101 protein-coding genes, 3 tRNA genes, 1 pseudogene and 1 riboswitch (2 of these 106 only partly in view) are annotated in these 113,010 nt (G+C 70.5%); of the genes and pseudogenes, 71 read left to right on the forward strand and 34 right to left on the reverse strand.

Annotated elements, in window-relative coordinates; all coding sequences use genetic code 11:
• Positions 1–84: the beginning of an ATP-dependent DNA ligase gene (locus H9Y04_RS13485; RefSeq protein ID WP_187814053.1), read on the reverse strand. It extends 1,005 nt beyond the left edge of the window; the window shows 84 of its 1,089 coding nt (coding positions 1–84); it begins with the start codon at positions 82–84; its stop codon lies off the left edge, out of view.
• 91 nt (positions 85–175) lie between these two features.
• On the opposite strand from H9Y04_RS13485, the gene ligD reads away from it, so the two are divergent.
• Together ligD and H9Y04_RS13495 are read left to right on the forward strand one after the other, a co-directional pair.
• Positions 176–1,195: a non-homologous end-joining DNA ligase gene (gene ligD, locus H9Y04_RS13490; protein ID WP_187814054.1), complete on the forward strand. Its 1,020-nt coding sequence runs from the start codon at positions 176–178 to the stop codon at positions 1,193–1,195.
• Positions 1,196–1,281: 86 nt separating this feature from the next.
• Positions 1,282–1,899: a pyridoxamine 5'-phosphate oxidase family protein gene (locus H9Y04_RS13495; protein ID WP_187814055.1), complete on the forward strand. Its 618-nt coding sequence runs from the start codon at positions 1,282–1,284 to the stop codon at positions 1,897–1,899.
• Between the two features lie 134 nt (positions 1,900–2,033).
• Here the strand turns inward: H9Y04_RS13495 and H9Y04_RS13500 are convergent, their stop codons facing one another.
• Together H9Y04_RS13500 and H9Y04_RS13505 are read right to left on the reverse strand one after the other, a co-directional pair.
• On the reverse strand, positions 2,034–4,259 hold the full coding sequence (locus H9Y04_RS13500) for an OmpL47-type beta-barrel domain-containing protein (protein ID WP_187814056.1): 2,226 nt from the start codon (positions 4,257–4,259) through the stop codon (positions 2,034–2,036).
• A complete protein-coding gene (locus tag H9Y04_RS13505) occupies positions 4,259–6,784 on the reverse strand; it encodes a ThuA domain-containing protein (protein WP_187814057.1) in 2,526 nt (841 codons plus the stop codon). Before H9Y04_RS13505 ends, H9Y04_RS13500 begins: the two co-directional genes overlap by 1 nt.
• Before the next feature lie 200 nt (positions 6,785–6,984).
• On the opposite strand from H9Y04_RS13505, the gene H9Y04_RS13510 reads away from it, so the two are divergent.
• The 4 genes from H9Y04_RS13510 (at position 6,985) to H9Y04_RS13525 (ending at position 10,521) form a co-directional block, all read left to right on the forward strand.
• Complete coding sequence (locus H9Y04_RS13510; protein ID WP_187814058.1) at positions 6,985–8,100, forward strand: multicopper oxidase domain-containing protein; 1,116 nt, start codon at positions 6,985–6,987, stop codon at positions 8,098–8,100.
• Positions 8,101–8,197: 97 nt separating this feature from the next.
• The gene (locus H9Y04_RS13515; RefSeq protein WP_187814059.1) at positions 8,198–8,986 is read left to right on the forward strand and encodes a VOC family protein; all 789 of its coding nucleotides are present in this window, start codon (positions 8,198–8,200) and stop codon (positions 8,984–8,986) included.
• Between the two features lie 176 nt (positions 8,987–9,162).
• Positions 9,163–9,645 carry a cupin domain-containing protein gene (locus H9Y04_RS13520; protein WP_187814060.1) on the forward strand — a complete coding sequence of 161 codons (483 nt, stop codon included), beginning with the start codon at positions 9,163–9,165 and terminating at the stop codon, positions 9,643–9,645.
• A gap of 54 nt (positions 9,646–9,699) precedes the next feature.
• Positions 9,700–10,521, forward strand: a complete 822-nt coding sequence (locus H9Y04_RS13525) for a GNAT family N-acetyltransferase (protein WP_187814061.1) — start codon at positions 9,700–9,702, stop codon at positions 10,519–10,521.
• A 139-nt stretch (positions 10,522–10,660) separates the two neighbouring features.
• Here H9Y04_RS13525 and H9Y04_RS13530 read toward each other — a convergent pair whose 3' ends face one another.
• On the reverse strand, positions 10,661–11,194 hold the full coding sequence (locus H9Y04_RS13530; protein ID WP_187814062.1) for a GNAT family N-acetyltransferase: 534 nt from the start codon (positions 11,192–11,194) through the stop codon (positions 10,661–10,663).
• A gap of 164 nt (positions 11,195–11,358) precedes the next feature.
• Between H9Y04_RS13530 and H9Y04_RS13535 the strand changes: the two genes are divergently transcribed.
• Entirely contained in the window at positions 11,359–11,688 is a 330-nt protein-coding gene (locus H9Y04_RS13535) for a WhiB family transcriptional regulator (protein ID WP_187814063.1), read from the forward strand.
• Here H9Y04_RS13535 and H9Y04_RS13540 read toward each other — a convergent pair.
• A complete protein-coding gene (locus tag H9Y04_RS13540; RefSeq protein ID WP_187814064.1) occupies positions 11,669–14,131 on the reverse strand; it encodes a glucosidase family protein in 2,463 nt (820 codons plus the stop codon). The genes H9Y04_RS13535 and H9Y04_RS13540 overlap by 20 nt on opposite strands.
• A 137-nt stretch (positions 14,132–14,268) precedes the next feature.
• Between H9Y04_RS13540 and H9Y04_RS13545 the strand changes: the two genes are divergently transcribed.
• The 4 genes from H9Y04_RS13545 (at position 14,269) to H9Y04_RS13560 (ending at position 17,253) form a co-directional block, all read left to right on the forward strand.
• Positions 14,269–14,341 (forward strand) — tRNA-Gly (locus H9Y04_RS13545).
• Between the two features lie 38 nt (positions 14,342–14,379).
• Positions 14,380–14,451 (forward strand) — tRNA-Asp (locus tag H9Y04_RS13550).
• 115 nt (positions 14,452–14,566) lie between these two features.
• Positions 14,567–15,952: an SDR family NAD(P)-dependent oxidoreductase gene (locus H9Y04_RS13555; RefSeq protein ID WP_308800970.1), complete on the forward strand. Its 1,386-nt coding sequence runs from the start codon at positions 14,567–14,569 to the stop codon at positions 15,950–15,952.
• Positions 15,946–17,253: a leucine-rich repeat domain-containing protein gene (locus H9Y04_RS13560; protein ID WP_236070792.1), complete on the forward strand. Its 1,308-nt coding sequence runs from the start codon at positions 15,946–15,948 to the stop codon at positions 17,251–17,253. The genes H9Y04_RS13555 and H9Y04_RS13560 overlap by 7 nt, the downstream gene beginning before the upstream one ends.
• A gap of 30 nt (positions 17,254–17,283) precedes the next feature.
• Here H9Y04_RS13560 and H9Y04_RS13565 read toward each other — a convergent pair whose 3' ends face one another.
• Both H9Y04_RS13565 and H9Y04_RS13570 read right to left on the reverse strand, forming a co-directional pair.
• Complete coding sequence (locus H9Y04_RS13565) at positions 17,284–19,092, reverse strand: ATP-binding protein (protein ID WP_187814066.1); 1,809 nt, start codon at positions 19,090–19,092, stop codon at positions 17,284–17,286.
• The gene (locus H9Y04_RS13570) at positions 19,089–20,513 is read right to left on the reverse strand and encodes a vWA domain-containing protein (RefSeq protein WP_187814067.1); all 1,425 of its coding nucleotides are present in this window, start codon (positions 20,511–20,513) and stop codon (positions 19,089–19,091) included. Before H9Y04_RS13570 ends, H9Y04_RS13565 begins: the two co-directional genes overlap by 4 nt.
• A 53-nt stretch (positions 20,514–20,566) precedes the next feature.
• Here H9Y04_RS13570 and H9Y04_RS13575 point away from each other — a divergent pair.
• Positions 20,567–20,642, forward strand: a tRNA-Trp gene (locus H9Y04_RS13575).
• A gap of 85 nt (positions 20,643–20,727) precedes the next feature.
• Here the strand turns inward: H9Y04_RS13575 and H9Y04_RS13580 are convergent.
• The 3 genes from H9Y04_RS13580 to H9Y04_RS13590 all read right to left on the reverse strand — a co-directional run bounded on the left by H9Y04_RS13580 (position 20,728) and on the right by H9Y04_RS13590 (position 24,572).
• Positions 20,728–21,588 (reverse strand): hypothetical protein, encoded by an 861-nt coding sequence (locus H9Y04_RS13580; protein WP_187814068.1) that lies wholly within the window; start codon positions 21,586–21,588, stop codon positions 20,728–20,730.
• Positions 21,589–21,760: 172 nt separating this feature from the next.
• Entirely contained in the window at positions 21,761–22,735 is a 975-nt protein-coding gene (locus H9Y04_RS13585) for an acyl-ACP desaturase (RefSeq protein ID WP_187814069.1), read from the reverse strand.
• A gap of 196 nt (positions 22,736–22,931) precedes the next feature.
• Entirely contained in the window at positions 22,932–24,572 is a 1,641-nt protein-coding gene (locus H9Y04_RS13590; RefSeq protein WP_187814070.1) for an ABC-F family ATP-binding cassette domain-containing protein, read from the reverse strand.
• Between the two features lie 354 nt (positions 24,573–24,926).
• On the opposite strand from H9Y04_RS13590, the gene H9Y04_RS13595 reads away from it, so the two are divergent.
• Both H9Y04_RS13595 and H9Y04_RS13600 read left to right on the forward strand, forming a co-directional pair.
• Positions 24,927–25,595 carry a GOLPH3/VPS74 family protein gene (locus tag H9Y04_RS13595; protein ID WP_187814071.1) on the forward strand — a complete coding sequence of 223 codons (669 nt, stop codon included), beginning with the start codon at positions 24,927–24,929 and terminating at the stop codon, positions 25,593–25,595.
• A gap of 78 nt (positions 25,596–25,673) precedes the next feature.
• Positions 25,674–26,501: an isocitrate lyase/PEP mutase family protein gene (locus tag H9Y04_RS13600; protein ID WP_187814072.1), complete on the forward strand. Its 828-nt coding sequence runs from the start codon at positions 25,674–25,676 to the stop codon at positions 26,499–26,501.
• Between the two features lie 65 nt (positions 26,502–26,566).
• Here the strand turns inward: H9Y04_RS13600 and ssgD are convergent, their stop codons facing one another.
• Complete coding sequence (gene ssgD / locus H9Y04_RS13605) at positions 26,567–26,983, reverse strand: spore wall synthesis regulator SsgD (RefSeq protein WP_187814073.1); 417 nt, start codon at positions 26,981–26,983, stop codon at positions 26,567–26,569.
• Positions 26,984–27,307: 324 nt separating this feature from the next.
• On the opposite strand from ssgD, the gene H9Y04_RS13610 reads away from it, so the two are divergent.
• The 3 genes from H9Y04_RS13610 (at position 27,308) to H9Y04_RS13620 (ending at position 30,517) form a co-directional block, all read left to right on the forward strand.
• A complete protein-coding gene (locus H9Y04_RS13610; protein WP_187814074.1) occupies positions 27,308–28,432 on the forward strand; it encodes a WD40/YVTN/BNR-like repeat-containing protein in 1,125 nt (374 codons plus the stop codon).
• A 269-nt stretch (positions 28,433–28,701) separates the two neighbouring features.
• Complete coding sequence (gene pucL, locus H9Y04_RS13615) at positions 28,702–29,622, forward strand: factor-independent urate hydroxylase (RefSeq protein WP_187814075.1); 921 nt, start codon at positions 28,702–28,704, stop codon at positions 29,620–29,622.
• Between the two features lie 97 nt (positions 29,623–29,719).
• A complete protein-coding gene (locus H9Y04_RS13620; protein WP_187814076.1) occupies positions 29,720–30,517 on the forward strand; it encodes an inositol monophosphatase family protein in 798 nt (265 codons plus the stop codon).
• Positions 30,518–30,560: 43 nt separating this feature from the next.
• On the opposite strand, the gene H9Y04_RS13625 is transcribed toward H9Y04_RS13620, so the two are convergent.
• Positions 30,561–30,992, reverse strand: coding sequence for a hypothetical protein (locus H9Y04_RS13625; protein ID WP_187814077.1), 432 nt, complete (start codon positions 30,990–30,992; stop codon positions 30,561–30,563).
• Positions 30,974–31,921: a GbsR/MarR family transcriptional regulator gene (locus H9Y04_RS13630; RefSeq protein ID WP_187814078.1), complete on the reverse strand. Its 948-nt coding sequence runs from the start codon at positions 31,919–31,921 to the stop codon at positions 30,974–30,976. The genes H9Y04_RS13625 and H9Y04_RS13630 overlap by 19 nt, the downstream gene beginning before the upstream one ends.
• A gap of 217 nt (positions 31,922–32,138) precedes the next feature.
• Here H9Y04_RS13630 and H9Y04_RS13635 point away from each other — a divergent pair, with 217 nt between their 5' ends.
• Both H9Y04_RS13635 and H9Y04_RS13640 read left to right on the forward strand, forming a co-directional pair.
• A complete protein-coding gene (locus H9Y04_RS13635; protein WP_187814079.1) occupies positions 32,139–32,396 on the forward strand; it encodes a hypothetical protein in 258 nt (85 codons plus the stop codon).
• Positions 32,393–33,769, forward strand: a complete 1,377-nt coding sequence (locus H9Y04_RS13640) for a serine hydrolase domain-containing protein (protein WP_187814080.1) — start codon at positions 32,393–32,395, stop codon at positions 33,767–33,769. The genes H9Y04_RS13635 and H9Y04_RS13640 overlap by 4 nt, the downstream gene beginning before the upstream one ends.
• Positions 33,770–33,793: 24 nt before the next feature.
• Here the strand turns inward: H9Y04_RS13640 and H9Y04_RS13645 are convergent, their stop codons facing one another.
• Entirely contained in the window at positions 33,794–34,618 is an 825-nt protein-coding gene (locus H9Y04_RS13645) for a GntR family transcriptional regulator (RefSeq protein ID WP_187814081.1), read from the reverse strand.
• 242 nt (positions 34,619–34,860) lie between these two features.
• On the opposite strand from H9Y04_RS13645, the gene H9Y04_RS13650 reads away from it, so the two are divergent.
• From H9Y04_RS13650 to H9Y04_RS13680, 7 genes are all read left to right on the forward strand, one after another.
• A complete protein-coding gene (locus tag H9Y04_RS13650; RefSeq protein WP_187814082.1) occupies positions 34,861–36,132 on the forward strand; it encodes an extracellular solute-binding protein in 1,272 nt (423 codons plus the stop codon).
• Between the two features lie 49 nt (positions 36,133–36,181).
• A complete protein-coding gene (locus H9Y04_RS13655; RefSeq protein WP_438818108.1) occupies positions 36,182–37,099 on the forward strand; it encodes a carbohydrate ABC transporter permease in 918 nt (305 codons plus the stop codon).
• Positions 37,096–37,932, forward strand: coding sequence for a carbohydrate ABC transporter permease (locus tag H9Y04_RS13660; protein ID WP_308800971.1), 837 nt, complete (start codon positions 37,096–37,098; stop codon positions 37,930–37,932). Before H9Y04_RS13655 ends, H9Y04_RS13660 begins: the two co-directional genes overlap by 4 nt.
• Positions 37,933–38,018: 86 nt before the next feature.
• The gene (locus tag H9Y04_RS13665; RefSeq protein ID WP_187814083.1) at positions 38,019–39,413 is read left to right on the forward strand and encodes a beta-N-acetylhexosaminidase; all 1,395 of its coding nucleotides are present in this window, start codon (positions 38,019–38,021) and stop codon (positions 39,411–39,413) included.
• A gap of 95 nt (positions 39,414–39,508) precedes the next feature.
• Entirely contained in the window at positions 39,509–40,921 is a 1,413-nt protein-coding gene (locus H9Y04_RS13670; protein ID WP_187814434.1) for a cellulose binding domain-containing protein, read from the forward strand.
• A gap of 47 nt (positions 40,922–40,968) precedes the next feature.
• Positions 40,969–41,670 (forward strand): endonuclease V, encoded by a 702-nt coding sequence (locus tag H9Y04_RS13675; RefSeq protein ID WP_187814084.1) that lies wholly within the window; start codon positions 40,969–40,971, stop codon positions 41,668–41,670.
• A gap of 50 nt (positions 41,671–41,720) precedes the next feature.
• A complete protein-coding gene (locus tag H9Y04_RS13680; RefSeq protein ID WP_187814085.1) occupies positions 41,721–42,497 on the forward strand; it encodes a GNAT family N-acetyltransferase in 777 nt (258 codons plus the stop codon).
• A gap of 129 nt (positions 42,498–42,626) precedes the next feature.
• On the opposite strand, the gene H9Y04_RS13685 is transcribed toward H9Y04_RS13680, so the two are convergent.
• Together H9Y04_RS13685 and H9Y04_RS13690 are read right to left on the reverse strand one after the other, a co-directional pair.
• Positions 42,627–42,977, reverse strand: a complete 351-nt coding sequence (locus H9Y04_RS13685) for an alpha/beta fold hydrolase (protein WP_236070793.1) — start codon at positions 42,975–42,977, stop codon at positions 42,627–42,629.
• Positions 42,978–43,202: 225 nt separating this feature from the next.
• The gene (locus H9Y04_RS13690) at positions 43,203–44,396 is read right to left on the reverse strand and encodes a saccharopine dehydrogenase family protein (protein ID WP_187814086.1); all 1,194 of its coding nucleotides are present in this window, start codon (positions 44,394–44,396) and stop codon (positions 43,203–43,205) included.
• A gap of 102 nt (positions 44,397–44,498) precedes the next feature.
• On the opposite strand from H9Y04_RS13690, the gene H9Y04_RS46685 reads away from it, so the two are divergent.
• The gene (locus H9Y04_RS46685; RefSeq protein ID WP_236070794.1) at positions 44,499–44,912 is read left to right on the forward strand and encodes an MmcQ/YjbR family DNA-binding protein; all 414 of its coding nucleotides are present in this window, start codon (positions 44,499–44,501) and stop codon (positions 44,910–44,912) included.
• 52 nt (positions 44,913–44,964) lie between these two features.
• Here H9Y04_RS46685 and H9Y04_RS13695 read toward each other — a convergent pair.
• Positions 44,965–45,693, reverse strand: a pseudogene (locus tag H9Y04_RS13695) (DMT family transporter); the annotation flags it as partial.
• A gap of 159 nt (positions 45,694–45,852) precedes the next feature.
• On the opposite strand from H9Y04_RS13695, the gene H9Y04_RS13700 reads away from it, so the two are divergent.
• The 7 genes from H9Y04_RS13700 to H9Y04_RS13730 all read left to right on the forward strand — a co-directional run bounded on the left by H9Y04_RS13700 (position 45,853) and on the right by H9Y04_RS13730 (position 54,139).
• Positions 45,853–46,452 carry a TetR/AcrR family transcriptional regulator gene (locus H9Y04_RS13700; protein ID WP_187814435.1) on the forward strand — a complete coding sequence of 200 codons (600 nt, stop codon included), beginning with the start codon at positions 45,853–45,855 and terminating at the stop codon, positions 46,450–46,452.
• Between the two features lie 153 nt (positions 46,453–46,605).
• A complete protein-coding gene (locus tag H9Y04_RS13705; protein WP_187814088.1) occupies positions 46,606–47,739 on the forward strand; it encodes a CaiB/BaiF CoA transferase family protein in 1,134 nt (377 codons plus the stop codon).
• 32 nt (positions 47,740–47,771) lie between these two features.
• A complete protein-coding gene (locus tag H9Y04_RS13710) occupies positions 47,772–48,914 on the forward strand; it encodes an acyl-CoA dehydrogenase family protein (protein ID WP_187814436.1) in 1,143 nt (380 codons plus the stop codon).
• Between the two features lie 48 nt (positions 48,915–48,962).
• A complete protein-coding gene (locus H9Y04_RS13715) occupies positions 48,963–50,177 on the forward strand; it encodes an acetyl-CoA C-acetyltransferase (protein ID WP_187814089.1) in 1,215 nt (404 codons plus the stop codon).
• A 183-nt stretch (positions 50,178–50,360) separates the two neighbouring features.
• Positions 50,361–52,535 carry a 3-hydroxyacyl-CoA dehydrogenase NAD-binding domain-containing protein gene (locus H9Y04_RS13720; RefSeq protein WP_187814090.1) on the forward strand — a complete coding sequence of 725 codons (2,175 nt, stop codon included), beginning with the start codon at positions 50,361–50,363 and terminating at the stop codon, positions 52,533–52,535.
• 126 nt (positions 52,536–52,661) lie between these two features.
• Entirely contained in the window at positions 52,662–53,219 is a 558-nt protein-coding gene (locus tag H9Y04_RS13725) for a cysteine hydrolase family protein (RefSeq protein ID WP_187814091.1), read from the forward strand.
• Positions 53,216–54,139: a GlxA family transcriptional regulator gene (locus H9Y04_RS13730; protein WP_187814092.1), complete on the forward strand. Its 924-nt coding sequence runs from the start codon at positions 53,216–53,218 to the stop codon at positions 54,137–54,139. Before H9Y04_RS13725 ends, H9Y04_RS13730 begins: the two co-directional genes overlap by 4 nt.
• 24 nt (positions 54,140–54,163) lie before the next feature.
• Here the strand turns inward: H9Y04_RS13730 and H9Y04_RS13735 are convergent, their stop codons facing one another.
• Positions 54,164–55,063 (reverse strand): aminoglycoside phosphotransferase family protein, encoded by a 900-nt coding sequence (locus H9Y04_RS13735; RefSeq protein WP_187814093.1) that lies wholly within the window; start codon positions 55,061–55,063, stop codon positions 54,164–54,166.
• A gap of 72 nt (positions 55,064–55,135) precedes the next feature.
• Complete coding sequence (locus H9Y04_RS13740; RefSeq protein ID WP_187814094.1) at positions 55,136–55,972, reverse strand: MerR family transcriptional regulator; 837 nt, start codon at positions 55,970–55,972, stop codon at positions 55,136–55,138.
• A gap of 194 nt (positions 55,973–56,166) precedes the next feature.
• On the opposite strand from H9Y04_RS13740, the gene H9Y04_RS13745 reads away from it, so the two are divergent.
• Both H9Y04_RS13745 and H9Y04_RS13750 read left to right on the forward strand, forming a co-directional pair.
• Positions 56,167–57,954 (forward strand): AMP-dependent synthetase/ligase, encoded by a 1,788-nt coding sequence (locus H9Y04_RS13745; protein WP_187814095.1) that lies wholly within the window; start codon positions 56,167–56,169, stop codon positions 57,952–57,954.
• Positions 57,955–58,093: 139 nt separating this feature from the next.
• Positions 58,094–59,554, forward strand: a complete 1,461-nt coding sequence (locus H9Y04_RS13750) for an amino acid permease (protein ID WP_187814096.1) — start codon at positions 58,094–58,096, stop codon at positions 59,552–59,554.
• A 58-nt stretch (positions 59,555–59,612) separates the two neighbouring features.
• On the opposite strand, the gene sph is transcribed toward H9Y04_RS13750, so the two are convergent.
• Positions 59,613–60,557, reverse strand: a complete 945-nt coding sequence (gene sph / locus H9Y04_RS13755; RefSeq protein ID WP_236070841.1) for a sphingomyelin phosphodiesterase — start codon at positions 60,555–60,557, stop codon at positions 59,613–59,615.
• Between the two features lie 200 nt (positions 60,558–60,757).
• On the opposite strand from sph, the gene H9Y04_RS13760 reads away from it, so the two are divergent.
• The 4 genes from H9Y04_RS13760 to H9Y04_RS13775 all read left to right on the forward strand — a co-directional run bounded on the left by H9Y04_RS13760 (position 60,758) and on the right by H9Y04_RS13775 (position 66,367).
• Complete coding sequence (locus tag H9Y04_RS13760) at positions 60,758–61,225, forward strand: F0F1 ATP synthase subunit B family protein (protein ID WP_236070795.1); 468 nt, start codon at positions 60,758–60,760, stop codon at positions 61,223–61,225.
• A gap of 74 nt (positions 61,226–61,299) precedes the next feature.
• On the forward strand, positions 61,300–63,285 hold the full coding sequence (locus H9Y04_RS13765; protein WP_187814098.1) for a Xaa-Pro dipeptidyl-peptidase: 1,986 nt from the start codon (positions 61,300–61,302) through the stop codon (positions 63,283–63,285).
• Positions 63,282–64,571, forward strand: coding sequence for a M14 family metallopeptidase (locus H9Y04_RS13770; RefSeq protein ID WP_187814473.1), 1,290 nt, complete (start codon positions 63,282–63,284; stop codon positions 64,569–64,571). The genes H9Y04_RS13765 and H9Y04_RS13770 overlap by 4 nt, the downstream gene beginning before the upstream one ends.
• A 77-nt stretch (positions 64,572–64,648) precedes the next feature.
• The gene (locus tag H9Y04_RS13775) at positions 64,649–66,367 is read left to right on the forward strand and encodes a BCCT family transporter (RefSeq protein WP_187814099.1); all 1,719 of its coding nucleotides are present in this window, start codon (positions 64,649–64,651) and stop codon (positions 66,365–66,367) included.
• Positions 66,368–66,431: 64 nt separating this feature from the next.
• Here H9Y04_RS13775 and H9Y04_RS13780 read toward each other — a convergent pair whose 3' ends face one another.
• Positions 66,432–67,355 (reverse strand): FAD-dependent oxidoreductase, encoded by a 924-nt coding sequence (locus H9Y04_RS13780; RefSeq protein ID WP_187814100.1) that lies wholly within the window; start codon positions 67,353–67,355, stop codon positions 66,432–66,434.
• A 114-nt stretch (positions 67,356–67,469) separates the two neighbouring features.
• Here H9Y04_RS13780 and H9Y04_RS13785 point away from each other — a divergent pair, with 114 nt between their 5' ends.
• Positions 67,470–68,501, forward strand: a complete 1,032-nt coding sequence (locus H9Y04_RS13785; RefSeq protein ID WP_187814101.1) for an oxidoreductase — start codon at positions 67,470–67,472, stop codon at positions 68,499–68,501.
• An 89-nt stretch (positions 68,502–68,590) separates the two neighbouring features.
• Here the strand turns inward: H9Y04_RS13785 and H9Y04_RS13790 are convergent, their stop codons facing one another.
• The 3 genes from H9Y04_RS13790 to H9Y04_RS13800 all read right to left on the reverse strand — a co-directional run bounded on the left by H9Y04_RS13790 (position 68,591) and on the right by H9Y04_RS13800 (position 72,218).
• A complete protein-coding gene (locus H9Y04_RS13790) occupies positions 68,591–70,993 on the reverse strand; it encodes a Tex family protein (RefSeq protein WP_187814102.1) in 2,403 nt (800 codons plus the stop codon).
• A 123-nt stretch (positions 70,994–71,116) separates the two neighbouring features.
• On the reverse strand, positions 71,117–71,263 hold the full coding sequence (locus tag H9Y04_RS13795) for an LPFR motif small protein (protein WP_187814103.1): 147 nt from the start codon (positions 71,261–71,263) through the stop codon (positions 71,117–71,119).
• 91 nt (positions 71,264–71,354) lie between these two features.
• On the reverse strand, positions 71,355–72,218 hold the full coding sequence (locus tag H9Y04_RS13800; protein ID WP_187814104.1) for an SCO6745 family protein: 864 nt from the start codon (positions 72,216–72,218) through the stop codon (positions 71,355–71,357).
• A gap of 112 nt (positions 72,219–72,330) precedes the next feature.
• Between H9Y04_RS13800 and H9Y04_RS13805 the strand changes: the two genes are divergently transcribed.
• The 3 genes from H9Y04_RS13805 to H9Y04_RS13815 all read left to right on the forward strand — a co-directional run bounded on the left by H9Y04_RS13805 (position 72,331) and on the right by H9Y04_RS13815 (position 74,682).
• Positions 72,331–73,305: a GlxA family transcriptional regulator gene (locus tag H9Y04_RS13805; RefSeq protein ID WP_187814105.1), complete on the forward strand. Its 975-nt coding sequence runs from the start codon at positions 72,331–72,333 to the stop codon at positions 73,303–73,305.
• Between the two features lie 73 nt (positions 73,306–73,378).
• Positions 73,379–74,014 carry a DJ-1/PfpI family protein gene (locus tag H9Y04_RS13810; protein ID WP_187814106.1) on the forward strand — a complete coding sequence of 212 codons (636 nt, stop codon included), beginning with the start codon at positions 73,379–73,381 and terminating at the stop codon, positions 74,012–74,014.
• 35 nt (positions 74,015–74,049) lie between these two features.
• Positions 74,050–74,682: a DJ-1/PfpI family protein gene (locus tag H9Y04_RS13815; RefSeq protein ID WP_187814107.1), complete on the forward strand. Its 633-nt coding sequence runs from the start codon at positions 74,050–74,052 to the stop codon at positions 74,680–74,682.
• On the opposite strand, the gene H9Y04_RS13820 is transcribed toward H9Y04_RS13815, so the two are convergent.
• Positions 74,645–75,421 carry an enoyl-CoA hydratase/isomerase family protein gene (locus H9Y04_RS13820; RefSeq protein ID WP_187814108.1) on the reverse strand — a complete coding sequence of 259 codons (777 nt, stop codon included), beginning with the start codon at positions 75,419–75,421 and terminating at the stop codon, positions 74,645–74,647. The genes H9Y04_RS13815 and H9Y04_RS13820 overlap by 38 nt on opposite strands.
• 214 nt (positions 75,422–75,635) lie before the next feature.
• Here H9Y04_RS13820 and H9Y04_RS13825 point away from each other — a divergent pair, with 214 nt between their 5' ends.
• Both H9Y04_RS13825 and H9Y04_RS13830 read left to right on the forward strand, forming a co-directional pair.
• Complete coding sequence (locus H9Y04_RS13825; protein WP_187814438.1) at positions 75,636–76,211, forward strand: HdeD family acid-resistance protein; 576 nt, start codon at positions 75,636–75,638, stop codon at positions 76,209–76,211.
• A gap of 131 nt (positions 76,212–76,342) precedes the next feature.
• Positions 76,343–76,879: an ATP-binding protein gene (locus tag H9Y04_RS13830; protein WP_438818103.1), complete on the forward strand. Its 537-nt coding sequence runs from the start codon at positions 76,343–76,345 to the stop codon at positions 76,877–76,879.
• Here H9Y04_RS13830 and idi read toward each other — a convergent pair.
• Both idi and H9Y04_RS46690 read right to left on the reverse strand, forming a co-directional pair.
• On the reverse strand, positions 76,845–77,438 hold the full coding sequence (idi, locus tag H9Y04_RS13835) for an isopentenyl-diphosphate Delta-isomerase (RefSeq protein WP_187814110.1): 594 nt from the start codon (positions 77,436–77,438) through the stop codon (positions 76,845–76,847). The genes H9Y04_RS13830 and idi overlap by 35 nt on opposite strands.
• Before the next feature lie 133 nt (positions 77,439–77,571).
• Positions 77,572–78,093 carry a GNAT family N-acetyltransferase gene (locus tag H9Y04_RS46690; RefSeq protein WP_236070796.1) on the reverse strand — a complete coding sequence of 174 codons (522 nt, stop codon included), beginning with the start codon at positions 78,091–78,093 and terminating at the stop codon, positions 77,572–77,574.
• A gap of 142 nt (positions 78,094–78,235) precedes the next feature.
• Here H9Y04_RS46690 and H9Y04_RS46695 point away from each other — a divergent pair, with 142 nt between their 5' ends.
• Complete coding sequence (locus H9Y04_RS46695) at positions 78,236–78,724, forward strand: iron chaperone (protein ID WP_187814112.1); 489 nt, start codon at positions 78,236–78,238, stop codon at positions 78,722–78,724.
• A gap of 21 nt (positions 78,725–78,745) precedes the next feature.
• Here the strand turns inward: H9Y04_RS46695 and H9Y04_RS13850 are convergent, their stop codons facing one another.
• Positions 78,746–79,681, reverse strand: a complete 936-nt coding sequence (locus tag H9Y04_RS13850) for a cation diffusion facilitator family transporter (RefSeq protein ID WP_187814113.1) — start codon at positions 79,679–79,681, stop codon at positions 78,746–78,748.
• Positions 79,682–80,091: 410 nt separating this feature from the next.
• Here H9Y04_RS13850 and H9Y04_RS13855 point away from each other — a divergent pair, with 410 nt between their 5' ends.
• The 19 genes from H9Y04_RS13855 (at position 80,092) to H9Y04_RS13945 (ending at position 101,341) form a co-directional block, all read left to right on the forward strand.
• A complete protein-coding gene (locus H9Y04_RS13855) occupies positions 80,092–81,909 on the forward strand; it encodes a DUF5941 domain-containing protein (protein ID WP_187814439.1) in 1,818 nt (605 codons plus the stop codon).
• Positions 81,906–82,643 (forward strand): phosphocholine cytidylyltransferase family protein, encoded by a 738-nt coding sequence (locus tag H9Y04_RS13860; RefSeq protein ID WP_187814114.1) that lies wholly within the window; start codon positions 81,906–81,908, stop codon positions 82,641–82,643. The genes H9Y04_RS13855 and H9Y04_RS13860 overlap by 4 nt, the downstream gene beginning before the upstream one ends.
• The gene (locus H9Y04_RS13865) at positions 82,631–83,695 is read left to right on the forward strand and encodes an iron-containing alcohol dehydrogenase family protein (protein WP_187814115.1); all 1,065 of its coding nucleotides are present in this window, start codon (positions 82,631–82,633) and stop codon (positions 83,693–83,695) included. The genes H9Y04_RS13860 and H9Y04_RS13865 overlap by 13 nt, the downstream gene beginning before the upstream one ends.
• Entirely contained in the window at positions 83,673–84,452 is a 780-nt protein-coding gene (locus H9Y04_RS13870; protein ID WP_187814116.1) for a CDP-alcohol phosphatidyltransferase family protein, read from the forward strand. The genes H9Y04_RS13865 and H9Y04_RS13870 overlap by 23 nt, the downstream gene beginning before the upstream one ends.
• Before the next feature lie 17 nt (positions 84,453–84,469).
• A complete protein-coding gene (locus tag H9Y04_RS13875) occupies positions 84,470–85,342 on the forward strand; it encodes a glycosyltransferase family 2 protein (RefSeq protein WP_187814440.1) in 873 nt (290 codons plus the stop codon).
• A gap of 126 nt (positions 85,343–85,468) precedes the next feature.
• Positions 85,469–86,416 carry an ABC transporter permease gene (locus tag H9Y04_RS13880; RefSeq protein ID WP_187814117.1) on the forward strand — a complete coding sequence of 316 codons (948 nt, stop codon included), beginning with the start codon at positions 85,469–85,471 and terminating at the stop codon, positions 86,414–86,416.
• A complete protein-coding gene (locus H9Y04_RS13885) occupies positions 86,409–87,188 on the forward strand; it encodes an ABC transporter ATP-binding protein (protein WP_187814118.1) in 780 nt (259 codons plus the stop codon). The genes H9Y04_RS13880 and H9Y04_RS13885 overlap by 8 nt, the downstream gene beginning before the upstream one ends.
• Positions 87,189–87,457: 269 nt before the next feature.
• Positions 87,458–88,372, forward strand: coding sequence for a squalene synthase HpnC (gene hpnC, locus H9Y04_RS13890; protein ID WP_187814119.1), 915 nt, complete (start codon positions 87,458–87,460; stop codon positions 88,370–88,372).
• An 8-nt stretch (positions 88,373–88,380) separates the two neighbouring features.
• Positions 88,381–89,322, forward strand: coding sequence for a presqualene diphosphate synthase HpnD (gene hpnD / locus H9Y04_RS13895; protein ID WP_187814120.1), 942 nt, complete (start codon positions 88,381–88,383; stop codon positions 89,320–89,322).
• A gap of 181 nt (positions 89,323–89,503) precedes the next feature.
• A complete protein-coding gene (gene hpnE / locus H9Y04_RS13900; RefSeq protein ID WP_187814121.1) occupies positions 89,504–90,904 on the forward strand; it encodes a hydroxysqualene dehydroxylase HpnE in 1,401 nt (466 codons plus the stop codon).
• Positions 90,901–92,022, forward strand: coding sequence for a polyprenyl synthetase family protein (locus tag H9Y04_RS13905; RefSeq protein WP_187814122.1), 1,122 nt, complete (start codon positions 90,901–90,903; stop codon positions 92,020–92,022). Before hpnE ends, H9Y04_RS13905 begins: the two co-directional genes overlap by 4 nt.
• A gap of 145 nt (positions 92,023–92,167) precedes the next feature.
• On the forward strand, positions 92,168–94,135 hold the full coding sequence (gene shc / locus H9Y04_RS13910; RefSeq protein ID WP_187814123.1) for a squalene--hopene cyclase: 1,968 nt from the start codon (positions 92,168–92,170) through the stop codon (positions 94,133–94,135).
• On the forward strand, positions 94,135–94,779 hold the full coding sequence (locus H9Y04_RS13915; protein ID WP_187814124.1) for a phosphorylase family protein: 645 nt from the start codon (positions 94,135–94,137) through the stop codon (positions 94,777–94,779). The genes shc and H9Y04_RS13915 overlap by 1 nt, the downstream gene beginning before the upstream one ends.
• Positions 94,780–94,784: 5 nt before the next feature.
• Entirely contained in the window at positions 94,785–95,807 is a 1,023-nt protein-coding gene (gene hpnH / locus H9Y04_RS13920; RefSeq protein WP_187814125.1) for an adenosyl-hopene transferase HpnH, read from the forward strand.
• Positions 95,808–95,811: 4 nt separating this feature from the next.
• Positions 95,812–96,966: a flavodoxin-dependent (E)-4-hydroxy-3-methylbut-2-enyl-diphosphate synthase gene (gene ispG, locus H9Y04_RS13925; protein ID WP_187814126.1), complete on the forward strand. Its 1,155-nt coding sequence runs from the start codon at positions 95,812–95,814 to the stop codon at positions 96,964–96,966.
• A 44-nt stretch (positions 96,967–97,010) separates the two neighbouring features.
• The gene (gene dxs, locus H9Y04_RS13930; protein WP_187814127.1) at positions 97,011–98,972 is read left to right on the forward strand and encodes a 1-deoxy-D-xylulose-5-phosphate synthase; all 1,962 of its coding nucleotides are present in this window, start codon (positions 97,011–97,013) and stop codon (positions 98,970–98,972) included.
• Positions 98,973–99,074: 102 nt separating this feature from the next.
• Positions 99,075–100,508, forward strand: a complete 1,434-nt coding sequence (locus H9Y04_RS13935; protein WP_187814128.1) for an aspartate aminotransferase family protein — start codon at positions 99,075–99,077, stop codon at positions 100,506–100,508.
• Positions 100,509–100,577: 69 nt separating this feature from the next.
• Complete coding sequence (locus tag H9Y04_RS13940; protein WP_187814129.1) at positions 100,578–101,192, forward strand: helix-turn-helix domain-containing protein; 615 nt, start codon at positions 100,578–100,580, stop codon at positions 101,190–101,192.
• Positions 101,189–101,341 (forward strand): DUF6126 family protein, encoded by a 153-nt coding sequence (locus H9Y04_RS13945; protein ID WP_187814130.1) that lies wholly within the window; start codon positions 101,189–101,191, stop codon positions 101,339–101,341. The genes H9Y04_RS13940 and H9Y04_RS13945 overlap by 4 nt, the downstream gene beginning before the upstream one ends.
• A gap of 125 nt (positions 101,342–101,466) precedes the next feature.
• Here H9Y04_RS13945 and H9Y04_RS13950 read toward each other — a convergent pair whose 3' ends face one another.
• Complete coding sequence (locus H9Y04_RS13950) at positions 101,467–102,264, reverse strand: tyrosine-protein phosphatase (RefSeq protein ID WP_187814131.1); 798 nt, start codon at positions 102,262–102,264, stop codon at positions 101,467–101,469.
• A 250-nt stretch (positions 102,265–102,514) separates the two neighbouring features.
• Here H9Y04_RS13950 and H9Y04_RS13955 point away from each other — a divergent pair, with 250 nt between their 5' ends.
• The 3 genes from H9Y04_RS13955 (at position 102,515) to H9Y04_RS13965 (ending at position 106,980) form a co-directional block, all read left to right on the forward strand.
• The gene (locus tag H9Y04_RS13955; RefSeq protein WP_187814441.1) at positions 102,515–104,605 is read left to right on the forward strand and encodes an alpha-galactosidase; all 2,091 of its coding nucleotides are present in this window, start codon (positions 102,515–102,517) and stop codon (positions 104,603–104,605) included.
• A gap of 274 nt (positions 104,606–104,879) precedes the next feature.
• A riboswitch (cyclic di-AMP (ydaO/yuaA leader) is annotated at positions 104,880–105,044 on the forward strand.
• A gap of 3 nt (positions 105,045–105,047) precedes the next feature.
• Positions 105,048–105,992, forward strand: coding sequence for a M23 family metallopeptidase (locus tag H9Y04_RS13960; RefSeq protein WP_187814132.1), 945 nt, complete (start codon positions 105,048–105,050; stop codon positions 105,990–105,992).
• 217 nt (positions 105,993–106,209) lie between these two features.
• On the forward strand, positions 106,210–106,980 hold the full coding sequence (locus H9Y04_RS13965; RefSeq protein WP_187814442.1) for an SGNH/GDSL hydrolase family protein: 771 nt from the start codon (positions 106,210–106,212) through the stop codon (positions 106,978–106,980).
• Between the two features lie 59 nt (positions 106,981–107,039).
• Here H9Y04_RS13965 and H9Y04_RS13970 read toward each other — a convergent pair whose 3' ends face one another.
• Positions 107,040–107,381: an STAS domain-containing protein gene (locus tag H9Y04_RS13970; protein ID WP_187814133.1), complete on the reverse strand. Its 342-nt coding sequence runs from the start codon at positions 107,379–107,381 to the stop codon at positions 107,040–107,042.
• Between the two features lie 345 nt (positions 107,382–107,726).
• Here H9Y04_RS13970 and H9Y04_RS13975 point away from each other — a divergent pair, with 345 nt between their 5' ends.
• The gene (locus tag H9Y04_RS13975; protein ID WP_187814134.1) at positions 107,727–108,491 is read left to right on the forward strand and encodes an SIMPL domain-containing protein; all 765 of its coding nucleotides are present in this window, start codon (positions 107,727–107,729) and stop codon (positions 108,489–108,491) included.
• Positions 108,492–108,557: 66 nt separating this feature from the next.
• On the opposite strand, the gene H9Y04_RS13980 is transcribed toward H9Y04_RS13975, so the two are convergent.
• The 4 genes from H9Y04_RS13980 to H9Y04_RS13995 form a co-directional block, all read right to left on the reverse strand.
• Complete coding sequence (locus H9Y04_RS13980) at positions 108,558–109,178, reverse strand: TetR/AcrR family transcriptional regulator (protein WP_187814135.1); 621 nt, start codon at positions 109,176–109,178, stop codon at positions 108,558–108,560.
• A gap of 71 nt (positions 109,179–109,249) precedes the next feature.
• The gene (locus H9Y04_RS13985) at positions 109,250–110,431 is read right to left on the reverse strand and encodes a Glu/Leu/Phe/Val dehydrogenase dimerization domain-containing protein (protein ID WP_187814136.1); all 1,182 of its coding nucleotides are present in this window, start codon (positions 110,429–110,431) and stop codon (positions 109,250–109,252) included.
• Between the two features lie 63 nt (positions 110,432–110,494).
• Positions 110,495–111,493, reverse strand: coding sequence for a pentapeptide repeat-containing protein (locus tag H9Y04_RS13990; protein ID WP_187814137.1), 999 nt, complete (start codon positions 111,491–111,493; stop codon positions 110,495–110,497).
• Positions 111,387–111,740, reverse strand: coding sequence for a hypothetical protein (locus H9Y04_RS13995; RefSeq protein ID WP_187814138.1), 354 nt, complete (start codon positions 111,738–111,740; stop codon positions 111,387–111,389). The genes H9Y04_RS13990 and H9Y04_RS13995 overlap by 107 nt, the downstream gene beginning before the upstream one ends.
• Positions 111,741–112,121: 381 nt before the next feature.
• Between H9Y04_RS13995 and H9Y04_RS14000 the strand changes: the two genes are divergently transcribed.
• Positions 112,122–113,010, forward strand: partial view of an MBL fold metallo-hydrolase gene (locus H9Y04_RS14000; RefSeq protein WP_187814139.1) — the 5' portion only. 299 nt of this gene lie beyond the right edge of the window; 889 of the gene's 1,188 nt are visible here — the first part of the coding sequence; the start codon lies at positions 112,122–112,124; its stop codon lies off the right edge, out of view.

A 113,010-nucleotide genomic window follows, 5' to 3' on the forward strand; every position in this document is an offset into this window, starting at 1 on the left:
CGCCTCGTACTGCATATCCGGCGGGATCTTGGCCACGGACTTCGCGAGCATCGGCTTGACGGGCGGCATCACCGGCAGGTCCATGCCTTCGATTGTGCTGGCTGATGCCGTGCCGCGCCCGGCGGATCCGTACTTCCGTATGCAGCACCACCGTGCCCCGCCTACCGTGGCAGGCATGGGTGGAGCTGCGATCGAGCTGGACGCGGGCGGCCGGAAAGTACGGCTTTCGAGCCCGGACAAGGTGTTCTTTCCCGAGCCCGGCTACACGAAGCGGGACCTCGCCGAGTACTACCTCGCGGTCGGCGACGGCATCCTGCGTGCGCTGCGCGACCGGCCGACGACCCTCGAGCGCTATCCGGACGGGGTCGGCGGCGAGTCCTTCTTCCAGAAGCGCGCCGCGAAGAACACCCCGGACTGGATCCCGACGGCCGAGATCACCTTCCCCAGCGGACGCAAGGCGCACGAGATCTGTCCCAGCGAGGTGGCGGCGGTGATCTGGGCCGCCCAGTTCGGCACGCTCACCTTCCACCCCTGGCCGGTGCGCGCCGACGACACAGACCACCCCGACGAACTCCGTATCGACCTGGATCCGCAGCCGGGCACGGACTTCGCGGACGCGGTGCGCGCCGCGCACGAACTGCGGGCGGTGCTCGACGAGTTCGGCGGACTCGCCGGCTGGCCGAAGACCTCCGGCGGCCGCGGTCTGCATGTGTTCGTGCCGATCGAGCCGCGCTGGGACTTCATCGAGGTACGGCACGCGGTGATCGCCGCCGGGCGTGAACTGGAGCGTCGGATGCCGGACTTGGTCACCACGGCCTGGTGGAAGGAGGAGCGCGGCGAGAAGATCTTCGTCGACTACAACCAGGCGGCCCGAGACCGCACCATCGCCTCCGCCTATTCCGTACGGCCGAACCCCAAGGCTCTGGTCTCGGCGCCCCTGACGTGGGACGAGGTCGACGACGTGCATCCCGACGAGTTCGACCTGAAGACCATGCCGGCCCGGTACGCGGAAGTCGGCGACGTCCACGCCGACATGGACCGCACCCGCCACACGCTCGACGCCCTCCTGGAGCTCTCGGAGCGCGACGCGAAGGACCGCGGCCTGGGCGACATGCCGTACCCCCCGGACTACCCGAAGATGCCGGGCGAGCCGAAGCGGGTGGCGCCGAGCCGGGCGAAGAAGGAGACGCCTTAGCCCTCGCAAGGGTCGGGACCAGGTCTCGCCAGGGTGAGCGGGGCTTGATCACTTGACGGCGAGGGGGCGGCGTGGATAGGGCGGGGATGGCGGAGATAGGCAGCGTCGAGGAGCTGCGCGAACTGCTGGGGGAGCCGGACGCACGCGCCGCGGGCAAAGTGCGGAGCTCGCTGCACGAGCACGACAAGGAGTGGCTCGCACATTCGCCGTTCTGCGTGATCTCGACGGCCGGCGGCAACGGCTGGTGCGACGCCTCACCGAAGGGCGACCCGCCGGGTTTCGTGCGGGTCCTGGACGACACGACGATCGCGATCCCGGAGCGCCCGGGCAACCGCCGCGCCGACGGCTACCTCAACATCCTGGCCAACCCGCGCGTCGGCCTGCTCTTCCTGATACCCGGCCGCGCGGACACGCTGCGGATCAACGGCCGGGCCCGCCTCGTCAAGGACGCACCGTTCTTCGACACCATGGTGGTGAAGGGACACCGCCCCCGACTCGCGCTGGTCGTGGAGGCCGAGGAGGTCTTCTTCCACTGCGCCAAATCCCTGCTCCGCTCGGCACTGTGGAAGCCGGAGACCTGGGACCCGCAGGCAGTCGCGTCTCCCGCGCGGATCGCCAAGTCCCTCATCCGCAAGGACCAGACGCTCGAAGAGCTGGAGGCCTACTACGGGGACGGGTACGAAGCGAAGGTCTACCGGGGCTAGCCATTCCGCTTGTACGAGAGCTCGTGCGAGAGTTCGTACGAGACTTCGTAAGAGAAAGGTGCCCCCACTCCGTACGAACGGAGTGGGGGCACCCGGCCGAGCAACTGCCACGGCTCCTGGACGTGGAGCAGCCGTTACAGCTCCTTGATACGGATGTCCCTGTACGAGACGACATCCGTCACACCGTGCACCTGGAGCCCGATGTAGCCGGACGCATAGCGGCGGCCGTCCGTGCCCGGGTCGTCGGAGCGCGGGGGTTCGAAGACCTGGCCGCCGGTGTTGTCGAACTCGTTGATCAGCACACCGTTACGGAAGATCTTGTAGTGCTGGTCGACCACCTGGATCTCGTAGTCGTTCCATGTGCCCTTCGGTGTCACGCCCGCACCGGCCAGACCCACGCGGTCGAACCCGTAGATCGAACCGGTCTTGTACATGTCGCCGTCGGGACGGTCGAACACCTGCACCTCGTGCCCGTACTTGATGGCGACCCACTCGGGACGCGACTCCTCGGGGTGGTCGTGGACATTCGGGAAGCGCACGAACACACCGGAGTTGGCGTTGCCGTTGACCGGAGCGTCGTCGCGCCACTGGAGCTTCAGCGAGAAGTCCCCGTACTTGCGCTCCGGGAACCACAGCATGCCCAGACCGGCCTTCGAGGTGCCCGAGGTCATCGTCCCGTCCGGGTTGAGACCGAACGAACCGCCGCCCACGTGCTGCCACTTGTTGAACGACCGCTCCGAGCCGTCGAACAGCGGTGTGTAGCCGGTGGTGTTGCCGGGCGTGCCGATGCCGGAATCCTTGGCCGCCTGGTAGATCAGCCGGCCCTCACGTCCGCTGATGACGCCCTCGGCGACCACCCGGTCGCGGATGGTGTCCACGTGCTTGAGGAACAGCGCGTGCGAGGACCAGGAACGCTCGTCCTCGATCAGCTCGCCGATGGTGCAGCGCGCCTTGGTCATCCGGTTGGGCACACCCGAGTTCACCGCACCCACGAACACCGTCTCGCGCTCGTCGAACTCCGGGCAGTTCGGGGCCTCGGGGCCCCCGCCCTCGACGACCGTGAACGCCACCTGCTGCGCCTCGGACCCGTTGCCCGCCTTGTCCGTCGCACGGTAGGCGACCGTGTGCCGGCCGAAGCGGTCGAGGATCAGCGGCTGTGTGTACGTGACGTACGGGGCGCCGTCGAGCGAGTACTCGACCTTGTCCACGCCCGAGTCGTCGTCCGTGGCCGTGAGGGTCACCTTGGCCTGTCCGACGTACGCGCCGTCGGAGTTCCTGTTGCCCTCGACCTTCGCCGTGACCTCCGGCGGGGTCGTGTCCTCGACCGGAGCGGCGACCAGCGTGAAGTCGACGCTCTTCTCGGCCGCCGCGTTGCCGGCCCGGTCCGTGGCCCGGTAGCGCACCTTGTAGGTGCCCGGATCGTGGAACATCACCGGCGCGGTGTACGGCTGCCAGGCGCCGTCCGCGCCGATCGCGTACTCGGTGGTGTTGACGCCCGAGCCCGCGTCCGTGGCCGAGACGGTGACGGTCGCCATGCCGACGTACTGACCCTGGTCGTTCTGCTCACCGGTCACCGCCGCCGAGGTCTCCGGCGCCGTGGTGTCACCGGTGTCGGGTGCGACCACCTTGAAGGACTCGCTCTTCTCGGCGGCCACATTGCCCGCCTTGTCGGCGGCCCGGTAGCGGATCTTGTGGTCCCCGACCGTGTTCACCACGACCGGGCCGGTGTAGGGCTGCCACTCGCCGGCGTCACCGACGGCGAACTCGACCTTGTCGACGCCCGAACCGCCCACCTCGTCCTCGGCGTTCACGGTCACCGTGGCCTGGCCGACGTACGCGCCGTCGGCGTTCTTGGTGCCGTCCACCTTCGCCGAGGTGACGGGCGCGGTGGTGTCCTCGCCGCCGCCCTCGGTCACGACGAGGATGCCCTGCATCGTGCCGTGGCCCGGGATGGTGCAGTGGTAGAGGTAGCGGCCCGGTGTGAGGACCACCTCGGCGGTGTGCCGGCCGCCCTGGTCGTCGTTCGGGTTGGCCAGGATGTTCAGCGGCACGTCGTTGTTGTACTCGGGATCCGCGATGTCGAACGTCAGCGTGTGCGGCATCCCGGTGGTGTTCCCGGTGGCCGTGCTGTTCTCGAAGACGATCGTCGTCGCGCCCGCGACCGCCGTGGTCGGCGCCGACAGATAGCGGTCGATCGGATCGCCCGCCGTCCAGGTCAGCGTCTGCGCCGCGGCGGCCTGCTGCTCGGCCTCGGCCTTACCCAGCTCCTCGCCGTACGCGACGGGCGCGGAAAGGCCGAGCGTCAGCAGCAGCGTCGCGAGCAGTACTCGCAGCTGCGGTCTCAGGATCAGCTTCCTCATCACTGGGCCCCTCTCGCCAGCTGGTCCGCCGCCGGAGTCGCCGCACCGCCGTGGTAACTGACCTTCCACAGTGCCGACTTGGCGTCCGAGGTGAAGAAGCCGCGCCCGTAGTCGAGGACGTACAGGGCGCCGTCGGGGCCGAACTTCCAGTCCATCAGGTTGTTGATGGCGTCGTTCCCGCCCGGAATGATCTTCTTCAGGGATTCGGCGTGCACCGGACGCCCGCCCTTGCCGACCGTGTTCGGGTCGGTGAGGATCGCATGCCGCGGCTGGTCGCCGAAGTAGAAGTCACCGACGAACCACTTGCCGTCCCAGTACGAGGGCCACTTGCCCTCACCCGTGGAGGTGGGGTCGTACCGGTAGACCGGACCGTTCATGGTGGCCTGGCCGCCGCCCTTGAGCCACGGAAGCAGGAACTTCTGCTCCTCGGCCTTGTACGACGGAATGCCGTTGGCGTCCCGGGGGAAGTCGGGGCCGCCGCCCGCGGGGGAGTACCAGATGGTGTTGGACGTGACCGGAGGCAGCTTCACCAGACCGTCGTTGTTCGGCGACTCGTTGCGCGGTGCGTCGCAGTTGTACCAGCCGAGCGGCTTGGTCGGATCGGGCAGATTGCGGTCGCGGTAGGGCTGCTTGTTGCCCATGCAGTACGGCCAGCCGTGGTTGCCGGGACCGGTGATCGCGGCGAACGTGTCGTACTTCGCCGGACCCCAGGTCGTCGACGGCTGCCCGGCGTCCGGGCCGACCCAGCCCGCGTACAGGATGTCGGTCTTCTGGTCGACGAAGATGCGCGCCGGGTTGCGCACACCCATCACATAGATCTCGCCGCGGGTCTTGCCGCCGCCCTCGTCCGGCTCGTTGCCCGTGAACAGGTTGCCCGCGGGAAGCGTGTACGTGCCGTCGTCCTCGGGGTGGATCCGCAGGATCTTGCCGTTGAGGTTGTTGGTGTTGCCCGCGGTGCGCCGCGCGTCGGCGAAGGAGACGCCCTTGTAGTTGGGCTCCGGGTTGTTGCCCGAGTAACCGTCGCTGAACCGCGAGGAGTTGTTGTCCCCGGTGGCGATGTACAGGTTGCCCTTCGAGTCGAAGGACATCCCGCCGCCCGCGTGGCAGCAGCTGTGGATCTGCACCGGCCACTGAAGGAGGACCTTCTCGCTGGCCAGGTCCAGCTTGTTGGTCGCGAGGTCGAGCGTGAAGCGGGAGACGTAGCGCTGCGCCATCCGCTTGTCGCGGTCGATCTTCGCGTGCGGTGTGTAGTGCAGGTACACCCAGCCGTTGGTGAGGAAGTCCGGGTCGAGCTCGATGCCGAGCAGCCCCTCCTCGACCTTGATCAGCTCGTCCCCGCCGCCCTTGTTGCCGAACACGCTGAGCGAGGCCGCCTTCGTGACCTGCTTGGTCTTCGGGTCGTAGACGTGGACCTCGCCGTTGCCCTTGCCGATGTTCGGGTCGTTCCAGTCGGTCACGACGGGCTGCGAGGAGTCCGCGCCGCCGCGGCCGATGTACAGGATCCGGCCGTCCTTCGCGGTCACCAGGCCGTGCGGCTCGCCGATCTGGTCGTTCTGGCCCGGCTGGTTGGGCACGGTCAGACGCTCGGCCTTGTAGTTGCTGTCGATCGTGGCCTTGCAGTCCGCCCGCACCAGACGCGCGGTCCAGTTCAGGGCGCCGCGCAGATGCGTACGGAAGTCCGTCTCCGTGTAGGCGTCCGCGGTGCCGCCCATGGCGGTGTAGAAGGACCGGCCGCCGTCGTAGTCACGGCACCAGGAGACCGGGTGGTCCCAGCCGTTGGCGCCCGTGCCCGGCTGATACGTGGACTCGCGGACGCGTGCGACGGTGTGGACCTTGCCCGACGGGTTCTCCTTCCAGTTGAACCACTTGTCGAGGCGCTTCCACTCCAGCGGCAGCCCGGTGTTGGCCGGATGCTGACGGTCGCCGACCTCCACGGTGGCGCGCTGCGCGGTCGCACCGCTGCCGGCCGCGGGACGCGCACCGATCAGACCGGTGAACCAGTCCGAGTACGGTTCCGTGCGCGCGGCGTCGTGCAGGCCGACGAAACCGCCGCCCGCCTCCATGTAGGCCTCGAGGCCCAACTCCTGGTCGGCGTCCAGGACATCGCCGCCACCGGTCAGGAAGACCACGGCGTTGAACCTGCCGAGCCGCGTGTCGTTGGTGAAGATCGATGCGTCGTCGGTGGCCGTGATGGTGAAACGCTGGTTCTCGGGACCGGTCAGGCCGATCCGCTCGATGGCCTCGATCCCCGCATTGACCACGGGTGATTCCTCGGTGGCCGAGGCGTAGAAGACCAGTACGCGCACATTGCTGCTGCCCGGAGGGGTCGGCAGCGACATCGTTGTCTGCTCGGTGGCGGTCTTCGGCGGGTCCGGATACGGACGCGCGGTGGCCGGCGCTGTGGCGAGCAGGCCGACGGTCATCGCCCCGGCCGCTATCCCGGCGCCCCAGGCCCTTCTGGATCTGCGTCTGGCCCTGCTCAACCCTCGGTGTTTCCAGGGCTGTTGATGCGGAGGTAGCCGCATGTGTTCACCCACCCCTCGTCCGTTACGGCAACAGCGCCTAGGAAAGTAGACGGCTTTGGCCGAGCCGCCAATAGCTATGACCGGACTCGCACGAACTTTGTCCTGAGTGTGGATAAACGAAGATCCCGTCGCTACCGTGTCCCCGTCCCTGGGGGCACTCATGCCTCATCAACCTCCGTAGCTGCATGGGGAGTTCGCAGATGACCGAGCAGGCGGCCAGCAGTCCCGAGAACCTCGGCAGACGTGTCTTCAATCGGCGGTTGCTCACCGGCGGAGCGGTGGTGGCCACCGGTCTGACATCGATGTCGGTGGCCGGTTCGGCAAGCTCGGCCTCCGCGGAACTCGAGGTGCCGACCGCTCCGGCGGGCGGGACCGTCAAGCACATGAAGCTGTACGTCGAGGCGCTGCCCGACGGGCAGTTGGGCTACGGCCTGGAGAAGGGCAAGGCGTCCATACCCGGCCCGCTGATCGAGATGATCGAGGGCGACACCCTGCACATCGAGGTGATCAACACTCTCGACATGGACGTGTCCCTGCACCCGCACGGCGTCGACTACGAGATCACCAGCGACGGCACCCGGCACAACAACTCCCATGTGGAACCCGGGGGTTCGCGTACCTACACCTGGCGCACCCATGTGCCGGGCCGCCGCGCGGACGGCACCTGGCGCGCCGGGAGCGCGGGCTACTGGCACTACCACGACCACGTCGTGGGCACCGACCACGGCACGGGAGGGCTGCGCAAGGGGCTCTACGGTCCGCTGATCGTGCGCCGCAAGGGCGACATCCTGCCGGACAAGACCTTCACGATCGTCTTCAACGACATGACGATCAACAATCTCAAGACGGGTCCGGACCTCAAGGCCACGGTGGGCGACCGCGTGGAGATCGTCATGATCACGCACGGCGAGTTCTACCACACGTTCCATATGCACGGTCATCGCTGGGCGGACAACCGCACGGGCCTGCTCTCCGGCCCGGAGGACCCGTCACCGGTGATCGACAACAAGATCACCGGGCCCGCGGACTCCTTCGGCTTCCAGATCATCGCGGGGGAGCGCGTGGGGGCGGGGGCGTGGATGTACCACTGCCACGTCCAGAGCCACTCCGACATGGGGATGGCCGGATTCTTCCTGGTGGCGAAGCCGGACGGGACGATCCCGGGGCATGACGGGGGTCATGTGGCGCACGGTGCGGAGTCGGGAGGGGCGGCCGAATCGAAGACGTCGGGTGACGCCGGGGAATCGGACGGCTCGAAGTCCTCGGGCGACGGGAAATCCGCTGGTGACGACGCCGGAGCGGCGCACCACCACTGAGCGCTCCCGTCCACTTGGGCGGTTGCGGGGCGGTTGTCAGTGGCCGGTGCCAGACTCGGGAGCGGCAGGGCAATGGGACCCCACAAAGGAGTGGATCATGCTCACCACCCGTTTCGTCACCGGCTCCCTCGTCTGGACCGACCTCGGCACCCCGGATATCGCGGCCGCCAATGCGTTCTACGGAGGTCTCTTCGGCTGGGAGGCGCAGGCCGCCGAGGAGTTCGGGGGCTATGTGACGTATCGCAGCAACGGAAAGGCGGTCGCCGGCGGGATGCAGGTCCCGCCGGAGGATGCCGCGCCGGCCTGGGGGATCTACTTCCAGACCCCCGACGCGGACGCGACCGCGAAGGCCGTGGAGCAGGCCTCGGGCGCCGAACTCATGGCGCCGATGGACGTCGGTCCGCTCGGGCGCATGGCGCTCTTCGGCGACCCGGCCGGCGCCTCCTTCGGGGTGTGGCAGCCCGGCGAGATGAAGGGGTTCGAGCTCGTCAATGAGCCGGGCTCCCTCAACTGGGTGGAGCTCTACACCACCGATGTCCCCGCGGCCGCCGCGTTCTACGGCTCGGCGCTCGGGCTCGCGACCAGCGCGGTCGACTTCCCGGGCGGCTCGTACACGACGGTCCACCCGGCGGGCGCGGACGCCGAGGGGATGTACGGAGGGCTCGTCGACCGGACCGACGACCCGGTCGAGGCCGAGCGCAAGCCCCACTGGCTGCCGTACTTCGAGGTCGCCGACGTGGACCAGGCCGTGGCCAAGGCGCGTGAGCTCGGGGCGAGCGTGCAGATGGAGCCCACGTCGATGACAGGTGTGGGCCGGCTCGCCAAGATCACCGATCCCTTCGGTGCGCGTCTCGCGCTGATCAAGGGCGATCCGGACCAGGCGTGACGTACTGCTCGGGACCGCTCGGCGCGAGGTGCGCCGCGTCGCTGCCGTGGCCGTCCCGGGCGGTGTGCAGTGCTGGGCGCGATGTGGGGGCCTCCCGCGACGGTGCGGGAGGCCCCCACATCCGTGCCGGTACCCCTGCGTAATGGGTGAAATGTCCGAGATGCGATAATCGGGGAGTGCCGTCCGGGCCGAAGTCACGCACCGCACCGCAGCGCGGCCGCGCCCCTACGGCGAACCCCTCGCCCGAGCACCGGGAGCCCTCGATGTACCCGATCCGCATAGAGACCAGGCCCGTACGCGACGAGGACCCGGTGACGCGCCTCGATCCGAAGGGCGCACCCTTCGAGGAACTGGCCGCCGCCCGCATCCAGTTGCTCGGCGGCGCGGAACGTCGGGCACATGCGTACGAGGACTCCGAAGTGCTCCTGACCGGAGTCGACGGCGAGGTGGAGGTCGGCGACCCCGGGCGCGGGCAGATCACGCTGCGGCCCGGCGCGTGTGTGATGGTCCCCCGTGGGGAGCTGTTCACGCTGGCCAACCGCACCAGCCGGCCCGCGACCCTGCTCGCCGTACTCACCCGTGGCGCCGCGGCCGACCGCCTGCCGCGGGCGAAGCGCACCACGGCCCGCGACGGACGCCACCTCAAGGCCGTGGCCTGACGGCTTTGTGCGTCTCGGCCCGGACAGCACGGCCTTCCACCACACTGGGCTCCCATGAACCGCCGCACCCCGCCGGACCACCCCGCCCCGGCCGCGCTGGCCGAGGCCGGTGAGCGCAATCTCGCCGAGCACGCCTGCCATCTGCACCGCGGCCTGCCGGGCGCGAGCGTCCTCGAGTCCGCGGATCTGGTGATCGCGGACAGCGGGCTCGCGGACGACACCTTCAACATCGTGGCCGCGGCCCGCTTCGCGCCCGACGTCGCGGACCTCCGTATCGCGGAGACGCTGGGGGAGCTCCGTAGAAGAGGGCGCCCCTTCTCCTGGTGGGTCGGACCGGCCTCGGCGCCGGAGTCGCTCTCCGACCTGCTCGGCGCCGCGGGCCTGCCTGCCGGCGAGCAGGAGAGCGCCATGTGGGCCGAGCTGGACGACTCCCTGCCGAAGCCGGTGCCCGACGGCCTCGACATCCAGGCCGTCCGCACTCCGGCCCAACTCGCCGACTACTCCGAGGTCCTGTCCGCCAACTGGTCGCCGCCTTCCCTCACGGTGCCCACCTTCTACGGGCGTGCCGTCGAGCGGGCTCTGGCCCCGGAGAGCTCCGCGCGCTACCTCGTCGGCTACGAGGAAGGGCGGCCGGTGGCGACCGCGGAGGTCTTCCTGCATGCGGGAGTCGCGGGCCTGTACGACATCTGCGCCCTGGCCGCCCACCGCCGCCGCGGCCACGGCGGAGCCCTCACACTGGCCGCGCTGCACACCGCGTCGGCGCTCGGCTACCGGGTCGCCGTACTCCAGGCGTCGGCGCAGGGTGAGCCGGTGTACGAGCGGCTCGGCTTCCGGGTGTGCGGGCGCTTCACGGAACACGCGATCGCCGGGAGCTGACCGCTCGGAGGCGGCGGAACCCCGGGCTGACCGCTCGGAGGCGGCGGGACCCCGGGCTGACCGCTCGGAGGCGGCGGGACCCCGGGCTGAACGCTTGGATGCAGCGGGACCCCGGGCTGACCGCTCCCGGGGCGTCGGCTCAGCCCTGGAACTCCGTGAGGTCGATGCTGTGAATCTGCAGCGCGACGTCGTACTCGGGGTGGGTCGTCTCGTGCTCGGCGACCATGCCCAGCTTGTCGATCACGTTCGCCGAGGCTTCGTCGCCCACCCGGCTGATGCTGATCACGCGCTCGAGGCCGCGGTCCTGGAGCGCGAACTCCAGCGTGGCGTGGGCCGCCTCGGACGCATAGCCCTGGCCCCAGAACTGCGCACCGAACCGCCAGCTGATCGCCACGTCCGGCATGACCTCCGGCAGGAACTCGGGCAGGGAAAGACCGGTGAATCCGGCCAGCTCGCCCGAGCCGAGGAGCTCGATGGCGAAGAGCCCGAACCCCTCCTCGTCCCACTCCTCCTCCCACTGCTCGATGTCCTCTGCCGTCTGGTCGAGGCCGCGCACCGAGCCGTCGTCGATCCAGCGCATGACCCGGGGGTCCGCGTTGATCTCCGCCATGGGAGCGAGGTCACTGTCCTGCCAGCGGCGGAGGAGGAGTCGGGGGGTGCGGATCTCGGTCATGGGCCCATCTTGCCCAAGGCGGCGCCGGCACCGGTAATCGGCGCCCGCCGTGAGCTCTCCGTGACCTGCGCCCCTGGCCGCCCGGCGTGCGCGTCGGTCGCTCGTGGGTCGCGCGTTGATCGCTCGTTGAGCGAACGTTTCGCGCCACCCGCGATGGTCATCCCATGCCCCGCACCATCGCAGCCACCCCCACACCCACGGCGGCCGCCGAAGCCCAGGCGCAACCCGCCCCGGGCCCACTCCTGCCCGGCGCCCGGCCCGCCTGGTACGAAGACGCGCTCTGTGCGCAGACGAGCCCCGAGTTCTTCTTCCCGGAGCCCGGCAGCTCCGTGAGCGAGGCCAAGCGCATCTGTTCGTCCTGCGCGGGCCGCGCCGCGTGTCTCGACTACGCACTCACCCACGACGAGCGCTTCGGCGTCTGGGGAGGCCTCTCCGAGAAGGAGCGGCACGCGCTCAGACGCCGAAACCTCGGCCTCACGCGTACTCGACCGTGAATCGCCGCATCCCCGCCGGTATCCGCACATCGTCCCCGGCGGGCGCCACCGGCTCCCCGTCCACGGTGACCCCCGTGACCGGTCCGAACCTGCAGGGATACACGAACCGCACGCCCTGCGGCGCCCGCAGGATCTCCACGTCGACCCGGTGCTGCCCGGGCCGATGCGTCAGGCGGTAGCCGAAGTCCCCGCCGAACAGCGTCGGCGCCCGTTCGCACCCGATCGTCTCGCCCTCGCCGAGCCAGTGCGGCCGCACTCCGGGCGCGATGTACAGATGCGGGTCGCGGTCCTCGTCCGCCTCGAAGAACAGGATGTCGCGCAGCAGGAGCAGATACTCCGCCGCGGCCCAGCCGTGCGGGATGTCTCCCATGTACCAGGGCCTGTACGGCACTTCGGCGAAGTCCGATGCCACGGAGTACGCGTGCTGCTCGTTCCACGCGCCGAGTGCCGCCTCCTGCCCGCCCGTCCTCGGGAAGGCTGCGGCCACGGTCCAGCCGAGCAGCCGGTCCGTCTTCTCCGGCTCGCCCGCGAACAGATAGGCGTGCGCCAACTGCAGGGTCAGATAGGGCCCGTACGCGTTCCAGGCGGCGTCGTGCCGGAAGCCGCCGGTCACGAACCGGGCGTACATCGTGTCCAGCGTGTGCCGCGCGGCCCGGTCGACCTCGTCGCCCAGCTTGCTGCCCATGTGCAGCCGCAGCGGATGGAAGTACGCCGCCGCCCCGATCATCGTCGAGTCGCGCCGCCCCACGTCGCCAGGGCCGGTCGGGATGTACGTCTCCCACTCGCCGAGCCGGTCGCGTTGTTCGCCGAGCACCCACCGTATGGAAGCGGCCGTCGCGGCCTTGAGGTCGTCGAACGCGCCCCACAGCTCCGCCACTTCGGGCGCCCCGATCCGCTCCGCGAGCCGCGCTGCCTCGTACAGACCGGCCAGGCCCCACAGGTCGTCCCAGTAGTGCGGCTTGTCGCGTTCGCCGAGGTGTTCGGCGCTCCAGCCGCTGTGCAGCAGCCCGAACCCGTCCCGGTTGTCGCGCAGCCAGCGCGCACCGTCCCGCACGTACGGGAGGTAGAGCTTCGCCCCGAGGCCGCTGCCGCGATACGTGCGGTCGTAGCGCCCGATCGCCCACAGGGCCTGCCCGTTGGAGTCCCATTCCCGGTCGTCCCGCTCGTGCGGCCCGCCGAAGAACCCGTACTCGGCGCAGGGCCCGATCCGGCCGCCGCCCCGGTTGAACTTCAGCGGATAGTGCGTGCCCAGCTGCCGCTCGGCCAGCGTCTCGTCGCCCACGAGCGAGCAGGCGGTGGCCTCGACGGAGGAGTCCCGTATCCAGAACGAGTCGTAGACGGTCGGTCCCGGATGGATCTCGCCGTGGTCGGAGAGCACGAGCAGCTGGGCGCGTGCCTGCCCGAACAAGGCGCCCAAGTGGCCTACCTCGCCGGGCAGTTCGGGCTGTAGCCCGCTGCCCTTGATCTTCTGCTCCCAGAACGCCTCGTGCGCGGTGTGCAGCTCGTCCGCGTCCACGGAACGCAGTTCGTCCAGATCGGCGGGCCCCTGGAAAAAGTCGACCGGGAGTCGCACGGTGATCCCGAACTCCTCGTCGCCGGAGACCCGGAAGGGCCAGGCGAACGCCGCCGAACACAGCCCGGCGATCTGGTCCTCCGCCTGCAGCGCCCCGTTCAGCTTCCCGCCGTGCGCGAGATCGTGGAACGGGCTGCGGACCAGGTAGCTGTCCGGATCGTGCGAGTGGTCCGGGTTGCCGTACACACCGAACTGCTCGGGCGGGGAGTCGAAGGCCGGTCCCCATCCGGTGTTCGTCTCCACCAGGGCCTGGTCCGCGGCGTACCGCAGCTGCGTGATCCGTCGGTCCGTGAGCAGACGCCCCTGGCGGTCGTGCCGCTGGAAACCGCTCGGCCCCGCGGGCACGACGGCGGCGCACAGCCACCCCTCCTTCGGCGCGCCGTCGCCGGAGCGCGCACTCGCCTGGACGACGGTCACGGCCCGCTGCCGGGGGCCGACCGGGGCCGCGAAGATCCGCTCGGTCAGCGTCACGTCGTGCCCGGCCCGGTACGTGCTCACGACGGTCGGCACATGGGGCCGCGGCATCCGCTGCTCGACGGCCGCACCGTCGGCGAGCTGGGGCAGGTGGGTGAGCCCGGAGACCGGGTCGTACAGGAAGAAGGTCAGGACGTACTTGTCGTACACCGGCTCCACCTCGCCGGCCTGCCCGATCAGACTCTCCTGCCGGTGGTCCTTGACGCCCACCATGTGCCAGTACCGGTACAGGGCGTTGGAGGCGAACGCCGCCTCCTTCGACTCGTACGTCCCGCGGTCGAAATCGTCGCTCCACGCCCGGAACGCCTGCCGCGCCCACCACGGCACGGGCAGCGACTGCTGCGTCCACCCGCGCCACATGACCTCGTAGAACATCCACTCATGGGTCTGTGCCATGGGGGGCACGGTGGCACCGGGTGGGGGGTTCGTAAACGGGGTGGTTCGGCCTCATTGCGGGAGTTCCGGGGTGCGTGGCCGGCCGGTTGTCCCGGCATCGGGCCCGCGGTGGGCACGCCGTAGGATGACCGCGCTGTCCGGGCGTAGCGCAGAGGCAGGCGCACCGTCTTGCCCAGACGGGATACGCCGGTTCGAATCCGGTCGTCCGGGCGGCTCGGAGCCGGTGGCTGTTCGCCACGGCCCGGGGGGATCCCGTCGCGCAGAGGCAGGCGCACCGCCTTGTCAGGGCGGGTACGCCGGTTCGAATCCGGCCGGGATCACACAGAGAGGCGGCGGGGGCAGGTGGAGATGGCCGGAAACGGTGCCGGGGCCGGCGCGAGTGATCCGGAGAGCGCGGACCGGGCGGCTTCCGGCGGGGACGGTACGACTGCCGCCGTGCACCTGCCTTCCGCCCGTGCCCGCGATGCGGCGGCCGTGGACCTGACCGCTGCCGAACTCGCCCAGTACGACCTGCTCGTCGGAAAGCTGCGGGCGCTGCCGGTGGACCATCCGGTGCGGCTGCGGGCCGAGCAGGTCGCGGCCTCGTTCGCGCGCGACGGCCGGCTGCGGCGCCGCAAGGCACGCGGCGCCGAGCGTTTTGCCGGTGACGCGCAGTTGATGGCGCGGACCGCGACCGGTGCGGCCGACCGCCGTGAGGACGCACCTCTGCCCGACGACGGCGAACAGGCCGCCGCCGTCGGCCTGTTGGGGAAGCCGCGGACGTGTTACGTCTGCAAGTCGCCTTATCGCGAGGTCGACTCCTTCTACCACCGGCTCTGTCCCGGCTGCGCCGCCGAGAACCGGGCACGGCGCGTCCTGAGCACCGATCTGACGGGGCGGCGGGTTCTCCTGACCGGTGCGCGGGTCAAGATCGGTTTCCAGCTGGCCCTGATGATGCTGCGCGACGGCGCGCAGCTCACGGTCACCAGCCGGTTTCCGCACGACACCCTGCGGCGGTTCCGCGCCGCCGAGGGCAGTGACGTCTGGCTGCACCGGCTCACCGTCGTGGCCGTGGACCTGCGCGATCCCCGCCAGGTGCTCGGCCTGTGCGAGCGGCTCAGGACGCAGGGCGCGCCGCTCGACATCCTCGTCAACAACGCCGCCCAGACCGTACGCCGGCCGCCTCAGTCGTACGCACTCCTCAGCGCGGGCGAGACGGACCGGCTGCCGCCCGGAGCCTGGGCCGCGCCCGGATTCCGTCCGATGCGGGAGCTCGAACCGGGGGTATCGGGAACCTCGGGAGCGTTGGAACTGGTGCTGCGCGAGGTCGACGAGGCCGGGCTGCTGGCCGATCCCTCGCCCACCAACTCCTGGTCCGCCAAGCTGGGTGAGCTGGATCCGGCCGAGGTCCTGGAGACCCAGCTGGTCAACGCCCTCGCGCCGGCGCTGCTCTGCGACCGGCTGCTGCCCCTGCTGCTCGCGTCCGCGCATCCGCGCCGCTACATCGTCAACGTCACGGCGGTGGAGGGCCGGTTCGCCGTACGCAACAAGACGGCCGGCCATCCGCACACCAACATGGCCAAGGCCGCGCTGAACATGCTGACCAGGACCAGCGCGGCCGAACTCGCGGAGCAGGGTGTCCACATGTGCGCCGTGGACACCGGCTGGATCACCGACGAGAACCCGGCGCCGAAGAAGAGCAGGATGGCGGGGGCGGGCTTTCGCACCCCGCTGGACATCGTGGACGGTGCGGCGCGTGTCTACGACCCGATCGTGCGCGGGGAGGCCGGCGATCCGGTGTCCGGAGTGTTCCTGAAGGACTACCGGGAGGCGGCGTGGTGACCGGTCCGGACGGCGAGCCCGGCCGTCCGCAGGACGCTCCCGAGCCGGCCTTCGCAGGGGTGCCGAGCGTGGTGCCCCGGCCTCTCGCCGACCTCACGCCGCTCCTCGACTGGCTGCGCGGTGGCCGGCCGGCCGGCGAGCGACTGGACTTCACCGCCGGTACGGCGCTGCCCGACGGCCGCCTCGACCTGTGCAAGCAGGCACTCGGGCCGGAAGGTGCGGCCCTGGTGGCCGACGCGCTGCGGGAGTCGGCTCGGGACCGGCGGACCGCGCCCGGAACGAGCCGGGACGGCCAGGTTCCGCAGCGGCCGGACCGGACCTCGGACGGCGACCACGGCGCCCCGGTACGGCATGTGCTGCTCGGCACCGACGGGCTCGGGGACGAGGGCGCGGCCGCGGCCACGAGAGCGGCGGAACAGGGTCAGGTCGAGACGCTGTACCTGGGCTGCAACGGCATCACCGCCCCGGGCGCCTGCCGTATCGCCGACCAGTTGCGTGCCTCCCCGACCGTCGTCGCCGGGATCTGGCTCAAGCGCAACCCGCTGGGGCCCGCCGGCGGACGCGCGGCGGCCGAACTGATCGAGGCGATCCGCACGTTGCGCACCCTCGACCTCGTCCAGACCGGACTCGATCCGGCCGGTCTCGCCCTGCTCGTGGACGCGCTCGTCGCGGCCGACGGGCAGGGGCGCACGGTGGAGCGGCTCTTCGTCGGGGGCAATCCGCTGGGAGCCGCCGGTGGCCGGGCGCTCGGTGCTCTGGTGTCCGCGGGCGCCGTCGGCGAACTGTACGTATCCGCCGCGCGGTTGGGCGACGAAGGAGCACGGCATCTTGCGGTGGCCCTCGGCCGTGCTCCGTACGGCCGCCTCACGCGGCTCTCCGTGGCGAGCAACGGAATCGGACCGCGGGCCGCGGCCCTTCTCGTGTCGGCGGCGGCCGCCTCCGGCGTGGAGGTGCTCGACCTCGGCCGGGTCCGCGCGGCCCGCACCCTGGGGGCGCGGGACAACCAGCTGGACCTGGCCGCGGCCAGGGAGGTGGCCCACGCGCTCGCGGGCCAGGAGCACCGCCTCGCCCACCTCGTCCTGAGCCACACCGGGATGCGCAGCCGGGAGGCGCACCAGCTGCTCGACACCGCACCCGCCGCCGTCAGCGCGACCCGCTTCGTGCTCGGCTCCTCGATCGCGGCGAGCGTGAAGCGGCGGCTGAACGAGCTGAGCGCCCATGTGCCGCCGCCGCGGGTGCCCGAGGCGGTCGCCGCCGTACGCAGCGTGCACCGCACCGCGCCGCCGACCGAACTCTCCTGACGGAGGAGCGGCGAGGCCGGCGCGGAGCGGTCAGCGCTTGCGCAGGGAGACGAACACCTCCGTCCAGAACCGCTGCTGCTCGGGCGCCGCGCCGACGAGATACGTGGCCCTGAGCTTGGCGGGCAGCAGCGCCGCGAGCCGCACCACCGCCTTGCGGTGCCTGCGCAGCTGGGACAGCTCCGCATTGGCGAGCACCTGGTGTACGACGTCCGTGTCCGCGGCGCCCTCGCTCGACTGCGCGGCCGCCTTGCGCAACCGCTCCTCCCAGCCCGTGAGATCCCGGGCGAGCTCGCTCAGCCCGGTCACCTGCCGCTGTGCGAACCGGTCCATGAGCGCGGTCAGCGGCACCGGCGCGTACTCGCCGTCACCGAGGTAGACCGTGGCCATGTGCAGCGGAAGTCCCTTGCGGTGCAGCTTGATCAACCGCTCCAGGGTGCGCTTGGTGATCCACGCACGGCCGTCCTCGTCGATGTCGTGCTTCCACCACTCGAGGACCGTCTCGGCATCGGCACCGTAGCGGCGTATGAGCCACTCGTTGGCAGGGATGTCGCCCGGTTCGACCGTCAGCGAGGCGGTGAAACGGGAGGCCTGCGCGATGTTGTTGCGTGCGACCAGCAGCTTGCGGCCCAGATGGTACGGCGGGTTCTGGACCGCGATCTGTGCCCGCAGGTTCGCGATCCGCCGACCGGCGAGCGACCACTCCTGGGTGATCTCCATCAGCTTCGCGAACGCGGCCTTGTCCTTGGGCCGGTTGTACTCGTCCCACACGATCGCCTTGGGTTCGGGACCGTGGAAGCAGGCGGCGAGGAGGTTGTCCAGGGTACCGTCGGCCGAGGGCACCGGAGCGCACAGGTCCTCGACGTTGGTCACGGGCAGCGAGAAGTACAGCGCATCGCGGCCGCTGAGCCCTTCGCGCACCGTCTCGCGTACCAGCTCCGTCTTGCCGCAGCCGGGCGGGCCCTGGAGGAGCACCGTCCAGCGGTTGCGCAGCGCCGCCCGCACCACCTGGCGCACGGGATCGGCGATACGGGAGGGGTTCGGCACGCCGAGGGCCTCGGCGATGCGGTCGAGGATCTCGGAGGTGCGGTTGCCCGCCCCCTTGGCGCCGTCCTCCTGGAGCCGCAGCCGCTCACCGCCGACCAGCGGCAGCCCCCAGCGCAGCGGAAAGCCCTCGCGGGCGTTGGCCAGGATGTGGTCCAGGGTGCGGGGCGAGAGCAGCTCGCGCAGCCCCGGACCGAGCGAGGCCCACACCGCGAACACTCCCGACAGGTCCCACTGCGGGTACTTCGCCGACAGATGCGCCCGCCACGCGGTGTCATTGGCACCGATCCGCAGCGTGACCATCCGGTCGAGCAGCGCGAGATCACTGCGCCGGGCCGAGGTCTCGGCCAGCGACTCGTTGTCGGTGAGGAAGACCCCGATGCAGCCGAGCGCCCGCAGATCGTGCTCACCGAGCGTCCAGTCGCAGGCGATCTGCATCAGCTGCGACTGGATGGTGTCGCCGGCCTGCAGCGAGTCGTCGATGAGCAGCACGAACGGCCGGCCCGGCTTCAGCTGGCTCATCACCAGCTGGCGCAGCACCAGTTCACCGGTACGCGGATCGCGCACCGGTGCGTTCACCAGGAGGTCGTCCGGCGTGAGATTGGCCGCCGGCACGTACACCAGCGTCGCCTCGGGGCGCGCCTGCTCCACGTACGAGAAGAACGTGGCCGTCTTGCCGATGCCGTGCTCGCCGAAGATCTGCCCGGTCTGCCCGAGGTCGATCATCGCCTCGATGAACTCCTCGAGGCGGGACGAAGGCCGCCGTACCCGGGCCGGCTGCTCGGTGGTGCTCGTCATCTCGATCCTGTCGTGACGCGATGGCAGTCCATCGCGGGGGAGTGGGTCTCGGGCCAGTCGTGGCCCCCTTCGGTGATCAGCCAGATCCACGCGTCCGGATCGGCGGGGGTGACCGGGGGCGCATAGCCGTCCGTCAGGACGACCACCGCGTCCGGCCGCTCGTCGAAGGGACGTCCGTCGATCGTGGTGCGGCCCTCGACATAGTCGACGACGGCCTGAAAGCTCGTGCCACCGCCGCCGAGCACCCGCTGACCTGGCTCGAACGGCCAGACCTCGGCGTCGAAGGCGAGCCAGTGCGCCTCGACCCCGTCGATCTCGCCGACGAGCGTGGTCAGCCAGTCGATCACCTCGTCCGGCATCGAGCCCGAGGTGTCGTAGGCGATCACCAGGACCTTGTGGCGCACCGGGCCGCGGCGCGAGAGCGTCGGGTCCTGGCCGAGCGCCGCGAGCAGCGCACCGCGCTTCTTCGGATATACGAGCCGCTCACCGTCGGCCAGTTTCGAGCCGAGCACATCGACCAGCCAGCGCTGCCACCAGTCGATCCGCCCGGTGCGGGCGGTCTCACCGCGCAGCACCCCCGCGCCCAGGTTCCCCCAGACCTTCGCGGCGCCCGCGGCGTCCTCCGTGCGCCCCATCAGATCGAGCAACTCCTGCTCGGCGGCGCGGTGTCCACGGCGCGCGGCCAGCAGGGAGTTGAGCAGTACCGAGGAGGCGACGGCGCCGACGGTCTCCGGGTCGGCGGGCAGCGGACCGTGGGTGAGGTGCACGCAAAGCGCGGCGGAGGCGACCGGCGGCTGCTTCATCCGGCTGAGCTCGCCGTACACCCGCATGTCCGTGTCCACGAAGGCGTCGTACAGGAGCGGCGCGAGCCCTTGGGCCTCCAGATCGGCCACGTACAGCGCGTGCACCTGCCGCGGGTCGATGCCGGTCGGTACGTCGCCGACCAGCGGAAGGCCGGTGCGGCCGAGCCGTATCAGTGCCACATGGTTGATGGCGACTTCGGCCGCCAGCTCGAAGACGGGGTCCTGCCGCAGCTCCGGCTCGGCGAACAGATGCCGGTGCACCAGATGCCGCGCCTCGTGGAACAGCACGAACTTCACGCCGTCCAGGCCGAGTCGGACGAAGAACTCGGGGTTGAACAGGAGCAGACAGGTCCCGTCGCCGGAGGCGACGACGGCCGCCGTGTCCACCGCGGTCGTCGGCAGCTGATGCGGGCACTTCGCGTACAGCCAGGACGCGACCGCCGACTCGGTCAGACCGAAGTCGAGCAGCGCGGCCTCCTTGAGCCGCACCGCCTCCGCGACCGTCTCCGGTGCCGCCGGGCGATGGCGCTCGACGGCACGGCGGTCGGCGAGATCGATCACATGCCGTCGGCGCCCCTGCACGCCCCACCCCCCCCCCGTGGTGTTCCCCTGCGTCATTGGTATCAGCGGCCTGTGACAACGGGCCAAGGGTTTATGCTCCGCGGCAAGGGGCGGGGGCGTAGCGCAGCGGCAGTCGCACCGGTCTCCAGAACCGGATCACGCTGGTTCGAATCCAGCCACCCCGCCCCCCCTTCCGAGATGTCCTGTCCAGCCGCCGCCTCGGCCCCTGCACCCCCTGGTCAGCCCCCGCCGCAGCTCCTGCACGTCCTGTTCAGCCCCCTGCCACGGCCCCCGCGGTGATCACCAACTCCTCCACGCCACCCCGGAATTCCTGCACCAGCTGAGCGAGGACGGCCCACGCCTCGGTGTCGTCGGCCAGATACTCGCGTACGAGTGGACGCAGCGCATCCGAAGCGTCGGCCAGACGTTGCGGGAACAGCCGGTGGCCCAGGGACAGCACGGCGAGCACGTTCAGCGCCGGAACGTGGTCCAGGGCGAACTCGACGGGGGAGTCGAACGCCCCGGCCGCACGCACCCTGTGGTGGAACTTGGCATGCGTACCGAACTGCCGGCGCAGCGCGGGCGGGCAGTCATGGCGCACCGCAAGCGCCCAGCGCGCGAATCCGGGCAGCGCCTCCTCGCGGTCCGCGTCCGTCACCGCCGCCCAGTCGTGCCGGTCGAGGACCATGGACGCCGCGGTGCGGCCCTGGGCCCGGGTGCGCGCCGCCCGCAGCGTGCCGATGAGGCCGAGCTCGTGGAAGCGCCCCGGCAGGGGTGCCTCCTCGACGCCGCGGTTCAGCCGCGGTGAGACGGGCAGGACGGCCCGTTTCGCGTCGGGGGCGCACGGCACACCGCGCAGGATCTGGCGGCGGATCGCATTGTCCGCGGAAGGGTGCAGGCAGACCAGCACATTGAGTTCGGGGTCGTCCTGCTGCATCACCCAGTGCAGTACGGAGACCGGCAGCCGGTGTGCCATGAGCCAGGAGCGGCGCACGGCTTCCTCCTCCCGGCCGCGGTCGCTCGCGTCCTGGGGAGCCACGCCGATGCGACGCTCGATCCGGCCGGCGTCGGCCGGATCGGCGAGCGAGAGCAGATAGGAGACGGCACGGTCGCGCGCGGTGGTGTACGCCATGGGGCGCATGATGCCGCAGGCCAGGGGCCGTTGCGTAGCGAGTTCCGCTCCGCTGGATGGCGGCTTCCGTGCTGCCGGCGACCCGGCCCCCGGGGCCCGCGGGCGCCGGGAGCCGCGGGAACGGCAGGAGGGGCGGACCGCAACGGCCCGCCCCTCACCGGAACTTCAGCACTCAGGCATTCGCCCGAGCCAGGATCCGCGCCTTGCGCGCGGCCAGCTTCTCGTCGAACTTGGCGGCTTCCGCGTCCAGGCCGTTCATGAACAGGCCCAGTTCCTCCTGCGCCTTGAGGCCTTCCGGACCCAGCCCGTCGATCTCCAGGACCTTGAGGAAGCGCAGCACGGGGGAGAGCACGTCGTCGTGGTGGATGCGCATGTTGTAGATCTCGCCGATGGCCATCTGCGCGGCGGCGCGCTCGAAGCCCGGCATGCCGTGGCCCGGCATACGGAAGTTCACGACCACGTCGCGGACCGCCTGCATGGTCAGGTCAGGGGCGAGCTCGAAGGCGCTCTTGAGGAGGTTGCGGTAGAAGACCATGTGCAGGTTCTCGTCCGTGGCGATACGGGCGAGCATGCGGTCGCAGACCGGGTCACCGGACTGGTGTCCGGTGTTGCGGTGCGAGATACGGGTCGCGAGCTCCTGGAAGGCCACGTACGCGATCGAGTGCAGCATCGAGTGGCGGTTGTCGGACTCGAAGCCCTCGGACATGTGGGCCATGCGGAACTGCTCGAGCTTGTCCGGGTCGACCGCACGCGAGGCGAGCAGATAGTCGCGCATCACGATGCCGTGCCGGCCCTCCTCCGCGGTCCAGCGGTGCACCCAGGTGCCCCAGGCGCCTTCGCGGCCGAAGAGAGTGGCGATCTCGTGGTGGTAGCTGGGGAGGTTGTCCTCGGTCAGCAGGTTCACGACGAGAGCGATCTTGCCGATCTCGGTGACCTTGGACTGGCTGGGCTCCCAGGCTTCGCCGTCCTCGAAGAAGCCGGGGAAGTTGCGGCCGTCGGACCAGGGGACGTACTCGTGCGGCATCCAGTCCTTGGTGACCTTGAGATGCCGGTTGAGCTCTGTTTCCACGACCTCTTCCAGCGCGTACAGCAACCGGGCGTCGGTCCAGCCGGTCGGACTGCCGAGGTGGGGCGAGGTGAGGGTCACGGGTGCTCCTGGGGACTGGGGCAGGGACGCGCAGGCAGGCGGCGGAACGCCTTACCTACGGGCTCGTAGGTTACGAGACCGTAGGTTAAGCGCCGCATAAAGGAGATCCCTGATCAGGGGCCCTCGCTGTCCGTTTTGTCCCGCCCGTGGGGTACGTGAATGCTCCTGGGGCAGCCACTCGCGTACCCCTGGCGCGTCAGTTCATGGCCATCAGCTCCCGTACTTCCGCCGGGGAGGTGTCCCTCAACTCGCCGTCGAGCAGCAGCCATCGGGTGATGCCGATCGATTCGAGGAAGGGCAGATCGTGGCTGGCCACGATCAGAGCTCCTTCGTACGAGTCGAGTGCGCCTGTGAGCTGACGCACACTGGCCATGTCCAGGTTGTTCGTCGGCTCGTCCAGCATCAGGAGCTGAGGCGCCGGATCGGCCAGCATCAGGGCCGCGAGCGCCGCACGGAACCGTTCGCCGCCCGAGAGGGTCGACGCGAGCTGGTCGGCTCGTGCGCCCTTGAACAGGAAGCGGGCCAGGCGCGCCCGGATGCGGTTGTTGGTGGCCTCGGGCGCGGCCAGCGCCACGTTCTCGGCCACCGTCCGTGCGTCGTCGAGGACATCGAGCCGCTGCGGCAGGAAGCGCAGCGGCACATGCCGCTCCACCTCGCCCGCGACCGGATCGAGTTCGCCGGTGATCGTCCGAAGGAGCGTGGTCTTGCCCGCTCCGTTGCGCCCGATCAGGGCGATCCGCTCCGGTCCGCGCAGCTCGAACTCGCCCTTCACCCTGGACCCGTAGGCCAGCTCCAGGTGGTGCAGGCTGAGCACTGAACGCCCCGGCGGTACGGCCGTGAACGGCAGATCGACACGGATCTCGTCGTCGTCGCGTACGGCCTCGACCGCCTCGTCGAGCCGCTCCTTCGCCTCCTTCAGCTTCTCCTCGTGCATCATGCGGTGCTTGCCCGCGGAGACCTGGGCCTCGCGCTTGCGCGCGTTCATGATGATCTTCGGTTCGCGCTTCTGCGCATACATCTTGTTGCCGTAGCGCACCCGCTTGGCGAGCTTGACGTGCGCTTCGGTCAGTTCGCGCTTCTGCTTCTTGAGGTCGCCCTCGGCGACCCGCACCATGCGCTCGGCCGCCTCCTGCTCGACCGCGAGCGCCTCCTCGTACGCGGTGAAGTTGCCGCCGTACCAGACGACTTCACCCGCGCGCAGATCGGCGATCTGGTCGACCAGATCGAGGAGTTCACGGTCGTGGCTGACCACGATCATGACCCCGGACCAGGCCTCCACGGCGGCGTACAGGCGGCGCCGCGCGTACAGATCGAGGTTGTTCGTCGGCTCGTCGAGCAGCAGCACGTCGGGCCGGCGAAGCAGCAGCGCCGCCAGTCTGAGCAGCACGGACTCGCCGCCGGAGACCTCGCCGATGGTGCGGTCGAGGCCGATGTGGCCGAGCCCGAGCTGGTCGAGCATGGCGATGGCGCGCTCCTCGACGTCCCAGTCGTCGCCGACCGCAGTGAAGTTCTCCACGCTCGCGTCGCCCGCCTCGATGGCGTGCAGTGCGGCGCGGGTGCGGTCGATGCCGAGTGCCTCGTCGACCTTGAGCGTGGTGTCGAGCGTGACGTTCTGCGGGAGGTAGCCGACCTCGCCGGCGATGCGGATGGCACCGTCGGACGGCGTGAGCTCACCGGCGATCAGCTTCAACAGGGTTGATTTCCCTGATCCGTTGAGTCCGATCAGACCGGTACGGCCGGGCCCCACGGCGAGCTGGAGCCCGTCGAAGACCTCGGTCCCGTCGGGCCAGGTGAAGTCGAGCGCGGTGGCGGAAACGGAGGTGGGGAAAGTAGACATACGGGCTGCCTCTCGAGGTCGCATGGGTGATGGGCGACGTACGAGACACCGCGGGCGACGGATCGGGGAGGCCGGGCGGGGCGGTCCGCGAGGAACCCGGTGAGGGGCTCGGGGACGTCTCAGGGCAACAAAAAAGCCCTGTTCCGCGAGAAGACGGCTCGGATGCCGAGGTCGCACACGACGCGCACAGTGAACGGGCACTGCATCAGGCGCGGTCGGTGTCTCAGGACCTCAGACGAGCAACGTCCTTCTCCAATCGGCGGCAACAGAAGCCCTTACACCGTAGAACGGGTCTCGCCGGGGTGTCAACCGATCTCTATCGTGACCGGTGACGCCCGCCCGAGGGAGGCCGCCATGGCCCACGGCTCGCTCCCACTGCCCGTCCAGCTCTATCTGCTCGCGTACGACACGACGAAGCCGCGCCTGACCGCCACACTCCAACTCCCTTTCCTGGTACGGGCGGCAGCGCTCACCGAGCTGGTGCAGTGCGGGTTGCTGACGGAGCGGGACGGCGCGGTGCGGGTGGTGGACGACGCCTGTACGGGGGATCCGGTGCTCGACGGCGTTCTGGAGCTCATCGCGGCGTCGCGGCCGCGCCCCTGGCGCGCCTGGGTGGCGGTCCGCAGCGGGGCCACGCTGGATGCCGTACGACGGCAGCTCGTCCTGAGCGGATATCTGCGCGGCACCCGGCGGCGGGCGCTCGGGGTGTTCGCGTACACGGAGTACGAACTCGACCGGGCCGGCTTCGTCGAGGACCTGCGCGCGGAGCTCCGGTGGGTGCTGCACGGGTCCGAGCCGGTGGACGAGGTGTCCGTACGGGATGCCGCGCTCCTTTCCCTGGCCGCGGCCGGCGGGTTGCGCACGGTGGTGGGTGCGGGGGAGCGGCGGACGTACCGGGAGCGGATCGAGCAGCTCGCGGAGCGCAGCGCTGCGACGGACCCGGCGCCGCGCGCGATCGTGCGCGAGGTCAGACGCGCCATGGTGCTCGCCATCGCCTCGGTCACGGGTGGGGCGCCGTCCTGAGGCGCAGTCGTCCGGGTCGCGACGGTCGATGTCGGATTTCTGCCAGCGTGAGCGTCAGGTGCTTGATTGGGTGAGGGCATGACGAACACCGCAGCACTCATCGCCAAGGCCCGCGCCCTGCAAGCCCTGCACATCCCCGGACAGCCGCTGGTCCTCGCCAACGTCTGGGACATCCCCTCCGCCCGTATCGTTCAGGACGCCGGGGCCACCGCCCTCGCCACCACCAGCTCGGGCGTCTCCTGGGAGCTGGGGGCCGCGGACGGCGATCATCTGGACCGGGACCGCGCGGTCGAGGCGGTACGGCGGATCGCCGGGGCGGTCGAGCTGCCGGTGAGCGCCGACATCGAGCGGGGCTACGGCGAGCTGCCCGCGGACGTGGCGGAGACCGTGCGCGCGATCCTCGGGGCCGGCGCGGTCGGCATCAACATCGAGGACTCGGTGGGCGCCGGGCTGCGACCCGCCGAGGAGATGGCCGAGCGGATCGCGGCGGCACGTGCGGCGGCGGACGACGCGGGGGTTCCGCTGTTCGTCAACGCGCGGACCGACACGTATCTGCGGCAGGTGGGGGAGGCGGACGCACGGCTCGCGGAGACGCTGCGCCGGGCGGCGGTCTACCGGGAGGCGGGCGCCGACGGGATCTTCGTGCCGGGCGTCGTGGCGCCGGGCACGGTCAAGGAGCTCGTCGACGGGATCGAGGCGCCCCTGAACATCCTGGCGGGACCCGGGGCTCCGGACGTACGCGAGTTCGCGGGGCTCGGCGTCGCGCGGATCAGCGTCGGCGGGCGGATCGCGGAGGCCGTGCACGGCCTGGTACGGCGGGCGGCCAAGGAGGTCCTGGCCGGCGGCGGGTACACGCAGATGGCGGACGCGATGGAGTACGGGGAGCTCAACGAGCTGCTCGGCTGAGGGGCCAAAGCCCGCGGCGGCAGGTGACCGGGGGCGGGGCGGGGCGGCAGGAGGCCCGCTCCGTCTCAGCAGGCGCCGCCGAGCAGTTCCGCCAGGTTCTGGTCCACGTCGAGGTGCAGGTGTTCGCGCCCGGCGGGGACCAGGGCCGTGGCGCGCTTGAGGAAGCGGCGCAGCTCGCCCGTGCGCACATGCACCACAGCGGTGCCCTCGGGGGCGTGGAACTCGAGCACGGTCCGGTCGTAGCCGTACGGGCGCACGCGGACGTCGCCCTCGCCGGCCGGGCCCTCGATGCCCGAGATCAGGAGCTCGCGGGCGAACGCCCAGGACACCTCCACGCCTTCGAGCGTGGCCGGAGCCGGGAAGCTCATGCGCACGGCGAAGGGATCGGTGCGGTCGTAGGACAGCGTCGCGGGAATGGTGGGCATCCGCGGCGCGGCGGCGACGAGCCGAGCTTCGACGTCTTGCTCGATGACGGTGGACAACCCCTGCTCCCTTACGACGGCTGGCTGGATGGGCCTGCAGAGGAATAGACGGCGGAATTCCTCAATCCGTGCACGCTCGGTGCCGTGACATGTGTCACCGCGTGCGTCCGGCGGCTCGTCGGGGCTGCTCAGGGCCTGCCCCGAAGACCTTGGGACTTCGCTCGACGGTAGGGGCGTACGCGGGCGGAAGCGACCGCCGCGCGGGGGACACGGCGGAATTGACGCCGCAGGCACCCGGTAGGGGCAACCCCCGGCGCTCCCGGGCGGGTTGAGGCGGTCATGCCCTCTGGACGGCCTGCGCACGGTCGGCTAGCTTCGCCGCGCATGACAGCTATGGGGAAGTCGAGGCGGATCCGGCGCTCTGTCGCCGCGGGGGCCTGTGCGGCCGCGGTGGCGGGAGTGCTCACGGGGCCCGCCCAGGCGGCGGACGGCAGCGCTGCGGATTCCGGGAACGCCGACCTGTCCGCGTACACGCGGGATCTGGGCTGGGAGCTCAAGCCCAGCGGAGCCGAGGTGCGTTTCCGCGGGCTCGCCGCCGTCAGCCGGAGCACCGCCTGGGTGGCCGGCTCCAAGGGGACCGTGCTGCGTACCACCGACGGCGGGGCGAGCTGGGCGAACGTCTCACCGCCCGGGGCCGGGGAGCTCGAGTTCCGTGACATCGAGGCCTTCGACCGCAAGCGTGCCGTGGTGCTCGCGATCGGCGAGGGCGAGGCTTCGCGGGTCTTCCGCACCGAGGACGGCGGGAAGACCTGGACGGAGGCCTTCCGCAACGACGAGCCCCGGGCCTTCTACGACTGCCTCACCTTCTTCGACGCGAAGAACGGGCTCGCGATGAGCGACCCGGTCGACGGCAAGTACCGGATCCTGTCCACGAGCGACGGCGGCCGCAGCTGGCGGGTGCTGCCCAGTGAGGGCATGCCGCCCGCGCAGACCGGCGAGGCAGGATTCGCGGCCGGCGGACAGTGCCTGGTCAGCCAGGGCCGCTCCGATGTGTGGCTGGCGACCGGCGGCGGGGCGACGGCGCGCGTCCTGCACTCCGCGGACCGCGGTCTGACCTGGACGGCCGCCGAGACGCCGATCCCCGCGGGCGATCCGGCCCGTGGCGTGTTCGCGCTCGCGTTCCGCTCCCGTACGCAGGGCATCGCGGTCGGCGGCGACTACCGGGCCGGCCAGGCCTCCCCGCAGGCCTCCGCGGTCAGCCGCGACGGCGGTCGTACGTGGGAGACCTCGGCCGAGCCGGTACCGGCCTACCGCTCGGGAGTGACCTGGGTGCCGCACACCAAGTCCGTGGCGCTCGCGGTCGGCCCGACGGGCACGGACCTGACGCTCGACGGCGGACGTACCTGGAAGGCCTTCGACCCGGGGTCCTTCGACACGGTGGACTGCGCCGAGGACTTCGGGTGCTGGGCCTCCGGCGAGAAGGGGCGGATCGCGCGCCTGGAGCCGTAAGCCCGCCAAGTGCGTTGCCGGGGGCGGTGATCGACCTGTGGTGCCCTGTCCCACCGCACAAGATCACCGTCCCGGTTTCGGACGATCGGCCACCTGCGGCGCGCGGCCCCGGCGTGCTCCAATCCGTAGGCACCGACGGACCGGGATGCACGTCAGGCCCGGGGCGGTCCGCAGTCGGCGGGCCGGACGGCGGGGAGCGCACGCACAGCGGGGCGCTGGACGCCGGGCGTACGGGATCGACGTATCCACGTACCCGAAAGGTCAGGCAGATGAGCAAGCACGTCCTCGCGCAGAACCAGTACGGCAAGGCCGAGAACCGCATCGTCCACGTCACCCGCAAGGGCAGCGACGGCTCCTGGCACGAGATCCGCGACCTGAACGTCTCGGTCGCCCTGCGCGGCGAGTTCCGCGATGTCCACCTCACCGGCGACAACGCCAACTGCCTGCCGACGGACACGACCAAGAACACGGTCTACGCCTTCGCCAAGGAGCACGGCATCACCTCGCCGGAGGCCTTCGGCATCCTGCTCGCCAAGCACTTCGTCACCTCGCAGGCGCCGATCCACGAGGCGCAGATCCGGATCGAGGAGTACTCCTGGGAGCGGATCCCGGTGCCCACGCGCAAGGAGCGGCACTCCTTCGTGCGCAAGGGCCAGGAGGTGCGCACCTCGCAGATCACCTTCAGCGAGCACACCGGACAGCTGCAGGTGATCTCCGGTCTGAAGGACCTGACCGTCATGAACTCCACCAACTCGGAGTTCCACGGCTACATCAAGGACAAGTACACGACCCTCCAGGAGGCGTACGACCGGATCCTGGCCACGAAGGTCACCTCGCGCTGGGCCTACTCGGCGGCTGCCGCGGCCGACGGCGAGTTCGACTGGGACCGGTCGTACGCGAAGGTCCGCACGCACATGCTGGACGCGTTCGCCGAGACGTACAGCTACTCGCTGCAGCAGACCCTGACGCAGATGGCCGAGCGGGTCCTCGACCACTGCCCGAAGGTCAACGAGGTCCGTCTCAACCTCCCCAACAAGCACCACTTCCTCGTCGACCTGGAGCCCTTCGGCCTCAAGAACGACAACGAGGTGTACTACGCGGCCGACCGGATGTACGGCCTGATCGAGGGCACGATCCACCGCGACGGCGTCGAGCCGGTGATCGCGACCAGCGACTGGATCGTCGCGTAGCGCCGCACGCGCCACGCACCTGGGCTCCTGTGGTCCGCCGGGGGGCGGATCGCGGGAGCCCTTTTCCGTACCGGGTTGATCAACTTAGGGTGCGGGGGTGACCAACTCATATGACGGGCTTGATGATTCCGGGGTCGCCGTCGCCGCCGTCCGGGCCGGGGCCGAGGTCGTACGCGGGATGTACGGGCAGGAGCTCGCGCGGATCGACAAGGGCGCCGGGGACTTCGCGACGGAAGCCGACGTCGCCGCTGAGCAGGCGATCCTGGACGTACTGCGCGCGGCGCGGCCCGATGACGCGGTGCTCGGCGAGGAGGGCGGCCGGCAGGGCGCGGCGGCCGCCGGGCGCGAGTGGCTGGTGGACCCGCTGTGCGGAACGCTGAACTACGCGGCCGGGACCCTGGTCGTGGCGGTCAACGTGGCGCTGCCCGGCCGGGCGGCCGCGGTGGCCGACCCGTTCGCCGGCGAAGTGCTCGCCACCGACGGCGAACACGCCTGGGCGCTGTCCACGAGCGGCGAGCGCACGCCGCTCGTGCCGTCGTCCGCGAGCCGCCTCGTCGACGTCAACCTCGACCCGCCGTTCCCGAGCGCACGCGCCTTCCGTGCGGTCGACCTGCTGGCCGCCCCCTCCTTCGCCGAGCACTTCCGTCCCCGCGTGGTCTCCTCGTCCCTGGCGCTCGCCTGGGTCGCGGCGGGCAGGCGCGCGGCCTATGTGACGGACGGCGGAGACCTGTCGGGCAGCGTCCACTTCGCAGCGGGCATCGCCCTGTGCCGCGCGGTCGGCTGCGTGCTCACCGGCGTCGACGGCGGCCCGGTCGGTGCCGGCGGCCGGGGCATCGTGGCGGCGGCGGACGCCGAGACGCATGCGCGGCTGATGGGGATGATCGCTCAGCCCTAGAGGCCGAGACGCATGCGTTGCTGCTGGGCCTGATGGCTCAGCTCTAGAGCTCGTGGTCCTGAGCCAGCTCGTCCCAAGGAATGCGGCGCAGCGCAAGGTCGGCGTCCTCGCCCGACGGGACGTCCAACCCGGTCTGGAACCAGATCACCGTGAGGGCGGAGCGATACAGCACGGGGTCCAGCTCGGGGGAGACCGCTGTCGAGCGGAAGGCGCCGATGCAGGCAACAGAAGGCAGCACCTCGACGGGGCCGAAGTGGCCGGCGGTCTGATCCGGGTACGCGCGAGACGGCGGGACCAGATGGAAAGGCGTGGTGGGAAACGCACGTTCGGCCTGCCGCTGAAGCCCGCGCACCTTCATGTCGTTGACGGGCTTGCACGGGTAGCCCTCCAGCATGCCTCCGTAGGTCGAGGACATGCGCAGCTCGGTGAGCTCGATCGGGCGACCGGACGAGAGGACTATCTGGCTGAGCGACATGGCGACACTCTATGCAGTGCCTCGCGCTGCTCGGGGCCGAGGCGGTCCGGGCGGGCGGCGATCGTGTACGTGTCGGGTGCGGCGGTTCGCAGGGCCAGTGGGTCCGCGATGGCCGGCTGGTCGTGGAGGGCGGCAAGTGCCCTCTGCGTACGGTCGGTCGACCAGCCGAGCGCGGCGGACAAGGCGCCGGTGGTGAGCGGGCGGGCGGCATCGACCAGCGCGGCGAGGACGGTCAGCGCGTCCTCCACCACCGGGTCCGCGAGGGTGCTCCCGCTCATCTGCTCGCTCAGGCGGGCGAAGAACAGACCCATTCGTTCCAGCCGGCCGCCCGCGACGCTCTCCGCTCCGAAGATCTCGATGCCCCGGCGCGTGGCCGTGGCGATCTCGCCGTGTGCGCCCGTGTCGGTCTGCCAGGCCCGCAGCCAGACCTCGTCGTCGATGACGTAGCGCTCGCGACGCCCGCCGAAGTCGGCGCCGCGCACCACCAGTTCCATCGTTTCCAGATAGGCGATCGCCTTCGACACCGACGCGGGGCTGACCTGCAGCAGCCCTACGAGGTCGGCCGAGGTCAGGCCGCGTGCGTCAGCGGTCAGGAGGCTCACGAAGACCCGCGCGGTCATCCGGGGCATGCCGGTGGCGGCAAGCAGGCTCGCGAACTCGTCCACGAAATCGCGTACGGCTTCGGCGCGCCCGTCGGCGTCCACGCCCCGTGCGCCCCGTGCGGGTCGGCGCCGTCGGGCGCGGTGGCCGGCCGCCTCCTGCGCGTGGTCGGCCAGATAGGTGCCGGATGCCGCGTTGCGTGCCACTTCGCGGCTGATCGTGGACGTCGGCCGGCCGAGCCGTCGCCCGATCTCGGCGTACCCGAGTCCTTCGTCCAGCCATGCCGCGATCCGGCGGCGGTCCTCCTCGGTCAGTCTGGGACCTGGCACGGGCACCTCCTCTGCCGCTGCGGGCGTCTGCCGCTGTGTGCTCGTTGCGATTGCGTTCACTCACAGTACGGTGCAACGACCTGCTGGAAAAGTTGCATTCACTCGCAAGTCTGTTGCAAGGATTGGCCTCTGCCTCTTGTTTTGCCTTCTTCTCTCGTTAAGTCTTTTTGAAACGCAACGTAGCTTTTCGAGAATGGAAACAGGAGGGCGCAGCGTCATGCAGGTACTCGTGGTGTCGACGGTCTCGGACGAAGCCAAGTTCTGGAGCGGCCTCAAGAGGGCCCACGCCAAGCTCCCCAAGGGCGCCCAGTGGAAGGTGGCGGTCGCGAGCAAGTGCGGCGGCAAGGCGGTGAACATCATCGGCCATGAATCCGTCGACGCCGTACGGGAGTTCTTCGAGGCGCACGCCGGCGCCCACGCGACCACCGAGTACTTCGAGGCGGACGCGGCGAACGCCGTGGGTCTGCCGCGATGAGCCTCGACGTCCCCCGACTGCGCGGGCGACTGGCGGAGTTGCTCGCCGCGTACGGCATCCCGAGCGCGGCGGTCGGCGTGCTGCACCGAGGGGAGGTGACCGAGTTCGCCGCAGGCGTCAGGCATGTCGAGTCGCGGGAGCCGGCCACGGTCGACACCGTCTACCAGTGCGGATCGATGACCAAGACCTGGACGGCGCTCGCCTTCCTGCAGCTGGTGGACGAGGGCCGGGTCGGCCTCGACGAGCCGGTGCGCACCTACCTGCCCGGATTCAAGGTGGGCGACCCTGCGGCCACCGCCGAGATCACCCCGCGCCACCTGCTGCAGCACACGCACGGCGTCGAGGACGCGTACGGCGACCCGGGCGAGGGCGACGACGTCCTGGAGCGCATGGCCGAGAACATCGCCGACGCACCCCAGGTGTTTCCTCCGGGCCGCACCCACGGGTACAGCCCGGCACTGGGATACGCGCTGCTCGCACGGATCCTGGAGGTGCAGGACGGCAAGCGCTGGGACGACGTGCTGCGCGACCGCCTCATCGACCCGCTCGGTCTGACGAGTACGCACACCCTGCCCGAGCAGGTGGACGCCACCCGGGCCGCGACCGGGCACCTGATGCGCTCCGCCGAAGAAGGCCCGTTCGTGACCCCGATCGACCACCTGCCGCGCGCCTTCGGCCCCGGCGGCAACCTCACCTCGACGGTCGGCGACGTGCTCACCATGGCGCGGGTCCTGCTCACGGAAGGAGTGGCGCAGGACGGGAAACGGATCGTCTCGGCGGACAGCGTCCGGGAGATGATGCACTCACGGGTGCCCGTACCGGATCCGTACATGTTCGGGCCGCACTGGGCCCTCGGCCTCATCGTCTGCGACTGGCACGGCGAGACCGTGTACGCGAGCGACGGCAGCACGATCGGGCAGAACGCACGGCTCCGTGTCCTGCCGGACTCCGGCACGGCGATCGTGCTGCTCACCAACGGCGGTCCGCGCGAGAGCTTCTGGCGCACCGTGTGCGACGAGATCCTGACGGAGCTCGGTCTGCGCACTGTTCCCGCGCTGCCGGCCCCGGACCCGTCGCTGAAGCTGGAACTCGCCCGGTACGAGGGTGTCTACGAGCGTCCCGGGGCGCGCTTCGAAGTCGGCGCGGAGGGCGGGAAGTTGTGGCTGACCCTGGTGCTCGACCCGATGCAGGCCGCGCTCCTGGGCAAGCCCGACCGCATCCGCCACGAGCTGCTTCCGGTGAGCCGGACACACTTCCTGATGCCGCCGGCGGACCCGTACGAGGACGTCCAGACGGTCGCGCTCCACGACTTCACCGACGGAGCCGCGCGCTATCTCCACACCAACTGCCGGGTGCATCCACGGCAGAACTGACCGCGCGCTCGCCGGGCGCACGGCTCAGTCGGCCCCGTGCACATCACCTCGGGTCATCGAGCGCACCGCCGCCCCGAGACCCGCGGCATCCGGCGGCATCCCCGGGTGGTGGGCCTCGGCGGTGGAGGCGGCGCCCAGGGTGAGGCGGGAGACGATGCGGTAGCGGTCGCCGCGGTAGACGGAGTGGACGTACTCGACGTGGCGGCCCGCAGAGTCCGTGGTGAGGCGCTCGAAGAGCAGGGCGGGCGAGAGCACCGGAACGTCGAGGAGCCGGGACTCGGCCTCGCTGGTGACCGTCGGCTCGATGGCCTGGGTCGCCTCGCGGACATGGACGCCGTGCTGGGTGCGCAGATGCTCGTACAGATCGCCGCGTTCCAGCTCCTCGGCGGTCAGTCCGGGCACCAACTCGGCCGGGATGTGCAGGTATTCGATGGCCATGGGGGCCTCGTCGACGATCCGCAGCCGCGCCACGTACATGATCTCGGCGGCGGGCGAGATGCGCAGCCGCCGTCCCACCCGGGCGCCCGCCGGCATGGTGGTGAACTCGAGCAGCCGGCTCGACCAGGTGCCGGCGGCCTGGGGGAGTGCGAGGGAGTGGTCGTCCGGGACCATCTCCTGCGTGATCTTCTCCGGCGCGACGAACATCCCGCGCCCGTGCTCCCGTACGAGAACCCCCGTGGCGACCAGTTCGTCCACCGCGGCCCGCAGAGTCGGCCGGGAGACGTCGAGCCGCCCGCACAGGGTGCGCTCGGAGGGGATCGCATCGCCCGGGCGCCGGGACTCGACGAGTTCGAGCAGGAACTCCCGTACCCGATCCCGCTTCAGCACTCCTGAGGATTCACCGTCCATGAGCGGACCTTACCAGAGGTGACCAGTTGGTTTGCCTGGTGAGGTCGGTCCCTGGGTGGTAATTCCTGGCCGGTAATGGATACATCGGACGTCCACCTGCCCAAACATCAAATGGTCCAGGCCTCTTGACGCCTCCATTGGTCCATGCCAGCTTGCTCCCTCAACAACTGGTCACCTTTCCAATTGGTCATCCAGGTGGTCATCCAGGTGGTCATCGTCGTGTGGGTCGAAAGGGCTGGGTCATGAAGACAGCACGTCTCCTCGCGGGCGCCGCCGCACTGGCGGTCGCCGCCTCGCTCAGCGCATGCGGTGGCAGTGACGACAAGGGCGACGGGAGCGGCAAGGGCGACAAGGGGCGCACGACCATCGACGTATGGCTGATGCGCGACAGCGTCTCCGAGGACTTCCAGAAGGAGTTCGAGAAGGACTTCGAGGCCAAGCACCCCACGATCGACGCCAAGATCCAGATCCAGGAGTGGAACGGGATCGGCCAGAAGATCACCGCGGCCCTCGCCTCCAACGACGCCCCCGATGTGATCGAGGTCGGCAACACCCAGGTCGCCCAGTACGCGGCGAGCGGCGGCGTGAAGGACCTCAGCGACAAGGTCGAGGAACTCGGCGGCAGTGACTGGATCCCGGGCCTCGCCGAGCCGGGCAAGGTCGACGGCAAGCAGTTCGGCATCCCGTACTACGCGGCGAACCGCGTCGTCATCTACCGCACCGACCTCTTCGAGAAGGCCGGCATCAAGGAGGTGCCGACCACCCGCGAGGAGTGGCTGGCGGCGACGAAGAAGCTCAACACCGGCAAGCAGCAGGGCATCTACCTGCCCGGACAGAACTGGTACACCCTCGCCGGGATGATCTGGGACGAGGGCGGCGACCTCGCCGTGCAGGAGGGCGAAACCTGGAAGGGCGCCCTCGACACCCCCGAGGCGCTGGCCGGCATGGACTTCTACAAGGAGCTCCAGGCCCTCGGCAAGGGCCCGAAGGACTCAGACGAGGCCGAGCCGCCACAGGTCGGCGTGGTCGCCAAGGGCGATGTCGCCCAGGTGATCGCGGTGCCCGGCGGGGCCAAGCTGATCGAGGAGGAGAACCCCGAACTCAAGGGCAAGCTCGGCTTCTTCCCCATCCCGGGCAAGACCGCCGACAAGCCGGGTGCGGTGTTCACCGGCGGCTCCGACCTGATCATCCCCGAGGCCGCGGGCAACCCGGACGAGGCCTACACCTTCATCAAGGCGCTCGCCGGCGACGAGTGGCAGAAGAAGCTCGCCACGGCCATGAGTTACGTGCCGAACAAGAAGTCCCTGGCGAGCGTCCTCGCCTCCGACCCGGGCGCCTCGGCCATGGCGAAGGGCGCGACCAACGGCCGCGCGACCCCCAACTCGCCCGAGTGGGCCGCGGTGGAGGCCAACAACCCGATCAAGGAGTTCATGACCCAGGTCCTGACCGGCGCCGACCCGAAGAAGGCCGGTGCCACCGCCACGGCGGCCATCAGCAAGGCGCTCGGCGGCTGAGGTGGCCCTGCACACCGCCCCGCGCAAGCTGCGCGACCCGGGGCAGGAGCTGCGGCGGCCGGCCGTCCCCGGCCGCCGCAGGTCCCTGGTCCTGTGGCCGTACCTCCTGATCGCACCGACCGTGCTCGGCGTGGTCTTCCTGCTCGTCTATCCGCTCCTGCGCAATCTCCAGCTGTCCTTCCAGAGCTTCGGGCTGCGCGAACTCATCCGCGGTGGCGCCGAGTTCGTCGGGTTCGACAACTACCGCGAACTGCTCACCGGCGGGGAGTTCTGGGACGTGGTGGTGCGCACCCTGATCTGGACCACGGTGAACGTCGTCCTGATCGTGGGCATCGCCACCCTCGTCGCCCTGATGCTCCAGCGTCTGGGCAGGGCGATGCGGATCCTCCTGATGAGCGCCCTGGCCCTCGCCTGGGCCACCCCGATCCTGGCGGCGACCACCATCTTCCAGTGGCTGTTCGCCTCCCGGCTCGGCGTGGTCAACTGGGTGCTCGTCCGGCTGGGATTCGACTCGTACGAGGGCTACTCCTGGTTCGCGGACGGCACGGCCACCTTCACCATCCTGGTGATCCTCGTGGTGTGGCAGTCCGTCCCCTTCGCCGCGATCACGATCTACTCCGCACTGACCACCGTGCCCGCCGAGATCTACGAATCGGCGCGCCTGGACGGGGCCTCGGACTGGCGGATGTTCCGCTCCCTGACCGTGCCGATCCTGCGGCCCATCTTCGGCCTGGTGCTCTGCCTCGAGGTCATCTGGGTCTTCAAGTGCTTCACACAGATCTGGGTGATCAGCGAAGGCGGCCCGAACGACGCCACGACCACGCTGCCCGTCTACGCGTACCAGATCGCCCAGACGCTGCACCACTACGACCTGCAGGCGGCCTCTTCGACCATCACGGTCCTGCTGCTCGCGGTGATCCTCTTCGTCTATCTGCGCCAACTGTTCCGTCAGGAGGGAGAGTTGTGAAAGCGCGCAATGCAGTGCGCCGGGGGTCCCTCAACCTCGCCGCCCTGGCCGTCTTCGCCGTCACGATCTTCCCCGTGTACTGGATGGCGTCCACCGCGTTCAAACCCACCCGCGACATCAACGCCGACACCCCGGTGTTCGTCCCGACCAGGCTCACCCTCGAACACTTCCGTACGGCGATCGGCGCGGACGGCTTCGGCACCTTCTGGCGCAACAGCCTGCTCGTGACAGTCGTGGCGGTGGTGCTCGCCCTGCTCGTGGCGCTGGGTGCGGCCTTCGCGGTCGCACGGCTGCAGTTCCGCGGCCGGCGCGGCTTCGTCCTGATGGTGTTCATCGCCCAAATGGCGCCCTGGGAAGCGATGTTGATCCCCGTCTACATCATCGCCCGCGACACCGACATGCTCGACCGCCTCGCGATGCTGACACTGCTCTACTTCATCTTCACGCTCCCCTTCACCATCATCACGCTGCGCGGCTTCCTCGCGGCCGTCCCCGTCGAGCTCGAAGAGGCGGCCCAGGTCGACGGCTGCACCCGCCTCTCCGCCTTCCGCCGGGTGACGTTCCCGCTGCTCGCGCCGGGACTGCTCGCGACTTCGCTGTTCGGCTTCATCACCGCCTGGAACGAGTTCGCCTTCGCCAACATGCTGATCGTCAAGAACCAGGACGACCGCATCCTGCCCGTCTGGCTCTCCTCGTTCTCCAACACCTTCGGCACCGACTGGGGCGCCACCATGGCCGCCTCCACGCTCTTCGCGCTGCCGGTGCTGATCCTCTTCCTCGTACTGCAACGCCGGGTCACCACCGGCTTCGTCTCGGGTTCGGTCAAGGGCTGACAACCAGGCCGTGAAGGGCTGGCAACCAGGTCCATGAAGGGCCGACGACATGTCCGTGAAGGGCTGACAACCATGGGAGCTCCCGCATGCTGATTCCCCGCCCCCGCCAAGTCGTGCGCCAGAGCGGGCAGTTCATCCTCGACACGGAGACCACGCTGCACCTGGCTCCGGGTGCGGACCGAGCGGCCACGCTGCTGCGGCTGCGCACCGGGTTGCCGCTGCGCGCGGCCGCGGACAGCAGCTTCGTGCTCGCCATCGACCCGGCGCTCAGCGGCCTCGGCGACGAGGGGTACGGGCTCACGGTGGGCCGGGACGCGGTGCTGCTCCGCGCCCGTACGGACGCGGGCCTGGTCAACGGGGTGCACACCATCAGCGCCCTCATCGAGCGGGGCGGGCGGCTGCCCTGCGTCCAGATCAGCGACAGCCCCCGCTTCCCCTGGCGGGGCGCGATGCTCGACGTGGCCCGTCACTTCCAGCCCGTCTCGTATCTGCGCTCGGTCGTCGACCGCATCGCGTCGTACAAACTCAACGTCCTGCACCTGCATCTGACGGATGATCAGGGCTGGCGGATGCCGGTCGACGCCTACCCGCTGCTCACCGAGACCGGCTCGGTGCGTGCCCAGACCATGGGTGACGGCACCCCGCACGGCGGCCACTACACCAAGGCCGAACTGCGCGAACTCGTCGCCTACGCGGCCGCCCGCGGTGTGCGGATCGTCCCGGAGATCGAGATGCCCGGCCACGCACGGGCCGCCCTCGCCGCGTATCCGCACCTCGGCAACTATCCGCAGCGGCGCCTCGAGGTCTGGGACCACTGGGGGATCTGCGAGAACGTCTTCGGCGTCCACGACGAGGCCTTCGCCTTCTGTACGACGGTGCTCGACGAGGTCATGGAGGTCTTCGACAGCCCGTACGTGCACATCGGCGGCGACGAATGCCCCACCGTGGAATGGGAGGAGTCCCCGGTGGCCAGGGAGGTCGCCGCGCGGGCAGGTCTGTCGCCCAAGGAGCTCAACGCCTGGTTCCTCAGCCGCGTCGGGCGGCATCTGCTGGCCCGCGGCCGTACCCCCGTGTGCTGGGCCGAGCCCGACGCGACCGCGCTGCCGCCCGAGTTCGTGGTGATGCCCTGGCGGGACGCCGTGCACGGCCTCGGTGCCGCCCGCCGCGGCCACGACGTGGTCATGACCCCGCACCGCACCACGTATCTCGACTATCCGCAGTCCGACGCCCCGGACGAGCCGCCGGGCCAGCCCGGCGACCCCGTCACGCTCGCCGACGTCTACACCGCGGAGCCCGCGCCCGCCGACTGGGAGCCGGCCGAAGCGGCCAGAGTCCTGGGCACCCAGGCCCAGTTGTGGACCGAGCACGTGGCGACCCCCGCCGCGATCGACTACCTGCTCTTCCCCCGGATCGCCGCACTCGCCGAAGTCGCCTGGAGCGAGGGGCCCCGCGATCTCACCGATTTCCGGCGCCGCCTCTGAGCGGTCCCGGCGGCCGCCTCTGGCGGCCGTACCACCCCCACCATGAGGAGGAACACCTCGTGCACAGAAGAACAGAGGGCACGGCCCGCGCAAAGCTGAGGAGCACGGTCCGCGGAAGGCTGAGGACCACGGCCCTCGCCGCCGCCCTGACCCTGGCGGCAGGAGGCGCGCTCGCCGTCCCGAACGCGGCGGCCGCCGACGAGAGTGTCGTGGCCCAGTACCACACGGGCTCGACCGGCAGCGACCAGGCCGAACCCTGGCTGAAGCTCGCCAACAGGGGCTCCGGCGCGGTCCAGTTGAGCGGCCTGACCATCCGCTACTACTTCAAGGCCGACACCGCGTCGAGCACGTACCGCTTCGCCTGTTCCTGGGCGGTGAAGGGCTGCGCCAACATCACCGGCACCTTCGGGACGCTCGCCAAGCCGACCGCCACCGCGGACCGCTACCTGGAGATCGGCTTCACCGCGGGCGCCGGCTCCCTCGCGGCGGGTGCGGACACCGGGGACATGCAGCTGCGCTTCCACCGCGCCGACTGGCAGTCCCTGAACCAGCAGGACGACTACTCGTTCGGCGCGTCCCAGACCTCGTACGGGGACTGGAGCAAGGTCACCGTCCAGCGCGGCGGCACCGTCCTGTGGGGCACCGCTCCCGAGGGCAACGACCCGGGGGATCCCGGCGATCCAGGTGACCCGGGCGGCCCCGACCCCACCAAGCCCGCGCTCTTCGACGACCTGAACTACACCGCCCACAACGATCCGCGGATCTCCCAGCGCGGCTGGACCGTGAAGTCCGGACAGGGCGGCCCCGGAGTCCCCGGTGCGACCTGGGCCCCCGAACAGGTCACCTTCGCCCAGGAGTCGGGCAACAGCATCATGACGCTGCGCACCAGCACCGACGGCACCGCGGCGGGCACCCGGCAGACCGAGCTGTACCACCAGCGCAAGTTCACCAAGGGGACCTACGCGTCCCGCGTGTACTTCAGCGACGCCCCCAACTCGGGCCCGGACGGCGACCACATGGTGCAGACGTTCTTCACCATCGCACCGCTGGACGCCCCGATGGATCCGAACTACGGCGAACTCGACTTCGAGTACCTGCCGAACGGCGGCTGGGGCGAACCGTCCAACATCCTGTACACCACGTCCTGGGAGACCTACAACCCCGAGCCGTGGCAGGCCGTGAACGCCCACACCGAGGTCCGTCAGAGCTATGCGGGCTGGCACGACCTGGTGGTCACCGTGGACAACACCTCGATCAAGTACTACGTGGACGGCCAGCTGTTCGCGACCCACGGCGAGCCGTATCTGCCCGAGACCGCCATGTCCATCAACCTCAACAACTGGATCATCTCCGGCGGGCTCGTCGCCTCCAACACCCCGCGCGCGTACGACGAGAAGGTCGACTACGTGTACTACGCCAAGGACCAGATCCTGACCCCGGCGCAGGTCGCGGCCCAGGTGGCGAAGTACCGGACGGACGGAGTGACGCACACGGACAATGTGAGCTGAGGTCCCCGGTCGGGGGTGCGCGCCGCTCGCGTACCCTCGACCGCACCATGGATCCCGTCACCGCCGCCCCGCCCGCCGACTGGCCCACGACCGAAGCGCAGGCACGCGCGGTGCAGGACGCACTGCGCACGCGCGTGATCCTCGACGAGGACGGGCCGCCGCCCGGACAGGGCCTGGTCGCCGGGGTGGACGTCGCGTACGACGACGAGCGCGATCTCGTCGTCGCGGCAGCCGTCGTGCTCGACGCCGGGACGCTCGAGGTGGCCGAGGAATCCACGGCCGTCGCCCGGATCTCCTTCCCGTATGTGCCCGGCCTGCTCGCCTTCCGCGAGATCCCGGCCGTCCTCGCCGCGCTCGGCGCCCTGCGGACCCCGCCGGATCTGGTGGTCTGCGACGGATACGGCCGCGCACACCCCCGGCGGTTCGGCCTCGCCGCCCACCTCGGCGTGCTGACCGGCCTGCCGTCCCTCGGCGTCGCGAAGAACCCCTTCACCTTCTCGTACGAGGATCCGGCGGCCGCCCGCGGATCCGTGGCCGCACTCGTGGACGGCGGCGAGGAGGTCGGCCGGGCCGTCAGGACCCAGGACGGCGTCAAGCCCGTGTTCGTCTCGACCGGCCACCGCGTCTCGCTCGCCAACGCGTGCGCCCACACGTTGGCCCTGTCCCCGCACTACCGGCTCCCGGAGACCACCCGCCGCGCGGACTCGCTCTGCCGGCGGGCGTTGACGCAGGTCCTGGCCTCGTCGTAGCGGGCGGATAAGCGTTTGTGCGCGGCCCGGGCGGATGCTGCAATGCGCCCATGGACCATGAAGAAGTACTGCGCTTGTTCGACCGGCAGATGCGACGTGAAGTGCCCGCCGACCACCCTGGCGTCCGCGTCGAGGACATCGGCACGGTCGTGCGGCAGAGCGGGGGCCCCGCGGACTGGAACGGTGTGGTGTTCTCCGACATCGACGAGTCGACGGCGGACGCGGTGATCGCCGAGCAGGTGCGGCACTACGGCGCGCTGGGCGTCGAGTTCGAGTGGAAGACGTACTCGCACGACCGGCCCGCCGATCTGGGGGAGCGGCTCGTACGGGCCGGTTTCGTCGCCGGGGAGCCCGAGAGCCTGATGATCGCCGAAGTGGCCCCGCAGACGGGAGCGGTCGAACTCGCCCACGGGCTGCGCCTGGTGGACGCCACCGACGCGGCGGGCATCGAGCTCGCGGCCCAGGTGCACGACGAGGCGTTCGGCACGGACGGCTCGCGGCTCAAGCAGCAACTCCTCGACCGGCTCGCGCACGCGCCGGACAGCTTTGTGATGACCCTGGCGCTGGCGGGGGAGCGGCCGGTCAGCGCCGCCCGGATCGAGTTCGCTCCCGGCGTGGACTTCGCGGGCCTGTGGGGCGGCGGCACCGTCGCCGAGTTCCGCGGCCGCGGCATCTACCGCGCCCTGGTCGCCCACCGCGCCCGCATCGCCGCGGCACGCGGCATCACCTACCTCCAGGTGGACGCGATGCCGACCAGCCGCCCGATCCTGGAGCGGCTTGGCTTCGAGCAGTTGAGTGTGACGACGCCGTACGTCTGGAAGGCGTGACGCGGGGGCGGGCGGGCCGGATTGTCAGTGGGCGTCGATAGCCTGGAAGGGGCTCGGCCCCCGGGAGGGCGGGGTCTGTCCGGCCGGACCGCATCCGACGACATCCGCGCCGGGACGCGACTGCCGGGCTCAGCCGTGCATAGGCAGCTGGAGGGCGAAGCGGCGGACCGCGTCGCGGAAGGCGGCCGGATCGTCGAAGTTGGCCAGGTGACCGGCCCGCGGGATCAACTCGACGCGGGCGTGCGGATGCGCGCGGGCGAATGCCGTCTCTCCGGACCGTCCGCCCCGCGGGATCAACTCGACGCGGGCGTGCCGATGCGCACGGGCGAACGCCGTCTCTCCGGACCGGAAGGCCCTGTTCTTCTCGCCGTTCAGGACGAGCACCGGCGCCGCCACATGACGCATCACACCCGCGTCGAAGCGGCCGAGCGCCTCGCCCCAGGCGGCCGGCAACGTGTGAAAGGCGTAGCGGGAGCGCATGGTCGCCGCCACCACCTCGGGGGATACAGGCGGCGCAGCAACCGGTCGTTCCACCGGGCCAGCCGGTCCGCGGGCAGGCGCGGGACGAGCCCGGCCACCCACCGGTACGGCGTCGCGCTGCCCCGCGCTGAGCTGCCCCGCGCTGAACCGTGTCCCATGGACGAAGACGATGGGCGGTGCGCCCGCAGCAGCCATGAGTTGCGCTGATCCGCTCTCCCCGCGGCACTACCGGGTGGCCGCCACCCGGAACACGATGCCCGCCTCCTGCAGCCGCTTCAGGAGCGCATCGCCCATCGCCACCGCCGGCGTGACCTGGCCTGATGTGCGCGGCAGGTCGTCGAAGGCGAGGGAGAGGGCCGACTCGGCGAAGATCTTGGCCGTCTCGCCGTAGCCGGGGTCGCCGCCCGAGACCTCCGTGTAGACGCGGCGGCCGCCGCCCTCGCCGACGAAGCGGACCGAGAACCAGCTGCGGGCACGGCGCTCCTCGCTCGGACCCTCACCCGGCGCCACGCGCGAGGACAACCACCGCCGCACCGGCGGCACTTGGGCGGCCGCGAGCAGCCCGCCCATCGCCGCGACACCGCCGAAGGCGAACGGCAGCGTCTTGACCGCCGCGTAGTGCCGGTAGCGGAAGTCCGGACCGTAGCGCTCCAGGGCGCGGGCCGAACGCTGCACCACCTGGGCATCGATCGTCGGCAACGGCAGCGCCCACGCGCCGACTTCCGCCGCGTAGCGAGGTGCGCTCACCGGCGCGTAGGCCCGGCGCCCGACCAGGCGCGGCTGGTGCCGGCGCCGGTCGCGGGCCGCCGCGGCCATCTCGCGGCCGCGCGCGAACTGGCCGAGCGCGGAGGCGAAGGTGCCGCCTGAGAACATGGCCGAGGCCCGGACGAAGCCGTCGATCCGCAGCGGTACGTCTTCGGGCAGCTGCTTGACCGTGTAGTAGACGCCCAGATCGTGCGGCACCGAGTCGAACCCGCAGGCGTGCACAAGGCGGGCGCCCGTCTCGCGGGCCCGTGCATCGTGCCGGACATAGGTGACGTCCACGAACTCCGGCTCGCCGGACAGATCCAGATAGTCGGTGCCGAGATCGGCGCAGGCCCCGACCAGCTCGTGGCCGTACTCGACGTACGGACCCACGGTCGTGGCCACCACCCGCGCGGAGGCGGCGAGTTCGCGCAGACCCTCGCGGTCGCCCGAGTCCACCGCGATCGTGGCGATCTTCGCCGCGCCCGGGTCGATCTCGGCCAGGTGCTCGCGCAGCCGCTCCAGCTTGCCGGCACTGCGTCCGGCGACCGCCCAGCGCAGCCCGTCGGGCGCGTGGCGGACCAGATACTCGGCGGTCAGCGTGCCGACGAAGCCGGTCGCCCCGTACAGGACGATGTCGTACGCACGCCGGTCCGTCGTGTCCCGCTCACTCATGGCTCACCCTTCAAGCTGCCCACGCGCCGTTGTCGGTGGCTGAGGCTAGCGTGATGGGCGCAGGCCGGTGCAAGGGGCCCGGCCAGGACAGGGAGGTACGTCATGGCCGATACGAAGCCCCCGGGGCGACCGCCCGCCAAGGCCGCGCTCGCCCGCTGGGAGAAGGTGCGGGCCTTCGCCCTCGAACTGCCGGGCGCCGTCGAGGAGTTCCCCTGGGGTGACACCGTCGCCAAGGTCGGCAAGAAGGTCTTCGTGTTCCTCGGGGTCTCCGACGGCTCGTATCCGCTGGGCATGACGGTCAAGCTCACGGACCCGGAGGCCCATGCCCACGCCCTGACGGCCCCGGGCGCGGAGCCGGCCGGCTATGGCCTGGGGAAGTCGGGCTGGGTGCGCATCCCACTGGAGGGCCCGGACGTGCCGCCGGCGGAGCTGCTGTGCGACTGGGTGGAGGAGAGCTACCGCGTGATCGCGCCCAAGAAGCTGATCGCCGAGCTGGACGGGGACGGTGGACGATGACGACGCCCGCGAGGCTGACGGCGAGCCCGAGCAGGGTCTGAAGTCCGAAGGGTTCGCCGAACATGAGCGCGCCCCAGACCGCCGTGACCGGAGCCATGAGGAACATGAGCGTGTTGACCTCGGTGACGCCGCGGCGTCGCAGGATCAGCCAGTACAGCCCGTAACCCCCGAAGGTCGACAGCGCCACGAGCCAGGCGACCGCACCCCAGAAGGCCCACTCGGCGGGCGGCAGCGCCTCCCCGGTGACCAGCGCAAGTGCCGTGAAGACCACGGCACTTGTGGCGCAGTGGACGGTCAGCGACAGCGAGGGCGCGACCGGCGCCCGGGTGCGGCTCTCCAGGAATGTGGCGGCCACGAGGGAGAGCATCCCGATCAGCGGCACGAGATACGCCCACCATGCGACACCGCTGCCCGCCGTCGCGTCGGCCAGGGTGACGATGGCGACGCCGCCCATGCCCAGGCCGAGACCGAGCCACTGCCGGCGTGAGACGTACTGGTGGAGCAGCGGCCCGGCGAGAGCACCCGCGACCAGGGGCTGCACGCCGTCGATCAGTGCGGTGGTGCCGCTGGCCACGCCGAGCTGGATCGCGGAGTAGACGGTCAGCAGATAGCCGCTCTGCGACAGCACCCCGATCAGGGCCTGTCGGCCGAGGTCACGGGCCGGCAGCCGCGCCCGGCCGTGGAGCACGACGACCGCCACGAGCAGCACGGCCAGCGGAAGGAAACGCCACATGAGGATCGTGATCGCCGACGCGCTGCCCGCGCCGAGCTTGGCCCCGATGAAGCCGGAGCTCCAGCACAGGACGAAGGCGGTCGAGAGCAGGATGTTCATCACCGGCCTCCAGTAAACAGATCGGTATACTCAACTCCACTATACAGATCGGTATACCTTGGGGGCATGGGTGCGAGTGTCGAGGCGATGGGCGTGAGTGACATGGTGATGGGCGAGAACGAGGGCCCCCGGCGGATCGCGCTGACCCCCGCCGCGCGGCGGGCGCTCGAGGCGGCCGGGCGGCTGTTCTACGAGCGCGGTATCCACGCCGTCGGGGTCGATCTGATCGCCGCCGAGGCCGGGGTGACGAAGAAGACCCTCTATGACCGGTTCGGCTCCAAGGAGCAGATCGTCGTGGAGTACCTGGCCGACCGCGACGAGCGCTGGCGGGCCTTCCTGGCCGAACGCCTCGACGTCCCGGACCGTGAACTGCCCGCGCGTGAGCGCGTCCTGGCCGTGTTCGACGCCTCGCGGGCCTGGGCTCTGGAGCACAGCTCCAAGGGCTGCAGCATGGTCAACGCGCACGCGGAGATCAGCGACCCGGCCCACCCCGCGTACCCGGTCATCGCCGGACAGAAGCAGTGGATGCTTGGGCTCTTCACCGGCCTCGGCGCCGAGATCGCACCGGACCGTGCCGAGCACCTCGGCAGGACGCTCATGCTGCTGCACGAGGGCGCCCTCGTGGCCCATGGGCTGGGCATCTTCGACGACCCCATCGGCCACGCCCGCGAAGAGGCGCGTGCGCTCGTGTCGACGGGGGGCGTATAAAAATAAGCGCTTGCTCGGAAACCCTTGTCTTCGCCCCTGCCCGTTCCTAACATCACTGATGTTACAGCGGTTGTGTCACATGCGGAGCAGACGGAAAACTGACCGAGCGGGCCGCATCCCCGCGACAACTCACCAGCGGACGCAGGGGGTTCGATGGCAGGGAACGGCCCACTCGATGGGGTACGGGTAGTCGAGCTGGCGGGGATCGGGCCCGGCCCGTTCGCCGCGATGCTGCTCGCCGATCTCGGCGCGGATGTCGTACGGATCGACCGGCCGGGCGGCGCGGGGCTCGCCATCAAGCCCGCGTTCGACGTGACGAACCGCAACAAACGGTCCGTCGTAGTCGACCTCAAGGACGAGCACGGCCCGGCCAAGGTCCTCGACCTGGTCGACCGGGCCGACATCCTCATCGAGGGCTACCGTCCCGGCGTCGCCGAACGCCTCGGCGTCGGCCCCGAGCAGTGCCACGCCCGCAATCCCCGCCTGGTGTACGGCCGGATGACCGGCTGGGGCCAGGAGGGCCCGCTCGCCCAGCGCGCCGGGCACGACATCGCGTACATCGCCATCACCGGCGCACTCGGCATGATCGGGAAGCCGGACGAGCCGCCCGCGATCCCCGCGAACCTCGTCGGCGACTATGCGGGCGGTTCCCTCTATCTCGTCGTCGGCGTGCTGGCCGCACTGCAGCACGCCCGCGCCACCGGCGAGCGCCAGGTCGTCGACGCCGCCATCGTGGACGGCACCGCCCATCTGTCCGGGATGATCCACGGGATGATGGCGGCCGGCGGCTGGCAGGACCGCAGGGGCGCCAATCTGCTCGACGGCGGCTGCCCGTTCTACGGCACGTACGAGACGTCGGACGGCGGCCACATGGCCGTCGGCGCTCTGGAGCAGCAGTTCTACGAGGAGTTCGTGACGCTGCTCGGCATCGCGGACCAGGCGCCGCCGCGCAAGGACCTCGCGCGCTGGGGCGAGCTGCGCACGGCGATCGAGGCGCAGTTCAGGACCCGCACCAGGGACGAGTGGACGGCCGTCTTCGAGGACTCCGACGCCTGTGTGGCCCCCGTCCTGTCGCTGCGCGAGGCGCCGGACCATCCGCACCTCAAGGAACGCGGCACCTTCGTGGACCACTCGGGCATCGTCCAGCCCGCCCCCGCGCCGCGTTTCTCAGCGACACCCGGGACCGTACGGACGGGGCCCTCGCTGCCCGGCGCGCACACCGAAGAAGTAGCCCGGGACTGGGGCGTCCAGAGCCTGGCGAGCGACGACGACAAGGAGCAGGCATGACCTCCCCCTCGGGCATGACCACCCCCTCGGGAATGGAGCGCAGGCTCTACGGCGAGGAGCACGAGGCCTTCCGTACGACCGTCCGCACCTTCCTCGAACGCGAGGTGATCCCGCACCACGAGCAGTGGGAGAAGGACGGCATCGTCTCCCGCGACGCCTGGCGCGCGGCCGGCAAGCAGGGCCTCCTCGGTCTCGCGGTGCCCGAGGAGTACGGAGGCGGCGGGAACACCGACTTCCGCTTCTCGGCCGTCCTCGCCGAGGAGTTCACCCGCGCCGGAGCCTCCGGGCTCGCGGTCGGTCTGCACAACGACATCATCGGCCCGTATCTGACCTCGCTGGCCACCGAGGAGCAGAAGCGCCGCTGGCTGCCCGGCTTCTGCTCCGGCGAGATCATCACCGCGATCGCGATGACCGAGCCCGGCGCCGGCTCGGACCTCCAGGGCATCAAGACGCACGCCGAGGACCGCGGCGACCACTGGGTGCTCAACGGCTCGAAGACCTTCATCTCCAACGGAATCCTCGCCGACCTGGTGATCGTCGTCGCCCGAACGACGCCCGAGGGCGGTGCCAAGGGCCTCTCGCTGCTTGTGGTCGAGCGCGGCATGGAGGGCTTCGAGCGCGGCCGCAACCTCGACAAGATCGGCCAGAAGGCCCAGGACACGGCCGAGTTGTTCTTCCGGGACGTCAAGGTCCCCAAGGAGAACCTGCTCGGCGATCTCAACGGCGCCTTCCTGCACCTGATGACCAACCTCGCCCAGGAACGCATGGGCATCGCGGTCGCCGCCATCTCCGCGGCCGAGTACCTGCTCCAGATCACCATGGAGTACGTGCAGGAGCGCGAGGCCTTCGGGCGCAAGCTCGCCAAGCTGCAGCACATCCGCTTCGAGATCGCCGAGATGGCCACCGAGTGCGCCGTCACCCGTACGTTCCTCGACCGCTGCATCGAGGATCACACGAACGGGGTGCTCGACCATGTGCACGCCTCGATGGCCAAGTGGTGGGCCACCGAGCTGCAGAAGCGGGTCGCCGACCGCTGTCTCCAACTGCACGGCGGCTACGGCTATATGACGGAGTACCGCGTGGCGCGCGCCTTCACCGACGGCCGTATCCAGACCATCTACGGCGGGACCACCGAGATCATGAAGGAGATCATCGGCCGGTCGCTGCTGCCGTAGCAGGCAAGCTCTTCACACCCTCACCCCGCACCCCGGAAAGGCTTATCAGTGAGCACCGAAGCGTATGTCTACGACGCGATCCGCACCCCGCGCGGGCGCGGCAAGGCCAACGGGTCCCTGCACGGCACCAAGCCCATCGACCTCGTGACCGGCCTGATCAAGGAGATCCAGACCCGTAACCCGGAGCTCGACCCGGCCACGATCGACGACATCGTGCTCGGCGTGGTCGGCCCGGTCGGCGACCAGGGCTCCGACATCGCCCGGATCGCCGCGATCGCCGCGGGCCTTCCGGACACCGTCGCCGGCGTACAGGAGAACCGCTTCTGCGCCTCGGGTCTCGAAGCCGTCAACATGGCGGCGATGAAGGTCCGTTCGGGCTGGGAGGACCTGGTGCTCGCGGGCGGCGTCGAGTCCATGTCCCGTGTGCCGATGGCCTCGGACGGCGGCGCCTGGTTCGCCGACCCGATGACCAACTGGGACACCAACTTCGCCCCGCAGGGCATCGGCGCCGACCTCATCGCCACCATCGAGGGCTTCAGTCGCCGCGATGTCGACGAGTACGCGGCCCTGTCGCAGGAGCGCGCCGCGAACGCCATCAAGGAGGGCCGCTTCGAGCGCTCGGTGGTTCCCGTACGGGACCGCAGCGGCCTGACCGTGCTCGACCACGACGAGTTCCCGCGCCCCGGCACCACCGCCGACTCGCTCGCCAAGCTGAAGCCGTCCTTCGCGGACATCGGCGACCTCGGCGGCTTCGACGCGGTGGCGCTGCAGAAGTACCACTGGATCGAGAAGATCGACCACGTGCACCACGCCGGCAACTCCTCCGGCATCGTGGACGGCGCCTCGCTGGTCGCGATCGGCTCGAAGGAGGCGGGGGAGCGGAACGGTCTGACCCCGCGCGCCCGGATCGTCTCCGTCGCGGTCTCCGGCTCCGAACCGACCATCATGCTCACCGGGCCCGCTCCCGCCACGCGCAAGGCGCTCGCCAAGGCCGGTCTGACCATCGACGACATCGACCTCGTCGAGATCAACGAGGCCTTCGCGGCCGTCGTCCTGCGCTTCGTCAAGGACATGGGCCTGTCCCTCGACAAGGTCAACGTCAACGGCGGCGCCATCGCCCTCGGCCACCCCCTCGGCGCCACCGGCGCGATGATCCTCGGCACGCTCGTCGACGAACTGGAACGCCAGGACAAGCGCTACGGCCTCGCGACGCTGTGCGTCGGTGGCGGCATGGGCATCGCCACGATCGTGGAACGGGTCTGACGCCACGGAACGAGCCCGCCTGCGGAGATGAGATGACGCGCGCAGCGCGCATCTCAGGGGCGCGGGGAACTGCGCGAGCAACCCCGGACCACCCGCACCCGGCCACGAAGTCCGGCCGCCCTCCCCATTGGCCGCCGCACGCCGACGAGCCGCCCACGCCAGAGACTTGACGGAGACCGAACCATGACGCAGAGCACCACCATCCGCTGGGAGCAGGACGAGACCGGCATCGTCACGCTCGTCCTCGACGACCCCAACCAGTCCGCGAACACCATGAACCAGGCGTTCAAGGACTCCATCGCCGCGATCGCCGACCGCGCCGAGGCCGAGAAGGACTCGATCCGCGGCATCATCTACACCTCCGCGAAGAAGACCTTCTTCGCCGGCGGCGACCTCAAGGACATGATGAAGGCCGGCCCCGAGGACGCCCAGCGCGTCTTCGAGACCGGCACCGGCATCAAGGCCTCGCTGCGCCGCATCGAGACCCTCGGCAAGCCCGTCGTCGCGGCCATCAACGGCGCCGCGCTCGGCGGCGGTTACGAGATCGCCCTCGCCAGCCACCACCGCATCGCGCTCGACGCCCCCGGCTCCAAGATCGGTCTGCCCGAGGTCACCCTCGGTCTGCTGCCCGCGGGCGGCGGCGTGACCCGCACCGTACGCCTGATGGGTATCGCGGACGCGCTGCTGAAGGTGCTGCTGCAGGGCACGCAGTACAGCCCGCAGCGCGCCCTGGACAACGGTCTCGTCCATGAAGTCGCGGCCACCCGCGAGGAGATGATCGAGAAGGCCCGCGCCTTCATCGAGGCCAACCCCGAGTCCCAGCAGCCCTGGGACAAGCCCGGCTACCGCATCCCCGGCGGCACCCCGGCGAACCCCAAGTTCGCCGCGAACCTGCCGGCCTTCCCGGCCAACCTGAAGAAGCAGCTGAGCGGCGCGCCCTACCCGGCCCCGCGCAACATCCTCGCTGCCGCGGTCGAGGGCTCGCAGGTCGACTTCGACAACGCCCTGGTCATCGAGGCCCGTTACTTCACCGAGCTGGTCACGGGCCAGACCGCGAAGAACATGATCCAGGCCTTCTTCTTCGACCTCCAGGCCGTCAACTCCGGCGCCAACCGCCCCAAGGACATCGAGCCCCGCAAGGTCCGCAAGGTCGCCGTGCTCGGCGCGGGCATGATGGGCGCGGGGATCGCCTACTCCTGCGCCCGCGCCGGCATCGAGGTCGTCCTGAAGGACGTCTCGGCCGAGTCCGCCGCCAAGGGCAAGGGCTACTCGGAGAAGCTCTGCGAGAAGGCGGTGAAGCGGGGCCGTACGACCCAGGAGAAGGCCGACGCGCTGCTCGCCCTGATCACGCCCACCGCCGACCCGGCCGACCTCGCGGGCTGCGACGCGGTGATCGAGGCGGTCTTCGAGGACCCGGCGCTCAAGCACAAGGTGTTCCAGGAGATCCAGCACATCGTCGAGCCCGACGCGCTGCTCTGCTCCAACACCTCGACCCTGCCGATCACGGCGCTGGCCGAAGGTGTGGAGCGCCAGGACGACTTCATCGGTCTGCACTTCTTCTCGCCCGTCGACAAGATGCCGCTCGTCGAGATCATCAAGGGCGAGCGCACGGGCGAGGAAGCCCTCGCGCGCGCCTTCGATCTCGTACGGCAGATCAACAAGACCCCGATCGTGGTCAACGACTCCCGCGGCTTCTTCACCTCGCGTGTCATCGGCCACTTCATCAACGAGGGCGTGGCGATGGTCGGCGAGGGCATCGAGCCCGCGTCCGTCGAACAGGCCGCGGCCCAGGCCGGCTACCCGGCGAAGGTGCTCTCGCTCCTGGACGAGCTGACGTTCACGCTGCCGCGCAAGATCCGCGAGGAGACGCGGCAGGCGCTCGCGGCCGAGGGCATCGAGATGCCGGTGCACCCCGCCGAGGCGGTCATCGACCGGATGATCGACGAGTTCGGGCGCAAGGGCCGCTCCTCCGGCGCCGGCTTCTACGAGTACGGCGAGGACGGCAAGCGCGGGCTGCTCTGGCCGGGCCTGCGCGAGCACTTCACCAAGTCGGGGTACGAGATCCCGTTCCGCGACATGCAGGAGCGGATGCTGTTCTCCGAGGCCCTCGACACCGTGCGGCTCCTCGAAGAGGGCGTCCTGACCTCGGTGGCCGACGCCAACATCGGCTCGATCTTCGGCATCGGCTTCCCGGGCTGGACCGGCGGTGTGCTCCAGTACATCAACGGCTACGAGGGCGGCCTGCCCGGATTCGTCGCCCGCGCCCACGAGTTGGCGGACCGCTACGGCGACCGCTTCCTGCCGCCGGCCCTCCTGGTGGAGAAGGCCGAGAAGGGTGAGCGCTTCTCGGACAAGTAGGACCCGCCGCCGGTATGGGAGGCTCGCCTGCCTCCCGTACCGGCGCGGCTGTCCTGACCGGATCGTTCCGGTGCCGGCCCGGATCGAGCCTGGAGAGGCGAGGCGGCCCCAGCTCAGAATGGGTGCATGAGCCGAGCGCTGATCGTCATCGATGTCCAGGAATCGTTCCGAGCCCGCCCCCTGTGGGACGCGATCGGCAACCCGAAGATCGCGGACCCCGTGAACCGCCTCGTCCGTGCCGCCCGCACGGCGGGCGACCGGGTCGTCTGGGTGCTGCACGAAGAGCCCGGGTCGGGCGGGGTCTTCGATCCGGCCGAGGGACATGTCCGCCTCCTCGACGAGCTGGAGCGGCCGGCCGCCGGCGAACCGGTGCTCCGCAAGACCTCGCACAACGCGTTCACCACCACGAACCTTCAGCAGCTGCTCACCGAAGCGGGCATCACCGAACTGTGGGTGTGCGGCATCCGCGCCGAGCAGTGCGTGGAGACCACCACCCGCGTCGGCAGCGACCTCGGCTACCGCATGGTGTTCGTGAAGGACGCCGTGACGACCGACAACGACACCGGTTACAGCCCCGAGGAACTCATCGCCCGCACCGAGGCGGTGCTGCGCGGCCGCTTCGCACGGATCACCACCGTCGCCGACTACGAGACCGAGAACGACCTGGCAGCATCGTCCGCGTGAACCGCGTCGTCTTCCTGCTCCTGCCCGGAGTCCTTCTGCTCGACCTGGCCGGGCCCGCCCAGGCCTTCGGTCTGGCAGGGGACTTCGGGCATCCCTACGAGCTGGCGTATGTCGCCGAGGAAGCCCCGGTGGCCAGCGCCCAAGGACTGCCCCTCGCCGCCGGCACGCAGTGGCCCGAGCCGGCCGCCGACGACCTGATCATGGTGCCGGGCTGGCGCTCGGACGCGCTGCGCCATCCGCCCGCGGCGAGCGAGGCCGTCCTGGAGCGACTGCGCGCGCACCATGCCGGCGGCGGCACCGTGGCCAGCGTCTGCGCGGGCGCCGAACTGCTCGGCCGGGCAGGCCTGTTGGACGGCCGCCGCTGCACCACGCACCACGACCTGCAGGACGCGCTGGCCCGCCGGTACCCGAGGGCGACGGTCGTACGCGATGTCCTGTTCACGACCGACGACCGGGTGGTCACCTCCGCCGGCATCGCCAGCGGCATCGACCTCGCCCTGCATCTGCTCGCGCAGCGCCACGGCCCGGCGCTCGCCGCGCGCGTGGCCCGCAGCATGGTCGTCTACGCCCGCCGCAACGGCGACGCACCGCAGGCCAGCGCCATGCTGCGGCTGCGCTCCCACCTCGACGACACCGTCCACCGCGTCCAGGACCACATCGACGCGCACTATGCGCAGACGCTGCCGCTCGCCACCCTGGCCGCGAAGGCAGGCGTCAGCGAGCGCACCCTGACGCGGATGTTCCACCGCGCCACCGACGGCCTGACACCCCTGCGCTACCAGCAGACCCTGCGCCTGGAACGCGCCGAGCACCTGATCGGCCAGGGCGAAACCGTGGAGGCCGCGGCCCGCGCCGTCGGCTTCGACGACGCCCGGATGCTCCGCCGCCTGCGCAGCCGCGGGGTGGGCGCAAAGGCCTGACCGCAGCGGCCTGTCGGGTACCGGCTAAAGCCCCTTCAGGACTCGCTCGAGAGCCGCCCGGCCCGCGGGCCCCCAGTGAGGCTTGCCGCCGGGCAGTCCCCGGTCTCCGTTCTGACCCATCAGCATCAGGAACAGGCTCTTCTGCGCGGCCAGTCCCCGTGCGCGCCGTACGGTCGCCTCGTCCGCCTGTGCGTACCGGTCGAAGAAGCGTGCGGCGGCACCCTCGGGAAGGAGCAGCCACGCGGCCGCGAGGTCCCAGGCCGGGTCGCCGGCGGACACGTCGCCGAAGTCGATGATGCCGGCGAGGGTGCCGTCCGCGACGACGACGTTCGCGGGATGCAGATCGCCGTGGACCCACACGGGCGGGCCCGTCCACTCGGCAGCCGCGACCGCGTCGTCCCACACGGCCCGAAGGGCGTCCTCGGAGAATCCGGCGAGGTCCGTGGCGCCCAGGAAGTGTTCGAAGCCCTCCGTGCACTCCTTGGGGTGAGCGCCGCGATCAGAGCCTTCCCGTGCCTCGGCCGGCGCCTCCACATGCAGCGCCTCGAGGAAGCCGGCCAGGGAGTCGGCCGCGTGGTCCCCGCGGGTGATGGTCCCGTGGTCGAGGGGCGTCCCCGCGACCCAGGTCATCACGGTCCAGATCTTGGGGAAGCGCTCGGACGGCGCGCCGTTGCGCACCGGCACCGGGATCGGCAGCGGCAGGCGCGCGGCCAGGTCCGGCAGCCACCGGCGCTCCTTGAGCTGCAGGGACGGGCTGGTGTCCATGCGCTGCATCCGGACTGCCAACTCGTCCCCGAGACGCCACATCTGGTTGCCCCAACCCCCCTCGACCTCGCGGATCGGCAGGTGGGCCAGGTCGGGGTGCTGATCCCGCAGCAGCGCGCGGACCAGCTCCTCGCTGATCTCCCTCTCGGACTCGATCATGAGGAGAGAACCTACGTGACGCAGGCGGCCCCGGCCATGTCCTTCGGGGAACCAGTTCCCGGGTCAGTGCCCTCAAGCGGTCCCGGCATCGCTGTCGGCCGAGCGCCGCACGTGTGCCAGGGGATCGGCGTCCTGCTCCCCGTCCGTACCGTCCACGTACCGCCGCCGCAGCTCGTCCTTGAGCGACCGCTGGAACGCCGTGACCAGCGCTTGCACCACCATCGGCTTCATGTCCGCCGATAGCGCCTTCATCGCCTCGACCGCCTCCGGGCCCGGTTCGCGCTCGCGGTAGGGCGCCCACACCTCGTCCTGGAACAGCCGCGTCAGCTCCTTGGCCGCCTGCCGCGAGTGCTTCAGCATCACATCGCGCGCGGCCAGGATCGTGTCCTGCGCGATCGGTACGTCGAGCAGCCGCAGCCCCAGGTGCAGCAGCCCCGGGTCGATACGGAAGGTGTCGGGGTCCTCCGTACGCTCAAGGACGCTCATCGCGGCGAGCCGGTCGATGTCCGACTCCGTGACCGAGCCGCCCGCTCGCCGGGCCAGCTGCTCACGGCTCATCTCGGTGGCGCCCTCGGGGATCCAACTCGCCACCAGGGCCCGGTGGATGGCCAGATCGTGGGCCGTCATGTCGGGCGGCAGCTGCTCCATGTAGCGCTCGATCGCCGCGAGCGTCAGACCGTGGTGCTGCAGCTCCTCGATCAGCGCGAGCCGCGACAGATGCGCCGCCCCGTAGCGCCCCACGCGGCGCGGCCCGATCGACGGCGGCGGCAGCAGCCCGCGGGTGCTGTAGAAGCGGACGGTGCGCACCGTGACCCCGGCGCGGGCGGCCAACTCGTCGACGGTGAGGGAGGGTTCGTACCCGCCGGACGTCCGCTCCCGTCCGAGCTGCCCCTCGGCCTGGGTGGTCATTGCTCGCAGCCTCGCTTCCCGCCTCGTTCCGTGCCCGGGCGCTTCCGCGGCCCGGCACCTTGCACCAATGCGGTGCAACAGTATTGCTGTCTCACCTGAAGTGGCGAGATGTAACGGTGTAGGTCGCGCAGTATTGCTGTCTCACCACCCCTGTGAAACGGTCCGGGACAATGCCCGACGGACAGGGGGCCGCCATGAGCAAGATCCTGCGCCTACCCGGAGCACCCGAGGAGCTGACTCTCCCCGCACTTCTCCTGCGCAACGCCGAGGACCACGGCGACCGGCCCGCACTCTCCTGGCGCGCGGGCGACGGCTGGTCGACGCTCACCTGGACCGAGGTCCGCCGTCACGTGACCGAGCTGGCCGCCGGATACGCGCAGTTCGGCGTCGGCCGCGGCGACCACGTCCTGATGATGATGGGCAACCGGCCCGAACACTGGCTGTCCGACCTCGCCCTCACCCACCTCGGCGCCGTCCCTGTCTCGGTGTACAACACCGCCGCCCCCGGCCAGATCGCCCACATCGCCCGGCACAGCCGCGCTCGTCTCGCGGTGATCGAGGGCGAGCGGGAGATCGGCCGCTGGGCGCCGCTCCTGGACGGAACCGCCCTGGAGCGCCTGGTCGTCGTCGAGCCCGAGGCGGCCGCGGACCACACCCCGTACGGCGAAGTCCTGGCAGCGGGCCACGACGGGGACGCCTTCGAGAAGGCCTGGCGCGAGATCCGCCCGGCCGACCCGCTGACCGTCGTGTACACCTCCGGCACGACCGGCGACCCCAAGGGCGTCCGCATCACGCACCGCAACGTGATCCGCAACGCGCTCGCGCTCGACGCCGTCGTGGAACTGCCGGACCACGCCGAGCACATCTCGTATCTCCCCTTCGCGCATATAGCGGAGCGCATGCTCGGGATCTATCTGCCGGTCTTCCGCGCCGCCCACGTCCACCTCTGCCCGGACCCCGCCCACCTGGCGCCGACGGTGCGCGAGCTGCGGCCGGTGCAGTTCTTCGGCGTTCCCCGGGTGTGGGAGAAGCTCGCGGCCGCCGTACGGGCGATGCTCGCGCAGGCGCCGCCGGAGCGGCGGCGGGCGATCGAGAAGGCCTGCGACACCGCACGCGCGCATCTCGCCCACCGCGAGAAGGGCGAGCCGGTGCCAGGCCCGCTGGATGCCGCGTACCGGCATGTGAAGAAGCATGTGCTCGACCCGATCCTCGCCCTCGCCGGTTTCGACCGGCTCCTGTGGACCGCGAGCGCCTCGGCACCCATGCCGCCGGACGTGATGCGGTTCTGGGCCGGCTTCGGGCTCACGATCATGGACGCCTGGGGTCTCACCGAGACCGTCGGCGTCGCCACCACCAACAGCCCGGGCGCCTTCCGGCTCGGTTCGGTGGGGCGGCCGGTCCAGGGGGTGGAGGTCCGTATCGCCGAGGACGGCGAGATCCTCGTACGCGGCGGCACCGTCTTCGACGGCTATCTCCAGGCCGACGGATCGGTGGCGGATGCCTGCGACGCGGAGGGCTGGTTCGCGACCGGGGACATCGGGCGGCTCGACGAGGACGGCTATCTCTGGCTCACCGACCGCAAGAAGGAAATGATCATCACCTCGACGGGCAAGAACGTCTCGCCCGCCCTCGTCGAGAACACCCTCAAGGGGCACCCGCTGATCGGCCAGGCCCTCGCGTACGGCGACGGCCGCTCGTACCTCGTGGCGCTGCTCGTCCTCGATCCGGACACCTTCCCGCTCTGGGCCGAGGAGCACGGCGTACCGGCCGATCCGCGGGAGCCGGCCGTACGCGAGGAGATCGAGCAGGCCGTGGCCGCGGCCAACGAGCGCCTCAGCAGTACCGAGCAGATCAAGCGCTTCGAGATCCTGGGGGAGGAGTGGGGGCCGGAGACGGGGGAGCTGACGCCGTCCCTCAAGCTGCGGCGACGAGTGATCACAGAGCGGTACAGGGCGGACATCGAGCAGCTGTACAGCCCCTGATCACCATGTGAGATGTTCCGCTCTGTGAACTGCGCCACCGCTTGATCGATCAGGTGTGGGTAAAGGTGTGCCATGGTCCGTGCCGCGTCAGGGGTGGCACGGACTTTGCACTGTCCCCCCACGGAGAGTTGAACAGCGCGTGAGCAAGGAAGCCGTCACCGCGGCACAGGAGGCACCCCGCACGGTCGCCTCCGACGTGCCCGCCGATGCAGGCGACGCGGGATACAGCAAGGACCTCAAGGCCCGCCACATCAACATGATCGCTATCGGTGGAGCGATCGGCACCGGCCTCTTCCTCGGAGCGGGTGGCCGCCTCAACTCGGCCGGACCGGGTCTCGCCCTCGCCTACCTGGTGTGCGGCATCTTCGCGTTCTTCGTGGTGCGCGCGCTCGGCGCGATGGTCGTCTACCGGCCCTCGTCCGGTTCGTTCGTCTCGTACGCGCGTGAGTTCCTCGGCGAGAAGGGTGCCTACGTCGCGGGCTGGGCGTACTTCCTCAACTGGTCGACGACCGGTATCGCCGACATCACGGCGATCGCGATGTACACGCATTACTGGAGCTTCTTCACCGACATACCCCAGTGGGTGCTCGCGCTGATCGCCCTTGCGATCGTGCTCGCCATCAACCTCATCTCCGTGAAGATCTTCGGTGAGATGGAGTTCTGGTTCTCGATCATCAAGGTCGCGGCCCTCGTGATCTTCATGCTGATCGGCATCTTCCTGCTCGTCACGCAGCACGAGGTCGGCGGCGGGACCCCCGGCCTGCACGTGATCACCGACAACGGCGGCCTCTTCCCGTCCGGCATGATGCCCGTCGTCATCGTCATGACCGGCGTCGTCTTCGCGTACGCCTCGCTCGAACTGGTCGGCGTCGCGGCGGGCGAGACCGCCGAGCCGCAGAAGATCGTGCCCCGCGCGGTGAACTCGATCATGTGGCGCGTCGGTGTCTTCTACGTCGGTTCCGTGGTCCTGCTCGCGCTGCTCATGCCGGGCTCCGCGTACTCCGGCGACGAGAGCCCCTTCGTCACCGTGCTCTCCTCCATCGGCGTCCCGGCCGCGGGCGACGTGATGAACCTCGTGGTCCTCACGGCCGCGATGTCCTCGCTGAACTCCGGTCTGTACTCCACGGGCCGCATCCTGCGCTCCATGGCGATGGCGGGCTCGGGCCCGGCCTTCACCGCGAAGATGAGCAAGAACAAGGTGCCCTACGGCGGCATCCTGCTCACCTCCGCCGTCTGCGTGCTCGGAGTCGGCCTGAACTTCCTGATGCCGGAGAAGGCCTTCGAGATCGTCCTCAACGTGGCGGCGCTCGGCATCATCACCACCTGGGTCACGATCATGCTCTGCCACATGGTGTTCCGGCGCCGGGCCGAGGCGGGTCTGATCCCGCTGCCGAAGTTCAAGCTGCCCGGCAGCCCGGTCACCGAGATCGTCACGATCGTCTTCCTGCTCACGGTGCTCGGCCTGATGTGGAAGGACGCCGAGATCGGCCGTCCGACCCTCTACCTGATCCCGGTCATCGCGCTCGCGCTCGTCGTCGGCTGGTACAAGGTCCGCGGCAAGGTCGCGGCCGGCGGCCTGGCCGCCGAGCAGTCGAAGTAACGTCACGCCACTGCGGCCGGTACCGCCCTGAGAAGGGCGGTACCGGCCGCAGCTGTTTTCATGACGCGGAGGCCGTCACCGGATAGTGGTCCGACAGATTCGTGTACGTGTAGGACGTCCCCCAACTCGTCACGGTCCAGGGCGCGGACTGCTCCTTGACCACGTGGTTCGTCCACCCCGCGGGCCGTGCGTGCCCGGCCCGGTGCAGCACGTAGTCCAGGTCCTCGCGCGGGTCGTCCGGGTAGCGCTCCTTGGCGATCGAGTTGTCCTGGGTGTCGAACGAGTACGGGTGCCCGGTCCGCGCGTCCGCGCCCACCAGGCCGCCGTCGGCGAGCATCGAGGCGTACTCGGCGCTGTGCGAGTCGACGTTCAGATCACCGGCGACGATGACCTGCTCGGACGCCGGGATCGCCTTGGCGTCCAGGAACGCGTCGATGTCCTTGAGCTGCTCGCTGCGCATCGCCGCGGCCTCGCCCGCATCGCAGCCGGGGTCGGTGGACTGCAGATGCGTCCCGACCACGTGCACCTTGCTGCCGTTCACGTCCAGGACCGCGTACGCGAAGCCCTTGTTGGACCACCAGTCCGCCCCGCAGGCGTCCGGGAAGACGTACTGCTCCTTGCGCAGCACCGGCCACTTGCTGTAGATCGTCACCCCGCCGTCCTCGGGTGTGGTCGTGGAGTAGTTGCCGCCCGTCGCGTCCCAGCCCGACTTGCTCCGGCCCACGACCGGCGTCTGGTGCGGATACTCGGCGCGCGCGCCGGCCGCGAGCGCGTCGGAGGCGGAGTTGTCGAAGGCCTCCTGGATCACGACCACGTCCTGGCCGCGGAAGAAGGAGGTCTTCGGGATCTGGGCCGCGCGGTGGTCCTGGCCCCAGTTGGGATACAGCGTCTTGCTGAAGAGAAAGGCGTTGTACGTGAGCACCTTGACGTCCGGCGCGGCTGCCGCGGCGGCGGGGGCCGGTGACATGGCGACCAGACCGGCGCCGGTCAGCAGCGCAGCCAGCGCGGCGGCGGACGTACGCGAGGTGCGAGAGGCGCGCGAGGCGCGAGAAGTGCGTGATGTGCTGGACACATGAACTCCCGTGAGATGTGGGGCAGGAGAGATCGCCTGCACATCAAAGCAGCGGGAGTTACTTCCCGGTAGCCTCCGGGTGGCCGCGAGTTGGAGCCCACCCGTCGGGGTAGGCCAGGACCATGCAGCTCATGCCCGGTGACTGGGGCCATCGCCTGGGGCCGCTCAACCCCCTCGTCGAAGGCCTGGTGTTCGCGCTCGTCTGCTTCGCCGCCTGCTACGTCCTGATGGCCAAGGTCCTGCTGCCGAGAATCGACGCCGTCCTCCATGACCGCGACGAGCTGCTGTCGCCGCGCGAAGGCCCCTGGCTTCCCGACGGATGCGAACCCGGCCTTCCCGTACGGCTGCTCGCCGAGGCACGGCACGATGCGGCCCGCACCCGGCAGCGGGCGTACGAGGAGGGCGCGGCGATCATCGCGGCGGCCCGCGCGCGGGCGCTGGAGGAGCGCACGGAACTGCTGGCCCGGGGACGCGAGCAGATCGCGTCCGCGCGGGCGGCGGCCGAGGCGGAGCTGCGCGCGGACGTCGACGCCCTCGCGCGCGAGCTGGCCGCCCGCATCCTCGGTGAACCCGTCGGCGCGGCCTCGGACCAGCGGTGACACCCGACTGATTATCCACGGGTACCTCTACTGCCCTCTTTTGCGCGGGAGTTGACCGGAGTAACTTCCGCCGCATGCCGATACCTGCGCGGGCCACCCGCTTCAGACCTGTCGTGCTCCTCGCTGCCCTGCCGGCCCTTCTGCTCTCGCTGCTCTCACCCGCGTACGCCGCCGCACCGGACGCCCGCCCCGCACAGAGCGAGCCGGTCTACTCGTACGCGAACGCCATCCGTGAATCCGTCTGGGTCGACACCGGGCTCGACGGCGACGGCGACGGAAAGAACGACCGGGTCGCGGCGGACGTCATCCGCCCGCGCGAACCCGCCGAGCGGGGACGCAGGATCCCCGTGATCATGGACGCCAGCCCGTACTACGCCTGTTGCGGACGGGGCAACGAGAGCCAGAAGAAGACCTACGACGCCGACGGCAACGTGGTGCAGTTCCCGCTGTACTACGACAACTACTTCGTCCCGCGCGGCTATGCCTTCGTCGCCGTGGACTTCGCCGGCACCAACCGCTCCGACGGCTGCGTGGACGTCGGCGGACGCTCCGATGTGACCTCCGCCAAGGCCGTCGTCGACTGGCTCAACGGCCGCGGCCGCGGCTACACCAGCCGCACCGGCGGCGAGCGCGCCACGGCCGGCTGGTCGAACGGCGACACCGGCATGATCGGCAAGAGTTACGACGGCACGGTGGCCAACGGCGTCGCCGCCACCGGAGTCGAGGGCCTGAAGACCATCGTGCCCATCGGCGCCATCTCCTCCTGGTACGACTACTACTTCCAGCAGGGCGCACCGCTCTACGACAGCGGCCCCGAGTGGCTGTCGAACTACGTGGAGAGCCCCGAGGCCCGGGCCCGCTGCGGCGCCGTGCAGCAGCGCCTGATCGACGGGGCGCCGCGCAACGGGAACTGGACCTCCCTGTGGGACGAGCGCAACCACGTGCCGGACGCCGACAAGGTGAAGGCCAGTGTGTTCGTCGTGCACGGGCAGCAGGACCTCAACGTGCGGGCCAAGCACTTCGGCCAGTGGTGGGACGCGCTCGCCGAGGAAGGCGTGGAGCGCAAGATCTGGCTCAGCCAGACCGGACACGTCGACCCGTTCGACTTCCGCCGCGCCGACTGGGTACGCACCCTGCACCGCTGGTTCGACCATGAACTCCTCGGCTACGACAACGGCATCGACGACGAGCCCATGGCCGACATCGAGACCGCGCCGGACCGGTGGACGACCAGCCGTCACTGGCCGCCGCACGCCACGGACACCGTCGAGGTGAAGCCCGGCAAGGGCGCGCAGGCAGGCGTCGGCACCCTCGGGCTCACGCCCGCACCGCGCGGCGCCACGGAACAGTTCACCGACGACCCGGCCCGGGGCGAGGACGACTGGGCGGCGCAGCTCGACACCGGAACGCCGGACAAGGCGGGCTTCGTGACCGCGCCCCTCGCCAAGGACCTCCGGATATCCGGAAGTTCACAGGTCACGGTCACCGCGACTCCCACGACCGCGACCGCTCATCTCTCCGCGGTCCTGGTCGACCTCGGCCCCGCCACCATCCGCGACTACACGGCCGCGGGCGAAGGCATCGTCACCCTGCCCGAGCGCAGCTGCTGGGGCGCGAGCCGCGAGGGCGACAGCCCGTGCTTCAAGGAGACCGCCGCCAGGACCGCGGACGTGGACTACACGGTGTTCAGCCGCGGCTGGGCCGACCTCGGCACATACGCCGACCCGCGCACCGAACGTCCCCTCGCACCGGGCAGGCCGCACACCCTGACCATCGACCTCGCCTCCAGTGATCATGTGATCCCGGCCGGCCACCGGCTCGCCCTGATCGTCGCGGGCACGGACGCCGGCCTGATCGAACCGCCCTCCGCGCCGGGCCGGTTGACCCTCAATCTGCGCCGCACCACCGCCGAGCTCCCGTTCGTCGGCGGATGGCGGGCGTTCGCCGAGGCGACCCGCCCGGGTGCCCCGGCCGCGGCACCCCGCGAGACCTTCTACGAGGGGCTCGCACAGCGGCCCGAGACGCACCGCATTCCCCCGGAGAAAGGCCTGATCCCTTGAGACGCGCACTCTCGCTGACGGCCGCCGCGACCGCGTTCGCGGCGGCCCTGACCGGACCCGCCCTCGTCACTTCCGGCGAGGCGGAGGCGGCGACCTCCGGACCCCGTACGGGCTTCGAGCAGTCCAACGGCGCCCGTTGGACCACACAGCCCGAGGAGCAGGACTTCCTGCGCGCAGTGGACCGCGAAAGCCCTCGCGTACGCGTCGAGCAGATCGGCACCACCCAGCAGAACCGGCCACTTCAGCTGGCTCGCCTCGGCAACCAGCAGGCCTCGCTCACCGTGCTGCTCATCTGCTCCCAGCACGGCGACGAACCCTCGGGCCGCGAGGCCTGCCTCAGCACGATCCGGAACCTCGCCTACGCCCAGGACAAGCGCACCCGCGAACTCCTCGACCGCAGCAGGATCCTGATCGTCCCCACCGCCAACCCCGACGGCCGCGCGGCGGACACCCGCGGCAACGCCGACGGCGTCGACATCAACCGCGACCACGTCGCCCTCGCCACCGCCGAAGGCCGCACCCTGGCCCGCGTGATCCGCGACCAGCGGCCCGACGTCATCTACGACCTGCACGAGTACGGCGCGACACCCCCGTACTACGACAAGGACCTCTTCGATCTGTGGCCGCGCAACCTCAACACGGACCACGACGTCCACGACCACGCCAAGGAGCTCTCCGGGGACTACGTGCGCCCCGCCGCCGAGGGCGAGGGCTACTCCACGGGTACGTACGGGATCTGGACCGATCCCGAGACCGGTGAGCCGATCAAGCAGGTGGCGGGCGACGGGCAGGAGCGGATCCTGCGCAACGCCTCCGGCATCAAGCACGCGGCCGGCCTCCTGATCGAAAGCCGGGTGGATCCCCTCACCGACGAGGAGAAGGCTGACGAGAGCGTCAACAACAGGCGCCGGGTGCACTCCCAACTCGCGTCCCTGGACGGATTGTTCGCCTTCGCGGGCGAGAAGGGCCGCAGCGTCGACCGCGCCACCGGCGAGGCCCGGCGCGCCGGTTACGCGGACCGGGGACCCGTCTATCTCGGCGGCGCCGACAACGACCCCGCCGAGCCCTCCGAGATCCTCGCCGACCCGCCCTGCGGCTACCAGCTCACCGCCGGGCAGTACGCGGAGATCCGCGACGAACTCGCCCTGCATGGCGTGACCGTGCGGCGTGAGGGCGACGGAGCGCTGGTGCCGCTGCGGCAGTCGCTGCGTGCCCTCGTACCGCTGCTGCTCGACGAGCGGGCGCCCTACAACCTGGTGAACGGGCAACCCGCCGATGAATGCTGACGACATGTGACATTCGAGACGCGTGTGGTAGCGAGGAGACGAGCATTCCGCAGTAGCCACCTCGAAAGGCCCCGCCTATGCCGCACGAAGAGCAGAACAGACCGGAAGAGCACGGGAAACGGGCCGGCCGGGGAGAACCGCATCTGTCCACGGGGCTCCCCGGCAGCCCGCACGACCACGGTGTGGTGACGACCGACCGGGTGGTGTTCGGTGTCACCGCGGCCCTCACGCTCGCCTTCGTCCTGTGGGGCGCCCTCTCCACGGACACCTTGGAGGACGTCTCCGCGAAGGCCCTCAACGGGCTGATCCACAACGCGGGTTGGGCCTTCGTGCTCTTCGCGTCCGGATTCGTGGTCTTCGCGCTGTGGCTGGCCATCAGCCGCTACGGGAAGATCACGCTGGGCGGCGAGGGCGAGGAGCCCGAGTTCCGCACGGTGTCCTGGGTCGCGATGATGTTCAGCGCCGGCATGGGCATCGGCCTGATGTTCTACGGGGTCAGCGAGCCCCTCGCGCACTACACCACGCCCCCGCCCGGCACGGACCCCGCGGACTCGGCCACCGCCATGATGACCGCGATGGCCACCACGCTGTTCCACTGGACGCTGCACCCGTGGGCGATCTACGCGGTGGTGGGTCTGGCCATCGCGTACAGCAGCTTCCGCAGGGGGCGGCGGCAGACCATCAGCGCCGTCTTCACCCCGCTCATCGGCAAGAAGCACGCCGACGGCGCCTGGGGCCGCGTGATCGACATCCTCGCCATCTTCGCCACGCTGTTCGGCTCCGCCGCCTCCCTCGGGCTCGGCACCCTGCAGATCAGCAGCGGCATGAAGGAGCTGAACTGGGCCGAGACCATCGGCACCGGTGTGCTCGTGGCGATCATCGCGGTGCTCACCGCGGCCTTCGTCCTGTCGGCGGTCTCCGGCGTCGAGAAGGGCATCCAGTGGCTGTCCAACACCAACATGGTGCTCGCCCTGGTCCTCGCGATCTTCGTGTTCATCGCGGGCCCGACCGTGATCGTCCTCGATCTGCTGCCCACCTCGATCGCCTCCTACCTCGGTGATCTCCCGCAGCTTGCGGGCCGCACCGAGGCGAGCGGCGGCGAAGGCGTCGCGGACTGGCTGAGCAGCTGGACGGTCTTCTACTGGGCGTGGTGGATCTCCTGGACGCCCTTCGTGGGCATGTTCATCGCGCGCATCAGCCGCGGCCGCACCATCCGCCAGTTCATCGGCGGCGTGATCCTCGTGCCCAGCACGGTCAGCCTGATCTGGTTCGCCATCTTCGGCGGTACGGCGATGAAGCTGAAGGAGAGCGGCCGTCTGGCCGACGAGTCCACCCCGGAGGGGCAACTCTTCGCGGTGCTGCGGGAGTTCCCCATCCCCACCGTGATGAGCCTGCTCGTCATGATCCTCGTCGGGATCTTCTTCGTGTCCGGCGCGGATGCGGCGTCCATCGTCATGGGCACGCTCTCGCAGCGCGGCACGTTCGAACCGACCCGCCTCGTGGTCGTGTTCTGGGGTGTGGTCACCGGAGCCGTCGCGGCCGTGATGCTGATGATCGGCAACGGCAAGCCCGACGCCCTGCAAGGTCTGCAGAACCTCACGATCCTGGCCGCGGCACCCTTCGTCGTCGTGATGCTCGGCATGTGCTGGTCCCTGATGCGCGATCTGCGCAAGGACCCGCTGATCGTCCGCGGCGAAATGGGCGAGGAGGCCGTCGAGATGGCCGTGATCGCGGGCCACGAGAAGTACGACGGGGACTTCGAGCTCCGGATCGGCCCGGCGCCGACCGACGAGTGACGCGTCGGGAGGGGATACGCCACCGTCCGGGCGGCGTATCCCCTCCCGATGGGACCGGCCCTCCTCAGCCGAGCAGCGCGGCCACATCCTCCGCGCAGCCCCACGCCGCTGTCACGCCCCCGCCGCCGTGCCCGTAGTTGTGCACCAACACCGTGGACTCGTCGAACAGCTCACGCTCCAGTCGTACGGTGGGCCGGGCGGGGCGCAGGCCCACGCGATGCTCCAGGACGCGGGCGGTGGCGAGCTCCGGGTGGAAGCGGGCACAGCGCTCCACGATCCGCGCGGCCGTCTCCGGGTCGGGCTCCCGGCGCCAGTCGTGCTCGTCCGCCGTGCCGCCGAGCACCACGCCCCGCGGATGCGGGATCACATAGGCGTCCGTACCCGCGACGAACCACCGTTCGATGCCCGGGTTCTCCACCACGACCAGCTGGCCCCGTACCGGGTACACCGTCTCGTCCGGCACGAGTGCGCGTGCACCGAGCCCCGAACAGTTCACGACCACGGGCGCCTCGGCGGCCGCTTCGGCGAGACCGGTGACGGCACGGACTTCGACCACGCCGCCGGCATCGGCCAGGCGGCCGCTCAAGTAGCGCAGACAGACCGGCATGTCGAGCACGGGGACCGTGGCCTGCACGCCCGCCGCGCACCCGTCCGGGAGGTCCGTCGCCGCCCGTGCGCCGTCCAGCGCGTCCACCCAGCCGCCGGTGAGGGACTCGTCCGCCATCACCCCCGTGACGAGCCGTACCCCTGTCTCCCGCGGCAGCGCGGCGATCTCCTCGTACCGGCGCAGGGAGCGCACCGACCAGTCCACGACCTTCTCGAACGGCTCGATCCGGTACGGCCAGCAGATGGCCCCCGCCACCGCCGAGGTCGTCCGCGCCGCCGGCTCGGCGGCCCACACCCGCACCCGGCTGCCGGCCTCGGCGAGCACGACGGCCGTCGTCAGACCGATCACCCCGCCACCCACCACGATCACTTCGGCGCCCATGGCCCGGACCCTAGCGCCCTTGTGATCCAGCAGAACCGCCGGGCGCACAAGAACCCGATCAGCGGAATATCGCAGTCATGCTCGCTTCCGCCCTCGGATGGGGATACTCGTGGCATGTGTGCCGAGTACGCGACCTTCGGTCTTGCCCCGGCGATGCGGGCCGGCGGCGTCCTGGCCAACGGTGACTACCAAGTCCACCGTGATTTCACGGACTTCATCGTGGAAGGCCGGCCGCTGCTCTTCCAGCTGTCCGACCTCGACGCGGTGTCCCCGCTCGCATCGGACGTCCCGCCCGCGATCTTCACCACGCATGTGCGCAGACTCCTGCTCGAGGCCGAAGCGCCGCTGCCCGGCGGGAGGTTCGTGATCTACGGCTGTCCCGAGTGCGAATCCCTGGAGTGCGGCGCGGTCACCGCGGTGATCGAGTCAGACCCGGCGAGCGGCGAGGACTTCATCTGGCGGGACTTCGCCTGGCAGACCCAGGACGAAGTCGACCTCGAACGCGACGGCTACCACGGCATAGGCCCGTTCCGCTTCCGCGGCGAGGAGTACCGCAGCGAGCTCGGCCGCCTGCTCGCCGCACCCGAACCCGCCCTGCCGCGGCGGGTGTTGCTGATCGGCGCCCGGGTCGCCGTGCTCGCCAGACTCGCCGCCGCGCTGCGCACGATCGGCATCGGCGCCGAGATCACCCAGGATGCCTCGGGCGTGCCGCCGGAGGAACTGCGGACGTACGGCGCCGTCGCGTTCGGGCGCGCCGTGACCGACACCCAACGGGCCCTCGTACGCGAGGCGTTCGAGCGTACGGGCACCGAGGTCGTGTACGTCGACGGGCTCGCGCCGATCATTCCGATCCTGGTGGCGCAGATCGAGGACGCGCTCGACCGCAGTCCGGCCGAGCAGCGGCGGCTGACCCGTCTGGTGGCGGCGGACGGGGAGGCTGGCATCGAGGTCACCTCGACCTGCCGGGTCCGGCTCACGGGCTACCGCCTCGACCGGCTCTACCGGACGCATACGCACGAGTTGTTCGACGATGTCCTGGAGCCCGGGAAGCACCGGATCGCGCTGGAGGCGAAGGCGGTCAAGGGGGAGGCGTTCATCGTGGCGCGCACCACGGACAGTGTGCTCGTGGCGCCGATGGTGCGCTGAGCGGACCTTGGGGCCCACGGTGGGCCGAGAGCCGAAAAGGGGGCGGTCCCTGGCCGATGCCAGGGACCGCCCCTTCAACTGCCGTACGGTCAGCGTCGCTTGGGGTCCACCAGACCCGCCTTGCGGAGCGCGTCGGCCATGGCGCTGTTCGCGGGCGCGGGCGCCTGACGGCCGCCACCGCCACCCGCACCGCCGCCACCGCGCCGGTCACGGTTGCCGCCGCCGCGCTGCTGCGGCGGACGTCCACCCTGGCCAGCGCCCTGGCCGCCGCGCTCCCGCCGTCCGCCGGCCGGCTTCTCGCCGCCCGCCGGGGCGGCCTCGTCGTCCAGACGCAGCGTCAGCGAGATCCGCTTGCGCGGGATGTCGACGTCGAGCACCTTCACCTTGACGATGTCGCCCGGCTTCACCACATCGCGCGGGTCCTTCACGAACGTCTTCGACAGCGCCGAGACGTGCGCCAGGCCGTCCTGGTGCACACCGATGTCGATGAACGCGCCGAACGCCGCCACATTGGTGACCACGCCTTCGAGCACCATCCCGGACGCCAGGTCGCCGATCTTCTCGACGCCGTCCTTGAAAGTGGCCGTCTTGAACGCGGGCCGCGGGTCGCGCCCCGGCTTCTCCAGCTCGCGCAGGATGTCGGTGACGGTGGGCAGACCGAACTTCTCGTCCACGAAGTCGGCGGCCCGCAAGGACTTCAGCGTCCCCATGTTCCCGATGAGGGAGGCGACCTCGCCACCGGTCTGCTTCACCATCCGCCGCACCACCGGGTACGCCTCGGGGTGCACGGACGAGGCGTCCAGCGGGTCGTCACCGCCGCGGATCCGCAGGAAGCCCGCGCACTGCTCGTACGCCTTCGGGCCGAGCCGCGCCACCTCCTTGAGGCCGGTACGGGCGCGGAAGGGGCCGTTGGCGTCGCGGTGCGCCACGATGTTCTCGGCCAGGCCTGCGCCGATGCCGGAGACCCGGGCGAGCAGCGGCGCCGAGGCCGTGTTCACATCGACGCCGACGCCGTTCACACAGTCCTCGACCACCGCGTCGAGGGAGCGCGAGAGCTTCACCTCGGACAGGTCGTGCTGGTACTGGCCGACACCGATGGACCGCGGGTCGATCTTCACCAGCTCCGCGAGGGGGTCCTGCAGGCGCCGCGCGATCGAGACCGCGCCGCGGATCGACACGTCGAGGTCGGGCAGCTCCTGCGAGGCGAAGGCCGAGGCCGAGTACACGGAGGCGCCGGCCTCCGAGACCATCACCTTGGTGAGCTTCAGCTCCGGGTGCTTGGCGATCAGTTCACCGGCGAGCTTGTCGGTCTCGCGCGAGGCCGTGCCATTGCCGATCGCGATCAGCTCGACCTTGTGCTCGGCACAGTGGCGCGCCAGCTTGGCGAGCGCCTCGTCCCACTTGTTGGCGGGCACATGCGGGTAGATCGTGTCGATCGCGACCACCTTGCCGGTCGCGTCGACGACCGCCACCTTCACACCCGTACGGAAACCGGGGTCGAGGCCCAGCGTCGCGCGGGTGCCGGCGGGCGCGGCGAGCAGCAGATCGCGCAGATTCGCCGCGAACACCTTGACCGCCTCGTCCTCGGCGGCGGTCCGCAGCCGAAGGCGCAGGTCGATGCCGAGATGCACGAGGATGCGGGTGCGCCAGGCCCAACGGGCCGTGTCCTGCAGCCACTTGTCGGCCGGGCGGCCGCGGTCGGCGATGCCGAACTTGTGCGCCACGATGCCCTCGTACGAGGAAGGCCCGTCGGTGGGCTCCTCGGGCTCGAGGACCAGGTCGAGCACACCCTCCTTCTCGCCGCGCAGCATCGCGAGGATGCGGTGCGAGGGGAGCTCGGTGAACGGCTCGGCGAAGTCGAAGTAGTCCGAGAACTTGGCGCCCTCGGTCTCCTTGCCCTCACGCACCTTGGCGGCGAGCCGGCCGCGCGTCCACATCCGCTCGCGCAGCTCGCCGATCAGATCGGCGTCCTCCGCGAACCGCTCGGTGAGGATCGCGCGGGCGCCGTCCAGGGCCGCCTGCGCGTCCGCGACACCCTTGCCGGCGTCGACGAACGCGGCGGCGGCCGCCAGCGGCTCCACGGTCGGATCGCCGAACAGGCCGTCGGCCAGCGGCTCCAGACCGGCCTCGCGGGCGATCTGCGCCTTGGTGCGCCGCTTCGGCTTGTACGGCAGATAGATGTCCTCGAGGCGGGCCTTGGTGTCGGCCGCCCGGATCTGCGCCTCGAGGGCTTCGGTGAGCTTGCCCTGCTCCCGTACCGAATCGAGGACCGCGGTGCGGCGCTCCTCCAGCTCGCGCAGATACCGCAGCCGCTCCTCGAGCGTGCGCAGCTGCGCGTCGTCGAGCATGCCGGTGGCTTCCTTGCGGTACCGCGCGATGAAGGGCACGGTCGAGCCGCCGTCGAGCAGTTCGACCGCGGCCTTGACCTGCCGCTCCGCTACGCCGAGCTCCTCGGCAATCCTGCTCTCGATGGACAACGTGGGTGTCGTCACGATTCCCGTACCGCCTTCTCGCTGAGCTTGAGCCCGCCATTGTGGCAGGTGGCGCCGACAGCGGGGGGAACCGGTGCGTTTACACGCGGCGGGCCTGCGTCTCCATGCGGCGACGCCCGCGTCTTACACGTGGCGGGGCCTGCGGCCGCCGCGCCGTCCGCTGCTCGAAGCGCCGCCGAAGAGGCGGGCGAGCGCGCGGAAGGGCAGCGTCACGACGGTCGCCACGGCGCCACCGATCTGGCGCAGCACATCGGCGATGGCTCGGAACACGGGGTTACCTCGCTCTCCCTGCGCACGGTGCGCAGGGAGAACGGGTAGCCGGACGCGGCCGGGGTCAAACCGGGGCGCGAGGCGCCGGAGATCAGCCCTTGCCGATCAGGTCCGCGGGGAACGCCCCCGCGCCGAGCGCCGCCATCACGAATCCGCCCGCGAGTTCGGTCAGCCGCTCGACCCCCGCCGCGCCCAGGTGCTCGTACGGTGCCGAGTCCATCCGGTCCGTCGCCGCCTCCAGATCCTTGCGCAGCGCCACGCCCGCCTCGGTCAACTCGCCCTCGGCGTCGAGGAGTCCGCGCTCCGTGAGGCGTGCGCCCGCAGCATCCCACTCCGCACGGGTCCAGCCGCGGGTCTCCAGGGCCCATTTGCTGGTGAATCCCTTGCCGGTCGCGGTGTGGCTGACCAGCGCCTCAAGGGGGTCGAGACCGGCGGCGAGCAGCGCCGCGATGTGGCCGTCGCCACGGAACTCGCGCAGCAGGGTCGCCGCGTGCCAGAACGCCAGATGCGGCGCGTCCGGCACCGGCAGATCGGCGTGCGCGGCATACAGCGGGCGGGCGTGCCGTGTGCAGGCCTCGGCCGCGGTCAGGGCGAGACGGGCCGCCTCGGCCATCTCCGGGCTGTCGACGGCGTCGCCGAGCAGCCGGCGCAGAGTGGCGTCCACGCCGCGCAGCCGCGCGGCGAGCACGTCCTCGGGCGAGGCGGTCTCCCAGATCGCGGGCACGTGCTCGGCGATCAGCTCGTACTTGAAGTTGTAGTACGTGGCCGCCACCGTCCCCGGACCCACCGCACCCATCGCCGCGGAGCGCGCCGCGAAGTAGGCGGGGCTCCACGAGTCGAGCCCGAGCGCGCCCATCTCCTTGGCGAACTCCGACGAGAAGTAGTGGGTGGAGTGCAGCGGATTGAGCATGTTGTGGCAGCGACGCCCGGCGCGCGGCGGCAGAGGAGAGGTCATGGCGCGCAGGTTACCGACGGGTCGGTATGAGGGGAAGGCCGGACCGGCGATGGCAGAAAAGGTGGGGTGCTCGGCATTGCTGACACCCGTGCCCGGCCAAAACAATGGAGTCATGGCGAAGCGCAGCGTTCTCGTGGTCCTCTTCGACGGCGTCCAGAGTCTCGATGTCACCGGCCCCGTCGAGGTCTTCGACGCGACGGGGCGGTTCGGCGGCGACGACCCGTACGGGGCCGGCGCCCACTACGAGATCCGCACCGCTTCGCTCGACGGCCGGCCCGTACGGACCTCCAGCGGCCTGACGCTCGTACCCGACGGCAGGCTGGACGACGCACCGGTCCCGCACACGCTGCTCGTACCCGGCGGCCAGGGCACGCGGGCCCCGGACGAGGACCTGGTGGCGTGGCTGCGCGAGCACGCCCCGCGTGCCGAACGCCTCGTCTCCGTCTGCACCGGCGCGATCCTGCTCGCGGCCGCGGGTCTGCTCGACGGCCGGCGGGCGACCACCCACTGGGGCTTCTGCGACACCCTCGCCCGCCGCCATCCGGAGATCCGGGTCGAGCCCGACGCGATCTATGTGCGGGACGGCCATGTCGCCACCTCCGCAGGCGTGACCGCGGGCATCGACCTCGCGCTCGCCCTCGTCGAGGAGGATCTCGGCCGTGACACCGCACTTCTGGTGGCCCGTGTCCTGGTCGTCTTCCTGCGCAGGCCGGGCAACCAGGCCCAGTTCAGCGCACAGCTCTCCGCCCAGACCGCGCGGCGCGAACCGCTGCGCGACGTCCAGCAGTGGATCAGCGAGCACCCCGCCGAAGACCTCGGCGTGGAAGCCCTCGCGGCCCGCGCCCGCCTCTCGCCCCGCCACTTCGCCCGCGCCTTCCAGGCGGAGACGGGCATGACGCCCGGGCGCTACGTGGAGCGCGTCCGCATCGAGCAGGCGCGCAGGCTGCTGGAGGACAGCGGTCTCGGTGTCGAGGAGATCTCGCGCTCCTGCGGCTACGGCACCCCGGAGGCGATGCGCCGCGCGTTCGTCAAGACGCTCGGTGTCCCGCCCGCCGAGTACCGCCGCCGCTTCCGTCCGGCCGCCTGACGCCCCACTGTCCGGCACGCCGCAATTCGGCACCCGTCAACTTCTCTGCACCCATGTCGACTTGGAGACACACATGCAGCTGGCGATCGTCCTCTTCGATCGACTGACGGCACTCGACGCCGTCGGCCCGTACGAGATCCTCAGCCGGATCCCCGGCATCGAGACGGTGTTCGTCGCCGAGCGGACCGGACCGGTGCGCACCGACACCGGGGCGCTCGCGCTCACCGCCGACAAGACCTTCGCCGAGGTCCCGCGCCCGGACATCGTCCTGGTCCCCGGCGGCCCCGGCCAGACCCCGCAGATGGACAACCCCGTCCTGCTCGACTGGCTGCGCACCGCCGACGAGACCAGCACCTGGACGACCTCGGTCTGCACCGGCTCCCTGCTCCTCGCCGAGGCCGGGCTGCTCAAGGGCCGCAAGGCCACCTCGCACTGGCTCGCCCTGAACTTCATCCGCCGCTACGAGGTCGAACCCACCGCGGAACGGGTCGTCTTCGACGGCAAGTACGTCACCGCGGCCGGCGTCTCCTCCGGCATCGACATGGGGCTCGCGCTCGCTGGCCGGATCGCGGGCGACCGCGCCGCACAGTCCGTCCAGCTGCTCACCGAATACGACCCGCAGCCCCCGTACGACTGCGGCGCTCCGCACAAGGCGCCGGCCGACCTGGTGGCGGAGTACCGGGCGAACACCCGCCACCCGCAGGACTGACCACCACTCCACACGTCTTCCCAGGGAGGGACCCCATGCAGATCGCGATTCTCCTCTTCGACGAGTTCACCGCGCTCGACGCCGTCGGCCCGTACACCACACTCGGCCCGCTGCCCGGCGCCGAGACCGTGTTCGTCGCCGAACAGGCCGGGCCCGTGAGCGACGACAACGGGCGGCTCACCCTCGTCGCCCAGAAGTCCCTGGAGGAGGTGACGAGCCCGGACATCGTGATCGTGCCCGGCGGCCCTCATGTCCCGGTGGACAACAAAGCGATCCAGAACTGGCTGCGCCAGGTGGACGCCACCACGACCTGGACCACCTCGGTGTGCACGGGCTCACTGCTGCTCGGCGCCGCGGGCCTGCTGGAAGGCCGCCGGGCCACCTGCCACTGGCTCTACATGGACCAGTGCGCGTCCTACGGCGCCGAGACGACGGGGGAGCGGGTCGTCTTCGACGGCAAGTACGTCACCGCCGCCGGGGTCTCGTCCGGCATCGACATGGGTCTGACCCTCGCCGGCAGGATCGCCGGCGACGACCACGCCCGGTTCGTCCAGCTGATGACGGAGTACGACCCGCAGCCGCCCTACGACGCGGGTTCACCGGAGAAGGCCCCGGCGCATCTGGTGGAGATCATGCGCGCGGCGGCTCGGGACGCGGCATCCAGCTGAACCGCGGCTCCCTGCGCTCCAGGAAGGCGGCGACACCCTCCGCGGTGTCGCCGCCCTCGCGCATCTGCGCGCTGAAGTGCTCCTCGCGGCCGGTCCGCCCGTCCGCGTACTCCTTCGCCGCCACCTGTGTGAGCAGCGACCTGGACGCCAGGACGCGCGCGAACTCCGCGACCCGCTTGTCGAGTTCGTCCTCCGGGTGCACCTCGTCCACGAGTCCGGTGCGCAGCGCGCGTGCGCTGTCGATCAACTCGCCCGAGAACAGCAGGTACTTGGCGGTCGCGGGCCCGACGAGATCGACCAGACGCCGGGTCGACGAGGCCGCGTAGACGATCCCCAGCTTGGCGGGTGTGATCCCGAACAGCGCGCTGTCGGTCACGAAGCGCAGATCGCAGGCGACCGCCAGCTGGCAGCCCCCGCCCACGCAGTGCCCCCGTACGGCCGCGAGCGTCGGCTTCGGAAACGCGGCGAGCGCCTCCTCGGCCCGTACGGCCAGCTCCCTCGCCTGATCGGCGGACTCGACCAGACCCGAGATGTCGGCGCCCGCGCAGAACGTGGTGCCCGCACCGGTCAGCACGAGGACCCGAACCTCGGGGTCGGCGGCGAGCGCGTCGAGCAGCGGCGGCAGGGCGCGCCACATGGCGTTCGTCATGGCGTTGCGCTTGGCCGGATGCGTGATCACGACCGTGGCGACACCGTCGGCGACGGCATGGACGAGCTGGGGCAGGGGATCCGTGGACATGCGCCGGATGCTATCCGGACCCCCTGCTCGTACGATCGGACCAGGGGGCGCCCCCAGGGAGACGCCAATGGCCACACCGGAAGACGCAGCGGACAAGGAGCGGGGCCCGGAGCCCGAGCACACTTCCGGCCCTGCGCACCCGACCGAGACCGGCCCCGCACAGACCACCACCACCAGCGGCGGCGGCACACAGCTCAACGAACCCGGCCGCAAGATGCACCGCAGCCTGGGCCTGATGACGGCGCTCGGCGCGATTCTCGTGCTCGGCGGATTCGTCGGCCTGATCTACACGGGCGTCGCCACGCTCACCTCGATGCTGCTCTTCGGCTGGCTGCTCCTGATCGGCGGCCTGGTCGGCCTGGTGCAGTCGCTGCAGATGCGCGGCTCCAACTTCTTCTGGCTGGGTGTGGTGGTCGCCGCCCTGAACATCGCGGCCGGTGTCGTCGTCATCCGCCATCCGCAGGGCACGGCCGAGGCCCTGACCATGTTCGCCGCACTGCTGTTCCTGACCGGCGGTGTGTTCCGCCTGGTGGGCAGCGTCGTGGTGCGCGGTCCGCAGTTCGGACTGACGCTGGTGCAGGGCGCGTTCGGCCTGCTGCTCGGCGTTCTGATCCTTTTCGAATGGCCCGGCAGCAGTCTGTATGTGATCGGCTGCTTCTTCTCCCTGGCCCTGCTCTTCGACGGTCTCGGCCTGGTCGCGATGGGGCTTGCAGGTCGCCGGATCGTCAAGCTGGTAAGCGGAGTTGAGGACTCCGAGGCTCCCAAACCCCCTGAATCCCCGACAGCTTGAAGTCAGAACAAGAAGCACACGAAGCAGTCGCTCAACTGACGCTGTCATACGCACACGGTCAAATACCGTCGATACGTGATGAGTTCCGGTCACCGATGCGGTACGGACCAAAACCTTCCCAAACTCGAAGGGTGGTGACAATCGAGCGTGAGGGCGGCGACCGGAAGATGCGCGAATACGGCAGGGTGCCCCCCGACCGACCAACGGCCGGGCCGCTGCCGTACGAGGGGGTCTGGAGATTCACCGCTCCGTCCGTGGACGCCTCTGTGCCGCAGGCCCGCCGGGCGGTCCGTGAACTCCTCGCCCGCCAGGGCGTCCCGGCCGCCGACGACACCGTCCAGGGCCTGCTCCTGATCGTCTCCGAGCTGGTCACCAACGTCGTACGGCATGCGGCGCTGCTCTCGCCGATGCTCGCGGTCGAGGTGGCCGTGGGCGCCGAGTGGGTGCGGGTCTCGGTGGAGGACAACCACCCGTACCGCCCCAAGGCCCTGGAGGCCGATCAGGGGCAGACGGGCGGCCGCGGACTGCTGCTCGTCCGCGAGATCACCAGGGAGGCCGGCGGTGCCTGCGATGCGGAGCACACCGCGAGCGGCGGCAAGGTGATCTGGGCCGCCCTGCCGCTCAAGCCGGCGGTCACCACCCCGCGTTGGGACCCGTCAGCTCTTTGATCGCCGGGCGTGCGGCATCGAGCACGGTCATGAACCAGGCGGAGAACGGACCCTGCTCGTGCCGCACAAGGAGCTCCTCGGGCGTCACGAAGGCCGTCTCGCCCACCTCTTCGGGGTCCGGGCGCAGCGGCGACTGCACCATCCCGACGAACAGATGGTTGAACTCCTGCTCCACCAGGCCCGATGCGGGATCCGGATGGTTGTAGCGCACGGTGCCCGCCTCGGCCATCAGGGACGGCGAGACCCCGAGCTCCTCGGACACGCGCCGGGCGGCCGCCGCGAACGGCGCTTCGCCCGGATACGGGTGCCCGCAGCAGGTGTTGGACCAGACACCGGGGGAGTGGTACTTGCCGAGCGCCCGGCGCTGCAGGAGCAGCCGGCCCTGCTCGTCGAAGAGGAAGACGGAGAACGCCCGGTGCAGCCGACCGGGCGCCTGGTGCGCGGAAAGCTTCTCCGCCGTGCCGATGGTGGTGCCGTCCTCGTCGACCAGTTCGAGCAGGATCGCTTCCGCGGCGCCGTTCTGAGAACTGTTCGCCGCGGTGGCTGGGGTGATCGGCATAACCATCCTTTCGGGTCGAAGCCTTCAGTTTGCCGCACGCCTGGGCGCACCGGGCACCGCCGCTCCGCGACGGCAGGCTGAGTGGAGGCTGGTTGTGTGGACGCTGACGCCCCCGCACCCCCGCACGGTTGCCTCAGACTCCGAAAGCCGCCGGGTAGCGGATCGTCCCCGAAGGAACCGGCCCCTCGTTCTCGAAGACCATCGCCATCATGGCCTCGTCCGGCACCTCGAAGCCCGGCCGGACCCCGAATTCCGATGCCCGCGTGAATCCGAAGCGCGGGTAGTACTCGGGGTGCCCGAGGACCGTGATCAGCCGCTCCTGCCCCCGGGCGCGGGCCGCATCGACGACCGCCTCGATCACCGCGCTGCCCGCACCCTGCCGCTGGTACTTGGGCAGCGTGGCCACCGGCGCGAGCACCAGGGCCGGCTGCTCGTCGACGAGGCAGCGGGTGATCAGGGCATACGCGGCCAGCTCGCCGTCCGGCGTCTCGGCCACGTACGAAAGACCCTCGATCCACGCCTGCTCGTCCCTGCGCAGGGCGTCCACCAGGTCAGCCTCCATCGCGGTCTCGAAGGCGGCGGCGTTCAGCGCGTGCACCGCCTCGCGGTCCGCGGGCCGCTCCGGCCGTACGACCCAGTCCTGGTCCTTGCTCATCCGTGTTTCTCCTCGTCCTGGCGCGGGACCGCTCGGCCCCTTGTCCATCTCTCCATGATCAAGCAGTTTTGAAGAAGCCACCGCCCCCCTGTGGTTCCTAGCCTGGAACCACAGACGCCGCCCCGCAGCGAAAGGCACTCCGATGGCCACCGCGAAGAAGACCACCGCCAGGACCACCACGGCCGCCGCCAAGAAGACCGCGGCCAAGAAGACCCCCGCGAAGTCGTACGACGGCTTCTCGGAGGAGGAGCGCGCGGCCATGAAGGAGCGCGCCAAGGAGCTCAAGGCCGCCGAGAAGGCGGATCCCGAGGGCGTCGTGCGCGGCAAGATCGAGGAGATGACCGGCAGCGACCGGGTCATCGCCGAGCGGCTGCACGAGATCATCAAGGAGAACGGCCCCGAGCTGATCCCGCGGACCTACTACGGCATGCCCGCGTACGCGAAGAACGGCAAGGTCCTCTGCTTCATCACGCCCGCCGCGAAGTTCAAGGTGCGCTACCTCACGCTCGGCTTCGAGCAGGTCGCCAACCTGGACGAGGGCACGATGTGGCCCACGTCCTTCGCCATCACCGAGCTCACGCCCGAGGTCGAGAAGCGCGTCGCCGAGCTGGTGCGCCGAGCCGTCTCCTGACCGCACCGCACCTGGGGTGCCTCAGTGGCAGACCTTCGCTTCGTGGTCCGCGTGCCCGCCCGGCTCCAGCTGGAACGTGCAGTGCTCCACGTCGAAGTGGTCACCGAGGCACCCCTGCAGATCGTGCAGCAGCTTCTCGTGGCCGATCGAGTCCAGCATCTCCGCGCTGACCACGACATGGGCCGAGAGCACCGGCATGCCGGACGTGATGGTCCAGGCGTGCAGATCGTGGACGTCCTCGACGCCCGGCAGCGCCAGTATGTGCGAGCGGACCTCTTCCATGTCGACGCCCTTGGGCGCCGACTCCAGCAGCACGTTGAGCGTCTCGCGCAGCAGCTTGACGGTGCGCGGCACGATCATCAGGCCGATCAGGATGGAGGCGATCGGGTCGGCGGCCGTCCAGCCCGTGAGCAGGATGATCAGGGCCGAGACGATCACCGTGGCCGAACCGAGCGCGTCCGCGAGCACCTCCAGGAAAGCCCCGCGTACGTTCAGGCTCTCCTTCTGTCCGCCCATGAGCAGCGACAGCGAGATGACATTCGCGACCAGGCCGATCACACCGAAGACGATGGCGAGACCGCCGTCGGTGTCGGCCGGGGTGAAGAACCGCTCGACCGCCTCGTACAGGACGAAGCCGCCGACGCCGAGCAGCAGCAGACAGTTGGCGAGCGCGGCCAGGATCTCGGCGCGGGCGTAGCCGAACGTGCGGTTGACGCTCGCGGGGCGGTTGGCGAAGTGGATGGCCAGCAGGGCCATGCCGAGACCGAGGGCGTCGGTCGCCATGTGGGCCGCGTCGGCCACCAGGGCGAGCGAGTTCGCCGCGATGCCGCCGATGATCTGGACGACCATGATGCCGAGCGTGATGCACAGCGCGATGCGCAGCCGCCCCATATGTGCGGCGGACACCGTGCCACCCGAATCGGTGCCCGTGTGCCCGTGGTCGTGCCCGGCTCCCATTGGCCCTCCTTCGTTCATCGTCCTCGGACGTGCGTACGTGGCGCAGGCTCTCGAAGCGAGCCGGCGATCACAGTGAACTACGGGTGGGGGGTATATGGCAACGCTGCATTGAACACCGTTGTCATGTGCCCTGACCTGCGCAAACGCTCTGCAGGTCAGAGGCTTGCGAGGGTCCGGGCGGGGTCACTGTGCACGCGGCGCGGTTTGTGAGTTGCGGGCCGCATAAAGGAAGATGAACACGGCGGCGGCATCTCCGCAGGCTGCCATGATCATGCCGTGAACGGGCGGTGAACGGCCGCTTCCATTCATCCGATAACCTCAGCCGACGTGCCGCCCGGCCCGCCGGTCCGGTGGTCCCCACCTGCACGCCTCCGGCGCCGATGCGCCGGCCCCCCAAGGAGTGAGTTCGTCTGTCGACCGCCATCCTCACCGGCTCGCCGGTCCCCGGCTCGTCGCTCGAAGGCGATCTGCGGGCCCTGGGTTTCGACGTGCGGACCGCGCCGGCGCCGGCTGACACCGCCGCGCTGCTCGACGCCGTACCGGCCGACCAGCGGGTCGCGCTCGTCGACGCGGGCTTCGTCGGCCACCGGCACGCGCTGCGCCTCGGCCTGACCGACCCGCGCTTCGCCGCCTCGGCCCTGCCCGGCGCCCTCTCCGTACTGCCCGCCGCCCGTGCCGCCCTCGGCCGGGCGTTGCGGGCGTCCGAAGGAACGGGCGGCGACACCGTCGTACGGGTGGACGCGCTCGCCGACCGGGTCGCCGCGGCCCTCGAAGCGGACGGCACCGACGTGCACCGCCCCGAGCTCGGCGCCCTGGTCGCCACGGTCCCGGCCGACCCGCAGGCGCGCAACGAGGCCCGGCAGGCCGTCGCCTCCGTCGACGAGGAGGCCATCCGCCTCCGTACCGCCGTGAAGTCCCGCGACGGGTTCTTCACCACCCACTTCATCAGCCCGTACTCGCGCTACATCGCCCGCTGGTGCGCCCGCCGCGGCCTCACGCCGAACCAGGTGACCACGGCCTCGCTGATCACCGCGCTGATCGCGGCCGGCTGCGCCGCGACCGGTGAACGCTGGGGCTTCGTCGCGGCCGGTGTGCTGCTGATCTTCTCGTTCGTCCTGGACTGCACCGACGGGCAGCTCGCCCGCTACTCGCTGCAGTACTCGACGATGGGCGCCTGGCTCGACGCCACCTTCGACCGCGCCAAGGAGTACGCCTATTACGCGGGTCTCGCCCTCGGCGCGGCCAACGCGAACGGCGATGACGTATGGGCCCTCGCGCTCGGCGCGATGATCCTGCAGACCTGCCGGCACGTGGTCGACTTCTCGTTCAACGAGGCCAACCACGACGCCACCGCCAACACCAGCCCCACCGCCGCGCTCTCCGACAAGCTCGACAGCGTCGGCTGGACGGTGTGGCTGCGGCGCATGATCGTGCTGCCGATCGGTGAGCGCTGGGCGCTGATAGCGGTCCTCACCGCGGTGACCACCCCGCGGATCACCTTCGTGGTGCTCCTGATCGGGTGCGCGTTCGCCGCGCTCTACACGACGGCCGGCCGTGTGCTGCGGTCGCTGACGCGCAAGGCCGAGCGGACGGACCGCGCCGCGCGCGCCCTGGTGGACCTCGCGGACAACGGTCCCGTCGCCGCGTACCTCGGCGGCAGTCTGCCCGGCCGCGGGCGCAGGCTCGGCGGCTTCCTCGCCCCGGTGGTCGCACTGCTCGCCGTCGCGGGCATCCTGAACGCGGCGGCGTCCGAGTACGGCACCTGGGGCCTCATCGCGTCCGCCGCCTGGTACGCGGTCCTCAGCGGCTTCGCCGTCAGCTCGCCCCTCAAGGGCCCCCTCGACTGGCTGGTCCCGCCCCTGTTCCGCGCCGGCGAGTACCTCACGGTCCTCGTCCTCGCCGCCAAGGCGGACGTCAGCGGCGCCCTGCCGGCGGCATTCGGCCTGGTGAGCGCGGTCGCCTACCATCACTACGACACGGTGTACCGCATACGCGGAGGCACCGGTGCGCCCCCGAACTGGCTCGTACGAGCGATCGGCGGGCAAGAGGGCAGGACGCTCGTGGTCGCCGTCGCGGCCGCGCTTCTTTCCCCGCAGGACTTCACGGTCGCGCTCACGGTGCTCGCCGTGGCCGTGGCCTTGGTGGTGCTCGTCGAGAGCATCCGCTTCTGGGTGATCGCCGCACGTCAGGGCGCACCCGCCGTACACGACGAAGGAGAACCCGCATGATCGGCCTCGTCCTTGCGGCAGGCGCCGGACGGCGTCTGCGTCCGTACACGGACACCCTGCCCAAGGCGCTGGTGCCTGTCGATGGTGAGACCACCATCCTCGATTTGACCCTTGGCAACTTCGCCGAGATCGGTCTCACCGAGGTCGCGATCATCGTGGGCTACAAGAAGGAGGCCGTCTACGAGCGCAAGGCGGCGCTCGAGGCGAAGTACGGCCTGAAGATCACGCTGATCGACAACGACAAGGCCGAGGAGTGGAACAACGCCTACTCCCTGTGGTGCGGCCGTGACGCGATCAAGCACGACGTGATCCTCGCCAACGGCGACACCGTGCACCCGGTCTCCGTCGAGCACACGCTGCTCGCCGCCCGCGGCAACGGCAAGAAGATCATCCTCGCCGTCGACACGGTGAAGTCCCTCGCGGACGAGGAGATGAAGGTCGTCGTCGACCCCGAGAAGGGGATGACGAAGATCACCAAGCTGATGGACCCGGCGGAGGCCTCCGGCGAGTACATCGGCGTCACCCTCATCGAGGGCGAGGCCGCCGACGAGCTGGCCGACGCCCTCAAGACGGTCTTCGACGCCGACCCGCAGCAGTTCTACGAGCACGGCTACCAGGAGCTCGTGAACCGCGGCTTCCGGATCGACGTGGCCCCCATCGGTGACGTCAAGTGGGTCGAGATCGACAACCACGAGGACCTCGCCAAGGGCAGGGAGATCGCGTGCCAGTACTGACCCGGCTGATGCCGAGCCCGGTTGTCGTCGACATCCGGGCGGGTGCGCTGGACGATCTCCCCACGATCCTGACCGACCAGCGCATCGCCCCCACAGGAAAGCTCGCGTTCGCCGTGAGCGGCGGTTCCGGCAAGGCGCTCCAGGAGCGCTTCGCCCCGCTGTTCCCGGGCGCGCAGTGGTTCAGCCAGGCCGACGGCACACTCGACGGCGCGATCGCGCTGGCCGACGCGGTCAAGAAGGCCGGGCGCTACGACGCCCTTGTCTCGCTCGGCGGCGGCAAGGTCGTCGACTGCGCGAAGTACGCGGCGGCCCGGGTGGGGCTGCCGCTGGTCGCCGTCGCGACCAACCTCGCGCACGACGGTCTGTGCTCCCCGGTCGCCACGCTCGACAACGATGCGGGCCGCGGTTCGTACGGTGTGCCGAGCCCGATCGGCGTGGTCATCGACCTCGACGTCATCCGTGACGCACCGGTGCGCTTCGTGCGCGCCGGTGTCGGCGATGTGATCTGCAAGATCTCCTGCGTCGCCGACTGGGAGCTGTCCCACCAGGTCAACGGTGAGATCGTCGACGGTCTGGCCGCCTCCATGGCCCGGCAGTCCGCCCACGCGGTGCTGCGGCACCCGGGCGGTGTGGGCGACGACGCCTTCCTGACCGTACTGGCGGAGTCCCTGGTGATGTGCGGGCTCTCCATGTCGGTGGCCGGCGACTCGCGACCGGCCTCGGGGGCCTGTCACGAGATCAGCCACGCCTTCGACCTGCTCTTCCCCAAGCGCAGCGCGCTCCACGGCGAGCAGTGCGGATTCGGCGGCGCCTTCGCCACCTACCTGCGCGGCGACCACGAGACCGCCGGCGAGATGACCCAGACGCTGCGCCGCCACGGCCTTCCCGTGCTCGCGGCCGAGATGGGCTTCAGTGACCAGGACCTGGTGGACGCGGTGCTCTTCGCGCCGCAGACCCGCCCCGGCCGCTACACGATCCTCGAGCACCTCGACTACAACGCCGATCAGATCAAGGACGCCTACGCCGACTATGCAAAAGCCATCGGTAGCTGAACTGCGCCCGGTCGTGCACCCCGCCGGGGTGAAGGACCGGCGCAGCGGCGAGCACTGGGCCGGCCGGCTCTACATGCGCGAGATCTCGCTGCGGGTGGACCGGCACCTGGTGAACACGAAGGTCACCCCGAACCAGGTGACCTATGTGATGACCCTCGCCGGCGCCCTCGCCGCCCCCGCGCTGCTCGTCCCCGGTATCTGGGGCGCGGTGCTCGGTGTGGTCATGGTGCAGCTCTACCTGCTGTTCGACTGTGTCGACGGTGAACTGGCCCGCTGGAAGAAGCAGTACTCGCTCGCCGGTGTCTACCTGGACCGCGTCGCCGCGTACCTCTGCGACGCCGCCGTCCTGGTCGGTTTCGGCCTGCGGGCCGCGGACATCTGGGGCGAGGGCCGGATCGACTGGCTGTGGGCCTTCCTCGGCACGCTCGCCGCGCTCGGCGCCATCCTGATCAAGTCCGAGACGGACCTGGTCGGTGTGGCCCGCCACCAGGCGGGCAAGCCGGTGGTCCAGGAGGCGGCCAGCGAGATCCGCTCCTCCGGCATGGCCCTGGCCCGCAAGGCCGCGGCCGCGCTGAAGTTCCACCGTCTGGTGCTCGGGATCGAGGCCTCGCTCCTGATCCTGGTCCTCGCGATCATGGACGCGGCGCGCGGCGACCTGTTCTTCTCGCGGCTCGGTGTCGCCGTCCTCGCGGGCATCGCCCTTCTCCAGACGCTGCTCCACCTGGTGTCCATTCTGGCCTCGAGCAGGCTGAAGTGACCGTCGAGGCCGAGCAGTTGAAGGTCGGTGCCGTCATCATCACGATGGGCAACCGGCCCGACGAGCTGCGCGCACTCCTCGACTCGGTCGCCAAGCAGGACGGCGACCGCGTCGAGGTGGTCGTCGTCGGCAACGGGTCCCCGGTCCCCGAGGTCCCCGCCGGCGTACGCACCGTGGAGCTGCCCGAGAACCTCGGCATCCCCGGCGGGCGCAACGTGGGCATCGAGGCCTTCGGCGAGGCCGGCAAGGACGTCGACATCCTGCTCTTCCTCGACGACGACGGTCTGCTGGCCCGGCAGGACACGGCTCGGCTGTGCCGGCAGGCCTTCGCCGCGGACCCGGAGCTCGGCATCATCAGCTTCCGGATCGCCGACCCGGACACCGGCGAGACCCAGCGGCGGCACGTGCCGCGCCTGCGGGCGGCCGACCCGATGCGCAGCTCGCGGGTCACCACGTTCCTCGGCGGGGCCAACGCGGTCCGTACGAAGGTCTTCGCCGAGGCAGGAACCCTGCCCGACGACTTCTTCTACGCGCACGAGGAGACCGATCTGGCCTGGCGGGCCCTCGACGCCGGCTGGATGATCGACTACCGCGCGGACATGGTCCTGAACCACCCGACCACGGCGCCTTCGCGGCACGCGGTCTACCACCGGATGGTCGCCCGCAACCGAGTCTGGCTGGCCCGGCGCAATCTGCCGGCGCCGCTGGTCCCGGTGTACCTGGGCGTCTGGCTGCTGCTCACGCTGCTCCGCAGGCCCTCGCGGCCCGCGCTCAGAGCGTGGTTCGGCGGCTTCAAGGAGGGCTGGCGCACCCCCTGCGGTCCCCGGCGCCCCATGAAATGGCGGACGGTGTGGCGGCTGACCCGACTGGGCCGACCTCCTGTCATCTGACAAGCTCGTGTCTGAGAACATCGGGCCGGCTGTATTCCGCCGGGGAGACCCCCGGACCCCGGCCGGCCCAGGTACTCGCCTGTGCGCGAACCCCCGGCGCATATCTGAAGACGAAAGTTTCCACTTGTGAGTGAGACGACGCATGACGGCGGTGTCACCGTGACAGCGTCCCTGGGGCATCAGTCCCCCGACGACCGGCTCTCGCGGGCCGAGCTGGCCGCGAAGTACGGCCTCAGCCAGAGCGGCGCGCGGCCGAGCCTGATGGAGTACGTGCGCCAGCTGTGGACCCGGCGCCACTTCATCCTCGCGTTCTCGCAGGCCAAGCTGACGGCCCAGTACAGCCAGGCCAAGCTGGGCCAGGTGTGGCAGGTGGCCACGCCGCTGCTCAACGCCGCGGTCTACTTCTTCATCTTCGGCCTGCTGCTCGGCGGCCGGGGCGGCATGGGCAACGACATGTACGTGCCGTTCCTCGTGACCGGTGTCTTCGTCTTCACCTTCACGCAGAGCTCGGTGATGGCGGGCGTACGGTCGATCTCCGGGAACCTCGGTCTGGTGCGCGCGCTGCACTTCCCGCGCGCTTCGCTCCCGATCTCGTTCTCGCTCCAGCAGCTCCAGCAGCTGCTGTTCTCGATGCTGGTGCTGTTCGCGATCCTCATCGGCTTCGGGCACTACCCGGACCTGTCGTGGCTCCTGATCCTCCCGGCCCTGGTGCTCCAGTTCGCCTTCAATGTCGGCCTCTCGATGATCATGGCGCGGATGGGCAGCAAGACGCCCGACCTCGCCCAGCTGATGCCGTTCGTGCTGCGCACCTGGATGTACGCGTCGGGCGTGATGTTCCCGCTGGCCCCGATGCTCGCGAAGGCGCACGCCCCGTCCTGGGTCGCCGATGTTCTGCTCGCCAATCCGGCGGCGGTCTACATGGACCTGATGCGGTACGCGCTGATCGAGGACATCACCCGGTACAACCCGTTGCCGCCGCACGTCTGGGCCCTCGCGCTCGGCTGGGCGGTCGTCACCGGCGTGATCGGCTTCGTGTACTTCTGGAAGGCAGAGGAGCGCTACGGCCGTGGCTGAGCAGCAGAACGACACCCGGATTCCCACCGTCATCGCGGACGAGCTGCACATTGTCTACCGCGTCAACGGCGCCAGGAGCGGCAAGGGCAGCGCCACCGCGGCCCTCAGCCGCATCATCAAGCGCGGCGAGGACCGCGGTGTGCGCAAGGTGCACGCCGTACGCGGCGTCAGCTTCACCGCGTACCGGGGCGAGGCCGTGGGCCTGATCGGCTCCAACGGCTCCGGCAAGTCCACGCTCCTGCGGGCCATCGCCGGCCTGCTCCCCGCCGAGTCGGGCAAGGTCTACACCGACGGCCAGCCCTCGCTGCTCGGTGTGAACGCGGCCCTGATGAACGACCTCACCGGCGAGCGCAACGTCATACTCGGCGGGCTCGCGATGGGCATGACCCGCGAGCAGATCAGGGAGCGCTACCAGGGGATCGTCGACTTCTCGGGCATCAACGAGAAGGGCGACTTCATCACCCTGCCGATGCGCACCTACTCCTCCGGCATGGCAGCCCGCCTGCGCTTCTCCATCGCGGCCGCCAAGGACCACGACGTGCTGATGATCGACGAGGCGCTCGCCACCGGCGACCGCAAGTTCCAAAAGCGCTCCGAGGCCCGTATCCGCGAACTGCGCAAGGAGGCCGGCACGGTCTTCCTGGTCAGCCACAACAACAAGTCCATCCGCGACACCTGCGACCGCGTCCTGTGGCTCGAACGCGGTGAGCTGCGGATGGACGGGCCCACGGACGAGGTGCTCAAGGAGTACGAGAAGTTCACCGGCAAGTAGCCGTTCGAACGCTTCAGAGCCCCGCCGGAACCCCGGCGGGGCTCCTTTGCGTCACGGGTTGCGTAGCGCCGCGGGACCGGCCGCGAAGGTCAATTCCGGGTCAACTTCCTTACCTGTGAGGAAGGTTGACACGAATAGGTGCGTTGTTGTGATGTGCAGAACACCCCGGCATTCCGCCCGGCGCTGTACAACGTAAGCTGGATCGGTCGGGCGGCGTGTCCGAAATAGGGTGAATTGGGTTGGCAGTGTAGAACGGGAGAGTGACGGCCATGGCTACGGAAAACTCCCAGCTCCGACAGCGTTTCGCCGTCCAGTCGACGCTCGACAAGGCCGCCGGTGAGAACTTTCCCGTGGCCCCGTTCTTTCTGCCCAGGGCCTGGCGCGAGGACCTGATGGCCGTCTACGGCTTCGCCCGCCTCGTCGACGACATCGGCGACGGCGATCTGGCCCCCGGCGGCGCCGACGCCCTGGCCCTCGGCCTCGACCCCGCACAGAGCGATGACCGTCTCGCCATGCTGGACGCGTTCGAGACAGACCTGCGCAAGGTCTTCGACGGCAGCCCCCGCCATCCGCTCCTGCAGCGCCTGCAGCCCACCGTGCGTCGCCGCGCGCTCACTCCCGGGCCGTTCCTCGGACTGATCGCCGCCAACCGCCAGGACCAGCTCGTCAGCCGCTACGAGACCTACGACGATCTCCTGGCGTACTGCGAACTCTCGGCCAACCCCGTGGGCCGTCTGGTGCTCGCCGTGACCGGCACCGAGACCCCCGAGCGCGTACGCCGCTCGGACGCCGTGTGCACCTCGCTGCAGATCGTCGAACATCTCCAGGACGTTTCCGAGGACCTGGCCCGCGACCGCATCTATCTGCCCGCCGAGGACATGAAGCGCTGCTCGGTGCAGGAGTCCGATCTCGCGCGGGCGCACGCGGGCGCGGCGGTGCGCTCACTCATCGCATACGAAGCAGAACGCGCGCGCCGGCTCCTGAATGAAGGCACCCCGCTCGTGGGTAGCGTCCACGGCAGGCTCAAGCTGTTGCTCGCCGGCTTCGTCGCCGGGGGACGGGCGGCTCTCCGCGCCATCGCCGCCGCCGAGTACGACGTGCTCCCCGGACCGCCCAAGCCCACCAAGCCCCAGCTCCTTCGCGAGGTGGGCGCAGTCCTGCGACCCGACCGTGGAGAGGGGTGAGCGAGGCCATGGAGGGGATCAGTACCGCCGGCGCCCCCGTGCTCGCCGCGTACAGCTACTGCGAGGCCGTCACCGGTCAGCAGGCGCGCAATTTCGCCTACGGGATCAGGCTGCTGCCCACGCCCAAGAGGCGCGCGATGTCCGCGCTGTACGCGTTCTCGCGCCGCGTGGACGACATCGGTGACGGTGCGCTCCCGCCCGAGGTCAAGCAGGCCCGCCTCGAGGAGACCCGTGAGCTGCTCGACCGTATCCGCGCAGGCCGCGTCGACGAGGACGACACCGACCCGGTGGGCGTCGCGCTCGCGCATGCCGCACGCACCTTCCCGATCCCGCTCGACGGGCTCGACGAGCTGATCGACGGCGTCCTGATGGACGTCCGCGGCGAGACCTACGAGACCTGGGACGACCTCAAGGTCTACTGCCGCTGCGTCGCGGGCGCCATCGGCCGCCTCTCGCTCGGCGTGTTCGGCACCGCGCCCGGCGCGCGGCACGCGGAACGCGCCGCCGAGTACGCCGACACGCTGGGCCTGGCGCTTCAACTCACCAACATCCTCAGGGACGTTCGCGAGGATGCCGAAGGTGGCCGTACCTACCTTCCCGCCGACGACCTGGCCAAGTTCGGCTGCTCGGCCGGATTCGCCGGCGCCGAGCCGCCGGCCGGCTCGGACTTCGCGGGCCTCGTGCACTTCGAAGTGCGCCGCGCACGCGCCCTGTTCGCCGAGGGCTACCGGCTCCTGCCGATGCTGGACCGGCGCAGCGGCGCCTGCGTGGCCGCGATGGCCGGCATCTACCGCCGGCTGCTCGACCGCATCGAGCGCGACCCCGAGGCCGTCCTGCGCGGCCGTGTCTCGCTGCCGGGACGCGAGAAGGCCTATGTCGCGGTCCGCGGTCTGTCCGGTTTCGACGCCCGCAGCATCGCCCGTCACACATCCGCCGGGAGGCGGGCGTGACCATGAGGCATCCTCGCGGTTTGTACGGGGTGTGCCTCATCATCCCGACCGATACCCGCATCCCTTACGATGCCCGGGCAAATCCCCCCAAGCGACAAGCAACCCTCCACTGGCGATCGGCGTCCCAGACTGAGATGACCCACCAGGAGTTCATCCCGGGCAAGGCCGCGGGGGAGGGCGTATGACCGCGCAGGAAACGCAGGCCGACGGCGCCGAGAGCCGCTCCGCGGTGGTGGTCGGCGGCGGACTCGCCGGCATCACCGCGGCCCTCGGCCTCGCCGACGCGGGCCTGGACGTCACGCTGCTCGAAGGCCGGCCGCGGCTCGGCGGTCTGGCCTTCTCGTTCCAGCGCGGCGATCTGACCGTGGACAACGGCCAGCACGTCTACTTGCGATGCTGTACGGCCTACCGCTGGTTTCTGGACCGCGTGGACGGCGCCGCGCTCGCGCCGCTGCAGGACCGGCTCGACGTGCCGGTGCTCGATGTCGCGACGCCGAGCCCCCGGCTGGGACGGCTGCGGCGCGCGGGGCTTCCCGTACCGCTGCATCTGGCCCGCAGCCTCGCCACGTATCCGCATCTCTCGCTCGCCGAGCGCGCCAAGGTCGGCCGTGCCGCCCTCGCGCTCAAGGCGCTCGACCTCGCCGACCCCGCGCTCGACGACGAGGACTTCGGCACCTGGCTGGGCCGGCACGGGCAGTCGGCGCGCGCCATCGAGGCGCTGTGGGACCTCGTCGGCATCGCCACCCTCAACGCCGTCGCGGGGGACTCCTCGCTCGGGCTCGCGGCCATGGTGTTCAAGACCGGGCTGCTCTCCGAGCCGGGTGCCGCCGACATCGGCTGGGCCCGCGTACCCCTCGGCGACCTGCACGACAAGCTCGCCCGCGAGGCCCTCGACAAGGCCGGTGTCCGCACGGAGCTGCGCGCCAAGGTCGCGGGCATCTCCCGTACGGAGACGGGCGGTTGGCGCGTCCGCACGGACGGCGAGGAGATCGCCGCCGAAACGATCGTGCTCGCGGTACCGCAGCGCGAGGCGCACGAACTTCTGCCCGACGGCGCGCTCGACGCGAAGGACCAGCTCCTGGAGATCGGCACCGCGCCGATCCTCAACCTGCATGTGATCTACGACCGCAAGGTGCTCAGGCAGCCCTTCTTCGCCGCGCTCGGCACCCCCGTCCAGTGGGTGTTCGACCGCACGGAGGCCTCGGGTCTGAACGGCGGCGGACAGTACCTCGCCGTATCGCAGTCCATCGCGCAGAACGAGATCGACGCACCCGTGGCCGAACTGCGCGAGCGGTATCTGCCCGAGCTGAAGCGGCTGCTTCCGGCCGCGCGCGGAGCGCAGGTGCGCGACTTCTTCGTCACGCGCGAGCGCACCGCCACCTTCGCGCCCACCCCGGGCGTGGGCCGGCTGCGGCCGGGCCCGCGCACCAGAGCTCCCGGCCTGTATCTGGCCGGCGCGTGGACCGCCACCGGGTGGCCCGCGACCATGGAGAGCGCCGTCCGCAGCGGCGCAGCGGCCGCACGGGCCGCACTCGGCACACTCGGCCGTCCCCACGACCACCTGTTCGAGGAGGCGGCATGAGTACCAGCACCACCACCGGAACCAGAGGAGAGACAGTGCCGACTGAGCCTTCGGCCATGGCGGCCGCCGACCACGGGCAGGGGGACACCGTCGACGTGACGGCGTTGCTCGAGCGCGGCCGGACGATGGCCACGCCGGTGCTGCGCGCCGCCGTCGACCGGCTCGCGCCGCCGATGGACACCGTCGCCGCGTACCACTTCGGCTGGATCGACGCGGAGGGCCGGCCCTCCGACGGCGACGGCGGCAAGGCCGTACGTCCCGCGCTCGCGCTGCTCTCCGCCGAGGCGGCGGGCGCGGCGCCCGAGGTGGGCATCCCGGGTGCCGTCGCCGTTGAGCTGGTGCACAACTTCTCGTTGCTGCACGACGACCTGATGGACGGCGACGAGCAGCGCCGCCACCGCGACACGGTCTGGAAGGTGCACGGCCCGGCGCAGGCGATCCTCGTCGGCGATGCCCTCTTCGCCCTCGCGGGCGAGGTGCTGCTCGAACTCGACACCGTCGAGGCCGGACGCGCCACGCGCCGTCTCACCGCGGCCACCCGGGCGCTGATCGACGGTCAGGCCCAGGACATCTCGTACGAGCACCGCGAGCGGGTCACCGTCGAGGAGTGCCTGGAGATGGAGGGCAACAAGACGGGCGCGCTGCTCGCCTGCGCCGTCTCCATCGGTGCGGTGCTCGGCGGCGCGGACGACAAGACCGCCGACACCCTGGAGAAGTACGGCTACCACCTCGGTCTCGCCTTCCAGGCGGTCGACGACCTGCTCGGCATCTGGGGCGACCCGGAGTCCACCGGCAAGCAGACCTGGAGCGATCTGCGGCAGCGCAAGAAGTCCCTGCCGGTGGTGGCAGCGCTCGCCGCCGGCGGGCCCGCGTCCGAGGAGCTCGGGCAGCTGCTCGCCGCCGACGCCAAGGCGAACGACTTCGAGAACTTCTCCGAGGCGGAGTTCGCGCACCGCGCCGCGCTCATCGAGGAGGCGGGCGGCCGCGAGTGGACCGCTCAGGAGGCCCGCAGGCAGCACACCATCGCGCTGCAGGCGATCGAGAGCGTGGAGATGCCGGAGCGGGTCAGGGCGCAGCTCGCGGCGCTCGCCGACTTCGTCGTCGTACGGAAGAGATGATCACCATCGACAAGCGGACCAGCAGCCTCATATGACGCGCAGTCGCCGGCCGGTGCCCAGACCGCACTGACACAGCAGCAGTCAAGGCATCGGCCGACGGCGAACCCCAGCACAGCAGCAATCCACACTGCACGAAGGGGAAGCCATGACAGCGACGACCGACGGCAGCGCCGGGGCGATCCCGCCCCGTGCTCCCGCGGCCAGCGAATCCGCACACACGCCTGCCGCGCTCGACGGGGCTCGGCGGGCCAATCAGCGTGCGATCGAGTATCTGCTCGCTCACCAGGACGAAGACGGGTGGTGGAAGGGCGATCTCGAGACGAACGTGACGATGGACGCCGAGGATCTGCTGCTCCGGCAGTTCCTGGGGATCAGGGACGAGAAGACCACGCAGGCCTCCGCGCTGTTCATCCGGGGCGAACAGCGCCCCGACGGCACCTGGGCCACCTTCTACGGCGGACCTGGTGAGCTGTCCACCACGGTCGAGGCCTATGTCGCGCTGCGGCTCGCCGGTGACGATCCCGAGGCCGAGCACATGGCGAAGGCCTCGGCGTGGATCCGCGCCCAGGGAGGCATCGCCTCCGCGCGGGTGTTCACGCGGATCTGGCTGGCGCTGTTCGGCTGGTGGAAGTGGGACGACCTGCCCGAACTGCCGCCGGAGCTCATCTACTTCCCGAAGTGGTTCCCGCTCAACATCTACGACTTCGGGTGCTGGGCGCGGCAGACCATCGTGCCGCTCACCATCGTCTCGGCGAAGCGGCCCGTGCGGCCCGCGCCGTTCGCGCTCGACGAGCTGCACACCGACCACCGCAATCCCAACCCGCGCAAGCCCCTTGCCCCGGTGGCCAGTTGGGACGGCCTGTTCCAGCGGCTCGACAAGGTGCTGCACACGTATCAGAAGGTGGCCGTGCCGGGGCTGCGGCGGATGGCGATGCGGTCCGCGGGGCGGTGGATCGTCGAGCGGCAGGAGAACGACGGCTGCTGGGGCGGGATCCAGCCGCCCGCGGTCTACTCCGTGATCGCCCTGCATCTGCTCGGCTACGACCTCGACCACCCCGTCCTGCGCGAAGGTCTCGCCTCGCTCGACCGGTTCGTCGTCTGGCGCGAGGACGGCGCCCGGATGATCGAGGCCTGCCAGTCGCCCGTCTGGGACACCTGCCTCGCCACCATCGCGCTGGCCGACGCGGGGCTGCCCGCCGACCATCCGGCCCTGGTGAAGGCCGTCGACTGGATGCTGGCGGAGGAGATCGCGCGGCCCGGTGACTGGTCGGTGCGGCGGCCGGGGCTGGCTCCCGGTGGCTGGGCGTTCGAGTTCCACAACGACAACTACCCGGACATCGACGACACCGCCGAGGTCGCGCTCGCGCTGCGCCGGGTCCGCCACCCCGACCCCGCGCGGGTGGACGCCGCGGTCAGGCGGGCCACGACCTGGACGTACGGGATGCAGTCGAAGAACGGCGCCTGGGCCGCGTTCGACGTGGACAACACCAGCCCGTTCCCGAACCGGCTGCCGTTCTGCGACTTCGGTGAGGTCATCGACCCGCCGTCCGCCGATGTCACCGCCCATGTGGTCGAGTTCCTCGCGGGCGAGGGCAAGGCGCACGATCCGCGCACCCGGCGCGGCATCACCTGGCTGCTCGCCGAACAGGAGGCGAACGGCGCCTGGTTCGGCCGCTGGGGCGTCAACTACCTGTACGGGACCGGGTCCGTGGTCCCCGCCCTCGTGGCCGCCGGACTGCCCGCCGCGCACCCCGCGATCCGCAGGGCCGTGGACTGGCTGGAGTCGGTGCAGAACGACGACGGCGGCTGGGGCGAGGACCTGCGGTCGTACGTGGACGAGTCCTGGGTGGCCCGCGGGGAGTCCACTCCGTCGCAGACCGCATGGGCGCTGCTCGCGCTGCTCGCGGCGGGGGAGCGGGAGTCCAAGGCCGTCGAGCGCGGCATCACCTGGCTGGCCGAGACGCAGCGCGAGGACGGCAGCTGGGACGAGCCGTACTTCACCGGCACCGGATTCCCCTGGGACTTCTCCATCAACTACCACCTGTACCGCCAGGTGTTCCCGCTGACGGCGCTCGGTCGTTATCTCAACGGCCATGGCCACGAGGGGGGTTGATGAGCACCACGCACGAACCGCCGGCTCCGCTGCTCATCGCCTGTGCGCTGGGCATCGAGAAGCTCGCCCTGCGCAGCGGAGACCGCGGCGGAGCCGCGGGACCGGTCACCGTACTGCGCACCGGTATGGGACCGAAGGCCGCCGAGCGCGCGGTCAGGCGCACGCTCGCCGACCGCCGGCTGCAGGGCGCCGCCGTGATCGCCACCGGCTTCTGCGCCGGCCTCGCGCCCGGGATGCACCCGGGTGATCTGGTCGTCGCCGAGCACACGGTCGACGAGCGTGGCAGCACACCCTGCGAAGGCGCCGAACTGCTGGTCAAGGAGCTGGTCAAGGCGGTACCCGGGCGGACCGTGCACACCGGGCCGCTCACCGGCTCCGCCCATGTCGTGCGCGGACACGAACGCGCCGAACTGCTCGCCAAGGGCTCGATCGCGGTGGACATGGAGTCCGCCGCGACCCTGCACACCGCCCGCGCCGGGGGTTCCCGGCCCGTTGCGGCCGTCCGGGTGGTCGTGGACGCCCCGGAACATGAACTGGTCCGTATCAGCACGGTGCGCGGTGGAATATCAGCCTTCCGCGTTCTTCGTTCGGTACTCCCTGCTTTCTATGAATGGCACCGTTCTTTGCTGCTCCCCCGGAGGTGAGCCAGATGGCCATGCCCCTTCGACAGTCCATCAAGGTCGCGACATATCTTGCCGAGCAGAAAATGCGGAAGCGGGACAAGTTCCCGCTGATCGTGGAGCTCGAGCCGTTGTACGCGTGCAATCTCGCCTGCGAGGGCTGCGGCAAGATCCAGCACCCCGCGGGGGTGCTCAAGCAGCGGATGCCCGTGGCGCAGGCCGTGGGAGCGGTGCTCGAATCCGGTGCGCCGATGGTGTCGATCGCCGGTGGCGAACCGTTGATGCATCCGCAGATCGACGAGATTGTGCGGCAGTTGGTGGCGAAGAAGAAATATGTCTTCCTCTGCACCAATGCGATGCTCCTGCGCAAAAAGATGGACAAATTCAAGCCCTCTCCCTATTTCGCGTTCGCCGTGCACATCGACGGAATGCGGGAGCGGCACGATGAATCCGTGGCGAAGGAGGGTGTGTTCGACGAGGCGGTGGAGGCCATCAAGGAGGCCAAGAAGCGCGGCTTCCGCGTCACCACCAACTCCACCTTCTTCAACACGGACACCCCGCAGACCATCATCGAGGTCCTCAACTACCTGAACGACGACCTCAAGGTCGACGAGATGATGCTCTCGCCCGCGTACGCGTACGAGAAGGCGCCCGACCAGGAGCACTTCCTCGGCGTGGAGCAGACCCGTGAGCTGTTCAAGAAGGCCTTCGCGGGCGGCAACCGGCGGCGCTGGCGGCTCAACCACTCGCCGCTGTTCCTCGACTTCCTCGAGGGCAAGGTGGACTTCCCGTGCACGGCCTGGGCGATCCCCAACTACTCGCTGTTCGGCTGGCAGAAGCCCTGCTATCTGATGAGCGACGGGTATGTGCCGACGTACCGGCAGCTCATCGAGGACACCGACTGGGACGCGTACGGGCGGGGCAAGGACCCGCGCTGCGCCAACTGCATGGCGCACTGCGGCTACGAGCCGACGGCCGTGCTCGCCACCATGGGCTCCCTCAAGGAGTCCCTGCGGGCGATGCGCGAGACCATCGCGTCGAACCGCGGGTGACGTGATGGAACCCGTCTCCCTGGGGATGCCGTCGCTGCCGGTCTCGCTCACCGAGCGGCGCCGGTCGCGGCAGATCCAGGTCGGATCGGTGGCCGTCGGCGGCGACGCTCCCGTCTCCGTGCAGTCGATGACCACCACGCGCACCTCGGACATCGGCGCGACGCTGCAGCAGATCGCCGAACTGACCGCGTCCGGCTGTGAGATCGTCCGCGTCGCCTGCCCCACGCAGGACGACGCGGACGCGCTCGCGACCATCGCCCGTAAATCGCAGATCCCGGTGATCGCGGACATTCACTTCCAGCCGAAGTACGTGTTCGCGGCGATCGACGCGGGCTGCGCCGCGGTCCGCGTGAACCCCGGGAACATCAAGCAGTTCGACGACAAGGTGAAGGAGATCGCCCGCGCCGCGTCGGCGGCCGGGACCCCGATCCGCATCGGCGTCAACGCGGGCTCCCTGGACGCACGGCTGCTCAAGAAGTACGGCAAGGCGACGCCCGAGGCGCTGGTCGAGTCGGCGCTGTGGGAGGCCTCCCTCTTCGAGGAGCACGGCTTCCAGGACATCAAGATCTCGGTCAAGCACAACGACCCGGTCGTGATGATCCAGGCGTACCGGCAGCTCGCGGCCGTCTGCGACTATCCGCTGCACCTCGGGGTCACGGAGGCGGGCCCGGCCTTCCAGGGCACGATCAAGTCCGCGGTCGCGTTCGGTGCGTTGCTGTCCGAGGGCATCGGTGACACCATCCGTGTCTCGCTGTCGGCGCCCCCCGCCGAGGAGGTCAAGGTGGGCCTGCAGATTCTCCAGTCCCTGGGGCTGAAGCAGCGTCGCCTGGAGATCGTCTCCTGCCCGTCCTGCGGCCGCGCCCAGGTCGATGTCTACAAACTGGCCGACGAGGTGACGGCCGGGCTCGAAGGCATGGAGGTGCCGCTGCGCGTGGCCGTCATGGGCTGCGTGGTGAACGGGCCCGGCGAGGCGCGCGAGGCGGACCTCGGGGTCGCCTCCGGCAACGGCAAGGGCCAGATCTTCGTCAAGGGCGAAGTGATCAGAACCGTACCGGAGTCGAAGATCGTCGAGACGCTGATCGACGAGGCCATGAAGCTCGCCGAACAGATGGAAAAGGACGGCGTGGAGTCCGGGGAACCCGCCGTGACCGTGCAGTAAGGCGCACATTGCAGGTTGAGCAACCAACCGAGAGGGGGCCCGGCGTGACGATCCTGGAGACCATTCGGGGGCCGCGCGATGTGAAGGCGCTGGCCGAGGAGGAACTGGCCGAACTGGCCGAGGAGATCAGGGAGTTCCTGGTCCACGCGGTGGCCAGGACCGGCGGTCATCTGGGCCCCAACCTGGGCGTGGTGGAGCTCTCCATCGCGCTGCACCGGGTCTTCGACTCGCCGGTCGACCGCCTGGTCTGGGACACCGGCCACCAGAGCTATGTCCACAAACTGCTCACCGGACGCAAGGACTTCTCCAAGCTGCGCGGCAAGGGCGGCCTGTCCGGCTATCCCTCGCGGGAGGAGTCCGAGCACGACATCGTCGAGAACAGCCATGCCTCGACCGCGCTCGGCTGGGCGGACGGTCTCGCCAAGGCCGCTCAGGTACGGGGCGACGGCGGCCATGTCGTAGCGGTGATCGGGGACGGCGCGCTGACCGGCGGGATGGCCTGGGAGGCGCTGAACAACATCGCGGCCGCCAAGGACCGCCCGCTGATCATCGTCGTCAACGACAACGAGCGCTCGTACGCGCCGACCATCGGCGGTCTCGCCAACCATCTCGCGACCCTGCGCACGACGGACGGCTACGAACGCTTCCTGGCCTGGGGCAAGGAGGTGCTCCAGCACACACCGGTGATCGGGCAGCCGCTGTACGAGTCGCTGCACGGGGCGAAGAAGGGCTTCAAGGACGCGTTCGCGCCGCAGGGCATGTTCGAGGATCTGGGGCTCAAGTACGTGGGGCCGATCGACGGTCATGACATCGCGGCGGTCGAATCGGCGCTGAGCCGGGCCAAGCGGTTCCACGGGCCGGTGCTCGTGCACTGCCTCACCGAGAAGGGCCGCGGTTACGAGCCGGCGCTCGCGCACGAGGAGGACCACTTCCACACGGTCGGGGTGATGGACCCGCTGACCTGCGAGCCGCTCGCGCCGTCCAACGGGCCTTCCTGGACCTCGGTGTTCGGGGACGAGATCGTCAAGATCGGCGAGGAGCGGCCGGACGTCGTGGCGATCACGGCGGCCATGCTGCATCCCGTCGGCCTCGGCGCCTTCGCCGAGCGGTTCCCGGACCGGGTCTGGGACGTGGGCATCGCCGAACAGCACGCCGCGGTGTCGGCGGCCGGCCTCGCGACCGGCGGTCTGCACCCGGTCGTCGCGATCTACGCGACATTCCTCAACCGGGCCTTCGACCAGCTCCTGATGGACGTGGCGCTGCACAAGTGCGGGGTCACCTTTGTCCTGGACCGGGCGGGCGTCACCGGCGTCGACGGGGCCTCGCACAACGGCATGTGGGATCTGTCCGTGCTCCAGGTCGTGCCCGGTCTGCGGATCGCCGCGCCGCGCGACGCCGCACAACTGCGGGCCCAGCTCAGGGAAGCGGTCGACGTGGACGACGCGCCCACTCTGGTGCGCTTCCCCAAGGAGTCGGTCGGCCCCGAGATCCCGGCGCTCGACCGGGTGGGCGGCATGGACGTGCTGCATCGCGGTGCCGGGGAGGATGTGCTGCTCGTCGCGGTCGGCGTGATGGCTCCGGTCTGCCTGAAGGCCGCGGAGCTGCTCGAAGGCCGCGGCATCGGCTGCACGGTCGTCGACCCGCGCTGGATCAAGCCGGTCGACCTCGCGCTGCCCGAACTGGCCTCCACCCACAAGCTGGTGGCCGTCGTCGAGGACAACAGCCGCGCCTCCGGGGTGGGTTCGGCCGTCGCCCAGGCACTCCAGGACGCCGAGGTGGATCTGCCGGTACGGAGCTTCGGCATCCCCGACCAGTTCCTCGCGCACGCCAAGCGCGGCGAAGTGCTCGCCGACCTGGGCCTCACCGCGGTGGACATCGCGGGCCGGATCGGGGCCACGTGGGACCGTAAGAGCCCGCCCCTGAACCCCCGCCTGCGCCCCGACGCCCGGCACGCACCCTCGGCGCACGGCGCCCCAGGACAGGTGGCTCCGCCACATGACCTGTGACGCCGCGCGCCGAGCGCACGCACCGAACGCCGCTGCGCCCGCGCTGCGCGCGAACGACGGGGGTTCAGGGGCAGGCTCTGAGCAGAAAGAAGGAAGCAACGGATGACGGACGAGGTCATCAAGCGGGACGAGGCAGGGAGCGGGCCGGACGCCGCCAAGGGGTTCGACCTTGGCAGGCTGCTTGCCGAGCGCGGTGGCGAGCGCTATGAGCTGCACAGCCGTCACCTCAACCACCAGCTGCCGCGGATGCTGCACACCATCGGCTTCGACAAGGTCTACGAGCGGGCCGAGGGCGCGTACTTCTGGGATGCCGAGGGCCGGGACTACCTGGACATGCTCGCCGGCTTCGGAGTCATGGGGCTCGGCCGCCACCACCCCGTCGTGCGCAAGGCGCTGCACGACGTGCTCGACGCCTCGCTTGCGGACCTCACCCGCTTCGACTGCCAGCCGCTGCCCGGGCTGCTCGCGGAGAAGCTGCTCGCGCACTCGCCGCATCTGGACCGGGTGTTCTTCGGCAACAGCGGTACGGAGGCGGTCGAGACCGCGCTGAAGTTCGCCCGGTACGCGACCGGCAAGCCGCGCATCCTCTACTGCACCCACGCCTTCCACGGCCTGACCACCGGCTCGCTGTCCGTCAACGGCGAGTCCGGCTTCCGGGACGGCTTCGCACCGCTGCTCCCCGACACTCCGGTCGAACTCGGCGATCTGGACGCGTTGGCACGGGAGTTGAAGAAGGGCGATGTCGCCGGGCTGATCGTGGAGCCGATCCAGGGCAAGGGCGTCCACGAGGCGCCGCCCGGGTATCTGCGGGCCGCGCAGGAGCTGCTCCACAAGCACAAGGCGCTGCTCATCGCCGACGAAGTGCAGACGGGGCTCGGGCGGACCGGAGACTTCTACGCGTACCAGCACGAGGAAGGCGTCGAGCCGGACCTCCTGTGCGTGGCCAAGGCGCTGTCCGGGGGCTATGTGCCGGTCGGTGCGACGCTCGGCAAGGACTGGATCTTCAAGAAGGTCTACTCGTCGATGGACCGGGTCCTGGTGCACTCGGCGAGCTTCGGCTCCAACGCCCAGGCGATGGCGGCGGGGCTGGCCGTGCTCACGGTCATGGAGGACGAGCAGATCGTCGCCAACGCGCGCGCCACCGGTGAGCTGCTCAAGTCACGGCTCGCCGCGCTCGTCGACCGCTTTGAGCTGCTTCACGACGTACGCGGCCGCGGCCTGATGATCGGGATCGAGTTCGGCCGGCCCAACTCGCTCAAGCTGCGCAGCCGTTGGGCCGCGCTCCAGGTGGCGCGCAAGGGGCTCTTCGCGCAGATGGTCGTGGTGCCGCTGCTGCAGAAGCACCGGATTCTCACCCAGGTCTCCGGGGACCATCTGGAGGTCATCAAGCTGATTCCGCCGCTGATCATCGGGGAGCGGGACGTGGACCGCTTCGTCGAGGCGTTCACCGCCGTGATGGACGATGCGCACAGCGGGGGAGCCCTGATGTGGGACTTCGGGAAGACCTTGGTGAAGCAGGCGGTGGCCAACCGCTAGGACGGCGGGATCTTTGCCTCTGAGGCAAAAAACTTGCCGCAGGGGCAAGGGTCTGGCTGAATCGGCAGCATGAGTCCTGCCGACCCCGCGGTACCTGACGCGCTCCTGGGTGTCGCGCCCCAGCTGCGGGCGCTGCGCCGCCGCGCCTCGCTCACCCTCGAAGCGGCCGCCGCATCAGCGGGCCTGTCGCCCGCGCACCTGTCCCGTCTGGAGACCGGGCACCGCCAGCCGTCGCTGCCGATGCTGCTCACGCTGGCGCGTATCTACGGTACGACGGTCTCGGAGCTGCTCGGCGAGACCCCCGCCGAGCGCCAGTCCGTGCTCCGCGCCGCCGAGACGGAACCGAGCGTGGCCGGCGGCTGGACCTACCGCCAGGCCGGGGCGTCCGGGCGCGGGATGCAGGCGCTGAGAGTCGAGGTGCCGTACGGGGCACAGGGCGACATCGTGCGGGTGCACCCCGGCGAGGAGTGGCTGTATGTGCTCAGCGGCCGGCTGCGGCTGCGGCTCGCCGACACCGCGTATGTCCTGGGACCCGGTGACAGCGCCCATTTCGACTCGGCGACCCCGCACCGTATCGCGGCCGCCGAACCCGAAGGGGCCGAACTCCTCTTCGTCCACACCCTGTTGCAGAGCCCGGCCGAGGCGCTCTGCCTCGGTGCGCCCACGAAAGCGAGCCGGTCATGAAGCCCGAATCCCCCAGCGGCGCACGCCGGTTCATCGAGGACAGGTTCCCGCGCGGCCTGGTGATCCGGCTGTTCGTCTACCTGGTCGCGGGGCACTTCTTCGCGTTCTTCGTGTACCTGCTGTTCGTGCTCGGGGGTCGCAATCAGTGACCCCCGAGCACGGTGACTCGGGTCCGGCTGCCGGGGCCTCCGAGCGCGGTGACCCGGGTCCGGCTGCCGGGGCCTCCGAGCGCGGTGACCCGGGGCCGGCTGCCGTCGGCCTCCGAGCGCGGTGATCAGTCCAGCAGGCGGGCGCGCAGCTTCTCGCGGACCTCGGCGGTGGCGCCCAGGCCCTCTTCGAGATAGCGCTCGACGGAGCCCCAGTTCTGCTCCATCTCGTCGAAAGCCGCCTCCAGATACTCGGCGCGCGCGTCGAACAGCGGGCTGAGCAGCTCCATCACCTCGGGCGACCAGGCCTCGGGGGCGTCGCTGGAGCGGCGCACCTTGTAGCGGCGGTGCTTGGCGTTGGACTCCAGGTAGTCCGTGATGATCGCCTCGCGCTCGACACCGATCGCGAGCAGCGTCACCGCGATCGACAGGCCCGCGCGGTCCTTGCCCGCGGCGCAGTGCATCAGCGCCGGGACGCTGTCCTCGGCCAGTTCGGCGAGAACGCGTGTGTGGTCGGCGGTGCGGTCGCGGACGATCACGCGGTACGTGGTGGCCATCCGTGCCGCGGCCTTGCCGTCGCCGAGGATCTTGCGCAGCTCGTCGACATGGCCGTCACGGACCATCTGCCAGAATTCGGCGCCGTCGGCCGGGTCGGTCAGCGGCAGATTCAGATTGCGCACACCGGGCAGCTCGACATCTGCGCCCTCGAGCTTCTGGTCGGCCGCGTTGCGGAAGTCGAAGATCGTGTGCAGGCCGAGCGACGCGAGGAACTCCGCGTCCGACGCGGTGGCATGGGCGAGATGGCCGCTGCGGAACAGCACACCGTGGCGCACGCTCCGGCCGTCCGTGGTGGGCAGGCCGCCCACATCGCGGAAATTGCGTACCCCGGCGAGTTCCGGCTCTGTCGACGGGATCTGCTGCGTCACGGGGGCTCCTCCCACTGTGGTCGCCGGCAGGACTGCCGGCGGCTGCGCATCAGGTGCACGCGCATCCGACGATACGACATGGATTCCTGGGGCAATCATCTGCGACCGCCCGCACATCCTGGCCAGTCGGTATGGGCGAACTTCCCGCGAACGACGGGTGCCGGACCATTGCGGGGGACGGCGAGGACCGCAGATGATGTGCGTAACTGCGCGTACCTGTCGGAATCTGTTGATGAGTGGTGGGGGCCTGATGATCGAGGTCGGCGGCGACGGACGGATGTGGCTGCTCTCGGGCCCCACGAGCAGCTATGCGCTGATGCTGACGGACCGCGACGAGCTGCTGCATCTGCACTGGGGGCCGCGCATTGCGCTTGCCGACGCCGAGGCCCTTGCGGCCCAACCTGCGCCTCAGGAGCGCGGGTTCGAGTCGCCGCTGGACGGACGGGAGGAGTACCCCGTCGAGGGTGGTCCGCGGTTCGTACGGCCCGCCTTGTCGGTGCGGACGCCCGAAGTGCGCGGTACGGAATGGCGGTTCGTGGAGGCGGCGCGGGACGGCGAGGTCCTGAAGCTGGCGTTCGCCGACGACGTGCACGGTCTGCGCATCACCCTGCGGTACGGGATGCGGGGCGATGTCGTCGAGCGGGACGCCGAGTTGGTGCACGAGGGCGCGGGGCCCGCCGTCGAGGTGCTGCGTGCGGACTCCGCGGCGTGGACGCTGCCCGAGCGCGACGCCTGGCGGCTCACGCAGCTGCACGGCCGCTGGGCCGCCGAGTCGCGCGTCGAGCGGGTTCCGCTCGCGTACGGCGAGCATGTGATCGGCAGCCGGCGCGGGCACACCGGGCACCAGCACCTGCCGTGGGTGGCGCTGGACGCCGAGGGCGCGGGGGAGGAGCACGGAGAGGTCTACAGCTGTGCGCTCGGCTGGTCGGGCGCGTGGCGCATCGCCGTACAGAAGCTGCCGAACGGGCTGGTGCAGATCACCGGCGGGACGGGGCACGACGACTCCGGGCAGGTGCTGCTCGAACCGGGGCAGACCTGGCGTACGCCGGTCTTCGCGGGGCTGTGGAGCGACGGGGGATTCGGCGGCGCGAGCCGGGCCTGGCACGCGTACCAGCTGGAGCATGTGATCCCGGACGCGGACCGGGTGCGGCCGGTGCTCTTCAACTCCTGGGAGGCGACCGGATTCGACATCTCCGCTCCGCAGCAGCTCGAACTCGCGCGCCGCGCGGCCGAGATGGGCGTGGAACTGTTCGTCGTGGACGACGCGTGGTTCGGTGCGCGGGTCAGTGACCGGGCCGGGCTCGGTGACTGGACGCCCAACCCCGAGCGTTTCCCGGGCGGTCTGAAGCCGCTCGCGGACGAAGTGCATGCCCTGGGAATGCAGTTCGGAATCTGGGTCGAACCGGAAATGGTGAACGCCGACAGCGATCTGTACCGGTCGCATCCCGACTGGGTGCAGCACCATCCAGGTCGCAGGCGGACCGAATTCCGCAACCAACTGGTGCTGAATCTGGCGCGCGAAGATGTACAGGACTACCTCTGGGAGCAGCTGCACACGCTGCTTTCCTCGGCGCCGATCGACTATGTGAAGTGGGACTTCAACCGCTGTTTCACCGATGCCGGCTGGCCGGGTGAGAGCTATCCGCAAAGGTTGTGGAATGAGCATGTGCATGCCTATTACCGACTGCTCGACCGGCTGCGCGCGGCCCATCCCGGAGTCGCCTTCGAGTCCTGCTCGGGCGGCGGCGGCCGTATCGACCTCGGCGTGCTCGCCCGCACCGATCAGGTGTGGACCTCGGACAATACGGACCCGCTCGACCGGCTCGCCATCCAGCACGGCTTCACCCAGATCCATCCGGCGCGGGTCATGGCCGCGTGGGTCACGGACAGTCCGAATGTGCAGCTGAACGACCGGGTCAGCTCGCTGCGCTTCCGCTTCGTGAGCGCGATGGCGGGGGTGCTCGGGGTGGGCGGCGACCTGGCCGAGTGGACGGCGGACGAGCTCGACGAGGCGCGTTCGTGGGTCTCCCTCTACAAGGAGATCAGGGAGACCGTGCAGCTCGGCGCGCTCTACCGGCTGCGCGCTCCCGGCGGCGGACTGAGCGCGGTGCAGTACGTACGCGGGGACGAGGTCGTCGTGCTCGCCTGGCTGCAGGCGCAGCATTACGGCGAGCCCGCGCCGCGGGTGCGGCTGCGCGGGATCGCCGCCGACGCCGCGTACGAACGCGTCGGGACGGACGAGGTGCACCGGGGTGCCGTGCTGCTGCACCACGGACTCGAGTCCGGACTCAAAGGGGACTTCGATGCCAGTGTCTACCGGTTCCGTCGGGTGCGCCCCTAATGCCCGATTCAGGACCTAAGGGATAACTGGCCCTGAATTAAAGGGTGGTGGCGGTTCGGGCGTGAGCGGGATCATATTCGTGACGGTGTGTGGCGATCTTCGGCGGTGAATTCCGCTGGGTATGCGGATGGTAAAGATCGTTCGTCCACGGAGGGTGACGGTAATTCCCGGAATGGATCAGCTCCTGTGTGGTCCAAGGGAATTGAGGTGTTTGTTTTCCCGCTCGCCGCTCCCTTACGGTCACCGACAACCGGTGGACGCCCAATCCTGCCGCCACCGGAATTCGCCCCACACCCGTGCACGGCAGGAGCGGGGGACCCAACGGTAAGACGCCGTTTCCGGTCCCACCGGAGCGGCTTGGGGTGAAGTCGCATGACGCGACGGGACATCTCCAGTCCTAACCCGACAGCTCACCTCGCAGGCGACGGAGAAGGAATGCGCCATGCCCGCGAAGGGTAAGCACCGCCGTCCCAAGCCCGCCCGTCTCACCCGCTCGTTCGCCGTCGCCGGCACGGGCGGCGCCGCACTCGCGCTGCCGTTGTTCGGCGCGACGGGTGCGCAGGCCGCCACCCCGCAGGCCGTCGCTCCGCAGGCGGCTGTGTCCAGTGCCCCGGTGAAGAGCGCTCCGGTGAAGAGCCTGCCGGTCGAGAAGGCCGGGTCGGCCGACAAGACCTACACGGTCGTCGCCGGCGACTCGCTCTCCGCGATAGCCGACGACCTCGGCATCGAGGGCGGCTGGAAGCCGCTGTACGCCGCGAACGAGAAGGTCATCGGCGACGACCCGCGGCTCATCCTGCCCGGCGTGAAGCTGCAGGTCGGCGCCGCGGTGCAGGCCGCCGCCGGTGCGGCCGGACCGGCGAAGGAGTCCACTGCGGACGCCTCGAAGTCCTCCGCGCGCAGCGCCGCCGACGAGGCCGAGGCCGCGGAGGCCCCCGCCGCCGAGCCCGCTGAGCCGAAGGTCGAGCAGGCCGCCGCCACCACCTCCGGCTTCACCGCCCCGGTCGCCGCCGGAGTCTCCACCCAGTACCGGACCGCAGGCTCCATGTGGTCCAGCGGCTATCACACCGGCACCGACTTCGCGGCCGCCTCCGGCACCCCGGTCAAGGCCATCGGTGAGGGCACTGTCGTCTCCGCCGGATGGAGCGGCTCGTACGGCAACGAGGTCGTCATCCAGCACGCCGACGGCCACTACTCGCAGTACGCCCATATGTCGCAGTTGTCGGTCTCCACCGGCCAGACCGTCTCCGGCGGTACGCAGATCGGCCTGGTCGGCTCGACCGGCAACTCCAGCGGGCCGCACCTGCACTTCGAGGTCCGCACCGGTCCCGGCTACGGCTCGGACGTGGACCCGGCCGCCTACCTGCGCTCGCACGGCGTCTCGCTCTGACGTCACGTCAGTTTCCGATGGCCCGGCGGCCGGGATCGCACGGTCCCGGCCGCCGGGCCATCGCCCTATTCCGGGTTGGGGCAATCTTTGCGGTGGGCTATGTCACCCGTTGTCAAGGGTGGTTACGGTGGCGTAAGTCACGTCCTGGGGTGAAAAATATGCCGACGTGGCAGACGATTCGACGACACCCCTCAGCAGCAGTGCAGCCCTCACCGCCGTGACCCCGGCGGCTTTCGCCTCCTATGTGGCCATCGGCGACAGCTTCACCGAAGGCGTCGGAGACCCCGGCCCCGACGGTTCCTTCGTCGGCTGGGCGGACCGCCTCGCGGTCCTGCTCGCCGACCGCCACCCCGAGCACAGCTTCCGTTACGCCAATCTCGCCGTCCGCGGAAAGCTGCTCGACCAGATCGTCGAGGACCAGGTGCCGCGCGCCAAGAGGCTCGCGCCCGAGCTGGTCACCTTCTGCGCCGGCGGCAACGACATCATCCGCCCCGGTACCGACCCCGACGACGTCGCCGAACGCTTCGAGCGGGCCGTCGCCGACCTGACCGCGGCCGTCGGCACCGTCGTCGTGACGACCGGCTTCGACACCCGCAACGTGCCGGTGCTCAGGCATCTGCGCGGCAAGATCGCCACGTACACGGCACACGTACGGGCGATCGCCGACCGGTACGAGTGCCCGGTGCTCGATCTGTGGTCGCTGCGCTCGGTGCAGGACCGGCGCGCCTGGGACGGCGACCGGCTGCATCTCTCGCCCGAGGGGCACACCCGGGTCGCGCTGCGCGCCGCGCAGGTGCTCGGCCTGGAGATCCCCGCGGACCCGGACCAGCCCTGGCCCGAGCTGCCGCCGCGCAGCACGCTGGAGGTGCGCCGGGACGACATCCAGTGGGCGCGCGAGTACCTGGTGCCCTGGATCGGGCGCCGGCTGCGCGGCGAGTCCTCCGGCGACCATGTGTCGGCGAAGCGGCCGGATCTGCTCCCGCTGTAGCCGGACGCCGGACGCCGGACGCCGGACCGGGACGCCGGACTTCGGGCCTGGCTTGGCGGTCAGCTGCCGTCGGGGGAGGGCTGGGCCTCGCGCCACTGCTGGGGCGGGCTCGACAGGATCGGTATGGAGTCGGGTACGCCGAGGTAGCTCAGGATGCGCAGCACGAACGGATCCGTGCAGATGAGGAACATGCGCGCGTCCGTGAGTTCGAGGCGCTGCCGCAGGCGTTCGATCAGGGCGATCCCGCTGCAGTCGACGAAGGTCAACAGCCGCATGTCGAGGACGAGTTCGGTCGTGGGCAGACGGAGTTCGTCGCTGAGCGGGTCCTCGATGGCCAGGACCATGGCGACATCGAGCTCGCCGTGCAGCTCGACGACGAGCCGGCTGTCTTCGCGCCGCATGAGAGGCGCGGGGTTGGGAGGGTAGGGATACACCTTTCCCCCAGGTCGTCTGCTGCCACTCTTCGGGCGACACCGGGGGCCGGGGTGTCCGGCTTCGAATCTAAGGGCCGTGCATGAGGTCGGGGTGGTGCGCCGGAGCGTCGTCACCCGATGGCGTGAATCGGTGCCTCGCGTATTGACGTTCCCGGGTTCGGCGTGAGCCGTTCGCTGCTGGACCGGTGAGGTGACAGGACGCCTGGGGCGGGAGTGGCGCACGGGCCGCGAGGGCCGTTGGTGCTGGGATGACCGCGCGCCCGGCCGCCCGCCCGGGCGCGCCCCATCCGTCGATCCGGAGGACCTCACCTCATGGCCGTACGCACTCCGTCCCCGTTCGTCGTCCGCACCGCCGCGGCAGCCGTCCTCGCCGGCGGCATGCTCGCGGCGGGCGGCGCCCCCGCGCTCGCCGCCGGGCCGGCCGCGCCCGCACCGCACAGCGCGCTCGCCCCCGCGCCCACCACCGTGACGGTCACCGGGGACGGGCAGTCCTCGGCGGCACCCGACATCGCGGTCCTGCACATCGGCGTCGAGAGCACCGCGAAGACCGCACAGCAGGCGCTCGCCGCACAGAACAGGGCCGCCGACGCGATGCTCGCCGCTGTCCGCAAGGCGGGTGTCGCGGACAAGGACGTGCGCACCGAGAGCCTCAACGTTTCCGCCGTGACGCAGCACGAGCCGAACGGCGCCAGCAAGGTCACCGGCTACCAGGCCGGGCAGGTGTTCTCGGTGAAGGTGCGCGAGATCGAGAAGACCGGCTCCGTGCTGCAGAGCGTGATGGACGCCGCGGGTGACGCGGGCCGGATCCACTCGGTCGCCTTCGACGTGGCCGACACCGGCAAGCTGCGCGAGCGGGCCCGTACCGCGGCGCACATGGACGCCCGCGCCAAGGCCGAGCAGTACGCCAAGCTCAGCGGCATGCGCCTGGGGCGGCTCGTGTCCGTGAACGAGGGCGACAGCGGAGTGCCGCGGCCCGTCGCGCTGCCCGCGGTGCAGTTCGACAAGGAGGGTGTGCCGGTCGCGCCCGGTGAGATCGAGGACCGCATCACGGTGACCGAGGTGTACGAGCTCCGCTGACCGCAGCGGTACGGGCGCGGCCCGGCGGACCAGGTGTCCGCCGGGCCGCGCCCATGCTGTCGGGGCTCAGCGCGCCGACTGCGTCAACGCCTCGCGGACCAGGCCGAGTTCACGGGCCAGCGCCTCGTCCACCCAGGTGAGGATCGCCGTACGGGAGGGGCCCGTGGCGTACGCGGTGTTCTGTACGGCGAGTCCGTCGAGCAGCGCGGTCAGCCGGAGCGCCGTCGCGGCCGGGTCCGTGCAGCGGAACTCGCCCGCCGCGACCCCCTCGGAGATCACCTCGGCGAGTGCACGCTTCCACTGCTGGTCGAGGTCCCGCGTCACCTTGCGCAGCACCGGCTCGCGCAGACCCGCGGCCCAGCCCTCGATCCACAGCCGCCAGCCCTTGGCGCTGCCCGTCGGCGCGTACCAGCGGATCGCGGCACGCAGCCGGCGCAGCGCCGTGGTGCGCCGGCCGAGAAGCCTGTGCAGATGGGCGAGATCGCCCTCGGCGGCATACGCGAAGGCCGCGGCGACCAGCTTCTCCTTGGTCGAGAAGTGGTACAGGACAAGGGCGTTGCTCACGCCGAGCGAGGCGGCGACATCGGCGATCCGGACGGCCGCGACACCCCGCAGCTCGATCTGCTCGACGGCGGCGCGCAGCAATTCCTCGCGTCGCTCCTCCACACTCAACCGGACCCTGGCCACCCGCCAACCCTAGTCGGCGATCACCGGCCGGGACGGAGCGGGGTCGGCGGCCCGGAGGCTTTGCCGGGGGATCAGCGGTACTGGCCGTGGTGGCGCGCGATCTCGGTGAGCCGCTCCGCGGCGAGCGCGTGCGCGGCCGCGCGCGGGGTGCAGCCGTTCGCCGCGGCCCGTTCGAGGATCGTGTCCACCAGCTCGCGCAGCGCGCCGCGGGTGTACGCGAAGGCCTCGTCGGCGTCGGGGCCGATGTCGCCGAAGAGTGTCCACCACCACCAGGCGTTGGTACCGGAGTTGACCACGACATCGGGCAGCACCGTGATGCCGCGGGCCGCAAGCAGCTGCTCGGCTTCGGGCAGGACCGGCATGTTGGCCGCCTCGACGATCCAACGGGCCCTGATCTGCTGCTGGTTGTGCTCGTCGATCGCGTACGACACCGCGGCGGGCACCAGGATCTCGGCGTCCGACGAAAGCCAGGCGTCGGACGGCAATGCGCGGTCGGCCGGGCGCAGGGCCGCGCGGTCGACGGCGCCGAACGCGTCCCGCGCGGCGAGCAGGGCCTCGACGTCCAGGCCGTCGGGGTTCGCGATGGTGCCCCGTACGTCGGCGACCGCCACCACCTTCAGGCCGGCCCGCGCCAGGAACCGCGCGGTCGCACCGCCCATGGTGCCGAGGCCCTGCACGGCGACCCGTGTGCCCTCGTACGGGACCCGGGCGCGGTCCAGGGCGGTCAGCGCGGACTCCGCGACACCGCAGCCGCCGACCAGCTCGTCGAGACCGATGCCGTCCACCCGTACCGCGAAAGCGTCGGTGAGCCGCTGCCGGGCCGCCGTCTCGTCGTCGAGCAGCGGGTACACGGCCTGCACCGACGAGACCAGGCCCGCCTCCGCCATCGCCTTGTCGACCACGTCCTGAGTGAGGCCGAGGTCCTCGCCGGTGGTCCAGAAGCTCTCCACGTACGGGCGCATCGCCTGCAGATAGCGGACGAGCACGCCGTACGCCTCGGGCGAGCGCGGGTCGCAGTCGATGCCGCCCTTGGCGCCGCCGAGCGGGATGTACCGCGCGCCGGGCCGGTAGTGGAGGGCCTCCTTCATGGACATCCCGAGCGCCAGGCCGGCCACTTCGTCGAGCGTGCAGCCCGCCCGCATCCGCAGTCCGCCGCTGCTGACCCCGCGCACGAGACGGTCCACCACGAGGTGGCCCCGGCGTCCGGAGACGGGGTCGGTCCACGTGAGGGTGAGCAGCGGGGTGTGGGGCACGGTGCCTCCGAAGGGAGCGACTACTGATCGGCCGTTCAGTATCGGGAGGTGCGTGCGGGCATGTCAACGCACGTCCGGTGCCCAGTGCTTCGGGTGGCTGAGACCTGCGGGCAGCTTGGTCTTGGCATCGCCCTTGGCCGCGTCCAGCTGGGCCTGCGTGAGGTAGACCGTGTCGCGCAGATCGGCCGCGCGGAGATCGGCGTCGCGCAGATCCGCGCCGATCATGTCCGCCCACCGCAGGTCGGCACCCTTGAGATCGGCGGCGACGAGGACCGCGCCGCGCAGGCTCGCTCCGCGCAGATCGGCCTTGGCGAGCCTGGCGCCGAACAGGTCGGCGCCGCGGTGGTTGCGGGCACGGCCCGGGGCCTGGGCGCGGTGCAGATCGCCCGCGCGCAGCAGCAGCGCGTTGACCTCCTGCCGTACGGCGGGGACGTCGGTGGCGAGCAGGGTGTCGGCGTCCTTGCGGGTCAGGGCGTCGAGACCCTCGTACGAGGTGAGCAGCTCGGCGTGCAGGGCTCGGGCGGCCGGGAGGGTGAGTGCCTCGGCGAGGTGGCGCAGGAGCTCCTGGAGCTGCCGTACGACGGGGAAGACCGCGAACATCTGGCGGGCCGTCCGCTTCGAGGTGCGCCAGTCCTCGCCGAGGAAGGTCACCTGGGAGACCTTCTGGCCGGCGCCGAAGCAGTCGAAGACGGTGCAGCCGGTGAAGCCCTTGGGGCGCAGGTCGGTGTGGATGCCGCAGCGGTAGTCCTGCTCGAGGTTCTTGCAGGGGGTGCCGGCCGCCTTGTTGACCGCGAAGTCGCTGGACTTCGCGAAGGGCAGGGCCACGCAGCACAGGGCGAAGCAGTTGGCGCAGTCGGCCTTGAGGTCGGCGGCGTGCGGGGTGTGGGCGGGTGCCGAGGGCTGAGGCCGGGTGGGAGCGCTGCGGGGTGAGGAGGGGGGCGAGGAGGGCGTCTGCCTACCCTCCGGCTCGCGATCCTGACGTACGGGCTTCCTGCGCTGCCGTGACACCGTGCGGGCTCTCCTGTCGTGGGGCGGGCACCAGGCCCGACGCGTACCCCTCATTGTGCGAGGTGCGCGGGGCCCCCGATGACCTGGCCCGTTCGCGGCGGATGCGGTCGCACTGCGTGATGATCCCGGCGGTGAACACACCGATGCCCACGGCCGCCCAGATCACGAACGCCAGATGCGCGGTCTCCCCGTCGGCCCAGGTGTCCAGCCACAGGGCCGCGCCCAGGCCGAGCGCGCCCAGCAGACCGGCGACGCGGGCCTCGGCCGGCGTCCGGTCGGGGCGGGGGGCTCCGGCGGTCATGGGGGGACATTCTAGGTGTGCTCGGGCGTACGTTCGGTCGGTGCAGGTTCGGGCCGGGGGTATGCGGTGGTGGTCTGTGTGCTCGGTCCATGCGGTGGTGGTCCGTGTGCGCGGTCCGTGCGCCAGTCCGTGTGGTCGGTCCGTGCGCCCGGTGCGTGTGCCCGGTCCGTGCGTCCGGTCCATGCGTCCGGGCCGGCCCGTCGCGGGCGGCGCCGTCACCCCGCTGGCGTAGACCGCGCCCCGCAGTCCCCGGAATCTTGCACGCCCCTTCCACGTTGAGGAGGGCATGAGGCCGAAGAGCACACCGCCCTCCGCGCACCGCGGGCCGGTGCCTCCGCGCGCCCATAATGAAGCCCCCATGACCCCCACCCTGGAGCTGCCGTGACCGTCTCGCGTTCCCTGAGTTCGTCACTCCGCTCGCTCAGGCCCCTCGGGTTCGGTGCGGACCCGGCCGGTGAGCGCATGGAGCGCATCCGCCGCTCGCCGCACTTCGCGAACGGCACCTTCCAGAACCCGGTGGGCGCCAAGATCGGACCCCAGGGCTCGAAGCTGGAGTTCGCCAAGACGTACTTCGCCAAGGACCAGCGCGTGCGCCGCGCCCCGGCCGGCACGATCCCCGTACACCCGACGACGCTCGCCGACCTGGCGAAGCCGCCCGCCGACGGGCTCCGGATCACGTGGATGGGGCACTCCAGCGTGCTCGCCGAGATCGACGGCCGACGGGTCCTCTTCGACCCGGTGTGGGGTGAGCGCTGCTCGCCGTTCGCGTTCGCCGGGCCGAAGCGGCTGCACCCGGTGCCGCTGCCGCTCGCGGCGCTCGGCCCGGTCGACGTGGTGGTGATCTCGCACGATCACTACGACCATCTCGATCTGCCCACGATCCAGGCGCTCGCCGGTACGGACACCGTGTTCGCGGTGCCGCTCGGCGTCGGCGCACACCTCGAGCGCTGGGGCGTCTCGCCCGACCGGCTGCGCGAGCTGGACTGGAACGAGTCGGCGACGGTAAACGGCCTCACCCTGACCGCCACCCCGGCCCGCCACTTCTGCGGCCGCGGCCTGCGCAACACTCAGCACACCCTGTGGGCCTCGTGGGTCGTCTCCTCGGGCGAGCACCGCGTGTACCACTCCGGCGACACCGGCTACTTCCCGGGCTTCGCCGACATCGGCCGTGAGCACGGGCCCTTCGACGTGACGATGATCCAGATCGGCGCGTACTCGGAGTGGTGGCCCGATATCCACATGACGCCCGAGGAGGGCGTGCAGGCGCATC

It is taken from the genome of Streptomyces polyasparticus, from assembly GCF_014493765.1.
Taxonomy (GTDB): Bacteria; Actinomycetota; Actinomycetes; order Streptomycetales; family Streptomycetaceae; genus Streptomyces; species Streptomyces polyasparticus.

Coding starts and splice junctions, on each gene's coding strand:
- ligD (WP_187814054.1), top strand. CDS start 176: ATGGGTGGAGCTGCGATCGAGCTGGACGCGGGCGGCCGGAAAGTACGG.
- H9Y04_RS13495 (WP_187814055.1), top strand. CDS start 1,282: ATGGCGGAGATAGGCAGCGTCGAGGAGCTGCGCGAACTGCTGGGGGAG.
- H9Y04_RS13500 (WP_187814056.1), bottom strand. CDS start 4,259: ATGAGGAAGCTGATCCTGAGACCGCAGCTGCGAGTACTGCTCGCGACG.
- H9Y04_RS13505 (WP_187814057.1), bottom strand. CDS start 6,784: ATGCGGCTACCTCCGCATCAACAGCCCTGGAAACACCGAGGGTTGAGC.
- H9Y04_RS13510 (WP_187814058.1), top strand. CDS start 6,985: ATGACCGAGCAGGCGGCCAGCAGTCCCGAGAACCTCGGCAGACGTGTC.
- H9Y04_RS13515 (WP_187814059.1), top strand. CDS start 8,198: ATGCTCACCACCCGTTTCGTCACCGGCTCCCTCGTCTGGACCGACCTC.
- H9Y04_RS13525 (WP_187814061.1), top strand. CDS start 9,700: ATGAACCGCCGCACCCCGCCGGACCACCCCGCCCCGGCCGCGCTGGCC.
- H9Y04_RS13530 (WP_187814062.1), bottom strand. CDS start 11,194: ATGACCGAGATCCGCACCCCCCGACTCCTCCTCCGCCGCTGGCAGGAC.
- H9Y04_RS13535 (WP_187814063.1), top strand. CDS start 11,359: ATGCCCCGCACCATCGCAGCCACCCCCACACCCACGGCGGCCGCCGAA.
- H9Y04_RS13540 (WP_187814064.1), bottom strand. CDS start 14,131: ATGGCACAGACCCATGAGTGGATGTTCTACGAGGTCATGTGGCGCGGG.
- H9Y04_RS13565 (WP_187814066.1), bottom strand. CDS start 19,092: ATGACGAGCACCACCGAGCAGCCGGCCCGGGTACGGCGGCCTTCGTCC.
- H9Y04_RS13570 (WP_187814067.1), bottom strand. CDS start 20,513: ATGACGCAGGGGAACACCACGGGGGGGGGGTGGGGCGTGCAGGGGCGC.
- H9Y04_RS13580 (WP_187814068.1), bottom strand. CDS start 21,588: ATGGCGTACACCACCGCGCGCGACCGTGCCGTCTCCTATCTGCTCTCG.
- H9Y04_RS13590 (WP_187814070.1), bottom strand. CDS start 24,572: ATGTCTACTTTCCCCACCTCCGTTTCCGCCACCGCGCTCGACTTCACC.
- H9Y04_RS13595 (WP_187814071.1), top strand. CDS start 24,927: ATGGCCCACGGCTCGCTCCCACTGCCCGTCCAGCTCTATCTGCTCGCG.
- H9Y04_RS13600 (WP_187814072.1), top strand. CDS start 25,674: ATGACGAACACCGCAGCACTCATCGCCAAGGCCCGCGCCCTGCAAGCC.
- H9Y04_RS13610 (WP_187814074.1), top strand. CDS start 27,308: ATGACAGCTATGGGGAAGTCGAGGCGGATCCGGCGCTCTGTCGCCGCG.
- pucL (WP_187814075.1), top strand. CDS start 28,702: ATGAGCAAGCACGTCCTCGCGCAGAACCAGTACGGCAAGGCCGAGAAC.
- H9Y04_RS13625 (WP_187814077.1), bottom strand. CDS start 30,992: ATGTCGCTCAGCCAGATAGTCCTCTCGTCCGGTCGCCCGATCGAGCTC.
- H9Y04_RS13635 (WP_187814079.1), top strand. CDS start 32,139: ATGCAGGTACTCGTGGTGTCGACGGTCTCGGACGAAGCCAAGTTCTGG.
- H9Y04_RS13640 (WP_187814080.1), top strand. CDS start 32,393: ATGAGCCTCGACGTCCCCCGACTGCGCGGGCGACTGGCGGAGTTGCTC.
- H9Y04_RS13645 (WP_187814081.1), bottom strand. CDS start 34,618: ATGGACGGTGAATCCTCAGGAGTGCTGAAGCGGGATCGGGTACGGGAG.
- H9Y04_RS13650 (WP_187814082.1), top strand. CDS start 34,861: ATGAAGACAGCACGTCTCCTCGCGGGCGCCGCCGCACTGGCGGTCGCC.
- H9Y04_RS13665 (WP_187814083.1), top strand. CDS start 38,019: ATGCTGATTCCCCGCCCCCGCCAAGTCGTGCGCCAGAGCGGGCAGTTC.
- H9Y04_RS13675 (WP_187814084.1), top strand. CDS start 40,969: ATGGATCCCGTCACCGCCGCCCCGCCCGCCGACTGGCCCACGACCGAA.
- H9Y04_RS13680 (WP_187814085.1), top strand. CDS start 41,721: ATGGACCATGAAGAAGTACTGCGCTTGTTCGACCGGCAGATGCGACGT.
- H9Y04_RS13685 (WP_236070793.1), bottom strand. CDS start 42,977: ATGCGCTCCCGCTACGCCTTTCACACGTTGCCGGCCGCCTGGGGCGAG.
- H9Y04_RS13690 (WP_187814086.1), bottom strand. CDS start 44,396: ATGAGTGAGCGGGACACGACGGACCGGCGTGCGTACGACATCGTCCTG.
- H9Y04_RS46685 (WP_236070794.1), top strand. CDS start 44,499: ATGGCCGATACGAAGCCCCCGGGGCGACCGCCCGCCAAGGCCGCGCTC.
- H9Y04_RS13700 (WP_187814435.1), top strand. CDS start 45,853: ATGGGCGAGAACGAGGGCCCCCGGCGGATCGCGCTGACCCCCGCCGCG.
- H9Y04_RS13705 (WP_187814088.1), top strand. CDS start 46,606: ATGGCAGGGAACGGCCCACTCGATGGGGTACGGGTAGTCGAGCTGGCG.
- H9Y04_RS13710 (WP_187814436.1), top strand. CDS start 47,772: ATGGAGCGCAGGCTCTACGGCGAGGAGCACGAGGCCTTCCGTACGACC.
- H9Y04_RS13720 (WP_187814090.1), top strand. CDS start 50,361: ATGACGCAGAGCACCACCATCCGCTGGGAGCAGGACGAGACCGGCATC.
- H9Y04_RS13725 (WP_187814091.1), top strand. CDS start 52,662: ATGAGCCGAGCGCTGATCGTCATCGATGTCCAGGAATCGTTCCGAGCC.
- H9Y04_RS13735 (WP_187814093.1), bottom strand. CDS start 55,063: ATGATCGAGTCCGAGAGGGAGATCAGCGAGGAGCTGGTCCGCGCGCTG.
- H9Y04_RS13740 (WP_187814094.1), bottom strand. CDS start 55,972: ATGACCACCCAGGCCGAGGGGCAGCTCGGACGGGAGCGGACGTCCGGC.
- H9Y04_RS13745 (WP_187814095.1), top strand. CDS start 56,167: ATGAGCAAGATCCTGCGCCTACCCGGAGCACCCGAGGAGCTGACTCTC.
- H9Y04_RS13760 (WP_236070795.1), top strand. CDS start 60,758: ATGCCCGGTGACTGGGGCCATCGCCTGGGGCCGCTCAACCCCCTCGTC.
- H9Y04_RS13765 (WP_187814098.1), top strand. CDS start 61,300: ATGCCGATACCTGCGCGGGCCACCCGCTTCAGACCTGTCGTGCTCCTC.
- H9Y04_RS13775 (WP_187814099.1), top strand. CDS start 64,649: ATGCCGCACGAAGAGCAGAACAGACCGGAAGAGCACGGGAAACGGGCC.
- H9Y04_RS13780 (WP_187814100.1), bottom strand. CDS start 67,355: ATGGGCGCCGAAGTGATCGTGGTGGGTGGCGGGGTGATCGGTCTGACG.
- H9Y04_RS13785 (WP_187814101.1), top strand. CDS start 67,470: ATGTGTGCCGAGTACGCGACCTTCGGTCTTGCCCCGGCGATGCGGGCC.
- H9Y04_RS13800 (WP_187814104.1), bottom strand. CDS start 72,218: ATGACCTCTCCTCTGCCGCCGCGCGCCGGGCGTCGCTGCCACAACATG.
- H9Y04_RS13805 (WP_187814105.1), top strand. CDS start 72,331: ATGGCGAAGCGCAGCGTTCTCGTGGTCCTCTTCGACGGCGTCCAGAGT.
- H9Y04_RS13810 (WP_187814106.1), top strand. CDS start 73,379: ATGCAGCTGGCGATCGTCCTCTTCGATCGACTGACGGCACTCGACGCC.
- H9Y04_RS13815 (WP_187814107.1), top strand. CDS start 74,050: ATGCAGATCGCGATTCTCCTCTTCGACGAGTTCACCGCGCTCGACGCC.
- H9Y04_RS13820 (WP_187814108.1), bottom strand. CDS start 75,421: ATGTCCACGGATCCCCTGCCCCAGCTCGTCCATGCCGTCGCCGACGGT.
- H9Y04_RS13825 (WP_187814438.1), top strand. CDS start 75,636: ATGCACCGCAGCCTGGGCCTGATGACGGCGCTCGGCGCGATTCTCGTG.
- idi (WP_187814110.1), bottom strand. CDS start 77,438: ATGCCGATCACCCCAGCCACCGCGGCGAACAGTTCTCAGAACGGCGCC.
- H9Y04_RS46690 (WP_236070796.1), bottom strand. CDS start 78,093: ATGAGCAAGGACCAGGACTGGGTCGTACGGCCGGAGCGGCCCGCGGAC.
- H9Y04_RS46695 (WP_187814112.1), top strand. CDS start 78,236: ATGGCCACCGCGAAGAAGACCACCGCCAGGACCACCACGGCCGCCGCC.
- H9Y04_RS13850 (WP_187814113.1), bottom strand. CDS start 79,681: ATGGGAGCCGGGCACGACCACGGGCACACGGGCACCGATTCGGGTGGC.
- H9Y04_RS13860 (WP_187814114.1), top strand. CDS start 81,906: ATGATCGGCCTCGTCCTTGCGGCAGGCGCCGGACGGCGTCTGCGTCCG.
- H9Y04_RS13870 (WP_187814116.1), top strand. CDS start 83,673: ATGCAAAAGCCATCGGTAGCTGAACTGCGCCCGGTCGTGCACCCCGCC.
- hpnC (WP_187814119.1), top strand. CDS start 87,458: ATGGCTACGGAAAACTCCCAGCTCCGACAGCGTTTCGCCGTCCAGTCG.
- hpnD (WP_187814120.1), top strand. CDS start 88,381: ATGGAGGGGATCAGTACCGCCGGCGCCCCCGTGCTCGCCGCGTACAGC.
- hpnE (WP_187814121.1), top strand. CDS start 89,504: ATGACCGCGCAGGAAACGCAGGCCGACGGCGCCGAGAGCCGCTCCGCG.
- H9Y04_RS13905 (WP_187814122.1), top strand. CDS start 90,901: ATGAGTACCAGCACCACCACCGGAACCAGAGGAGAGACAGTGCCGACT.
- shc (WP_187814123.1), top strand. CDS start 92,168: ATGACAGCGACGACCGACGGCAGCGCCGGGGCGATCCCGCCCCGTGCT.
- H9Y04_RS13915 (WP_187814124.1), top strand. CDS start 94,135: ATGAGCACCACGCACGAACCGCCGGCTCCGCTGCTCATCGCCTGTGCG.
- hpnH (WP_187814125.1), top strand. CDS start 94,785: ATGGCCATGCCCCTTCGACAGTCCATCAAGGTCGCGACATATCTTGCC.
- ispG (WP_187814126.1), top strand. CDS start 95,812: ATGGAACCCGTCTCCCTGGGGATGCCGTCGCTGCCGGTCTCGCTCACC.
- H9Y04_RS13935 (WP_187814128.1), top strand. CDS start 99,075: ATGACGGACGAGGTCATCAAGCGGGACGAGGCAGGGAGCGGGCCGGAC.
- H9Y04_RS13940 (WP_187814129.1), top strand. CDS start 100,578: ATGAGTCCTGCCGACCCCGCGGTACCTGACGCGCTCCTGGGTGTCGCG.
- H9Y04_RS13945 (WP_187814130.1), top strand. CDS start 101,189: ATGAAGCCCGAATCCCCCAGCGGCGCACGCCGGTTCATCGAGGACAGG.
- H9Y04_RS13955 (WP_187814441.1), top strand. CDS start 102,515: ATGATCGAGGTCGGCGGCGACGGACGGATGTGGCTGCTCTCGGGCCCC.
- H9Y04_RS13960 (WP_187814132.1), top strand. CDS start 105,048: ATGCCCGCGAAGGGTAAGCACCGCCGTCCCAAGCCCGCCCGTCTCACC.
- H9Y04_RS13970 (WP_187814133.1), bottom strand. CDS start 107,381: ATGCGGCGCGAAGACAGCCGGCTCGTCGTCGAGCTGCACGGCGAGCTC.
- H9Y04_RS13975 (WP_187814134.1), top strand. CDS start 107,727: ATGGCCGTACGCACTCCGTCCCCGTTCGTCGTCCGCACCGCCGCGGCA.
- H9Y04_RS13990 (WP_187814137.1), bottom strand. CDS start 111,493: ATGAGGGGTACGCGTCGGGCCTGGTGCCCGCCCCACGACAGGAGAGCC.
- H9Y04_RS13995 (WP_187814138.1), bottom strand. CDS start 111,740: ATGACCGCCGGAGCCCCCCGCCCCGACCGGACGCCGGCCGAGGCCCGC.